115 protein-coding genes, 1 tRNA gene and 1 pseudogene (1 of these 117 only partly in view) are annotated in these 113,505 nt (G+C 70.3%); 69 read left to right on the top strand and 48 right to left on the bottom strand.

The window, feature by feature from the left end; translation table 11 throughout:
• Positions 1-166 carry the final stretch of a 4-hydroxy-tetrahydrodipicolinate reductase gene (locus tag ASF75_RS10750; protein WP_031259197.1) on the top strand. 581 nt of this gene lie to the left of the window's left edge, so the window shows 166 of its 747 coding nt (coding positions 582-747); its start codon lies beyond the left edge, outside the window; the stop codon is at positions 164-166.
• Between the two features lie 14 nt (positions 167-180).
• Entirely contained in the window at positions 181-645 is a 465-nt protein-coding gene (locus tag ASF75_RS10745) for a tetratricopeptide repeat protein (RefSeq protein WP_017885925.1), read from the top strand.
• 19 nt (positions 646-664) lie between these two features.
• Here the strand turns inward: ASF75_RS10745 and ASF75_RS10740 are convergent, their stop codons facing one another.
• Positions 665-1,579, bottom strand: coding sequence for a TIGR01777 family oxidoreductase (locus ASF75_RS10740; RefSeq protein WP_056071284.1), 915 nt, complete (start codon positions 1,577-1,579; stop codon positions 665-667).
• Positions 1,580-1,617: 38 nt separating this feature from the next.
• Between ASF75_RS10740 and ASF75_RS10735 the strand changes: the two genes are divergently transcribed.
• From ASF75_RS10735 to dapF, 14 genes are all read left to right on the top strand, one after another.
• Positions 1,618-2,448 carry a thymidylate synthase gene (locus ASF75_RS10735; protein WP_056071281.1) on the top strand — a complete coding sequence of 277 codons (831 nt, stop codon included), beginning with the start codon at positions 1,618-1,620 and terminating at the stop codon, positions 2,446-2,448.
• Positions 2,448-2,948, top strand: coding sequence for a dihydrofolate reductase (locus tag ASF75_RS10730; protein WP_056071279.1), 501 nt, complete (start codon positions 2,448-2,450; stop codon positions 2,946-2,948). The genes ASF75_RS10735 and ASF75_RS10730 overlap by 1 nt, the downstream gene beginning before the upstream one ends.
• 125 nt (positions 2,949-3,073) lie before the next feature.
• The gene (gene dapA, locus ASF75_RS10725; RefSeq protein WP_056071656.1) at positions 3,074-4,051 is read left to right on the top strand and encodes a 4-hydroxy-tetrahydrodipicolinate synthase; all 978 of its coding nucleotides are present in this window, start codon (positions 3,074-3,076) and stop codon (positions 4,049-4,051) included.
• A 49-nt stretch (positions 4,052-4,100) separates the two neighbouring features.
• Positions 4,101-5,777, top strand: coding sequence for a ribonuclease J (locus ASF75_RS10720; protein ID WP_017885920.1), 1,677 nt, complete (start codon positions 4,101-4,103; stop codon positions 5,775-5,777).
• A 96-nt stretch (positions 5,778-5,873) separates the two neighbouring features.
• Entirely contained in the window at positions 5,874-8,798 is a 2,925-nt protein-coding gene (locus ASF75_RS10715; protein WP_056071276.1) for an FtsK/SpoIIIE family DNA translocase, read from the top strand.
• Positions 8,799-8,803: 5 nt separating this feature from the next.
• On the top strand, positions 8,804-9,448 hold the full coding sequence (pgsA, locus tag ASF75_RS10710; protein WP_056071652.1) for a CDP-diacylglycerol--glycerol-3-phosphate 3-phosphatidyltransferase: 645 nt from the start codon (positions 8,804-8,806) through the stop codon (positions 9,446-9,448).
• Entirely contained in the window at positions 9,445-9,972 is a 528-nt protein-coding gene (locus ASF75_RS10705; protein WP_156463860.1) for a CinA family protein, read from the top strand. The genes pgsA and ASF75_RS10705 overlap by 4 nt, the downstream gene beginning before the upstream one ends.
• Before the next feature lie 154 nt (positions 9,973-10,126).
• Positions 10,127-10,435: a helix-turn-helix domain-containing protein gene (locus ASF75_RS10700; protein ID WP_027464765.1), complete on the top strand. Its 309-nt coding sequence runs from the start codon at positions 10,127-10,129 to the stop codon at positions 10,433-10,435.
• A gap of 86 nt (positions 10,436-10,521) precedes the next feature.
• On the top strand, positions 10,522-10,746 hold the full coding sequence (locus tag ASF75_RS10695) for a DUF3046 domain-containing protein (protein WP_017885915.1): 225 nt from the start codon (positions 10,522-10,524) through the stop codon (positions 10,744-10,746).
• A 273-nt stretch (positions 10,747-11,019) separates the two neighbouring features.
• Positions 11,020-12,081 carry a recombinase RecA gene (gene recA, locus ASF75_RS10690; protein WP_027464767.1) on the top strand — a complete coding sequence of 354 codons (1,062 nt, stop codon included), beginning with the start codon at positions 11,020-11,022 and terminating at the stop codon, positions 12,079-12,081.
• Positions 12,078-12,992 carry a regulatory protein RecX gene (locus ASF75_RS10685; protein WP_056071270.1) on the top strand — a complete coding sequence of 305 codons (915 nt, stop codon included), beginning with the start codon at positions 12,078-12,080 and terminating at the stop codon, positions 12,990-12,992. Before recA ends, ASF75_RS10685 begins: the two co-directional genes overlap by 4 nt.
• Before the next feature lie 26 nt (positions 12,993-13,018).
• Positions 13,019-14,515, top strand: coding sequence for a tRNA (N6-isopentenyl adenosine(37)-C2)-methylthiotransferase MiaB (gene miaB, locus ASF75_RS10680; RefSeq protein ID WP_056071267.1), 1,497 nt, complete (start codon positions 13,019-13,021; stop codon positions 14,513-14,515).
• A complete protein-coding gene (miaA, locus tag ASF75_RS10675) occupies positions 14,502-15,491 on the top strand; it encodes a tRNA (adenosine(37)-N6)-dimethylallyltransferase MiaA (RefSeq protein ID WP_235517630.1) in 990 nt (329 codons plus the stop codon). Before miaB ends, miaA begins: the two co-directional genes overlap by 14 nt.
• Complete coding sequence (gene dapF / locus ASF75_RS10670; protein ID WP_042538440.1) at positions 15,488-16,378, top strand: diaminopimelate epimerase; 891 nt, start codon at positions 15,488-15,490, stop codon at positions 16,376-16,378. The genes miaA and dapF overlap by 4 nt, the downstream gene beginning before the upstream one ends.
• A 41-nt stretch (positions 16,379-16,419) precedes the next feature.
• Here dapF and ASF75_RS10665 read toward each other — a convergent pair whose 3' ends face one another.
• Positions 16,420-17,031: a class I SAM-dependent methyltransferase gene (locus ASF75_RS10665; protein ID WP_056071263.1), complete on the bottom strand. Its 612-nt coding sequence runs from the start codon at positions 17,029-17,031 to the stop codon at positions 16,420-16,422.
• Positions 17,032-17,092: 61 nt separating this feature from the next.
• On the opposite strand from ASF75_RS10665, the gene hflX reads away from it, so the two are divergent.
• Positions 17,093-18,634 carry a GTPase HflX gene (hflX, locus tag ASF75_RS10660; protein ID WP_056071260.1) on the top strand — a complete coding sequence of 514 codons (1,542 nt, stop codon included), beginning with the start codon at positions 17,093-17,095 and terminating at the stop codon, positions 18,632-18,634.
• Between the two features lie 209 nt (positions 18,635-18,843).
• Here the strand turns inward: hflX and lexA are convergent, their stop codons facing one another.
• Positions 18,844-19,488 (bottom strand): transcriptional repressor LexA, encoded by a 645-nt coding sequence (gene lexA / locus ASF75_RS10655; RefSeq protein WP_017885907.1) that lies wholly within the window; start codon positions 19,486-19,488, stop codon positions 18,844-18,846.
• A 236-nt stretch (positions 19,489-19,724) separates the two neighbouring features.
• Here lexA and ASF75_RS10650 point away from each other — a divergent pair, with 236 nt between their 5' ends.
• The 15 genes from ASF75_RS10650 to ASF75_RS10580 all read left to right on the top strand — a co-directional run bounded on the left by ASF75_RS10650 (position 19,725) and on the right by ASF75_RS10580 (position 33,815).
• Entirely contained in the window at positions 19,725-20,102 is a 378-nt protein-coding gene (locus ASF75_RS10650; protein WP_056071257.1) for a LysM peptidoglycan-binding domain-containing protein, read from the top strand.
• A gap of 64 nt (positions 20,103-20,166) precedes the next feature.
• Positions 20,167-21,273, top strand: coding sequence for a histidinol-phosphate transaminase (locus ASF75_RS10645; RefSeq protein ID WP_056071254.1), 1,107 nt, complete (start codon positions 20,167-20,169; stop codon positions 21,271-21,273).
• A complete protein-coding gene (gene hisB, locus ASF75_RS10640; RefSeq protein WP_056071251.1) occupies positions 21,270-21,872 on the top strand; it encodes an imidazoleglycerol-phosphate dehydratase HisB in 603 nt (200 codons plus the stop codon). The genes ASF75_RS10645 and hisB overlap by 4 nt, the downstream gene beginning before the upstream one ends.
• Entirely contained in the window at positions 21,869-22,507 is a 639-nt protein-coding gene (gene hisH, locus ASF75_RS10635) for an imidazole glycerol phosphate synthase subunit HisH (RefSeq protein WP_056071248.1), read from the top strand. The genes hisB and hisH overlap by 4 nt, the downstream gene beginning before the upstream one ends.
• 97 nt (positions 22,508-22,604) lie before the next feature.
• The gene (gene priA / locus ASF75_RS10630) at positions 22,605-23,351 is read left to right on the top strand and encodes a bifunctional 1-(5-phosphoribosyl)-5-((5-phosphoribosylamino)methylideneamino)imidazole-4-carboxamide isomerase/phosphoribosylanthranilate isomerase PriA (RefSeq protein ID WP_017885902.1); all 747 of its coding nucleotides are present in this window, start codon (positions 22,605-22,607) and stop codon (positions 23,349-23,351) included.
• Positions 23,352-23,355: 4 nt separating this feature from the next.
• The gene (locus ASF75_RS10625; protein WP_056071245.1) at positions 23,356-24,171 is read left to right on the top strand and encodes an SseB family protein; all 816 of its coding nucleotides are present in this window, start codon (positions 23,356-23,358) and stop codon (positions 24,169-24,171) included.
• Between the two features lie 59 nt (positions 24,172-24,230).
• On the top strand, positions 24,231-25,106 hold the full coding sequence (locus ASF75_RS10620) for a ParA family protein (protein ID WP_017885900.1): 876 nt from the start codon (positions 24,231-24,233) through the stop codon (positions 25,104-25,106).
• Positions 25,090-25,893 (top strand): segregation and condensation protein A, encoded by an 804-nt coding sequence (locus tag ASF75_RS10615; RefSeq protein ID WP_017885899.1) that lies wholly within the window; start codon positions 25,090-25,092, stop codon positions 25,891-25,893. The genes ASF75_RS10620 and ASF75_RS10615 overlap by 17 nt, the downstream gene beginning before the upstream one ends.
• Complete coding sequence (gene scpB / locus ASF75_RS10610; RefSeq protein ID WP_175470792.1) at positions 25,883-26,581, top strand: SMC-Scp complex subunit ScpB; 699 nt, start codon at positions 25,883-25,885, stop codon at positions 26,579-26,581. Before ASF75_RS10615 ends, scpB begins: the two co-directional genes overlap by 11 nt.
• Before the next feature lie 1,270 nt (positions 26,582-27,851).
• Complete coding sequence (locus ASF75_RS18135) at positions 27,852-28,640, top strand: pseudouridine synthase (RefSeq protein WP_228501111.1); 789 nt, start codon at positions 27,852-27,854, stop codon at positions 28,638-28,640.
• A gap of 58 nt (positions 28,641-28,698) precedes the next feature.
• The gene (locus ASF75_RS10600) at positions 28,699-29,811 is read left to right on the top strand and encodes a prephenate dehydrogenase (protein ID WP_017885896.1); all 1,113 of its coding nucleotides are present in this window, start codon (positions 28,699-28,701) and stop codon (positions 29,809-29,811) included.
• Between the two features lie 194 nt (positions 29,812-30,005).
• On the top strand, positions 30,006-30,701 hold the full coding sequence (gene cmk, locus ASF75_RS10595) for a (d)CMP kinase (protein WP_056071645.1): 696 nt from the start codon (positions 30,006-30,008) through the stop codon (positions 30,699-30,701).
• A 145-nt stretch (positions 30,702-30,846) separates the two neighbouring features.
• Complete coding sequence (gene der / locus ASF75_RS10590) at positions 30,847-32,367, top strand: ribosome biogenesis GTPase Der (protein WP_017885894.1); 1,521 nt, start codon at positions 30,847-30,849, stop codon at positions 32,365-32,367.
• A gap of 127 nt (positions 32,368-32,494) precedes the next feature.
• Positions 32,495-33,121, top strand: coding sequence for a hypothetical protein (locus ASF75_RS10585; RefSeq protein ID WP_156463859.1), 627 nt, complete (start codon positions 32,495-32,497; stop codon positions 33,119-33,121).
• Between the two features lie 172 nt (positions 33,122-33,293).
• Positions 33,294-33,815, top strand: a complete 522-nt coding sequence (locus ASF75_RS10580) for a hypothetical protein (protein WP_017885892.1) — start codon at positions 33,294-33,296, stop codon at positions 33,813-33,815.
• Positions 33,816-33,896: 81 nt separating this feature from the next.
• Here the strand turns inward: ASF75_RS10580 and ASF75_RS10575 are convergent, their stop codons facing one another.
• Both ASF75_RS10575 and ASF75_RS10570 read right to left on the bottom strand, forming a co-directional pair.
• Positions 33,897-36,053: a RecQ family ATP-dependent DNA helicase gene (locus ASF75_RS10575; protein ID WP_200942690.1), complete on the bottom strand. Its 2,157-nt coding sequence runs from the start codon at positions 36,051-36,053 to the stop codon at positions 33,897-33,899.
• A gap of 76 nt (positions 36,054-36,129) precedes the next feature.
• Positions 36,130-37,605 (bottom strand): hypothetical protein, encoded by a 1,476-nt coding sequence (locus ASF75_RS10570; RefSeq protein WP_056071239.1) that lies wholly within the window; start codon positions 37,603-37,605, stop codon positions 36,130-36,132.
• A gap of 70 nt (positions 37,606-37,675) precedes the next feature.
• Here ASF75_RS10570 and ASF75_RS10565 point away from each other — a divergent pair, with 70 nt between their 5' ends.
• From ASF75_RS10565 to ASF75_RS10550, 5 genes are all read left to right on the top strand, one after another.
• The gene (locus ASF75_RS10565; protein ID WP_056071237.1) at positions 37,676-38,506 is read left to right on the top strand and encodes an endonuclease/exonuclease/phosphatase family protein; all 831 of its coding nucleotides are present in this window, start codon (positions 37,676-37,678) and stop codon (positions 38,504-38,506) included.
• A complete protein-coding gene (locus tag ASF75_RS10560; RefSeq protein WP_235517629.1) occupies positions 38,494-39,084 on the top strand; it encodes a hypothetical protein in 591 nt (196 codons plus the stop codon). The genes ASF75_RS10565 and ASF75_RS10560 overlap by 13 nt, the downstream gene beginning before the upstream one ends.
• 137 nt (positions 39,085-39,221) lie before the next feature.
• Positions 39,222-39,295 (top strand) — tRNA-Pro (locus ASF75_RS10555).
• 154 nt (positions 39,296-39,449) lie between these two features.
• Complete coding sequence (locus ASF75_RS17680) at positions 39,450-40,280, top strand: hypothetical protein (RefSeq protein WP_156463857.1); 831 nt, start codon at positions 39,450-39,452, stop codon at positions 40,278-40,280.
• The gene (locus ASF75_RS10550) at positions 40,264-40,845 is read left to right on the top strand and encodes a hypothetical protein (protein ID WP_321164544.1); all 582 of its coding nucleotides are present in this window, start codon (positions 40,264-40,266) and stop codon (positions 40,843-40,845) included. Before ASF75_RS17680 ends, ASF75_RS10550 begins: the two co-directional genes overlap by 17 nt.
• A gap of 75 nt (positions 40,846-40,920) precedes the next feature.
• On the opposite strand, the gene ASF75_RS10545 is transcribed toward ASF75_RS10550, so the two are convergent.
• Entirely contained in the window at positions 40,921-41,250 is a 330-nt protein-coding gene (locus tag ASF75_RS10545; RefSeq protein ID WP_082509653.1) for a tyrosine-type recombinase/integrase, read from the bottom strand.
• A 66-nt stretch (positions 41,251-41,316) separates the two neighbouring features.
• Positions 41,317-41,529 carry a hypothetical protein gene (locus ASF75_RS17675; RefSeq protein ID WP_156463855.1) on the bottom strand — a complete coding sequence of 71 codons (213 nt, stop codon included), beginning with the start codon at positions 41,527-41,529 and terminating at the stop codon, positions 41,317-41,319.
• A gap of 464 nt (positions 41,530-41,993) precedes the next feature.
• On the opposite strand from ASF75_RS17675, the gene ASF75_RS18010 reads away from it, so the two are divergent.
• From ASF75_RS18010 to ASF75_RS10515, 6 genes are all read left to right on the top strand, one after another.
• Positions 41,994-42,800, top strand: coding sequence for a hypothetical protein (locus ASF75_RS18010; RefSeq protein WP_056071226.1), 807 nt, complete (start codon positions 41,994-41,996; stop codon positions 42,798-42,800).
• Positions 42,775-44,400, top strand: coding sequence for an HAD-IA family hydrolase (locus ASF75_RS10535; protein ID WP_082509651.1), 1,626 nt, complete (start codon positions 42,775-42,777; stop codon positions 44,398-44,400). The genes ASF75_RS18010 and ASF75_RS10535 overlap by 26 nt, the downstream gene beginning before the upstream one ends.
• Before the next feature lie 569 nt (positions 44,401-44,969).
• A complete protein-coding gene (locus tag ASF75_RS10530) occupies positions 44,970-46,076 on the top strand; it encodes a FecCD family ABC transporter permease (RefSeq protein ID WP_056071220.1) in 1,107 nt (368 codons plus the stop codon).
• A 43-nt stretch (positions 46,077-46,119) separates the two neighbouring features.
• Positions 46,120-47,145, top strand: coding sequence for an ABC transporter substrate-binding protein (locus ASF75_RS10525; RefSeq protein ID WP_017885885.1), 1,026 nt, complete (start codon positions 46,120-46,122; stop codon positions 47,143-47,145).
• Complete coding sequence (locus ASF75_RS10520; RefSeq protein WP_056071217.1) at positions 47,142-47,945, top strand: ABC transporter ATP-binding protein; 804 nt, start codon at positions 47,142-47,144, stop codon at positions 47,943-47,945. Before ASF75_RS10525 ends, ASF75_RS10520 begins: the two co-directional genes overlap by 4 nt.
• A complete protein-coding gene (locus ASF75_RS10515) occupies positions 47,942-48,751 on the top strand; it encodes a class I SAM-dependent methyltransferase (protein ID WP_082509649.1) in 810 nt (269 codons plus the stop codon). Before ASF75_RS10520 ends, ASF75_RS10515 begins: the two co-directional genes overlap by 4 nt.
• A 241-nt stretch (positions 48,752-48,992) precedes the next feature.
• Here the strand turns inward: ASF75_RS10515 and ASF75_RS10510 are convergent, their stop codons facing one another.
• Positions 48,993-49,409 carry a hypothetical protein gene (locus tag ASF75_RS10510; RefSeq protein ID WP_156463854.1) on the bottom strand — a complete coding sequence of 139 codons (417 nt, stop codon included), beginning with the start codon at positions 49,407-49,409 and terminating at the stop codon, positions 48,993-48,995.
• 269 nt (positions 49,410-49,678) lie between these two features.
• Between ASF75_RS10510 and ASF75_RS10505 the strand changes: the two genes are divergently transcribed.
• Positions 49,679-49,858 (top strand): hypothetical protein, encoded by a 180-nt coding sequence (locus ASF75_RS10505; protein WP_017885881.1) that lies wholly within the window; start codon positions 49,679-49,681, stop codon positions 49,856-49,858.
• A 266-nt stretch (positions 49,859-50,124) separates the two neighbouring features.
• Positions 50,125-50,640, top strand: a complete 516-nt coding sequence (locus ASF75_RS10500; protein WP_235517624.1) for a GNAT family N-acetyltransferase — start codon at positions 50,125-50,127, stop codon at positions 50,638-50,640.
• A gap of 303 nt (positions 50,641-50,943) precedes the next feature.
• Here the strand turns inward: ASF75_RS10500 and ASF75_RS10495 are convergent, their stop codons facing one another.
• The 4 genes from ASF75_RS10495 to ASF75_RS10480 form a co-directional block, all read right to left on the bottom strand.
• Positions 50,944-51,606 carry an ABC transporter ATP-binding protein gene (locus tag ASF75_RS10495; RefSeq protein WP_056071208.1) on the bottom strand — a complete coding sequence of 221 codons (663 nt, stop codon included), beginning with the start codon at positions 51,604-51,606 and terminating at the stop codon, positions 50,944-50,946.
• Positions 51,603-52,895: a hypothetical protein gene (locus ASF75_RS10490; protein WP_017885877.1), complete on the bottom strand. Its 1,293-nt coding sequence runs from the start codon at positions 52,893-52,895 to the stop codon at positions 51,603-51,605. The genes ASF75_RS10495 and ASF75_RS10490 overlap by 4 nt, the downstream gene beginning before the upstream one ends.
• Complete coding sequence (locus ASF75_RS10485; RefSeq protein WP_140449250.1) at positions 52,883-53,740, bottom strand: hypothetical protein; 858 nt, start codon at positions 53,738-53,740, stop codon at positions 52,883-52,885. Before ASF75_RS10485 ends, ASF75_RS10490 begins: the two co-directional genes overlap by 13 nt.
• A 105-nt stretch (positions 53,741-53,845) precedes the next feature.
• Positions 53,846-54,289, bottom strand: a complete 444-nt coding sequence (locus tag ASF75_RS10480) for a hypothetical protein (protein ID WP_139179885.1) — start codon at positions 54,287-54,289, stop codon at positions 53,846-53,848.
• 445 nt (positions 54,290-54,734) lie between these two features.
• Between ASF75_RS10480 and ASF75_RS10475 the strand changes: the two genes are divergently transcribed.
• Positions 54,735-55,601 (top strand): hypothetical protein, encoded by an 867-nt coding sequence (locus tag ASF75_RS10475; protein ID WP_056071205.1) that lies wholly within the window; start codon positions 54,735-54,737, stop codon positions 55,599-55,601.
• A 62-nt stretch (positions 55,602-55,663) separates the two neighbouring features.
• Here ASF75_RS10475 and ASF75_RS10470 read toward each other — a convergent pair whose 3' ends face one another.
• The 8 genes from ASF75_RS10470 to ASF75_RS10435 form a co-directional block, all read right to left on the bottom strand.
• Positions 55,664-56,287 carry a response regulator transcription factor gene (locus ASF75_RS10470; protein ID WP_197068611.1) on the bottom strand — a complete coding sequence of 208 codons (624 nt, stop codon included), beginning with the start codon at positions 56,285-56,287 and terminating at the stop codon, positions 55,664-55,666.
• 5 nt (positions 56,288-56,292) lie between these two features.
• The gene (locus tag ASF75_RS10465) at positions 56,293-57,510 is read right to left on the bottom strand and encodes a sensor histidine kinase (RefSeq protein ID WP_017885872.1); all 1,218 of its coding nucleotides are present in this window, start codon (positions 57,508-57,510) and stop codon (positions 56,293-56,295) included.
• A 23-nt stretch (positions 57,511-57,533) separates the two neighbouring features.
• The gene (locus tag ASF75_RS10460) at positions 57,534-58,304 is read right to left on the bottom strand and encodes an ABC transporter permease (RefSeq protein WP_200942689.1); all 771 of its coding nucleotides are present in this window, start codon (positions 58,302-58,304) and stop codon (positions 57,534-57,536) included.
• Positions 58,301-59,230: an ABC transporter ATP-binding protein gene (locus ASF75_RS10455; RefSeq protein ID WP_056071204.1), complete on the bottom strand. Its 930-nt coding sequence runs from the start codon at positions 59,228-59,230 to the stop codon at positions 58,301-58,303. Before ASF75_RS10455 ends, ASF75_RS10460 begins: the two co-directional genes overlap by 4 nt.
• Before the next feature lie 177 nt (positions 59,231-59,407).
• On the bottom strand, positions 59,408-61,228 hold the full coding sequence (locus tag ASF75_RS10450) for an LPXTG cell wall anchor domain-containing protein (RefSeq protein WP_082509647.1): 1,821 nt from the start codon (positions 61,226-61,228) through the stop codon (positions 59,408-59,410).
• Between the two features lie 127 nt (positions 61,229-61,355).
• Complete coding sequence (locus tag ASF75_RS10445; RefSeq protein ID WP_056071201.1) at positions 61,356-61,541, bottom strand: hypothetical protein; 186 nt, start codon at positions 61,539-61,541, stop codon at positions 61,356-61,358.
• A gap of 89 nt (positions 61,542-61,630) precedes the next feature.
• Positions 61,631-62,614, bottom strand: a complete 984-nt coding sequence (locus tag ASF75_RS10440) for a zinc-binding alcohol dehydrogenase family protein (RefSeq protein ID WP_056071198.1) — start codon at positions 62,612-62,614, stop codon at positions 61,631-61,633.
• Positions 62,611-63,105, bottom strand: a complete 495-nt coding sequence (locus ASF75_RS10435) for a MarR family transcriptional regulator (protein ID WP_056071195.1) — start codon at positions 63,103-63,105, stop codon at positions 62,611-62,613. The genes ASF75_RS10440 and ASF75_RS10435 overlap by 4 nt, the downstream gene beginning before the upstream one ends.
• 44 nt (positions 63,106-63,149) lie before the next feature.
• Between ASF75_RS10435 and ASF75_RS10430 the strand changes: the two genes are divergently transcribed.
• Positions 63,150-63,572 (top strand): ester cyclase, encoded by a 423-nt coding sequence (locus ASF75_RS10430; protein WP_056071192.1) that lies wholly within the window; start codon positions 63,150-63,152, stop codon positions 63,570-63,572.
• A gap of 88 nt (positions 63,573-63,660) precedes the next feature.
• Here ASF75_RS10430 and ASF75_RS10425 read toward each other — a convergent pair whose 3' ends face one another.
• Complete coding sequence (locus ASF75_RS10425) at positions 63,661-64,224, bottom strand: TetR/AcrR family transcriptional regulator (RefSeq protein ID WP_056071189.1); 564 nt, start codon at positions 64,222-64,224, stop codon at positions 63,661-63,663.
• A gap of 117 nt (positions 64,225-64,341) precedes the next feature.
• Here ASF75_RS10425 and ASF75_RS10420 point away from each other — a divergent pair, with 117 nt between their 5' ends.
• Positions 64,342-65,007, top strand: coding sequence for an SDR family NAD(P)-dependent oxidoreductase (locus ASF75_RS10420; protein WP_017885863.1), 666 nt, complete (start codon positions 64,342-64,344; stop codon positions 65,005-65,007).
• Positions 65,008-65,079: 72 nt separating this feature from the next.
• Here the strand turns inward: ASF75_RS10420 and ASF75_RS10415 are convergent, their stop codons facing one another.
• Positions 65,080-65,697: a TetR/AcrR family transcriptional regulator gene (locus ASF75_RS10415; RefSeq protein WP_056071187.1), complete on the bottom strand. Its 618-nt coding sequence runs from the start codon at positions 65,695-65,697 to the stop codon at positions 65,080-65,082.
• Positions 65,698-65,775: 78 nt separating this feature from the next.
• Here ASF75_RS10415 and ASF75_RS10410 point away from each other — a divergent pair, with 78 nt between their 5' ends.
• Entirely contained in the window at positions 65,776-66,966 is a 1,191-nt protein-coding gene (locus ASF75_RS10410) for a hypothetical protein (protein ID WP_156463853.1), read from the top strand.
• A 99-nt stretch (positions 66,967-67,065) separates the two neighbouring features.
• A complete protein-coding gene (locus tag ASF75_RS10405; protein WP_082046787.1) occupies positions 67,066-68,130 on the top strand; it encodes an amidohydrolase family protein in 1,065 nt (354 codons plus the stop codon).
• A gap of 150 nt (positions 68,131-68,280) precedes the next feature.
• Here ASF75_RS10405 and ASF75_RS10400 read toward each other — a convergent pair whose 3' ends face one another.
• Complete coding sequence (locus ASF75_RS10400; RefSeq protein ID WP_056071184.1) at positions 68,281-69,528, bottom strand: MFS transporter; 1,248 nt, start codon at positions 69,526-69,528, stop codon at positions 68,281-68,283.
• A gap of 118 nt (positions 69,529-69,646) precedes the next feature.
• The gene (locus ASF75_RS10395) at positions 69,647-70,129 is read right to left on the bottom strand and encodes a MarR family winged helix-turn-helix transcriptional regulator (protein WP_042536891.1); all 483 of its coding nucleotides are present in this window, start codon (positions 70,127-70,129) and stop codon (positions 69,647-69,649) included.
• A gap of 55 nt (positions 70,130-70,184) precedes the next feature.
• Here ASF75_RS10395 and ASF75_RS10390 point away from each other — a divergent pair, with 55 nt between their 5' ends.
• Complete coding sequence (locus tag ASF75_RS10390) at positions 70,185-71,381, top strand: FAD-dependent monooxygenase (protein ID WP_056071182.1); 1,197 nt, start codon at positions 70,185-70,187, stop codon at positions 71,379-71,381.
• Between the two features lie 101 nt (positions 71,382-71,482).
• On the opposite strand, the gene ASF75_RS10385 is transcribed toward ASF75_RS10390, so the two are convergent.
• Positions 71,483-71,863: a VOC family protein gene (locus ASF75_RS10385; RefSeq protein WP_056071180.1), complete on the bottom strand. Its 381-nt coding sequence runs from the start codon at positions 71,861-71,863 to the stop codon at positions 71,483-71,485.
• A gap of 131 nt (positions 71,864-71,994) precedes the next feature.
• Positions 71,995-72,690: a helix-turn-helix transcriptional regulator gene (locus tag ASF75_RS10380; protein ID WP_056071177.1), complete on the bottom strand. Its 696-nt coding sequence runs from the start codon at positions 72,688-72,690 to the stop codon at positions 71,995-71,997.
• A gap of 253 nt (positions 72,691-72,943) precedes the next feature.
• On the opposite strand from ASF75_RS10380, the gene ASF75_RS10375 reads away from it, so the two are divergent.
• A complete protein-coding gene (locus ASF75_RS10375; protein WP_056071174.1) occupies positions 72,944-74,014 on the top strand; it encodes a magnesium and cobalt transport protein CorA in 1,071 nt (356 codons plus the stop codon).
• A gap of 61 nt (positions 74,015-74,075) precedes the next feature.
• Here ASF75_RS10375 and ASF75_RS10370 read toward each other — a convergent pair whose 3' ends face one another.
• From ASF75_RS10370 to ASF75_RS10355, 4 genes are all read right to left on the bottom strand, one after another.
• Complete coding sequence (locus tag ASF75_RS10370) at positions 74,076-74,894, bottom strand: hypothetical protein (protein ID WP_156463852.1); 819 nt, start codon at positions 74,892-74,894, stop codon at positions 74,076-74,078.
• Positions 74,884-75,423, bottom strand: coding sequence for an RNA polymerase sigma factor (locus tag ASF75_RS10365; protein ID WP_042536912.1), 540 nt, complete (start codon positions 75,421-75,423; stop codon positions 74,884-74,886). Before ASF75_RS10365 ends, ASF75_RS10370 begins: the two co-directional genes overlap by 11 nt.
• A 151-nt stretch (positions 75,424-75,574) precedes the next feature.
• Positions 75,575-76,519: a GNAT family N-acetyltransferase gene (locus ASF75_RS10360; RefSeq protein WP_056071168.1), complete on the bottom strand. Its 945-nt coding sequence runs from the start codon at positions 76,517-76,519 to the stop codon at positions 75,575-75,577.
• Positions 76,520-76,655: 136 nt separating this feature from the next.
• On the bottom strand, positions 76,656-78,173 hold the full coding sequence (locus ASF75_RS10355) for a SulP family inorganic anion transporter (RefSeq protein ID WP_042536884.1): 1,518 nt from the start codon (positions 78,171-78,173) through the stop codon (positions 76,656-76,658).
• 212 nt (positions 78,174-78,385) lie between these two features.
• Here ASF75_RS10355 and ASF75_RS10350 point away from each other — a divergent pair, with 212 nt between their 5' ends.
• The 3 genes from ASF75_RS10350 to ASF75_RS10340 all read left to right on the top strand — a co-directional run bounded on the left by ASF75_RS10350 (position 78,386) and on the right by ASF75_RS10340 (position 80,966).
• Positions 78,386-78,772 (top strand): MerR family transcriptional regulator, encoded by a 387-nt coding sequence (locus ASF75_RS10350; protein ID WP_042536882.1) that lies wholly within the window; start codon positions 78,386-78,388, stop codon positions 78,770-78,772.
• A 170-nt stretch (positions 78,773-78,942) separates the two neighbouring features.
• Complete coding sequence (locus ASF75_RS10345) at positions 78,943-79,755, top strand: HAD-IIB family hydrolase (RefSeq protein WP_156463851.1); 813 nt, start codon at positions 78,943-78,945, stop codon at positions 79,753-79,755.
• Positions 79,752-80,966, top strand: a complete 1,215-nt coding sequence (locus ASF75_RS10340) for a glycosyl transferase (protein WP_027464806.1) — start codon at positions 79,752-79,754, stop codon at positions 80,964-80,966. The genes ASF75_RS10345 and ASF75_RS10340 overlap by 4 nt, the downstream gene beginning before the upstream one ends.
• A gap of 96 nt (positions 80,967-81,062) precedes the next feature.
• On the opposite strand, the gene ASF75_RS10335 is transcribed toward ASF75_RS10340, so the two are convergent.
• Complete coding sequence (locus tag ASF75_RS10335) at positions 81,063-82,094, bottom strand: LLM class flavin-dependent oxidoreductase (RefSeq protein ID WP_056071161.1); 1,032 nt, start codon at positions 82,092-82,094, stop codon at positions 81,063-81,065.
• A 57-nt stretch (positions 82,095-82,151) separates the two neighbouring features.
• Here ASF75_RS10335 and ASF75_RS10330 point away from each other — a divergent pair, with 57 nt between their 5' ends.
• The 4 genes from ASF75_RS10330 to ASF75_RS10315 are packed head-to-tail and all read left to right on the top strand — an operon-like array spanning position 82,152 to position 84,893.
• Positions 82,152-83,018 (top strand): SMP-30/gluconolactonase/LRE family protein, encoded by an 867-nt coding sequence (locus ASF75_RS10330; protein ID WP_056071158.1) that lies wholly within the window; start codon positions 82,152-82,154, stop codon positions 83,016-83,018.
• Complete coding sequence (locus tag ASF75_RS10325) at positions 83,012-83,617, top strand: hypothetical protein (protein WP_056071154.1); 606 nt, start codon at positions 83,012-83,014, stop codon at positions 83,615-83,617. Before ASF75_RS10330 ends, ASF75_RS10325 begins: the two co-directional genes overlap by 7 nt.
• 51 nt (positions 83,618-83,668) lie before the next feature.
• The gene (locus ASF75_RS10320; RefSeq protein ID WP_056071151.1) at positions 83,669-84,037 is read left to right on the top strand and encodes an SdpI family protein; all 369 of its coding nucleotides are present in this window, start codon (positions 83,669-83,671) and stop codon (positions 84,035-84,037) included.
• A 22-nt stretch (positions 84,038-84,059) separates the two neighbouring features.
• The gene (locus ASF75_RS10315) at positions 84,060-84,893 is read left to right on the top strand and encodes an acyl-CoA thioester hydrolase/BAAT C-terminal domain-containing protein (RefSeq protein ID WP_071252411.1); all 834 of its coding nucleotides are present in this window, start codon (positions 84,060-84,062) and stop codon (positions 84,891-84,893) included.
• A gap of 107 nt (positions 84,894-85,000) precedes the next feature.
• Here ASF75_RS10315 and ASF75_RS10310 read toward each other — a convergent pair whose 3' ends face one another.
• From ASF75_RS10310 to ASF75_RS10275, 8 genes are all read right to left on the bottom strand, one after another.
• Positions 85,001-85,315 (bottom strand): DMT family transporter, encoded by a 315-nt coding sequence (locus tag ASF75_RS10310; protein ID WP_056071145.1) that lies wholly within the window; start codon positions 85,313-85,315, stop codon positions 85,001-85,003.
• Positions 85,315-85,662, bottom strand: coding sequence for a DMT family transporter (locus ASF75_RS10305; protein WP_082509639.1), 348 nt, complete (start codon positions 85,660-85,662; stop codon positions 85,315-85,317). The genes ASF75_RS10310 and ASF75_RS10305 overlap by 1 nt, the downstream gene beginning before the upstream one ends.
• Positions 85,659-86,273 carry a TetR/AcrR family transcriptional regulator gene (locus ASF75_RS10300; RefSeq protein ID WP_056071142.1) on the bottom strand — a complete coding sequence of 205 codons (615 nt, stop codon included), beginning with the start codon at positions 86,271-86,273 and terminating at the stop codon, positions 85,659-85,661. Before ASF75_RS10300 ends, ASF75_RS10305 begins: the two co-directional genes overlap by 4 nt.
• 135 nt (positions 86,274-86,408) lie before the next feature.
• Entirely contained in the window at positions 86,409-87,677 is a 1,269-nt protein-coding gene (locus ASF75_RS10295; RefSeq protein ID WP_056071139.1) for a sugar ABC transporter permease, read from the bottom strand.
• On the bottom strand, positions 87,674-88,438 hold the full coding sequence (locus tag ASF75_RS10290; RefSeq protein WP_111038920.1) for an ATP-binding cassette domain-containing protein: 765 nt from the start codon (positions 88,436-88,438) through the stop codon (positions 87,674-87,676). Before ASF75_RS10290 ends, ASF75_RS10295 begins: the two co-directional genes overlap by 4 nt.
• Before the next feature lie 130 nt (positions 88,439-88,568).
• Positions 88,569-89,675 (bottom strand): sugar ABC transporter substrate-binding protein, encoded by a 1,107-nt coding sequence (locus ASF75_RS10285; protein WP_056071136.1) that lies wholly within the window; start codon positions 89,673-89,675, stop codon positions 88,569-88,571.
• 187 nt (positions 89,676-89,862) lie between these two features.
• Positions 89,863-91,035, bottom strand: coding sequence for an ROK family transcriptional regulator (locus ASF75_RS10280; protein ID WP_056071133.1), 1,173 nt, complete (start codon positions 91,033-91,035; stop codon positions 89,863-89,865).
• A gap of 116 nt (positions 91,036-91,151) precedes the next feature.
• Positions 91,152-92,087, bottom strand: a complete 936-nt coding sequence (locus ASF75_RS10275; RefSeq protein WP_056071130.1) for a ketopantoate reductase family protein — start codon at positions 92,085-92,087, stop codon at positions 91,152-91,154.
• A 78-nt stretch (positions 92,088-92,165) separates the two neighbouring features.
• On the opposite strand from ASF75_RS10275, the gene ASF75_RS10270 reads away from it, so the two are divergent.
• A complete protein-coding gene (locus ASF75_RS10270; RefSeq protein ID WP_082509637.1) occupies positions 92,166-92,732 on the top strand; it encodes a TetR/AcrR family transcriptional regulator in 567 nt (188 codons plus the stop codon).
• A 35-nt stretch (positions 92,733-92,767) separates the two neighbouring features.
• On the opposite strand, the gene ASF75_RS10265 is transcribed toward ASF75_RS10270, so the two are convergent.
• Both ASF75_RS10265 and ASF75_RS10260 read right to left on the bottom strand, forming a co-directional pair.
• Complete coding sequence (locus tag ASF75_RS10265; protein ID WP_200942688.1) at positions 92,768-93,727, bottom strand: hypothetical protein; 960 nt, start codon at positions 93,725-93,727, stop codon at positions 92,768-92,770.
• The gene (locus tag ASF75_RS10260) at positions 93,724-94,371 is read right to left on the bottom strand and encodes a MerR family transcriptional regulator (protein ID WP_056071127.1); all 648 of its coding nucleotides are present in this window, start codon (positions 94,369-94,371) and stop codon (positions 93,724-93,726) included. Before ASF75_RS10260 ends, ASF75_RS10265 begins: the two co-directional genes overlap by 4 nt.
• 338 nt (positions 94,372-94,709) lie before the next feature.
• On the opposite strand from ASF75_RS10260, the gene ASF75_RS10255 reads away from it, so the two are divergent.
• From ASF75_RS10255 to ASF75_RS10230, 6 genes are all read left to right on the top strand, one after another.
• On the top strand, positions 94,710-95,279 hold the full coding sequence (locus ASF75_RS10255) for an alternate-type signal peptide domain-containing protein (protein ID WP_056071124.1): 570 nt from the start codon (positions 94,710-94,712) through the stop codon (positions 95,277-95,279).
• Positions 95,276-95,863, top strand: coding sequence for a hypothetical protein (locus ASF75_RS10250; RefSeq protein WP_042540470.1), 588 nt, complete (start codon positions 95,276-95,278; stop codon positions 95,861-95,863). Before ASF75_RS10255 ends, ASF75_RS10250 begins: the two co-directional genes overlap by 4 nt.
• Entirely contained in the window at positions 95,860-97,128 is a 1,269-nt protein-coding gene (locus tag ASF75_RS10245) for a ricin-type beta-trefoil lectin domain protein (protein WP_156463850.1), read from the top strand. The genes ASF75_RS10250 and ASF75_RS10245 overlap by 4 nt, the downstream gene beginning before the upstream one ends.
• Positions 97,125-97,769 carry a signal peptidase I gene (locus ASF75_RS10240; protein ID WP_056071118.1) on the top strand — a complete coding sequence of 215 codons (645 nt, stop codon included), beginning with the start codon at positions 97,125-97,127 and terminating at the stop codon, positions 97,767-97,769. Before ASF75_RS10245 ends, ASF75_RS10240 begins: the two co-directional genes overlap by 4 nt.
• Positions 97,770-97,944: 175 nt before the next feature.
• A complete protein-coding gene (locus tag ASF75_RS10235) occupies positions 97,945-98,538 on the top strand; it encodes a MarR family winged helix-turn-helix transcriptional regulator (protein WP_056071116.1) in 594 nt (197 codons plus the stop codon).
• Entirely contained in the window at positions 98,535-99,455 is a 921-nt protein-coding gene (locus tag ASF75_RS10230) for an NmrA family NAD(P)-binding protein (protein WP_056071113.1), read from the top strand. The genes ASF75_RS10235 and ASF75_RS10230 overlap by 4 nt, the downstream gene beginning before the upstream one ends.
• On the opposite strand, the gene ASF75_RS10225 is transcribed toward ASF75_RS10230, so the two are convergent.
• The 3 genes from ASF75_RS10225 to ASF75_RS10215 form a co-directional block, all read right to left on the bottom strand.
• Positions 99,424-99,732 carry a hypothetical protein gene (locus ASF75_RS10225; protein WP_056071110.1) on the bottom strand — a complete coding sequence of 103 codons (309 nt, stop codon included), beginning with the start codon at positions 99,730-99,732 and terminating at the stop codon, positions 99,424-99,426. The two genes, ASF75_RS10230 and ASF75_RS10225, sit on opposite strands and share 32 nt — an antisense overlap.
• 5 nt (positions 99,733-99,737) lie before the next feature.
• Positions 99,738-99,983 carry a hypothetical protein gene (locus tag ASF75_RS10220; protein WP_017886949.1) on the bottom strand — a complete coding sequence of 82 codons (246 nt, stop codon included), beginning with the start codon at positions 99,981-99,983 and terminating at the stop codon, positions 99,738-99,740.
• 374 nt (positions 99,984-100,357) lie between these two features.
• Positions 100,358-105,829: a discoidin domain-containing protein gene (locus ASF75_RS10215; RefSeq protein WP_056071107.1), complete on the bottom strand. Its 5,472-nt coding sequence runs from the start codon at positions 105,827-105,829 to the stop codon at positions 100,358-100,360.
• A gap of 150 nt (positions 105,830-105,979) precedes the next feature.
• On the opposite strand from ASF75_RS10215, the gene ASF75_RS10210 reads away from it, so the two are divergent.
• Positions 105,980-107,134 carry a low temperature requirement protein A gene (locus ASF75_RS10210; protein WP_156463849.1) on the top strand — a complete coding sequence of 385 codons (1,155 nt, stop codon included), beginning with the start codon at positions 105,980-105,982 and terminating at the stop codon, positions 107,132-107,134.
• A gap of 96 nt (positions 107,135-107,230) precedes the next feature.
• Here ASF75_RS10210 and ASF75_RS10205 read toward each other — a convergent pair whose 3' ends face one another.
• From ASF75_RS10205 to ASF75_RS10190, 4 genes are all read right to left on the bottom strand, one after another.
• Positions 107,231-109,060: a BCCT family transporter gene (locus ASF75_RS10205; protein WP_235517620.1), complete on the bottom strand. Its 1,830-nt coding sequence runs from the start codon at positions 109,058-109,060 to the stop codon at positions 107,231-107,233.
• Positions 109,061-109,299: 239 nt separating this feature from the next.
• A complete protein-coding gene (locus ASF75_RS10200) occupies positions 109,300-110,013 on the bottom strand; it encodes a GAF and ANTAR domain-containing protein (RefSeq protein WP_056071100.1) in 714 nt (237 codons plus the stop codon).
• Entirely contained in the window at positions 110,010-110,723 is a 714-nt protein-coding gene (locus ASF75_RS10195) for a GAF and ANTAR domain-containing protein (protein ID WP_056071097.1), read from the bottom strand. The genes ASF75_RS10200 and ASF75_RS10195 overlap by 4 nt, the downstream gene beginning before the upstream one ends.
• Positions 110,716-111,522 carry a helix-turn-helix transcriptional regulator gene (locus ASF75_RS10190; RefSeq protein WP_056071094.1) on the bottom strand — a complete coding sequence of 269 codons (807 nt, stop codon included), beginning with the start codon at positions 111,520-111,522 and terminating at the stop codon, positions 110,716-110,718. The genes ASF75_RS10195 and ASF75_RS10190 overlap by 8 nt, the downstream gene beginning before the upstream one ends.
• A 511-nt stretch (positions 111,523-112,033) precedes the next feature.
• Between ASF75_RS10190 and ASF75_RS10185 the strand changes: the two genes are divergently transcribed.
• Positions 112,034-113,077, top strand: a complete 1,044-nt coding sequence (locus tag ASF75_RS10185; protein WP_235517618.1) for a helix-turn-helix domain-containing protein — start codon at positions 112,034-112,036, stop codon at positions 113,075-113,077.
• A 134-nt stretch (positions 113,078-113,211) separates the two neighbouring features.
• Positions 113,212-113,505 (top strand): annotated as a pseudogene (locus ASF75_RS10180) (acyl-CoA desaturase); the annotation flags it as partial.

Genomic DNA, 113,505 nt, shown 5'->3' with positions numbered 1-113,505 from the left:
GGCCGTGCAGGACGTCGTGCTGAGCGGCCCCGGCGAGACACTGACGATCCGGCACGACACCAACGACGACGTCGCCTACGTGGCGGGCATCCGTGCGGCGCTCGCGAACGTGGTGTCGGCGCGGGGGCTCACCGTGGGCCTCGGCAGCGTCCTCGGCATCGGCTGAGGGCCGTGGGTCGCATGGAGCGGGCCGGACGCACGATCCGCTCGCCATTCTGGGGTGCAGCACTGATGGCGGTGCTGCTCGCCCTGTACATCGTTCTCGTCGGACAGCGTGCCGTGGCCTTCATCGCCACCGGCATCCCGATCGGCATCGGCATCGGTGTCGCACTGTTCGTCGTCGCCGCGATCGGCGCGCTCCTGCTCGTCCTGGAGTTCCGCTTCGGCATCCGCATCACGCGGCTCGGCGCACGGCTCGAGGCCGAGGGCGGCACACCGGACGACGTCGTCCCCGTGCGGCCGTCGGGTCGTCCGATCCGCGACGCCGCCGACGAGCTGTTCCCGCGGTACCGCGACGCGGTCGAGCAGGACCCGGCCGACTGGCGTGCCTGGTACCGGCTCGGTGTGGTCTACGACGCCGCGGGCGACCGCAAACGTGCACGGTCGGCGATGCGCACCGCCCTGGCGCGCGCCGCCGACCGCTGACCCCCGGTCTGGTGTCCGATCAGAAGACGGCGTCGATCGCGTCCGCCGCCTGCGTGTACCGGAACGTGTAGCCGGACTCGAGCAACTTCGTGGGGACCATCCGCTGGCTCGACAGGAGCATGTCGTCCGCGGCGTCCCGCAGCGCCAGGCGCAGGGCGAACTCGGGGATCCGGAACAGGTAGGGGCGGTGCAGCACCTCGGCGATGTGCTTCGTGATGCGGTCGGCGACGACCGGCTCCGGGCCCGCCAGGTTCACCGGGCCGGAGACGTCCGGAGCCGCGGTCGCCAGGTGCACGATCGCGCCGACCTCGTCCTCGAGGGCGATCCAGGGCCAGTGCTGGCCGCCGGTGCCGAGTCGGCTGCCGACGCCGAGCTTGGTCAGCGGGACGAGGGGTGCGAGCGCGCCGCCGCCCTTGCCGATCACGATGCCGGTCCGGAGCGTGATGACCCGGACCCCCGCGGGGGCGGCGTTCGCGGCCGACTCCCACGCGGTGCAGACGTCGGCGAGGAACCCCGTGCCCGGGGCGGCGTCGTCGGGCAGCACGTCGGCCGGACGGTCGCCGTACACGCCCGAGGCCGAGCCCGACAGGAACAGCGCCGGGGGAGTGGTCGCGTGCCGCATCGCCTCGACCAGGGTGTCGGTGGCGTCGATGCGTGAGCTGCGGATCTCCTTGCGGTACGCGTCGGTCCACGGCAGCTTGCCGATGTTCGCGCCGGCCAGGTTGATCACGACGTCGGCGCCGTCGAGGATCGCCGGGTCGAGCGGACGTCGCCCCGGTGCCCAGCGGAACTCGGTCGCGGTGCGGGCTTCCCGGCGCACGAGCGTGGTGACGTGGTGCCCCGCCTCGCGCAGGGCGCGGACGAGTGGGGTCCCGATGAAGCCGGACGAGCCGGCCACCAGGATCGAGAGCGGTTGTTCCGTCGTGTCGGGCATACCGGCAACGCTACTCACACCGACGTAGGCTTCTGTGTGTGACCGACAGCGAGACCGTACAGCCCGACGCTTCCGTCCCGACCCCCTACGAGGACCTGCTCCGCCGGGTCCTGACCGAGGGCTCGCCGAAGGGCGACCGCACCGGCACGGGGACCCGCAGCCTGTTCGGTGCACAGCTCCGCTACGACCTGTCGAAGGGTTTCCCGCTCGTCACCACGAAGCGCGTGCACTTCAAGTCGATCGCGTACGAGCTCCTCTGGTTCCTGCGCGGCGAGGGCAACGCGACCTGGCTGCAGGAGCAAGGTGTCCGGATCTGGAACGAGTGGGCGGACGCCGACGGCGACCTCGGCCCGGTGTACGGCGTGCAGTGGCGATCCTGGCCCACCCCCTCGGGTGAGCACGTCGACCAGATCGCCCAGGTCATCGAGCAGATCAGGACGAACCCGGACAGCCGTCGGCTCATCGTCTCGGCGTGGAACGTCGCCGACGTGCCGGACATGGCGCTCGCCCCGTGCCACGCGTTCTTCCAGTTCTACGTCAACGACGGCAAGCTCTCGTGCCAGCTCTACCAGCGGAGCGCCGACATGTTCCTCGGCGTCCCGTTCAACATCGCCTCGTACGCGCTGCTGACCCACATGATCGCGGCGCAGACCGGGCTCGAGGTCGGCGACTTCGTCTGGACCGGCGGCGACTGCCACGTCTACGACAACCACGTCGAACAGGTCGAGGAGCAGCTGTCCCGCACGGCGTACCCGATGCCGACGCTCGAGCTCGCGCCGCGCGACTCGATCGACGACTACGAGTACGAGGACTTCACCGTCGTCGGGTACGAGCACCACCCGGCGATCAAGGCCGCGGTCGCCGTCTGATGATCGGCATGGTCTGGGCCCGCTCGACCGCCGGCGTCATCGGTGCCGACGGGGGCATGCCCTGGCACGTGCCCGAGGACCTGGCGCACTTCAAGCGGGTCACCGGCGACGCGACCGTGCTCATGGGCCGGCGCACGTGGGAGTCCCTGCCCGAGCGGTTCCGCCCCCTGCCCGGTCGGCGCAACGTGGTGCTCACCCGTGACACGACGTGGACCGCCGACGGTGCCGAGGCGGTGCACGACCTGCAGGCCGCGCTCGAAGGCGACGACGGCACCGACGAGACCGTCTGGGTCATCGGCGGCGGCCAGGTCTACGCCGCGGCGCTCGACCGTGCCGATGTCGTCTCCGAGACCGTGATCGACGTCGACGTCCCCGGCGACACCGTCGCACCGACGCTCGACGAGACTGCCGGTTGGACGCTCACCGACGAGGGCCCGTGGCAGGAGTCCCGCAACGGCGGCACCCGCTACCGGTTCCTGGAGTGGCAGCGCCGCGCCTGAGCGCCCGCACGCGCCGGGCGTGACCGGCGGGACGGACGTGATCCGGGCCTCCCGGCCGCGCCGCAGGCAGGCGACCGTCCACACGGACGGCGGCCTCCGCGCGCATCCCCGGTACGCTGGTGCCCGTGTCCCCGCGTGAGAATCCCTTCGGTCAGGTCCTCGTCGCCCTCGTGACCCCGTTCACGGCCGACGGAGAGGTCGACTGGCCCGGCGTCGAGCAGCACATCGACGACTGCATCACCGCCGGCGCCGACGGCATCGTCGTCACCGGCACGACCGGCGAGACGTCGACGCTCACCGACCCGGAGAAGCTCCGGCTGGTCGAGGTCGGCAAGTCCGTCGCCGCCGGCCGCGCGAAGATCATCACGGGTGGTGGCTCGAACGAGACCGCGCACGCCATCCACCTGTACAAGCAGAGCGAGAAGGCCGGCGCGGACGGCGTGATGATCGTCACGCCGTACTACAACAAGCCGACACAGTCGGGTGTCCTCACCCACTTCCGGATGATCGCGGACGCCACCGACCTGCCGGTGATCCTGTACGACATCCCGGGCCGCACCGGCATCCCGATCACCTACGACACGATCCTGCGTGCGTCGAAGCACCCGAACATCCTCGCCGTGAAGGACGCCAAGGGCGACTTCGCCGAGGTCTCGCGCGTGCTGAACAACACCGACCTCATGTACTTCTCCGGTGACGACACGAACGTGCTCCCGCACCTGTCGATCGGTGCCACCGGCCTGATCGGCGTGACGGCGAACATCACGAGCGTGCCGTACCGCACCATCGTCGACGCCGTGAACCGGGGTGACCTGGCCACCGCGACGGCCGAGCACAAGCGACTCGAGCCGCTCGTCCGCGCCGTGATGACGCACGTTCCCGGTACCGTGGCCGCCAAGTACATCCTGCACGGGCTCGGCCGCATCGGCAGCCCGCGCGTCCGACTGCCGCTCGTCGGCCCCGAGGACTCCGAGGCGTACGCCATCGAGACCTCACTCGAAGCCGTGCGCGACGTGCCCGGCGCCGACTTCTCGAACTTCCGCCCCGACCGCAACGCGGCGGCCGGCGGTGCACTACCGAAGGTGCCAGGCACCACCCGCTAGCGAACACCGCGGCGCGCAGCACGCACGTCGCCCGAATCCGTAGGACCGAATGCCCACACAAGTCTCCACACCGCAGCCGCTCGAGAACGGCACCCTCCGCGTGATCCCCATCGGGGGCCTCGGCGAGATCGGTCGCAACATGACCGTCTACGAGTACGAGGGCAAGCTGCTCATCGTCGACGCCGGCGTGCTGTTCCCCGAGGAGCACCAGCCCGGTGTCGACCTGATCCTGCCGGACTTCACGCCGATCCGTGACCGCCTCGACGACGTCCTCGGTGTCGTGCTCACGCACGGCCACGAAGACCACATCGGCGCGGTCCCGTACCTGCTGAAGCTCCGCGACGACATCCCGCTGATCGGCTCCACGCTGACCCTCGCGCTCGTCGAGGCGAAGCTCAAGGAACACCGGATCAAGCCGTACACGCTCGTCGTGGCCGAGGACCAGACCGAGCAGATCGGCCCGTTCCACCTCGAGTTCGTCGCCGTGAACCACTCCATCCCGGACGCCCTCGCCGTCGCGATCACGACCCCCGCCGGTCGTGTCCTGCACACGGGTGACTTCAAGATGGACCAGCTCCCGCTGGACGACCGGATCACCGACCTCCGCGCGTTCGCCCGTCTGGGCGAGGCCGGCGTCGACCTGTTCCTGCCGGACTCCACGAACGCCGACGTGCCGGGCTTCACCGCTCCGGAGCGCGACATCGGCCCGGTGCTCGAGAACATCATCATGCGCGCCCGCAAGAAGGTCGTCGTGGCGAGCTTCTCGTCACACGTGCACCGCGTGCAGCAGGTCCTCGACGCCGCCGCGGCCGCGAACCGCAAGGTCGCGTTCATGGGCCGCTCGATGATCCGCAACATGACGATCGCCGCCGACCTCGGGTACCTGCGGGTGCCGGAGAACGTGCTCATCGACACGAAGAAGGCGAAGAACGTCCCCGACGACCAGATCGTCTACATGTCGACCGGGTCGCAGGGTGAGCCGATGGCCGTCCTGGCCCGCATGGCGAACCTCGAGCACCAGATCGAGATCGGCGAGGGCGACACCGTCATCCTCGCGTCGTCGCTCATCCCGGGCAACGAGAACGCCGTGTACCGCGTGATCGACGGGCTGACCAAGCTCGGCGCGAAGGTCGTGCACAAGGGCAACGCCAAGGTGCACGTCTCCGGACACGCCTCGGCCGGCGAACTGCTCTACTGCTACAACATCCTGCGACCGCGCAACGTGCTCCCCGTCCACGGCGAGCACCGTCACCTGTACGCGAACGCCGACCTGGCGATCCAGACGGGCGTCCCGCCGCGCAACGTGATCCTCGGTCAGGACGGCATCGTCGTCGACCTGAAGGACGGCGTCGCAACGGTCGCCGGCCAGCTCGACATCGGCTACGTCTACGTCGACGGCTCCACCGTCGGCGAGATCACCGACGCCGACCTGAAGGACCGCCGTGTCCTGGCCGAAGAGGGCTTCATCTCGGTCTTCTGCGCGGTGGACTTCACCACCGGGCAGTGCGTGATCGGCCCCGAGATCCAGTCGCGCGGCTTCGCCGAGGACGACTCCGTCTTCGACGACGTGCGTCCGCAGATCGCCAAGGCGATCTCCGAGGCCGCAGCCAACGGCACGCGCGACTCGCACGCCTTCGCGCAGGTCGTCCGTCGCACGGTCGGTCGTTGGGTGAACACGAAGCACCGTCGTCGTCCGATGATCGTCCCGGTGGTCATCGAGGCGTAGCCTCCGTCCCCGCCCTGGAGGCCCGTCCAGCGTCCGTCACGGACGCTGCGGCGGGCCTTCCTGCGTTTGTCCTGGGCGGGCGTTAGGGTTCTGCCCATGGCCGGAGGCACCAAGTCGACCACGCGCTCGCGCGCGTCCACGTCGTCCCGTGGCAACGGGACGCGCGGTTCGTCGCGCACCCAGGCCACGACGAAGAAGCTGCCGCAGGCCGCACCCACGCCGGTGTTCCGCGAGCAGAACCCGCTCGTGACCTTCTGGCTCGCGATGGCGCACGGCGTCGGCGCGATGTTCCGGCTGCTCGGCAAGGAGACCCTCGAGAAGGACCAGCGGCGCGACGGGTTCCCGTTCCTGCTGTTCCTGCTGGCCATCGCCGGCGGGGTCGTCGAGTGGCTCAACCCGACCAACAGCGTCTCCGTCGCACTCGACGCGTACACGTTCGGCGGGCTGTTCGGCCGCCTGGCATTCGCCCTGCCGGTCATCATGATCGTGTTCGCCGGGTGGCTGTTCCGGCACCCGGCCTCGGTGCACGACAACACCCGGATCGGCATCGGTCTGGGCGTCCTGATCGTCTCCATCGCCTCGCTCTGCCACGTCTTCGGCGGCCGACCGAGCGCGGCCGACGGCATGCCCGCGCTCGCTGCCGCCGGTGGGGTGCTCGGCTGGGTGGTCATCGGCTGGCTCGTCACGATCGCGACCGCGTGGGTGGCCGTGCCCGTGGCGATCGTGCTGCTCGTGCTCTCGCTCTTCATCATCACCAAGACGCCGCCGAACAAGCTCGGTCGCCGGCTGCACGAGCTCTACGCCTACCTGTTCGGTGCCCCGGCGCCCGCTGCCGAGCCGGACGCGGACGCCGCCGCCGCGGCGGAGCCCGCCGCCCGCACCCGCACCTCGAAGCGCGGCAAGAAGGGCGACGCCGACTTCCAGCTGTTCGACGACCTCGGGTTCGGTGACGAGCAGGCCGCTGCCGACGCCGAAGCCGGCGGCGACAACGTGCCGTGGTGGCGCCGCAACAAGTCCGGACGCGAAGAGGACCCGGCGTACGACAGCCCGGTGCTCCCGCCGGCCACCGGTGTCGCGCCCGCTGCCGCGCCCGTCGCGCCCGCTGCTCCCGTCGCCCCCGTTCCGAGCCCGAACGCCGGTGCCGCCGCAGGGCTCGTCGACCTGACACCGGCCGAGCCCGCGTCGGTCAACCTCAACGACTCCGTCGAGCAGGACCTGCAGGACGCCGAGCAGGCCCTCCGCGCGTTCGGCACCGACGTCCCCGCGCGCCCGGAGCCGACCGCCGACATCCGTCCCGCGGTGCCCGAGGTGCTGTCCGAGCCCGAGGTCGTCGACGAGCCCGAGGACATCGACGCCGCCGCCGAGCTGAGCGCGGCCGCCGCCGGGCCCGACGACGACCCGTCGAAGCCGTACCGACTGCCGGCCGCCACCACCCTGAGCTCCGGCACGCCCTCGGTCGCGCGCAGCCAGGCGAACGACGACATCGTCGCCGCCATCACCGGGGTGCTCACCGAGTTCAAGGTCGACGCGAAGGTCACCGGGTTCTCCCGCGGGCCGACGGTCACCCGGTACGAGATCGAGCTCGGCCCGGGCGTCAAGGTCGAGCGCGTCACGGCCCTGTCGAAGAACCTGTCGTACGCGGTCGCCTCGAACGAGGTCCGCATCCTGTCGCCGATCCCGGGCAAGAGCGCGATCGGCGTCGAGATCCCGAACACCGACCGCGAGATCGTCTCGCTCGGCGACGTGCTGCGCTCGAACGCCGCGCGCAAGTCGAAGCACCCGATGACGATCGGCGTCGGCAAGGACGTCGAGGGCGGCTTCGTCGTCGCGAACCTGGCGAAGATGCCGCACCTGCTCGTCGCCGGCTCCACCGGTTCCGGCAAGTCGGTGTTCATCAACTCGATGATCACGTCGCTGCTGATGCGCGCGAAGCCGTCCGAGGTCCGCATGGTCCTGGTCGACCCGAAGCGCGTCGAGCTCTCGATCTACGCCGGCGTCCCGCATCTCATCACCCCCATCATCACGAACCCCAAGAAGGCGGCCGAAGCGCTGCAGTGGGTCGTGAAGGAGATGGACATGCGGTACGACGACCTGGCGTCGTTCGGGTTCCGCCACGTCGACGACTTCAACAAGGCGATCGAGAACAACGAGATCGTCCTGCCGGCGGGCAGCGAGCGGAAGCTCAAGCCGTACCCGTACCTGCTGGTGGTCGTCGACGAGCTCGCCGACCTGATGCTCGTGGCACCGCGTGACGTCGAGGAATCGATCGTCCGCATCACCCAGCTCGCCCGCGCCGCCGGCATCCACCTGGTGCTCGCGACGCAGCGGCCCTCGGTCGACGTCATCACCGGCCTGATCAAGGCGAACGTGCCGTCGCGCATCGCCTTCGCGGTGACGAGCGTCACGGACTCCCGCGTCATCCTCGACCAGCCCGGCGCCGACAAGCTGATCGGTCAGGGCGACGCGCTCTTCCTGCCGATGGGTTCGTCGAAGTCGCTCCGCGTGCAGGGCGCCTGGGTGCAGGAGGGCGAGGTCGCCGAGGTCGTCCAGCACGTCACGCGGCAGGCCCAGCCCGAGTACCGCCAGGACGTCCAGGCCGTGGTCGAGCGCAAGGAGATCGACGCCGACATCGGCGACGACCTCGAACTGCTGCTCGCGGCCGTCGAACAGGTCGTGTCGACCCAGTTCGGTTCGACGTCGATGCTGCAGCGCAAGCTCCGCGTCGGCTTCGCCAAGGCCGGTCGCCTGATGGACCTGATGGAGTCGCGCGACATCGTCGGACCGTCCGAGGGCTCGAAGGCCCGCGACGTCCTGGTGACCGCCGACCAGTTGCCCGCGGTGCTCGCGAAGCTCCGCGGCGAGGAGCCGCCCGCCGCGGCCGCTCCGGCAGCGCCGGCACCGACGCCGTCCGGCGACGGTGACCGCTACGGTGCCGACCCCGTCGGGGACATGACCCGCGGGTACGATGAAGTCCACGACGAGCCCGATGAGGACGCGTGGGGACTGACGGGCAGGGAGTGACGGCGATGACCGCCTCGGACAGCACGAACACCACGCACGGCGCACGGTTCCCGTGGCGCGGGCGGCTCTTGCGCAAGGGCCCCGGCCCGGCGTCGACCGCGAACGTCGCGAACATCATCACGGTGGTGCGCATCCTGATGGCGCCGCTGTTCTTCGTCCTGCTGCTCACCGACGCCGGGAACGACGGGCCCCTGCGCATCTGGGCCGCGGTCGTCTTCGTCGTGGCGATCGTCACGGACAGCGCGGACGGCATCATCGCCCGTCGGCAGAACCTGGTCACGGACTTCGGCAAGCTCGTCGACCCGATCGCCGACAAGGTGCTCATCGGGGGTGCGCTCGTCGCGCTGTCCATCCTGCATGAACTGCCCTGGTACGTGACCGTGCTGATCATGGTGCGGGAGATCGGCATCACGGTCTTCCGGTTCGCGGTGCTCTCCGACCGGGTGATCCCGGCCAGCCGCGGCGGGAAGATCAAGACCGTGCTGCAGGCCGTCGCGCTGACGGCCGCGCTGTTCCCGTGGTGGAGCCTGGTCGGTGACTGGGCACACTGGGTCAACGGCATCCTCATGACCGCCGCGTTCCTGGCAACGGTCCTGAGCGGGATCGACTACCTCTGGCAGGCATGGAAGCACAACCGCACCACCGCATGACCATGCCCGACCGTTCGACCGAGGCCGCGCCCGTCGAGCCGGTCGCACCGGGTCTCATCGCCGAACTGACGGCGCGGGGCGAGACCCTCGCCGTGGCGGAGTCGCTGACCGGCGGACTCGTCGTCGCGACCCTCGTCGACGTGCCCGGGGCGAGCGCCGTCGTCCGCGGTGGCGTCGTGGCGTACGCGACGCCCGTGAAGCACTCCGTGCTCGGGGTCTCGGAGGACCTGCTCGAGGCCGAGGGCGCCGTGCACCCGGAGGTCGCCCGGCAGATGGCCGCCGGTGTCCGGATCGCGCTGTCCGTCGACGGGGAGCCCGCAACGTGGGGGATCAGCACGACGGGTGTCGCCGGCCCGGACCCGCAGGACGGCAAGCCCGTCGGCACCGTGTACGTGGGGATCGCCTCCGCCGCGGGCGCCGAGGCCTTCGAGCTGCACCTCGACGGTGACCGGGGAGCAATCCGTCACGCCACCGTCTCCGAACTCCTTGCACGGATGTCGTCCGAGATCCGGGGCCGGGAATAGGTCCCGTTTCCACTGGGTTACATCTCACGAAATCTCCAGCAGTACGGCAGCCAGCCTGGCTAACATGCTGCAACCGGCAACGCTATTGTTGCTGAACCCGAACTCGTTCCACCGGACCGAGCGGGCGCGGAGACGACAGAGAGGAGGAGTTCTCATGGTTCTCGTTCGTCAGGAAATCGGCGATGTGCTCCGGGACTTCCGCTTGCAGAAGGGCCGGACCCTCCGTCAGGTCGCGTCCAAGGCCAGTGTCGCGCTCGGGTACCTCAGTGAGGTCGAGCGTGGGCAGAAGGAAGCCAGCTCGGAGATCCTCGCGTCCGTCGCGGATGCTCTGGACACGCCCATCTCGACCATCATGCGCGAAGTGGGCGACCGCCTCGCGATCGTCGAGGGGCTGACCCCCGTCCCCGACACGCTCCCGGACGACCTCGTCGCCGAGTTCGACAACGACCTCGCGGTGCGCTGACCGCACTGCACCGAACGCCCTCGCCGGTCCTTCCCGGCGGGGGCGTTCTGCGTTCCGGCCCGCGACGACGCGCTTAGGCTGGTCGGATGCGCGTGAGTGAGTTCTGGCGAGCCGTCGACCAGGTGTTCGGCGAGGCCTACGGGTCCGTGGTCACCCGTGACGTCGTGCTCGAGGGTCTGGGCGGTCGCTCGGCCGTGGACGCCCTCGCCGCCGGCATCGACGCCCGCCGGGTGTGGGATGCCCTGTGCGACTCGCAGGACGTCCCGATGGACCGTCGGCACGGCAAGGGCCTGGCCGAACCCCAGGACTGAGCGCGGTCCTGCAGGGTCCGGCACCCGAAACTGTGTTCGGCGTGTTGCTCGAACGCGTGTTCGATCGGTGGTAACTTCCTCCACAGCGGCGTCGCCCGGATGCTCCATCCACAGATCGCGTGACCGTCGGCAGTGATGTCGGTGGCTCGCCATAGGTTGATGGACATCGGGAACAGCCCGAAGCCTTGTCGCAGAACCATCGGCCTTGCACCATCGGCCGGCGTGGACGCGACAGCCTACAGGCGGCCGAACACGAGCACGAAGGAGCACTCCATGCCATCACCGGCAGACCGCGAAAAGGCCCTCGAGACCGCACTCGCACAGATCGACAGGCAGTTCGGCAAGGGTGCGATCATGCGCCTCGGTTCGGACGAACGCGCCCCCGTCAACGTCATCCAGACCGGGTCGGTGGCGCTGGACGTCGCGCTCGGCATCGGTGGCCTGCCCCGCGGCCGCATCGTCGAGATCTACGGCCCGGAGTCGTCGGGTAAGACGACCCTCACCATCCACGCCATCGCCAACGCCCAGCGCGCCGGTGGCATCGCGGCCTTCATCGACGCCGAGCACGCGCTCGACCCCGAGTACGCCAAGAAGCTCGGTGTCGACATCGACGCCCTGCTCGTGTCGCAGCCCGACACCGCCGAGCAGGCGCTCGAGATCGCGGACATGCTGGTCCGCTCCGGCTCCATCGACCTCATCGTCATCGACTCCGTCGCGGCCCTCGTGCCCCGTGCCGAGATCGAGGGCGAGATGGGTGACTCGCACGTCGGTCTGCAGGCCCGCCTCATGTCGCAGGCACTGCGGAAGCTCGCCGGTGGCCTGAACCAGACGCAGACCACGATGATATTCATCAACCAGCTGCGCGAGAAGATCGGCGTGTTCTTCGGTTCGCCGGAGACCACCTCGGGCGGTAAGGCGCTGAAGTTCTACGCGTCCGTCCGCCTCGACATCCGTCGCATCGAGACACTCAAGAGCGGTACCGACGCGGTGGGCAACCGAACGCGCGTCAAGGTCGTCAAGAACAAGATGGCGCCGCCCTTCAAGCAGGCCGAGTTCGACATCCTGTACGGCGTCGGCATCTCGCGCGAAGGCTCGCTGCTCGACTTCGGTGTCGACCACGGCATCGTCAAGAAGTCGGGCGCCTGGTACACGTACGACGGCGACCAGCTCGGGCAGGGCAAGGAGAACTCGCGTTCGTTCCTGATCCAGAACCCCGAGATCGCTGCCGACATCGAAGGCAAGATCCTCGCCAAGCTCGGCGTCGGCGGCGCCAAGGCCGAGGACGCTCCGGTCGAGTCGATCGCGCCGAAGCTCGCGGAGCGCAAGGGCGCGTGAGCACCGACCATGACGACGACGGCCTCGCACCGGTCACCGACCTGTTCGGTGCGAGGTCGCGTCGTCGCGCTCCCGTCACCCCGGTGACGTCCGCGATCCCCGCACCGCCGGTGTCACCGGACGAACCACGAGACGTCGACGGGTGGGCACTGCCGGAATCCGGCGACGCTCGGCCGGACGAGTTCCCGGCACCCTTCGACGCCGATTCGCCGGTGCCCCTGCACGGTGCCCGGGGCCCAGCAGCATGGGTGTCGCCCGTGATCGGTGACGGCAGCGGGCGCTCGACCCGTGCCGAGCAGGACGGCTACGACTCCGAGACCGCAGACGCCACCACCGCGTCGGTGTTCTCCATCGCCGGCGGCGAGGAGATCGACCCGGCCGACGCACCTCGTCCGCTCGACGAACAGCGCGCGGACGCCGAACGGCTCAGCCTGCGTGCCCTCGGTCGCAAGGGCGTGAGCGAGTCCGAGATGCGGACCCTACTGCTGCAGCAGGACCTCGACCCCGACGTGGTCGAGCACGAGATCGAACGGTTGACCCGTGTCGGGCTCCTGGACGACGTCGCCCTCGCCACCGACCTGGTCGACCGGCTGCACGCGCGCAAGGGCCTCGGCCGCCAGGGGGTCGTCACCGAACTCCGACGCCGGGGGATCGACCAGGTGGCGATCGACACCGCACTCGACGAAGCCGCCGACGACGAGGACGACGAGTTCCTCCGCGCGCAGGAACTCGCCGACAAGCGAGCGCCGCAGATGCGCGGCCTCGACCGGGCCACCGCGGAACGCCGGCTGTCCGGCTTCCTGATGCGCAAGGGCTACAGCTCCGGCGTCGTCCGGATCGCTGTCGCACGCGCACTCGACGGCGGCGGCAGACGGCCGCCTTCCGGCCGCGGGACCGTGCGGTTCGAGTAGCCGCTCCGACCTACACTGGGACGACCATGGCCACCGTCGCAGCGCGCCCCCGCACCTACGAAGTCCGCACCTACGGGTGCCAGATGAACGTGCACGACTCCGAGCGGTTGAGCGGGTCGTTGCAGGCCGCGGGCTACACCGCGGCGGACGGCGAACAGGCCGACGTCGTCGTCATCAACACCTGTGCGGTGCGCGAGAACGCGGACAACCGGCTGTACGGCAACCTCGGACAACTCGCGGGCATCAAGCGCGATCACCCCGGCATGCAGATCGCCGTCGGCGGGTGCCTGGCGCAGAAGGACAAGAACGTCATCCTCGAGAAGGCGCCGTGGGTCGACGTGGTCTTCGGCACGCACAACATGGGATCGCTGCCGACCCTGCTCGAGCGGGCGCGGCACAACGACGAGGCGCAGATCGAGATCCTCGAGGCACTCGACGTCTTCCCGTCGACGCTGCCCACCAAGCGCGACTCGACGCACAGCGGCTGGGTCTCGATCTCGGTCGGTTGCAACAACACCTGCACGTTCTGCATCGTCCCCTCGCTGCGTGGCAAGGAGAAGGACCGCCGCCCCGGTGACGTCCTGGCCGAGATCCAGGCGCTCGTCGACGACGGTGCTATCGAGGTCACCCTGCTCGGGCAGAACGTGAACTCCTACGGCGTCGAGTTCGGCGACCGACAGGCGTTCGGCAAGCTGCTGCGGGCCACCGGTGGCATCCAGGGGCTGGAGCGCGTGCGTTTCACCAGCCCGCACCCGGCAGCGTTCACCGACGACGTCATCGACGCGATGGCCGAGACCCCGAACGTGATGCCCCAGCTGCACATGCCGCTGCAGTCGGGCTCCGACCGGGTGCTCAAGGCCATGCGCCGGAGCTACCGCAGCGAGCGGTTCCTCGGCATCCTCGACCGCGTCCGCGCGAAGATCCCGCACGCGGCGATCTCCACCGACATCATCGTCGGGTTCCCCGGCGAGACCGACGCCGACTTCGAGGACACCCTGCGTGTCGTCGAGCAGGCGCGGTTCGCCTCGGCGTTCACGTTCCAGTACTCGATCCGCCCCGGCACGCCCGCGGCGACGATGGACGACCAGCTGCCGAAGCACATCGTGCAGGAGCGGTACGAGCGACTCGTCGCCCTGCAGGAACGCATCACGGCGGAAGAGAACGCACAGCAGGTCGGCCGGAGCGTCGAGGTGCTCGTCGCCTCGGGTGAAGGCCGCAAGGACGACGCCACCCGCCGGCTCTCCGGTCGCGCGGAGGACTCCCGGCTCGTGCACTTCACGGTGCCCGCCGGGTCCGATGTCCCGCGCCCCGGCGACGTCGTCACCGTCGACATCACCCGGGCGGCACCGCACTTCCTGCTCGCCGACGACGACGCCCCGCTGCGCATCCGACGAACCCGGGCCGGAGATGCCTGGGACCGCGCGCAGGCCGAGAGCTGCGGCGTGCCGACCCCGGCCGGCGCCGCAGCCGACGGCCCACGTCCGGTCTCGCTCGGGCTGCCCACGCTCCGTGTCGGACGCTGAGCCCACCGCTGGCGTGCCGTCGAGCGGCTCGACGCTCGGGTCCGGTACCGGCGTCGAGGCCGACCTGATCGCGGTCGTCGGAGCCACGGGCACGGGGAAGTCCGACCTCGGCATCGCGATCGCCGAGCGCCTGCGTGCCACCGGTCGCAACGCGGAGATCATCAACGCGGACGCCATGCAGCTGTACCGCGGCATGGACATCGGCACGGCGAAGCTCCCGCCGGCCGAGCGGCACGGCATCCCGCACCACCAGCTCGACGTGCTCGACGTCACCGATGAGGCGAGCGTCGCCGCGTACCAGGTGGCTGCACGCACCGACGTCGACCGGATCCAGGCCGACGGTGGGGTGGCCGTCCTGGTCGGGGGCAGCGGGCTCTACGTCTCCGCGGTGCTGTTCGACCTGGCGTTCCCGGGCACCGACCCCGAGCTCCGTGCGCAGCTGGAGCGCGAGCACGACGAGCTCGGCCCGGGCATCCTGCTCGAACGGCTCCGCGCCCTCGACGCGGCGGCCGCCGCGACGATCGACGCACGCAACCCACGGCGGTTGATCCGTGCACTCGAGATCGCGAGCCGATCCGAGGTCGTGCCCCCGAGCCTCCCGGCCGCGCCCCGCGCATGGCGACCGTCCCGCATCCTGCACCTGCGACGCGACCGCGAGCAGCTCGTGTCGGCGCTGCACGAGCGCGCGGCGCGGATGTTCGACGCCGGACTCGTCGACGAGGTCGCGGCGCTCCGCGGGCTGGGACTCGAGCAGGGCCGGACCGCGCGCGGCGCCATCGGGTACTCGCAGGCGCTCGAGGTGCTCGCCGGTACGTCGACCCGCGAGCAGGCCGTCGAGGCGACGGGCATCGCGACCCGCAAGTACGCCCGCCGGCAGGTGTCGTGGTTCCGCCGGTACGCCGACGCCGAGACGCTCGACGTCACCGGGGCCGACCGCGGTGACCTGACGGAACTGGCCCGTAGGATCGTGCCGTGACCGAGCTGCACTTCACCAAGGGCCAGGGGACCGGCAACGACTTCGTCCTGTTCGCCGACCCCGACGCCACCGTCGACCTGACCCCCGAGCGGATCCGTGCCATCGCGGACCGACGCTTCGGCGTGGGCGGGGACGGCGTGATCCGCGCAGTGCGGTCCGAAGCGATCCCCGAGGGCCGCGCGCTCGTCGCCGTCGAACCCGAGGCGACGTGGTTCATGGACTACCACAACGCCGACGGCACGGTCGCCGAGATGTGCGGCAACGGCATCCGCGTGTTCGCCCGGTACCTGACCGAGTCCGGCCTGGTCGAACTGGCGCCCGGCGAGACGCTGACGGTCGGCAGCCGCAAGGGGCTGGTCGACATCCAGCGCACCACGAACGGGTTCGCGGCCGACCTCGGCCGCTGGGGCCTGGGCATCGAGGGCGGCGGATCCGACGACGTGCTCGTCCGGGCGAAGAACCTCGACGGGGCGCGCCCCGGCATCGGCATCGACGTGGGCAACCCGCACGTGGTCGTCGCCGTCGAGACCGAGGACGAACTGGCCGACCTCGACCTGACGTTCCTGCCGGTGCTCGAACCGGCGCCCGAGCACGGTGCGAACGTCGAGTTCGTGCTGCCCGGCGACCCGCTCATCAAGGACGGCGTCGGCGAGATCACGATGCGGGTGCACGAGCGGGGGAGCGGTGAGACCCTGTCGTGCGGCACCGGTGCCGTGGCGGCTGCCCTCGCCACGCGCTACTGGGTCGGTGCGGGGGCGCCGGACACCTGGCGCGTGCGGGTACCGGGCGGGCTGCTCACGGTGCGGATGACGGCGACCGAGGACGGCGAGCACGTGTCGCTGTCCGGGCCCGCCGAGCTCGTGTTCTCCGGCGACCTGACGGTCTGACGGTCTGACGCGCTGCGCGGCGCGGGCGCGTCGCGCGCGCCCTACGCGCTGTGCTGCACCCGGAGGACGCGGAAGCCCTTGGCCGTCGACTCCCGCGTGACTGCGAAGCCCGAACCGAGGGCGCCGACGAGCCACTTCTGCAGGGAGTCACCCCCGAGGTCCTTCGACACGACGAGCCAGGCATCGCCCCCGACCTCGAGCCGGGGCAGCCACGTCAGCAGGATCTGGTGCAGCTCGTCCTTGCCGACCCGGATCGGCGGGTTCGACCAGATCGTCCGGAACCGCAGGTCTGCCGGCACGTCGTCGGGCAGCGCGATCGTGACGTTCGCAGCTCCGGCCGTCGCTGCGTTGGCCCGGGCGAGTCCCAGCACCCGCTCGTTGACGTCGACGCCCCAGACGTGGGCGTCGGGGGACTGCAGCGCCATGGTGATCGCGATCGGCCCCCAGCCGCAGCCGATGTCGAGCAGCGCTCCGCCAGCAGCGGGTGCCGGCACCGAACCGAGCAGGACCTTCGTGCCGCGGTCGACGCCGTCGGGACTGAAGACCCCCGCCGCGGTCGACAGGGTGAGGGGCTGACCGGCGAGCGTGACGTCCACCTGGCGGGGCCGGACGTCGCTCTCGGGGTTGGCCGAGAAGTAGTGGTCGTTCGCCATGGATGAACCGTACCGGCAACCGAGTGTGTCGACGGGCCTGCGGAGGTAGCCTGTGCACAGGATGACGGATACCCATCAGCAGAACCACCAGACCAACGACGACAGCGCAGACGGTGTCGTCGAGAGGGTGTTGCGCAACGCAGACCACCGCGCAGCATCGTCCATCTTCGCGCCCGCCCAGGCGATCCAGACGCGGTCGACCGACGATCGCAGCTGGACGGGCGACGGCGACCAGTACGACCGTGAGGACCGTGCGGCGCTGCGCCGTGTCGCCGGCCTCTCCACCGAACTCGAGGACGTCACCGAGGTCGAGTACCGCCAGCTGCGGCTCGAGCAGGTCGTCCTGATCGGCGTGTACCCCCAGGGCGACGCGCAGGACGCCGAGAACTCCCTCCGCGAGCTCGCGGCACTCGCCGAGACCGCGGGTGCCGTGGTGCTCGACGGGCTCCTCCAGCGCCGGCCGAACCCGGACCCGGCCACCTACCTGGGCAAGGGCAAAGCCCAGGAGCTCGCGATGGTCGTCAAGGCCACCGGCGCCGACACCGTCATCGCCGACACCGAACTGGCACCCTCGCAGCGTCGTGCGCTCGAGGACGTCGTGAAGGTGAAGGTCATCGACCGCACGGCCGTGATCCTCGACATCTTCAGCCAGCACGCGAAGACCCGCGAGGGGAAGGCGCAGGTCGAACTCGCCCAGCTGCAGTACCTGCTGCCTCGACTGCGCGGTTGGGGTGACTCGATGTCCCGGCAGGCCGGTGGCCAGGTCTCCGGAGGCGCTGGCATGGGCTCTCGCGGCCCCGGTGAGACGAAGATGGAGCTCGACCGCCGCAAGATCCACACGCGGATGGCGAAGCTCCGCCGGCAGATCGCCGGGTTCACCCCGGCCCGTGAGGCCAAGCGTGCCGAGCGCAACCGCAACGAGGTGCCGAGCGTCGCGATCGCGGGCTACACCAACGCCGGCAAGTCGTCACTGCTCAACCGACTGACGAGCGCGGGTGTGCTCGTGCAGAACCAGCTGTTCGCGACGCTGGACGCGACGGTCCGCCGGACCGAGAGCACCAAGGGCCGCGAGTACACGTTCGCCGACACCGTCGGCTTCGTGCGCAACCTGCCGCACCAGCTGGTCGAGGCCTTCCGCTCCACCCTCGAAGAGGTCGGCGACGCCGACGTCATCGTGCACGTGGTCGACGGCTCGCACCCCGACCCCGGGGCGCAGCTGTCCACCGTGCGCGAGGTCATCGGTGACGTCGGTGCGGGTGACATCCCGGAGGTCGTCGTGTTCAACAAGGCCGACCTGATCGACGACGCGCAGCGCCTCGTGCTCATCGGGCTCGTGCCGGACGCGGTGTTCGTGTCGGCGCGCACCGGTGAGGGCATCCCGGAGCTCCTCAGCGTCATCGAGGACCGCCTGCCCGAGCCCGACGTGGACCTGACGATCGTGGTGCCGTACGACCGCGGTGACCTGGTGTCGTCGCTGCACGACACCGGCTCGGTCGAGTCCGTCGACTACGTCGAGGACGGCACACGCCTGCGGGTGCGCGTCTTCCAACGGCAGGTCACCGAGCTCGAGCCCTACGTGGTCACGCCCGTCCCGACCGTCTGACCCCCGGCTCCGACTGGCGCTGGCAGCCGGCTGGCGCTGGTGAGCGCCGCCGCGCGGCCTGGAGGCCCGTCACGAGTCCGTCAGACGCCGTCGTGTCACCGAGACACCCCGGAACACACGAAACGCCGCCGAATCCGGCGGCGTTTCGTCGTGCAGGGGGCGTCGTACGGTGACGACGGCGTCCCGCGCCGGTGCGGCGCGAGCAGTGGTCAGAGGGAGCGGAGGACCGCGACGACCTTGCCGAGCACCGAGGCCGCGTCGCCGAGGATCGGCTCGAAGGCGGAGTTCCGAGGCAGCAGCCACGTGTGGCCGTCGCGCTGGCGGAAGACCTTGACGGTCGCCTCTTCGTCGAGCATGGCCGCGACGATGTCCCCGTTCTCGGCGGTCTGCTGCGACCGGACGACGACCCAGTCGCCGTCGCAGATCGCGGCGTCGATCATCGACTCGCCGACGACCTTGAGCATGAAGAGCTCACCGGTGCCGACGAGCTGGCGGGGGAGCGGGATGATCTCGTCGACGTGCTGCTCGGCGGTGATCGGGACACCGGCGGCGATCCGGCCGACGAGCGGCACGAGCGTCGTGGCGTCGATGTCCGGGCCGCCGACGTCGGAGGTCGGCTCGTCAACCAGGACCTCGAGCGCACGCGGGCGGTTCGGGTCGCGGCGGATCCAGCCACCGAGCTCGAGCTGGCCGAGCTGGTGGGAGACGCTGGAGAGCGAGGAGAGCCCGGCGGCGTCGCCGATCTCGCGCATGCTCGGCGGGTAGCCCCGCGAGGCGATCGACGCACGGATCGCGTCGAAGATCGCCTGCTGCTTCGGCGTCAGCGGCTTCTGGCCCCGCAGTTCGTCCACCACGTCGTCTCGCTTTCGTCGGTGCCGGTCCGGCCGCGGCGGGAATGTCGGTGGTCCCCGCCAGGCTTGTCCCAGTCGATCGAAACAGTATCCGACCAGCCAGGGCCGGACAAACACCTGTTCGAGCGTGTCGCAAGAAGACCCCGCAGAAATCCTCTCCCAGGACTTGTGCGTCATCTGATTCGAAACTATGTTCGGTACAGGACTTCGGTTCCACCGAACGGGAAGGCAAGAACGACATGAGCACCATCGCCATCGCTGACATTCAGCGCACCGCGGCGCCCGCCGTGCGTACCCGCCTGCGTCTGACGCGTCGCGGCCGCATCGTCTTCACGACGCTCGCCGCGATCCCGCTCCTCGTCGTCGTCGCCCTCGGCGTGCTGAACGGTGGACAGGCCTCGGCCGGTGACGCCACCGCCGGCGGCGCCCGCACCCACTTCGAGACCGTGACGATCCAGCCGGGCGAGACGCTCTGGCAGCTCGCCGAGCAGACCGCCCCCGACTCCGACCCGCGCGACTTCGTGCAGGACGTCGTCAGCCTCAACGCGCTCGACGGTTCGGCGCTGCAGGCCGGCGAAGAGCTCTCCATCCCCACCAAGTACACCGACGGCGAGTAGTCACTCGGGCAGCCCCGTCCAGACGGCTGGTCGTCGCACGGTGACAGCGGCCTACGATGGATCGGTGGCATTCACGCTCGAAGACCTCCCGATCCGAGACGACCTGCGCGGGCAGAGCCCCTACGGCGCCCCGCAGAAGCACGTCCGCGTGCAGCTGAACGTCAACGAGAACACGCATCCCGTTCCGGACGACGTCGCCGCTGACATCATCGAGTCGATCAGGCAGGCCCTGCTGACGGTCAACCGGTACCCGGATCGCGAGTTCACCGAGCTCCGCCAGTCCCTGGCGGACTACCTCGGGCACGACCTGAGCGCCGAGCAGCTCTGGGCGGCGAACGGGTCGAACGAGGTGTTGCAGCAGCTCCTGCAGGCGTTCGGCGGGCCCGGTCGCTCGGTCCTCGGGTTCCCACCCACCTACTCGATGCACTCGATCCTCGCGTCGGGTACCGGCACGACGTGGATCCCGGCCCAGCGGGACGACGAGTTCCGCATCTCGCCCGAGACCGTCGTCGCAGCCATCCGCGACCACAAGCCCGACATCGTGTTCCTGTGCGGGCCGAACAACCCGACGGGCACCCCGCTCGACATCGAGGCGATCGCGGCCGCCTACGACGCGACCGACGGCATCGTGATGGTGGACGAGGCCTACGCCGAGTTCATGCCGTCCGACGCTCCGAGCGCGCTCACGCTGCTGCCCGGACGTGAGCGCCTGGTGGTGTCCCGCACGATGAGCAAGGCGTTCGCGTTCGCCGGTGCCCGGGTCGGGTACATGGCCGCGCACCCCGCCGTCGTTGACGCCGTCCGGTTGGTCCGGCTGCCGTACCACCTGTCCGCGCTGACGCAGGCGGCAGCGATCGCGGCACTCCGGCACGCCCCCGAGATGCTGGCGATGGTCGACGACATCAAGGCGCAGCGCGACCGCATGGTCACCGAGCTGCGGGCCATGGGGTACCGGACCTACGAGACCTGGTCGAACTTCGTCCTCTTCGGAGGTGTCGCCGACCCGAACGCTGCGTTCGAGGCGCTGCTCGAGCGCGACGTCATCGTGCGCGACCTCGGCATCCCGAACCACCTGCGGGTGAGTGCGGGGACCGAAGCCGAGACGACCGCGTTCCTCGACGCCATGCGGCAGGTCGCCGCCGAGCAGCCGCCGGTTAGGGTTGACGCATGACCGCCCGCACCGCCTCGATCAGCCGTTCGACGAGCGAATCGAGTGTCGAACTCGAGCTCGACCTGGACGGCACCGGGACCTCGTCGATCTCGACCTCCGTCCCGTTCTTCGACCACATGCTGACCGCGTTCAGCAAGCACTCCCTGATCGACCTGCGCGTGCGCTCCACGGGTGACACCGACATCGACGTGCACCACACGGTCGAGGACACCGGCATCGTGCTCGGACAGGCGATCAAGCAGGCCCTCGGCGACCGGTCCGGCATCGGCCGGTACGGCGATGCCCTGGTCCCGTTGGACGAAGCGCTGGCCCAGGCCGTCGTCGACGTCTCCGGGCGTCCGTTCCTGGTGCACTCCGGCGAGCCCGCGGGCTTCGAGTTCCACGGCATCGGCGGGCACTTCACCGGCTCGATGGTCCGCCACGTGTTCGAGGCGATCACGTTCAACGCCGGGATCACCGTCCACGTCCGCGTGCTCGAGGGCCGCGACCCCCACCACATCGCCGAAGCCGAGTTCAAGGCGTTCGCCCGGGCCATGCGCAAGGCGGTCGAGCGGGACCCGCGCGTCGACGGCATCCCGTCCACGAAGGGCGCCCTGTGACCGCCACCAAGCCGAACGTCGTCGTCCTCGACTACGGGTCGGGCAACGTCCACTCCGCCGCCAAGGCGCTCGAGCGCGCCGGGGCTGACGTCACCCTGACGTCGGACAAGCAGGCGGCGCTCAAGGCTGACGGCTTGCTCGTCCCCGGTGTCGGGGCGTTCGCGGCCGTGATCGACCAGCTCGAGGGCGTGCAGGGCGGCGAGATCGTCGACCACCGCCTGGCAGGCGGGCGCCCGGTGCTCGGCATCTGCGTCGGCATGCAGGTCCTGTTCTCGCGGGGCATCGAGCGTGGTGCCGACGTCGAAGGGCTCGGCCAGTGGCCCGGCACCGTGCAGGAGATCCAGGCCGAGGTGCTCCCGCACATGGGCTGGAACACCGTGCAGGCGCCCGAGGACTCCGTGCTGTTCGACGGCCTGCACGAGGAGCGCTTCTACTTCGTGCACTCCTACGGCGTGACCGACTTCCCGCTCGAGGCGTACGGGCCGTTCCGTGCGCCCCGCCTGACCTGGGCCGAGCACGGGCAGCCGTTCATCGCCGCGGTCGAGAACGGACCGCTCACCGCCACGCAGTTCCACCCCGAGAAGTCCGGCGAGCCGGGCATCCGCCTGCTCTCCAACTGGGTCCGCTCGCTCTGAACCCGGCCTGCACCGGGCGCGACGGCCGTGCCGGACGCGCCCCGGGCCTCCCGGCTGTCCGCAGCCCCTTCTCCACCGCAACGAAACCGACAGGACCATGACCGACCTCACCGACACCCCGCCCCTCGTCCTGCTGCCGGCCGTCGACGTCGTCGACGGACAGGCCGTGCGACTCACCCAGGGCGAGGCGGGCAGCGAGACCGGCTACGGCGACCCCGTCGCCGCTGCCCGCACCTGGCGTGACCAGGGTGCTGAGTGGATCCACCTCGTCGACCTCGACGCAGCCTTCGGCCGTGGCGACAACCGCCGGGTGATCGCGCACGCCGTCCGCGAGGTCGAGGGGGTCTCGGTCGAGCTGTCCGGCGGGATCCGCGACGACGCCTCGCTCGAAGCGGCCCTGGCGACCGGCGCGGCGCGCGTGAACCTCGGCACCGCGGCGCTCGAGAACCCCGACTGGGCCGCGCGGGTGATCGGCGAGTACGGCGAGCAGATCGCCGTCGGGCTGGACGTCCGCGGCACCACGCTGTCGAGCCGCGGCTGGACCGAGGATGCCGGTGACCTGTGGGAGGTGCTCGACCGCCTCGAAGCCGCCGGGTGTGCCCGCTACGTGGTGACCGACGTCACGAAGGACGGCACGCTGCAGGGCCCGAACGTCGAACTGCTCCGCCAGGTGTGCGACCGGACCGACCAGCCCGTGGTGGCCTCGGGCGGGATCTCCACCCTCGATGACCTCCGTGCGCTCCGCGAACTCGTGCCGTACGGGCTCGAAGGCGCCATCATCGGCAAGGCGCTGTACTCCGGGGCGTTCACGCTGCCCGCCGCTCTCGACATCGCCTCGGAGTAACGCCGTGGCGGGCATCTCGAACGGTCGTGGCACCGGGCCGGAGACCGACGACGCGCACACCCCGGGTGGGGCGGCGGACTCGGCGGGGTTCTCGTGGGAAGGCCGCACGTTCGACCACCACGACACCGCGTTCGCGGACGACGACGGACTCGCCGACCCCGCGGTGGTCGCGGCCATCGGCTCACTCGCCGACGGTGCGTCCCAGGCCGCGATCGTCGATGCGCTCCGCTCCGCCCGCCTGCTCATCCCGCTCATCGCCGAGGCCGGCGACGTGGGGGAGACCGACGCGGGCAAGCTCGTCGACAAGACCCAGGAACTCTCGATCGTGACGGTCGCCGGCCCCGACGGTCGCAGCGTGATGCCCGCGTTCACCTCGGTCGACGCCATGCACGCGTGGGACCCGGACGCGCGCCCCGTGCCGGTGGAGTCCCGCCGCGTTGCGATGGCCGCGGCGAGCGAGGACACCCAGCTCGTCGTGCTCGACCCGAAGTCGCCGACCGAGTTCGTGCTGCGTCGTCCGGCGGTGTGGGCACTCGGGCAGGACCTGCCGTGGACCCCGTGCTTCGAGGACCCCGAAGTGGCCCGTGCCTTCGCGGCCTCGGTCGAAGGGGAGCCCAGCGTGGCCCGTGTCGAACTCGCGCCGGGCGACCCGGTCGGCCGGTTCGCCGGACCGGAGCTGACGGTGGGCCTGGCGCTGCACCCGGGGCTCGACCGCGAGCAGGTCGGCGAGCTCGTCGGACGGCTGCAGCAGCGGTGGTCGGCCGACCCCGTGATCGCGGAGCGGGTCGACAGCATGCGCGTCGCCCTGCGCGCTGCCTGACGAGCAGCAGTGCGGCGATGCGACCCGGCCCACCCCGACGTCGCCGGTACGATGACGGGGTGAGCCCGAACCCGACGACCAACCCCACCGGCGCGACCACCCACGGTCCGACGGGGCGTCCCGTCCGGGACTTCCCCGTGCCCGAGGAGCTCGACAGCACCGGACCCGCCCGCATCATCGCGCTCTGCAACCAGAAGGGCGGCGTCGGCAAGACCACGACCGCCATCAACCTGGGCGCCGCGCTCGCGGAGTACGGCCGCAAGGTGCTCGCCGTGGACTTCGACCCGCAGGGTGCGCTGTCCGCCGGCCTCGGTGTCCGCACCCACGACATCCACACCGTCTACGACCTGCTCATGGGTGCCGTGAAGGACCCGAACCAGGTCATCCAGCCGACGAACACCCCCGGCCTCGACGTCATCCCGGCGAACATCGACCTGTCCGCGGCCGAGGTGCACCTGGTCAACGAGGTCGCCCGCGAGCAGATCCTGGCGAGCGTGCTGCGCAAGGTCGCGAACGACTACGACGTGATCCTGGTCGACTGCCAGCCGTCGCTCGGCCTGCTCACCGTGAACGCCCTGACCGCTGCGCACGGCGTGCTCATCCCGCTCGAGTGCGAGTTCTTCGCGCTGCGCGGTGTCGCGCTGCTCATCGAGACGATCGACAAGGTGCGCGACCGCCTCAACCCGGCGCTCAAGCTCGACGGCATCCTGGCGACCATGTACGACTCGCGCACGCTGCACTCGCGCGAGGTCATGGAGCGGGTCGTCGACACCTTCGACGACCGCGTGCTCGACACCGTCATCGGCCGCACCGTGAAGTTCCCGGACGCCACGGTGTCCGCACGACCGATCACGCAGACCGCGCCGGACCACCCTGCCGCCCACGCCTACCGGCAGCTCGCACGAGAGCTCGTCCAGCGTGGCGCCGTCGCCTGAGCCGGGGTTCCGGGTCCGGCTCACCAACTTCGACGGACCGTTCGACCTCCTGCTGTCGCTCATCACGAAGCACGAGCTCGACATCACCGAGGTCTCGCTCGGTGCCGTGACGGGGGAGTTCATCCAGTACGTCCGGCAGGCCGAGTCCGCCGACGAGCTCGACGAGGCCAGCGAGTTCCTGGTCGTCGCGGCGACCCTGCTCGACCTGAAGATCGTCGGGCTGCTGCCGCAGGGTGAGCTCGTGGACGCCGAGGACGTCGCCCTGCTCGAAGCCCGCGACCTGCTGTTCGCCCGACTGCTGCAGTACCGGGCGTTCAAGCAGGCCGCCGACTGGTTCGGGGAGCGGTGGGGCATCGAGTCGCGCCGGCACGTCCGCAGCGTCCGGCTCGAGGAGCGGTTCCGCGCGCGGACGCCGGAGCTCGTCTGGACCCTGTCCGTGCAGGACTTCGCCGCCCTCGCCACGCTCGCCTTCGCCCCGCGGGAGATCCCGACCGTCGGCCTCGACCACCTGCACGCGCCGCTCATCAGCATCCGTGAGCAGGCCGCGATCGTCGTCTCGATCCTCCGCACCCGTGATGGTGAGGGTGTCTCGTTTCGCGAACTGGTCGCGGGCGTCGACCAGACCGGTATCGTGGTGGCTCGCTTCCTCGCGATCCTCGAGCTGTACCGGAACGCGTCGATCTCGTTCGAGCAGCTCGAGCCGCTCGGGGAGCTGACACTGCGGTGGACCGCCGAGGACTGGTCCGACGAGAGCCTCGCGAACCTGGGAGCCGACTATGACGGATGACGTGCACGACACGTCCAGCGCCGAACCCGGCGGCGCCGACGAGATGGCCGACGCCCGCGCGATCGAGCACGAGATCCACGACCACGCCGAACGCGCTGCGTCGCCGGCCCACCCCGCCATCCCGCTCGACCGCCAGCTCGAGGCCATCCTGATGATCGCCGACGAGCCCCAGTCGCTCGTCGCGCTCGGTGCCGCCGTCGGTTCGCCCGTCCCCGCCGTGCGCCAGGCGATCGAACGCCTGGTCGCGGACTTCGACGGTGTCGACGGCACGATCCGCCGTGGCTTCGAACTGCGCGAGGTCGGGGGCGGCTGGCGCTTCTACGTCCGCGCCGACCTGGACCCCGTGGTCGAGCAGTTCGTCGAGGCCGAGCGCCCCTCGCGGCTGTCGCAGGCCGCACTCGAGACCCTGGCGGTCGTCGCCTACAAGCAGCCGATCACCCGATCGCAGATCGCTGCGATCCGCGCCGTCAACGTCGACGGCGTCGTCCGGACCCTGGTGGCACGCGGCCTCATCGAGGAGTCGTTCACCGACGCCGAGACCGGCGCCATCAACTACGTCACGTCCGACCTGCTCCTGCAGCAGCTCGGCATCAACTCGCTCGACGAGCTGCCGCTCATCTCGCCCCTCCTGGACGACGGTGCGGACGGCTTCGAGCAGAACGAAAGGATCCCCGATGGCAGGGTTTGACGACCGGGGGCGCGGCGCGCCCCGAGACCGAGACGACCGCAACGGACGCTCAGGAGGCCCAGATCGCCCCGGCCGCCCGGCCGGCGGACGCGGCGGGGCCGGCTCCGGTGCCGGTGGCCGCTCCGGCGGGTACGGTCGCGACGACCGTGGGGGCGCACGCCCGCCGCGGGACGACGACCGTCGTGGCGGGTACCCGTCGCGTGACGACCGTGGCGGCGACCGTGGCGGCGACCGTGGTGGGTACCGCGGGGCTTCGGCTCCGCGTGACGACCGTGGTGGCGACCGTGGTGGGTACCGCGGGGCTTCGGCTCCGCGTGACGACCGTGGTGGCGACCGTGGTGGGTACCGSGGGGCTTCGGCACCGCGTGACGACCGTGGTGGGTACCGGGGGGCTTCGGCACCGCGCGATGACCGTGGTGGCTACCGGGGCCGCGATGACCGGTCCGGTGGCGGCGACCGCGGCGGGTACCGCGGCAACTCCGCTCCGCGTGACGACCGCGGCTACCGGGGTCGTGATGACCGTTCCGGTGGCGGCGACCGTGGTGGGTACCGGGGCAACTCGGCTCCGCGTGATGACCGTGGTGGCTACCGGGGCCGTGACGACCGTGGCGCTTCGGCTCCGCGCGATGACCGTGGTGGTTACCGGGGCTCCGCTCCGCGTGACGACCGTGGTGGCTACCGGGGTCGTGACGACCGCGGGAGCGCGGCTCCGCGTGACGACCGTGGTGGCTACCGCGGCAACTCGGCTCCGCGTGACGACCGTGGTGGCTACCGCGGCCGTGACGACCGCGGGGCTCCGGCTCCACGTGACGACCGCGGCGGGTACCGGGGTCGCGACGACCGATCCGGTGGCGGCGACCGCGGTGGGAACCGCGGCAACTCCGCTCCGCGTGACGACCGTGGTGGGTACCGGGGCCGTGACGACCGTGGGGCTTCGGCTCCGCGTGACGACCGTGGTGGCTACCGCGGCCGTGACGACCGCACCAGCTCGGCACCCCGTGACGACCGTCGGGACGACCGCGGCCGCGACGACCGCCGCACCCCCGACGGCCAGCAGAGCCGCGTCTGGCACAACGGCCGCCGCTACGTCGGCGGCACCACGAGCGTCCGCAACAGCGACCGCACCACGCCGAAGCCGAGCGGGCAGCGCGACGACCGGGGCAACCCGGCCGAGGGCACGCCCGAACGGCCGATCATCGAGGACTGGGACGCGGCGGACGGAACGGCGCCTGCCGGGGCCGAGCCGGGCCTCCAGGCAGAGGGCGAGCGCCTGCAGAAGGTGATCGCCGCTGCCGGCGTGGCATCCCGCCGGGTCGCGGAGAACCTGATCGTCGAGGGCCGCGTGACGGTCAACGGCGAGGTCGTGGACGCCCTCGGTCGTCGCGTCGACCCCGAGAAGGACGCGATCAGCGTCGACGGTGTGCCGGTGCAGATCGACTCGTCTCGGCGCTACATCGTGCTGAACAAGCCGACCGGCGTCGTCTCGAGCCTGCAGGACGAGCGCGGTCGCCGCGACCTGACCGAGTTCGTGGACCGCTACGAGGAGCGCCTGTTCAACGTCGGCCGTCTCGACGCCGAGACCTCCGGGCTGCTCGTCCTGACGAACGACGGCGACCTGGCGCACGTGCTGGCGCACCCGTCGTTCGGCGTGCAGAAGACGTACATCGCGAAGGTCCACGGCAACGTGAACCCCGCCGTGGTGCAGCGCCTGACCGAGGGTGTCGAGCTCGAGGACGGTCCGATCAAGGCTGACAAGGTGCGGTTGCTCGAGTCCTCGCGGGGCGAGTCGCTCGTCGAGATCACCCTGCACTCCGGCCGCAACCGCATCGTCCGACGCATGCTCGAGGCCGTCGACCACCCGGTCCTCGAACTCGTCCGCCGGTCGTTCGGGCCGCTGCACCTGGGCAGCCTGCCGCCGGGCAAGATGCGCGAGCTCGGCACGGTCGAGGTCGGCAAGCTGCTCAGCACCGTCCGCGACGCGAAGCCGTCCGCTCGTGACGACCGCGACGTCGCACTCGACCAGGACGACGACGAGTACGAGGACGAGTCGGCGGACTGACCGACCCCGACGCTCGGGCATCGACCGATGCCCGAGCCTCGATCGGTAGGCTTGCCCGGTGACCGACGTGACCCCGACCGACATCGACCGCCGTCTACGCGGCCCGGTCCGGGTCGTCGGTGCCGGGTTGCTCGGCGCCTCGATCGGTCTGGCCCTGCGTGAGAAGGGTGTGGACGTCGTCCTCGACGACGTCTCGCCCGCCGCGCTGGCGCTCGCCGTGGACTACGGCGCCGGGCGTCGCCCGGCAGCCGGCGACCAGCCGGAGCTCGTCGTCGTCGCGGTGCCGCCGGACGTCGTCGCGACGGTGGTCGAGCGTGAGCTCGCCGCCCACCCCGACGCCGTCGTGACCGACGTCGCCAGCGTGAAGTCCGGGCCGCTCGCCGCCCTGGTGGCGGCCGGGGCCGACGTCTCCCGCTACATCGGGTCGCACCCGATGGCCGGACGCGAGCGCAGCGGTCCGACCGCCGCCCGCGCCGACCTGTTCGTCGGCCGCCCGTGGGTGATCGCGGGACACGACGGCATCACGTACCAGCGAGCTGCGGTGGTCGAGGACCTCGCGCTGGACGTCGGCGCGACCGTGGTGCCGATGGACCCCGAGTCGCACGACCTCGCCGTGGCGTACGTCTCGCACGCGCCGCAGCTCGTGTCGACGCTGATGGCCTCGCGCCTGCGCGATGCCCCCGACGGGTCGCTCGGCCTGGCCGGCGGCGGCGTGCGCGACGTCACCCGGATCGCCGCGAGCGACCCCGGGCTCTGGGTGCAGATCATCGGCGCGAACGCCGGGCACATCCGGCCGGTGCTCACCGACCTGCGCGACGACCTGACCCGCGTGATCGACGCGCTCGGCGACCCGGACGGTGCCGGCTCGCCGCGTGCCATCGCCGAGACGATCGCCGACGGCAACCGCGGGGTCGAACGGCTGCCGGGCAAGCACGGCACCACCAAGCGCTTCGCCCAGGTGGTCGTCCTGGTCGACGACACCCCCGGGCAGATCGCCGCACTCCTGACGTTCATCGGGGAGATCGGCATCAACCTCGAGGACATGCGCCTCGAGCACTCACCGGGCGCACAGATCGGCATCGTCGAGGTGTCGGTGCTGCCCGAGCAGGAACAGCGACTCGTCGAGGAACTCGAGGGGCGCGGATGGAGGATCGCAGCAGCATGGGCCTGAACGACGACACGAACGCAGCGACGAACGACTCCGGTGTGACCGGCGGACCGGACGGGCCCGACTCCGGCCTCCCGACCCCGGGCCAGGGTGGTGCCGGCGGCCCGCTGAGCGGCAGCGGCGACGGCGGCGCACTCGGTGGTCCTGCCGGCGGCCTCGGCGAGCCCGGCGGGGAGCCCGGTTCGACCAGCGCCCCGATGCCGTCCGGTCTGGCCGACGGCGCCTACGTGGCGAAGATCGTGATCGCGGTCGACGGTCCGGCCGGCAGCGGCAAGTCGAGCGTCTCCCGCGCGGCGGCCCGAGCCCTGGGCTACGGCTACCAGGACACCGGCGCCGCCTACCGTGCACTCGCGTGGCACGCCCTGCAGCAGCGGGTCGACCTCGACGACGCCGCGGCGGTCCTGGCGAGCTGGGACACCTTCGACTACGCCATCGGCACCGACCCCGACGACTACTACGTCAAGGTGGGGGAGACCGACGTGACCGAGGCCATCCGTACCCCCGACGTCACCGGTGCAGTGGCCCACATCGCGAAGCTCCCGGACGTCCGGAAGCGCCTGGTCCATCTGTTCCGCACCGTCATGCGGAAGACCGACGCCCCGGGCATCATCACCGAGGGCCGGGACATCACCACGGTCGTCGCACCCGACGCCGAAGTCCGGATCCTGCTGACGGCCGACGAGTCCGTTAGAATGGCCCGACGCTCGGCAGAGGTCACGACCCAGTCGGCCGCCGAGACCTCCGCAGCACTCGCTCGTCGCGACGCGGCGGACGCGAAGGTCGTCGACTTCATGAACGCCGCCGACGGCGTCACGACGCTCGACTCCACCGACCTCGACTTCGACCAGACCGTGCAGGCGGTCGTCGACCTGGCCCGCGCGGCCACGCACTGACGCAGACCGGACCGCCTCGGCGGGCCGCTCACGCACTGACGCAGACCAGAACGCTCCGGCGGGACGGTCAACCACGGCCGGACCCCCGGCCCGGCCGGCAACGGCCACCGACACCGCGGCCCCGGCCGCTCGCGAGGAACACAAGATGGCTCAGCTGGACAATCCTGACAACGACGACTTCCCGGAGTACGACGACGCCCTCGGCGAGCGTCTCGCCGGACTCGACGAGGCAGAGGCCGAGCAGCGTGCCACCGCGCTCCGCGCCGGCCTCGAGGAGTACGACCTCGAGGACGAGGACCTCGCCCTGCTCGAAGCGGGCCAGATCGGCGAAGACGGCGTCCACTACCTGCCGGCTTACCCGGTGCTCGCGATCGTCGGTCGCCCGAACGTCGGCAAGTCGGCGCTCGTCAACCGCATCCTCGGTCGCCGTGAAGCCGTCGTGCAGGACGTCCCCGGCGTCACCCGCGACCGCGTCAGCTACAAGGCCGACTGGAACGACAAGCGCTTCACGCTCGTCGACACCGGCGGCTGGGAGCCCGGCGCCGAGGGCATCAACGCCTCCGTCGCTGCCCAGGCCGAGGTCGCGATCGACCTCGCCGACGCCGTGCTGTTCGTGGTGGACGTCACGGTCGGCATCACCGCCACCGACGAGCACGTCGTGAAGATGCTCCGCGGCACCGACCGCCCCGTCATCGTCGTCGCGAACAAGGCCGACGACGAGCGCCGTGAGCTCGAAGCCTCCGAGCTCTGGAACCTGGGCCTCGGCGAGCCGCACCCCGTGTCCGCCCTGCACGGCCGCGGCGTCGCGGACCTGCTCGACCTGATCATCAAGACGCTCCCCGACACCTCGGCCGTCGCCAAGCAGGAGGTCGGTGGCCCCCGCCGCGTGGCCATCCTCGGCCGCCCGAACGTCGGCAAGAGCTCGCTGCTCAACAAGGCCGCCGGTGAAGAGCGGGTCGTCGTGAACGACATCGCCGGCACCACCCGCGACCCGGTGGACGAGCAGATCGAGCTCGGCGGCAAGGTGTGGCGCTTCGTCGACACCGCCGGCATCCGCAAGCGCGTGCACATGCAGCAGGGCGCGGACTTCTACGCGTCGCTCCGCACCACCGCCGCGCTCGAGAAGGCCGAGGTCGCCGTCGTCGTCCTCGACGTCACCGAGCCGGTGTCCGTGCAGGACCTGCGCATCATCGACCTCGTCCTCGAGTCCGGCCGTGCCCTCGTGCTGGCCTACAACAAGTGGGACCTGCTCGACGACGAACGCCGCCGCTACCTGGAGCGCGAGATCGAGCAGGACCTGGCGCACGTCGCCTGGGCCCCGCGCGTGAACATCTCGGCCCGCACCGGCCGTCACCTCGAGAAGCTCGTGCCGGCGCTCGAGACCGCCCTCGAGTCGTGGGACACCCGCATCCCGACCGGCAAGGTCAACGCCTTCATCGCCGAGCTCGTGCAGGAGCACCCCCACCCCGTGCGCGGCGGCAAGCAGCCCCGCATCCTGTTCGGCACCCAGGCGTCGAGCCAGCCGCCGACCTTCGTGCTCTTCACGTCGGCGTTCCTCGACCCGCAGTACCGACGCTTCATCACGCGTCGACTCCGCGAGGTCTGGGGCTTCTCCGGCACGCCGATCAACGTCAACATGCGGGTGCGCGAGCGCCGGAAGCGCTGAGCCTCCCCACCCGTCACGCAGAACGCGCCCCGATCCGTCGGGGCGCGTTCTGCGTTCTGCGTTCGCGTCCGCGGTCGGCCTGGAGGCCCGGGGCCGGTCTGGCGCGCCGGTGCGGCATCATGGGGGCGTGGGTACCGGGCGGTGGGCAGCCGACCGACGTCGGCTCGCCCTGGTGGGTGTCCTCGTCGGGGTGGTCTTCGTGGGTTCGGTGTCCCTGTGGACGAGCTCGCACGCACCGGACGACGGCGAACCGGTCACCCGTGCCGACGCAGTGGGCCCCGAACCGGCGCAGTCGCCCGACGTCCGGCTGCCGCCGTCCGACGCCCTCGGGGAGCCGATCGAGCCCGAACCCGTCCGTCCGGTCGACGGTTCGCCCATCGACCCGTGGTGGCGCCGCGTCCCGCCGGTCTCCGGTGACATCGTCGGCATCGGGGCTGCGGCCTCCGGGCACGTCCGGATCGCCGCGAACACGAGTGACGAGACCCTCGCGGTGGAGATCGACCACCTGGAGACCGGCGGGGACGGCCCGGTCGACGTCGTGCTGTCCGCGGGGACGGTGCGCGGTGGCTCGAAGCCGATGTGGACGCCGGTCGGGGAGTCCTACGAGCTGTTCCAGGCCGACGGGGTCGAACAGGGGCTGACCGTCGTGCTCGGCGAGCCGTGGACGCTGCCCGACGAGGTCCGCTCCCTGGTCCTGCTGGACGCCGACACCGGCACCGTGCTGGGCGGCGCGGCACTCGTCCCGTCTGACTGAGCGGGGCGCAGGCTGAGGCTGCGCGGGGTTGGGGCTGCGCGGGGTTGTGCTGCGCTGCGCCGACGGAGAACGACACCGTCGTGGTCGTCCGACGTCGACAGTGTCGTTCCGCATCGGTGCTCGTGCCGGTGCCGCGTCCGCCGCTACCGCCGGGATGGGGCACGATGTACTGGTGACGCAGCAGAACGACGGACTCGGTGTGCTCGCCGACCGTGTGTGGTGCCGTCTTCGGCTCGACCGGTTGGCCGGAGGCCGGCAGTCCGGGTACGTGATCCGCGAGGACATGCTCGAACACCCGGACACGGTCCGTTCGTTCCGGTGGATCCGGTGGCTGCTCGTCGCGGAGACCGTCGTCGGCCTCACCGCCATCGTGGTCGCGGTGCTGCTGACCCGCGCCGGGGAGTCCCTGTCGTGGGCGGTGTGGTTCCGGTCCACCGTGGTGCTGCTGATCACCTTGACGCTCTACGTGTTCGCCTGGCGGGCGCAGCTCGGGTACTACTGGGCGTACCAGCGGCTGCGGTTGTTCAGCCGGATCTTCCCGATCGTGACGCTGATCGTCGCGGCGATCCCGGGGCTCTACCCGTTCTGGATGGTCATCGAGCAGATCCTGTTCTCGGTGCTGATGGTCGGCATCGGCGACGTGCTGACGAGCGACCACATGCGGGCCACGTTCCCGAAGCCCGCGCGGCGGTAGGGCTCCGGCGGGCGGCGGACCGGCTCCGCGACAGAACACGAGTCGATCGACACGTGGACTGTCGCAAAACAGGTGCGGGGGCTACGCCACCGTGGCCAGGGCGAACGGGAGCACGGCGGAGGCCCCGGCGCGCCGGAGCTCCCGGCCGGCGACGGTCATCGTCCACCGGCTGTCGACCAGGTCGTCCACGAGCAGCACCGGGCCCTCGTGCGACTGCAGGGCGGCGGCGAGCGACGGATCGACCACGAAGGTGTCCCACACGCCGGACAACCGGTAGGCGCTGTTCGTCGCACCGTCGCCGCGAGGGGTCCCGCCGGCACGGCCGAGCGTGCCGAGGAACTGCAGCCGCCCGATCGTGGACAGCGCCTGGGCGAGGGACCCCACGAGCTCGGGCCGTGACCGCGAGGACATCGCCACGACGCCGGTCGGCCGGGTCTCCCACGGCCAGTCCTTGAGCGCCCGGACGCAGCCGTCGACGAGTTCGCGCGAGATCGGTGCATCCGGGGTGGACGGCGAGAACATGGCACGCAGGGGACCACCCCAGCCGAGGTCGGTCAGACGCGCCACCGCACGGCCGGGCTGCACGAGCTCGTCCGGACCGATCTTGCCCCGCACCGAGACACCGAGCGACGACATCCCCGAGGGCCACTGGGCACGCGGGGCGATCTCGACGCCGACCTTGTCGAGCGCGGCCGCAGCTCCGGACGAGTCGGTGTCGGACACGGCGGTCGGGAACCACGCCCCGGCGCAGTTGTCGCATCGGCCGCAGGGCTCGGCCGAGGGGTCGTCGAGGTCCTGCTGCAGCAGCTGCATGCGGCAGGCCGAGGTGGACTCGTAGTCGAGCATCGACGCGGCCTCGGCAGCACGGGCCGCGGCGACGCGTTCGTACCGGGGTGCGTCGTACTCCCACGGCTGCCCGGTCGACACCCAGCCGCCGGTGACGCGTCGGACGGCGCCGTCGACGTCGAGCACCTTGAGCAGGAGTTCGAGGGTGGAGCGCTTGATGTCGACCAGACCCTCGAGCGCGACGGTCGACATCGCGGTGTCGGTCGACAGGGCGCCCAGCACGGCGGCGGCACGGGCTTCGGTCGGCATCGAGGCACTGGCGAAGTACTGCCAGATCTCGCGGTCCTCGCGCCCGGGCAGGAGCAGGACGTCGGCGTTGTCGGTCGCACGACCCGCGCGACCGATCTGCTGGTAGTAGGCGACGGGCGACGACGGAGCGCCGACGTGCATGACGAACCCCAGGTCGGGCTTGTCGAACCCCATGCCGAGCGCACTCGTGGCGACCAGGGCCTTCAGCTCGTTGCCCTTGAGCTGCTGTTCGAGCTGCTCGCGCTCGTCGGTGTCGGTGCGCCCGGTGTACGCGCGGACGGCGTACCCGTTGTCGCGCAGCAGGCGGGCGATGTCCTCGGCCGCCGAGACCGTGAGCGTGTAGATGATGCCGCTGCCGGGCAGGTCGCCGAGATGGGCGAGGAGCCACCCGAGCCGCTGCCGGGCGTCGGGGAGGGTCAGCACGCCGAGGCGCAGGGACTTGCGGGCCAGGGACCCACGGATCGTGAACACCGGGTCGGCCGGGCCGGCGGTCAGCTGTTCGGCGACGTCCTCGACCACGCGCTCGTTCGCCGTCGCGGTGGTGGCCAGGACGGGGACGCCGTGGGGGAGCGACCGGATGAGCTCGGCCAGACGCCGGTAGTCCGGCCGGAAGTCGTGGCCCCAGTCCGAGATGCAGTGCGCTTCGTCGACCACGAGCATGCCCATCCGGGCGATCAGGGTCGGCATCTGCTCGTCGCGGAACTTCGGGTTGTTCAGGCGTTCGGGGGAGACCAGGAGCACGTCGACCTCGTCACGGGCGAGGGCAGCCTGGGTCTCACCCCACTCGTGCGCGTTCGCGGAGTTGATCGACACCGCACGGACCCCGGCCCGCGCGGCAGCGGCGACCTGGTCGCGCATCAGGGCGAGCAGCGGCGACACCAGGACCGTCGGGCCGCCCCCGCGTCGGCGCAGCAGCAGCGTCGCCAGGAAGTACACCGCCGACTTGCCCCAGCCGGTGCGCTGGACGACGAGGGCACGCTGCCGGTGCTCCACCAGCGCGGAGATCGCCTCGAGCTGGCCGGGGTGGAACACCGCGTCGGGGCGCCCCGTGAGCGCAGCGAGCGCCTGCTGCGCCTCGGCGGCGATGTCCGCAGAGGGGGAGACGGAAGACGACGCAGTGGACCCGACACCAAGACCAGACATGCCCCCATGCTGTCAGCACCGACCGACGAAACCCGGGTCGCGACTCCCGGCTGTGGACAACCGGACCAACCGGGCACTACTGGTACGTGATCAGCGACGGCGTCGGCCGCACGTCCCGCATGGTCTGCGCGGGCGTCAGCATGGGCGTGTCCTCGTCGGTGAAGTTCTTCCAGCCCCAGTGCAGCCCCTCGGGCGCGCCCTGGTGCAGCGCCTTCCACGTCGCCTGCTTGTCCGGCTGCGACCCCTGCCCGTCGACGTGCACGAGCATGTCGAGCTCCGGGTGGGTCTGCAGTGCTGAGCGGTCCTGGATCATCGACAGCCGGAACTGGTGCAGCACCAGGGCCTTCGGCGGCAGCCCTTCCTGCTTGACCAGCGCAGCCAGCCACGACGAGACCTTGTTCACCTCGGACGCCGACACGCTGCCGATCTGCTGCAGGGGTACCTGGTCCTTCGTGAGCCGCCACTCCGGGTCGAGCGCCAGCCACACACCGGGCTGCTTCAGCAACGACTCGTACTTCTTCGCCTGCGACAAGAAGTCCGACCGCCCCGGCTGCAGGTCGATGATGACCGGCATGTCCGCATCGTGGGCGGCCTCGACGTAGGGCTCGAGCGTCGAGACCGGCAGTTCGGTCGAGTAGTCGCCGTCGGCACCGGCGTCCCCGGCGGCGACGGTCGCGATGACCTCCATCGCGGGCGTCACGAGCTCGTCGGACTCGGCCCGGTACGGCTTCGCGACCTGCTCGGCCCGCTGCACGGTCTGCTTCGGCCCCTGCTCGCCGAGCACTCCCAGCGCCGGCGCCCCGGGAGCCCCGTACAGCGCGACGTACCGGTGCCCGTCGAACGGCCGCTGGCCGCCGTTCCGCAGCTGGAACCCGCCCTCGGCCGCCCGCACCATCCAATCCGGGTCCGGCAGGGCGTCGAACGCCGCACCGACCAGGACCGTCGGGTGCTTCGCCCGCTCGTGCAGCGCCGTCACCACGTCGGGTGCGGCAGCCGGGTCGGTCACGCCCTTCGGCATGGTCACGACCCGCGCACCGGCGGCCTTCGCGGTTGCTACGGCAGCAGCGTCCGCACGCGTGTCCGCCACCACCACGGTCGCCTGCCGGGAGGCCCCGGTCGACTCCGGCGCGTCACCGCCGTCCGGCGCCTGCCGCTGTTCGATGTCCGTGTCGAGCGACACGTCGCCCTCGGCCTGGTACCAGCCGGCACCGAGCCGGTCGAGCTCGCGGGCGACGGCAGCGTCCTCGTTCTTGGTCGTCAGCAGCACCGGGACGTGGGCGCTCGCCGCGGTCTTCGCTGCGTCGCGGATCCCGTCGGCGTCGTCGGCCGGGGCGACGACCGCGCCCGGAGCGCTGGCGAACAGCGCCTTGCTGACCCGGACCGACCGCGCTGCGGCGTCCGCAGCGTCGGCCACCGTGACGGTGTCGGCGGAGGCCTTCGCCAGGGTCGGGCGGCTCGTGTCCGGTTCGCTCGACGTGCACCCGGCGGCTCCGAGCAGCAGGCCGGAGACGGCGATCGCGACGAGGACACGAGGGGTGGAACGAGAACGCATCGGGCCACCCTACGAGCCAGGCGGAGAGGTCCCTGAGAATCCGACGGGTGTCGTCTCGTAGAAGGGATGCATGCCCCACCACCCCGACGACCGCCCGCTCATCGGACCGGTCCGGTCGCCCGAGGTGCACTGCATGACGCTCAACGTGCGTCGCCGCGTGCCGCGACGGTCGACCCACCCGGACGCCTGGGAGCGCCGCCGCGACGCCGTCCTCGCGCTCGTCACGTCCGAAGCGCCCACCGTCCTCGCCGTCCAGGAGGCCCTCCCCACGCAGGCAGACGACCTCACCGCCGGCCTGGGGTCGGGTTGGGAGCCCGTCCTGGCCGGGCGAGGAGCGCGCGGCGGTGGCGAACAGGTCGGCCTGTTCCTCGACCGCTCCCGCCTCGACGTCGTCGAGCGCCGCACCTGGGCGCTCTCCCGCACACCCCACCGCCCCGGCTCGCGGTCGTGGGCCACGTCCTTCCCCCGGCACGCCGTCGGAGCCGTGGTCGACGACCGCGCGACCGGCGTCCGGTTCCTGGCGATCGCCACCCACCTCGACGTCGCCTCGTCGTGGGCCCGACTCCGCTCCGCCGAACTGCTCGGCCGGATCGTCCGGCAGCGCGGCCTGCCCGCCGTGGTCATGGCCGACTGGAACACCCCCGCCGGTTCCGCACCGTGGCGAGCCCTGGCGGAGGCGGGGGTCGAGGACAGCTGGGGGCGGGCCTCCAGGCAGGTGGGTGAGCCCTACGGGACGTACCCGCACTACGGGAGTCCGCGCGTTGGTGGTCGGCGGATCGACGGGGTGCTCGTGACCGCTGGGGCGGCCGTGGACCGCGTCGCGGTCGACGTGCGGCGGCCGGGCGGCGTGTGGCCGTCCGACCACGCCGCCGTGCACGCGGTCGTGCGGTGGGCGTCGTGATCCGGGCGCTCGGGTCGACCTTCCTGCGGCCGCGGTTCCTGGTGGCCGACGTGGTGCGCGCCCTGACGCTCGTGAGCGTCGTCGTGGCGAGTGTCGGGTGGGGTGGGACGGCGTTCCCGGTCATGGCGCTGGCGCTGCTCGGGGTCGTGGTGCCGCGCATGCTCGGGCTGCGACCCATCTTCGACCTGGCCGTGTGTGTGCTCGTGCTCGTCGCCGGCTGGTCGAGCGTGCTCGAGTGGTACACGACCGTCTTCCTGTGGGACAAGTTCATGCACGTCGTGCTGACCGGGCTGCTCGCGGCCGTGCTGTACGTCATCGGTGCCGACCTACGTGCTGTGCCGGCCCCGCACGGGGAACGCCGGGTGGTCGTCGCGGTGCTCGCGCTGTGTGCGGGACTCGCGGTCGGCGCGGTCTGGGAGATGGGGGAGTGGCTCGGGCACAACTTCGTCGACGCGAAGATCTTCGTCGGGTACGACGACACGATCGGGGACCTGGCGGCGGACGGGGCCGGGGGCTTGCTCGTGGGGCTCTTGTTGCCGTGGTTGGCGGCGCGGCGTGAGGTGGTGCGGCCGGGCTGAGCGTGTCGTTCGGGTCGCGTTGCTGCGACTCGCCGTGGCACGGAGGGGGTCTGACGTCCGCTATGCTGGACCGGTCGCTCGCGCTCCGGTCGGACGCGGGCGAGGATCCTCCGGGGTCCTGGGTTCTCCGGAACTCGCGGGCTGTGGCGCAGCTTGGTAGCGCACTTGACTGGGGGTCAAGGGGTCGCAGGTTCAAATCCTGTCAGCCCGACCGAAAAGCCCCGATGGAACGATAGTTCTATCGGGGCTTGTTTCTTATCCGAAGTTGCAACCCCTCCGAAACCCCTCGCTGACGTCGAGATGTCGTCAGGTTTGCGCCAGTTGTCCTGTACTCTCTGGTCACTACACTCACCGGAGAGGGACCCATGTCTGACACGAGCGCAGCGGATACGCCGACACGAGGCAGCCAGGGCACTACTGGTACTTCGAAGAAGTCGAAGATCGTGCGACTGTCGCAGTCCGACGTCCCTAGCTTCGCCCTGGAACAGGCGCTTCGAGTTGCGCGAGCAATCGCGGACAGCTACGGCTATGCGCCGACGCGACCCATCCATGTCGCCAGCGCGATGGGTGTTACGCCGTCGTCAAGCAACTTCCGAGGAGTTACAGGCGCGGCAGTTGCGTACGGTTTGACAACCGGAGCGTACAACTCTGCAGAGATTGGTCTCACCCCGCTCGGAACGCGAATAGTCCGACCGACCAGCGAGGGCGATGATCTGGCTGCGCAACGGGAGGCTCTCCTCAAACCGCGCATCCTCGGTGAGTTTCTCCGCCAATACGATAATGCGGCACTGCCGCAAGATGCAATTGGCAAGAATGTACTAGTTGAGAAGGGCGTTCCGGCAGAACGCGCCGAAGCTGTTCTCGCCTTGATTGTGAAGAGCGCCGAGTCCGTCGGATTCATTCACGAGAACAAGGGACGGAAATACGTAGACTTGTCAGGTGCCGAAAGTGTTGCTCCAAAAACGGAGGACTTCGCGGCCGAACCGCAGGGGTCGCCCGTGGACGCGCCGCTTTCCCATGTAGAAGCTCCGGCAGGGGGCGGTCGTCACAGCGTCGCGTTGTCTCCCGGCGTGCACATCAATATCGAAATTCATATTGCAGCAGATGCGTCGAGTGAGACTGTTGAAGACATCTTCAAGAACATGCGTCGTTACGTCCTCAAGCCGGACGATGTGACCGATGACGGCCGAGAGTAACGGAGCTCCTTCGCCAGACCTCCTGCGCAGGCTTCGCGAGTATCAGATTCAGGTCCGACAGCGGCCGAGACCGAGCACCGCAGTAGTGCCAGCTCGCGCCCCGTTCTCGGGTCGGGACGCGGTGGTGATGGAGAGGCTTCGGCGGCTATCGGAGCCGCTTGCTCAGTCGCTTGAACAGTGCCTGCGGGACTTGAACGATCCGACTCGGCTCAGCTACATCGGCCCGGCCGGGGAACTGCGCGAAGTCATGCGCGCTGCGATACAGCAACTTGCTCCGGACGAGGAGATCCGCATTCAGCCCTGGTACAAGGGAGTTCCGACAGCAAACGGCAAGTCGACCAACCCGAGTCAGGCGGAGCGGGCCAGGTATGCGGCCCAGGTACGCGGCGGCGACCCCGAACAAGTCAAGGAACTCGACGCGATCGTGGAAGGTTCCATCGGACGCATCAGTCGAGACACCTACACGGTAAGCAGCAAGTCATTCCACTCCGGGGCCGCTCAAGAAAAGGTTCGCAAACTCACGGGCTGGATCTTCGCAATCCTTGATGAGGTGCTGCCTGAGTAGCTCGGGCGGGTTTCGCTCGATCCGTCCGGTCATCACGCCGGTCAGCCGCTCTACGTAGCGCTGGTGAGCGGCGGTCTAGTTCGTCGTCGCACCGGCCCACGGGTGGCCCTCCCTGTGGTCGGCGGGCGGTGCTGTGGCCCCGGTGACGAACACCGAGAACCGAGCTCGTTCCGCGGCGTAGTCCTTCTTCCGGAGGTGCGCGTAGACCTTGTCGGTGATCGCCACAGACGCGTGCCCCATCAGCCGCGACAGCTCGAACATGTCGAATGCGCCCGACTCCAAGACCAGCGTCGCGAAGGTGTGCCGGAGCTCGTGCAGCTTCAACGTCGGCAGGCCGATGCTTTTCGCCGCGGGCTTGAACGTGTACCGGTAGAAGCCCTTGGGATCGAACGGGGTAGTCGTCAGCCCTCTGCCGGAGGTTCTTCGCTGCGCGCGGTCCGCCGTAGGCGGGGTATGGGGTGGTGTTGACGGTCATCGGCCTTCCTTCTGGGTCAGGCGGTCACTGCTGAGTCGGCCGCGGGTGGTGGTGGAGTGAATCCTGTCGGCGACTTCGGGGAACAGCACGTCGAGGGTGCTCAGGTGGTCGATCAGGGCTACTCGCACGATTGTCGCTTTGGATACGCCGCCGAATCGCACCATTAGATCGAGCGCGTCGCCTACTTCCTTCGGCAGGGTCGTGCGCAATTCTGATTCATACCCGAGGGGCTGTGGTCCACGCTTACCCATTGCGTTCCTTCCGTTTGCGTTAGCATTAACCATACGCCGTAAAATAACACGGCAGGGCAAAAGTGCCGTTTTGTTTTATCGGGACTATCGACAATGACGAAAGGCAATGCTCATGAACACCAACACCAACACCAACCGCGCCACCGAGTACACCGGTGACGACAAGGAGCGGGCGAAGCGCCCGCCTACCGTGTAGGAGCAAGCCAGAGCGATCCGCCGGGAGGGCATGGAGGAAGGCCGTAGCGGAAGCGCTGACGTGGGTCGATGACCCCCTCTGTCAGTGGTCGAACGTATGTTCGGTTCATGGCGGCTACGAGTTCGATGCACCCGCGGGTGGGAAACCCGACATGGTGATAGGTGATTGCTACTCTTCTTCCAGCCGAGTCGGGACCCGCCTGGTCGGCCCGAGGGGAACACGAGAAGTGGCACCGCAGTACCGCACAGGCTTCACCGCACCAGCCTTCATCGCCGGCCCGCACTCCACGCATGAGTGGATCGACTGGATGCAGCAGTTGGGCATCCTGCATGACTTTGCCGTGATCCCGGAGGGTGCTTGCCAGCTCTGTGGCGGGTCAATGCTCAACGACAGGTACACGGAGTGCTTCACGTGCAGCCAGCGGTTCGGCCCCTACCTGGACGCGCTGATCATCGCCAGTTACAGCCTGGATAGTGGGCTCGAATCGATGTTGCACCGATACAAGGACGGTGACCTCTATCAAGGCAAGGATGCGTACACCTGGCTTCGCGCCCCGCTCGGGTCCCTGCTGTCCGAATTCGCCACCAGGCACAAGCACTGCATCGAGTCGGTCGTCGGTACAGACGTCGTCTTCACCTGGGTTCCCGCCGGGGACGCGCGAGCGTTCGACCACATCGAGATGCTCGTTCGTGCTGTCGGTAACTTCTACGAGGGGTGGCCCTGGCGACCGGGCGTGCTTGAGCGGGAGTTGGAAGTGCCTAAGCCTCGCGCACAGCAGCTCTCGCCGGCTGCGTATCGTGTGACAGAGGATGTAGAAGGACGGTCGTTCGTGCTCGTGGACGACGTCTGGACCTCCGGTGCTTCGCTCGGAAGCGCGGCGGCGGCACTCAGGCTCGCCGGAGCAAGCCAGGTCGTGGGCCTCACGCTCGGGCGATCCCTCAATCGTGACTACGCGGCCGGGAACAACCAAGAGCTGTACCAAGAAGTTGAAGCGAGGAGCTGGACGAATGAGCACTGCTCCATCTGCGCGTGATGTATCGGCAGCGCTCGCGCTGGGTCTCCTCGATGCTCCGGGATACGGTGCTCGAAAAGTTCTTGAGCTCCTAGGGCGCTTCGGTTCGAGCCAGGCTGCCTGGGATGCTGTGCTCCAGTCGCCCGACACCTCGGAGAAGGTGCGCGAACATCTGATCCATGCTGACCTTGATCGGTATATGCAGGTGCTCATGGGGACGTACTCAGTGGGCGGCCAATATAAGCTGTGGAACGAACCTGATTACCCAGCGAACTTATCCAAGTGGGCGGGGCGCCCCCCGGTTCTCTTCTATAAGGGGCAGCTGGAGACGCTCAGCACCCGCGCCTTGGCGCTCGTCGGAAGAGTTGATCCGACCGAACGGGGTGAGGACGCAGCGTTCAGATTCGGACGCATGTGCGTCGAGAATGATATTCAGGTGATCTCAGGGCTTGCGAAGGGAATCGATGGGGCTTCGCATCGCGCGGCGCTCCAGGAGCCTGCTGGAACCACCTTTGCCGTGGTTGGGCATGGTCTCGACTTTGCATACCCGTCCGAGAACCACGACCTCTACGAGCAGATCCCTCACCATGGGGCTATCCTCTCGCAGTTCGCGACCGGAGTCGGCCCCCAACGATGGACCTTCCCGGCGCGAAACGAAGCCATGTGCACCCTCGCTCTCGGGACCGTAATCATCGAAGGCAAGGAAGGCTGTGGCTCAATCATTCAAGCCGACTTCTCCTTCAAGCATAAGCGCCCAGTGTTTCTACTGAGCCGCAATCTCAAAAACTCAGACAACGAGTGGGCGCGAAAGCTCGTCGATCGCGGAGCTCACGTGATCGAGTATTTCGAGCAGGCAATGGAAATTGTTGAACGCACCAACGGGGACCTGTGGGGCGAGCGACCAACTCAGGGCACGTTCTTCGACGTTGCGGAACTGCAGAACGAGGGAATTATGTCTTCGCAGGCCGGTGCCGGGATGGCACGCGTAGGGCTCTTCGACCTGGACGGAGTCGTCGTTGACAGTCGCGGTGCTCACACTGCTGCCGTCGCCGAGATTGCCAGCCGACGGCTCGGACGGGAGGTTATGCCCAGCGAGGTTGACCCTCGCGGCTCCGCTGCTAACGCGCTTCGCAAGCTAGGTGTGCCTGACGCATACGACGCTTATCGCGCTGACTATGACACTCAGTTCAGCGCGCATCAACAGGACGTTCGGGTCTTCGAGGATATGGTCGACGCACTGCGGGCTCTCCGAAATCAGGGTGTGCTCCTCGCGGGGATCACGAGTCAGCCTGCACGACGCGCGGACGTGATGCTGCCGTCCTATGTGCGGGAACTATTCTCCTTCGTTCTCAGTTACAACGACCACGGCGGAAAAAAGGATGCGGGCATCACGAAGGCCCTCAAGAAGCTTAAGAGCGACACAAGCCACTCCTTCTTTGTCGGTGACCAGTCGACCGACCTGGAAGGGGCACGAAAGGCAGGGGTGGCTGGGGTCGGCGTGCTCTGGGGCTTCTCGACGGAATCAGAACTCAGCAGCTGGGCTCCAGATCTACTTCTGGGCGAGCCGCGCGGGGCAGACGTCGAGCTTCTGAGGCTGCTGGATCAGGTCGCACCGCTTTGACCCTCTGAAACCCCTCCTGCCGTGCTCCGCCACCCCTGACCGAACCGAGCCGCCGTGAACCAGCCTGGCTCCCGATGATGCCCGATAACGCGGGCTGCGGCGGGGGCACAAGGGCTCGTTCGGTTTGCGTCGGTTTGTGCGCGCGGAGCGTCACCGCCCGCCTGGGGGTCAAGGGGTCGCAGGTTCAAATCCTGTCAGCCCGACCGAAACGTGTCTGACACGATGACAGAAGCCCACCGAGGATCTCGGTGGGCTTCTTGCGTTGGGATCGACCTCGTCCCGGCGAGCCGGGGCAAGGAACAACGAGACGACCGGACCGTCGGTGCGAGTCGAGCAGTGAGGGATTCTCGCTCAGTCGAGTCGCATTGCGCTGGCTGGAAGACCGCTGTCTCATCCAGGGATCGTTCCGACCCGATCAGTTCTCGGACCCGCCATCACTGTCGGCGCCCGCGTGTGCGCCAGCACGTTGTGCTGCGGGCGGCCACAGGGCGTCCGTCGGCACCGTCGAGGACTTGGTGAAACCCTGGCCGACCTGCTAGTAATGAGACTCGTTATCATCAAGGAGTCTCATGCCCGATCGGTTCTCGACGGTCCTCCCGGCGCCGTCGCGGTCGGGCAGGATCGATGCGGTCCTGTGCCTGATGCGTCGAGCCCGTCGGCGTGCGGCCGTGCGGATCGTGGTGCTCGCCGTGGTGCTCGCCCTGGTCGCCGTCGCAGCGATGATGATCGGTCCGGTGCCGATCGCACCGACGCACGTCATCGGCATCCTGGTCGAGCACGTCAGCGGGGCCCGCGCGGGCCACTGGTCTGCGTCGGCTGATGAGATCGTGTGGGGCACGCGGGCACCCCGCGTCGTGATGGGGATCATCGCCGGCGCCGTGCTGGCTGTGGCCGGAGCTGTCCTGCAGGCGCTCGTCCGGAACAGCCTCGCCGATCCGTACCTGCTCGGCATCAACTCCGGCGCCAGTACCGGCGTCGCCCTCGTGGTGCTCGTCATCGGGTCGGGGAGCGCGTTGGTGTTCTCCGGTGCGGCGCTCGCGGGCGCGATCGGTGCCGTTCTCCTGGTTGTGGCGTTGGCCGGGACCGCGAGCCGTCGGGGGCCGCTTCGGCTCGTGCTCGCCGGTTTGGCGGTCGGGTACGCCCTGAACGCGGCGACGAGCTTCCTCGTCTTCTGGAGCGACTCTCCGGAGGCCGCCCGGTCGGTCTTGTTCTGGCTCCTGGGTTCGCTCACGTCGGTGCAGCCGATCGCCCTGGCCGCCGCGGCGATCACGGGTGGTGTCGGACTGGTCGCGCTCGTGGTGATCGCACCCTTCATCGACGCGCTCGCTTCCGGAGACGATTCCGCACGGTCAGCGGGTATCGACCCGGAACGCGCGCGACTCGGCCTGATGGTCGCAGTGTCCGCGATGGTCGGCGTCATCGTCGCGGCTGTCGGCGGCGTCGGTTTCATCGGTCTCGTCGTGCCGCACCTGGCACGCCGACTCGTCGGCGGACGACACCGAGCGGTGCTCCCGGTGTCGGCGTTGCTCGGTGGGTCCCTGCTCGTCATCGCTGACACCGTGGCCCGCATCGCGTTCGCGCCCCAGGAGATCCCCGTCGGGGTCGTGACCGGGGTGCTCGGTGCGCCCTTCCTGTTGGTCCTCCTGCGTCGCACCGCCCCCGCAACAGCCCCCTGACCTTCCACCCCACGGTCCATCGCACCCCACCGGAAAGCCCCACATGAGAACCCGAACCCGGTCCACCACGGTCGCAGCAGCGATCGGTCTGCTGGCGACCGTCGCCGTGCTCAGCCTGAGCGCCTGCACGACATCGTCCGGAGCCACCGAGCCGAACCCGCGCACGAGCTCGAGCGGTGGCACGCACTTCCCCGTCACGATCCAGAACTGCGGATCCCAGGTGACGATCACCGCGACCCCGCGACGCATCGTGCTCGTGAACAACGACGAGCTCCCGAACCTCGAAGCGCTCCACGCCGTGGACCGGATCGTCGGTGTCACCGCTCCGCTGGCTCCGGACCTCTACACGAAGCAGACCTACCGCGAGCTCGCAGACCTCCACGCCCTCTCGACGAAGCAGACGTCGACAGGCGGCTCCGTCGTGTCCCAGGAGAGCTTGCTCGGTGCGAAGCCGGACCTGGTGATCGCACCCGCGAACGCCGTCGACCGAGACGCGCTCCAGGCTGCCGGGATCCCGCTCTACACCCCGTCGGCGTACTGCGCGAACCCCGGTCCCGACCTGAGCCGGACGGCGACGTTCGGCCGTGTCTGGAGCGAACTGCGGACACTCGGCACAGTGCTCGGCGAACCGGCGCTGGCCTCCGATGCGATCGATTCGGGCCGTGCCACGCTCGCGACGCAGTCCCCGAAGGACAGAGGAACAGCCGCTGCCCTCTACGTGTCCTCCGGCGGCAGCGTCCTCTCGCCGTACGGCGGTCCGAGCATGGTGACGCCGGTGTTCCGAGCGGTCGGACTGCGCAACGTGTACGCCGACTCGCACGAGCGCGTCTTCGATGCAGGTGTCGAGGACATCATCTCCCGCGACCCGCAGACGATCGTCCTGCTCTACTCGAGCGGCACGGCGCAGGACACCATCGACAGCTTCCTGACGGCGCCGGGTACATCGGGCCTCTCCGCGGTGCGCCACCACCGGATCGTCGCACTCCGCTTCCCGTTCACCGATCCGCCCTCGACCCTGTCGGTCTCGGGCCCGGCTGAACTCACACGGCAGCTCGACGCACTGCGGTGATCCGCGCACACGCGGTGACGGTGCGCGCCGGACGGCGGCTGCTCCTGGACACCGTCGACCTGGATGCGCCGACGGGCTCCGTGACCGGGATCGTCGGCCCGAACGGCAGTGGCAAGACCACCCTGATCCGCGCGCTCCTCCGAGCCGTCCCCATCCAGGAAGGCCGTGTCGAGATCGACGGACAGGATGTCCGGCACCGGTCACGCCGGTGGATCGCGCAACGCGTCGCGAGCGTGGCGCAGCGACTCGACCCGGACCCGGCGCTCACCGTGGCGGACGAGGTCGCGCTCGGCGGCCTCGCCCAGGTCGGCCAGGGCCGCGGCGACGGTGTCGACCCCGACGAGCGTGTGGCGGCAGCCCTCGACGCGGTCGCACTGACGCACCGAGCCGGCGACTCCCTGGCCGCACTCTCCGGCGGCGAACTCCAGCGGGTCGGCCTCGCCCGCGCGATCGCTCACGGTGCCGACCATGTCCTCCTCGACGAACCCACCAACCACCTCGACCTGCGACACCGGCTCGAAGTCCTCGAACTCCTGCCGCACATCGCACCGACCGTCGTCGTCGTCCTGCACGACCTCGAGGCCGCCGCCCGCGTCTGCGACCACCTGGTGATCCTCGCCGCGGGCCGCGTCGTCGGCTCCGGCCCACCCGCCGATGTCCTCCGCCCCGCGCTCCTGGATTCGGTCTACGACGTCCACACCACCCGTCGCGACGACCCTGACGGTGACATCCACCTCACATTCCGCCTGCCAGCACCACCGGCCGTCCCACTCGCCCCTCTGGAAGGAACCACCCCATGACCGAGACGACAACCACCACACCGATCGCCACCGAGGCCGACACCGCGCGGGCACGTGACCTGGCGAGCCGGTGGGATGCTCAGCAGACCGCGTACATCCGGCACCGGGCTGAGCGGTTCGCCACGATCGCCCGCGTGGTCGCCGACGTCTGCGCCGAGACGACCGCGCCGCGGATCCTCGACCTCGCGGGCGGAACCGGAGCGCTCGCGGAAGCAGTGCTCGCCGCGGTCCCTGGCGCCACGGCAGTGGTGGCGGACAAGGATCCAGCGCTCCTGGCCATCGCCGCGGACCTCGCCGCCGCCGACCGTCGGCTCGTGATCGCGGAGGTCGACCTCGCCGATCGGCGCTGGGCGGAGCACCCTGCGATCGCGGACGCACCGTTCGACGCCGTGGTGAGTTCGACTGCCCTGCACTGGCTCCAGCCGGGCACGCTCGTCGATGTCCACCGACGGACCGCGGACCTCCTCCGCGCCGGTGGCATCCTGCTCAACGGTGACCACCTGTCCTACCAGCGGGACGAGAGCACCCTTGCCGCCATCGCAGCGCGCGATGACGCCGTGACGCAGCGAGATGGTTTCGCGGCCGGCGCGGACACGTGGGACGCGTGGTGGGCAGCGGTGGCGGAGACGCCGCGGTACGCCGAAGCGATCGCGCGACGCGACGTGGTGTGGGGCGCGGAACTCCACGAAGCGCCGCCGAAGGTCACGCTCGGCTTCCACATCGAGTCGCTCCGCAGCGCTGGGTTCGCCGAGGTCGGAACGGTCTGGCAGTACCTCGACGACCACGTCGTGTACGGCGTTCGGTAGGTGGTACTGGCGAGCGCGGGACGCGTCCTCCGGAAGCCGGATCAGTCCGGCCGGGACGGCGGCAGCGTTCCGCGCTCGTGCGGGGAATCACCCAGTAGTTTCGACCGTCCTGCAATCGATCGATGACGAGCAGGCTCTCGCCTCGGACGACGACGGCCGCTGTTGCCAGTCATGACGGCGGCATCGGCGCTGATCGGGTGAGCGACTCGGTTCCGCACCCGAGATCGATCAGCGCGCGTGCTCAGAGCGTCCGCGGGGCGAGGTGGCCGTCCTCGGTGTCGTACGTCGTGACGCGCCACGTCGGCCGGCCGTCGTCGACGACGCGCACCAGCTCGACCAGTCGTGGGCCGGGCCACTCCTCACCCGAGGCCTTCACGGCGTCGTAGTAGCTGGTGTCCGTCCCCGTGGCTTCAGCCTTGGTCAGGGTGACCTCGTGTCGCCGCACGAGGCTCAGGTCCGTGGCGTCGACGAGCGCCTCGACACCGCTGGTCGGTTCTGCGTTGGACTCGCCGAGGGCGTCGGTCTTTCCCGGGTCGGTGCTGCGGATCCGCCAGACCCAGTGCTCCGCTCCGTACTCAAGGCGGAGCCCGACGATCGGACCGCCCACGGCTTCGGACTCACCGGACAGGCTGTCGACCCAGTCGGACGGCCATCGCACGGCGGATGGCACCCCGGTGCTCGGCCAGTCGGAGCCCACCGTGCTCGGAGCTGGAGGGAACGCTGCGCACCCAGCAAGCACGATGGCGCTCGCAGTCGCCAAGCTGGCCAGCACCACAGATCTTCCGAAACCCACTGCATCCCCCTCGTGAGGAGCCCAGCGTAGACGAGCGCTTCAGGTACGAACCCGCGGGAGCTCCCCGATCGCCGATCCTGCAACGGCGTATCGCAGCGCTTGCCCCCGCTGTCGGTCGCACGTACGCTGCCCCCATGTGGTGGTGGATCGGAACCGGCGTGGTCTTGGCGGCGCTCCTCGTGCTGTGGTTCGTCATGCACCGGTACACCAACTTCGGCTCTCGGGCGGCGGAGTTCGAGGGGACAGACCCCGAAGTCGCGGAGGCTCTTCGGCAGGCCGAGTCGGACATCGCGCGGGGGCGCATGTTCTTCTGACGCTCCCGGGGGTCGACCAGCCCCACGGCCGTCCGGCAGCCGCTCATCGACCGAGCCGATCTCGGTGTGTCTGCAGTCAGCTGTCGAGTGCGATGACCCACGGGATCAGCAGGAGACGACAGCAGCGCGCCTGATCAGCCCGAGCCCCGTCAGCGCGATGAGCAGGAGCCCCCACCACGTCCACCACGAGAACTCCACGAGACGAGGATGCCGGATCAGGCCCACTTCCGCTCGTGTCCGCTGAGGTCAGCCCGTAGCGTCGTCTCGTGGATCAAGACGTGTTGGCGGTCGAAGCGGCCACGGCCGCGGATGTTCCTTCGGCTCAGGTGCTCATCGACGGTGCGAGGCTGTGGCTCCGCTCGCGTGGGATCGACCAGTGGCAGGACCGGGTGCCGGACGCGGTTCTGCTGCGCGACGCAGAGCAGGGGAACCTCTTCGTCGTACGTCAGGACCGGGTGATCGTGGCGATGGTCACGGTGTCCGACTCGGACTCCGAGACGTGGGGCGTGGAGGACGATCCCGCTGTGTACGTGCACCGTCTGGTCGTGGCGCAGACGCATCGTGGCAGTCGGCTGGGGCAGCGACTGCTGGTGTGGGTAGGAGAGCGAGCCGCCGGGCGCGGGGCGGCCCTCGTGCGGCTGGATTGCGCGACGGACAACCCCGGATTGCGGCGATTCTCCGAACAGCAGGGGTTCCGGCACGTCCGCGACGTGACGGTCAGCGCCCCCGACGGTGGGCGGCAACTCGCTTCCAGCCTCTACGAACGCGCGCTGGTCCGGTAGCCGATCAGGCACCGGTCAACGTGGAGAGACTCGAGCTCGAGGCTGACTCGCACGCAGCGAAACGGGAGATGTTCGCCGAGTTCTCGAGCCGCGAACGTACTGCGCACGCGTGATCGGGGATTTGGAGCGCAACCGCTGACGGACGGGAGGCCCGGTGCCAGCTGGCACCGTCCCTCCCGTCTCGGCCATCGCCTCGCTGGCGCGGTGCGCCGGTACCGGCGGGTGGGGCCCACCTCCAAGCTCGGCCGTCACCCCGCTGGCGCGGTGCGCCGGTACCGGCTGGTGGGGCCGGCCTCCCGTCCGTCACGTGCCGCGCGCGATGAGTCGTTCGTGGTGCAGCTGGAGTTGCCGTTCGCATCGCTGTGCAACGCGCTCACTGTGGGTGACGATCACGAACTTGGTTCCTGCTTGCTGCAGCCGGTCGAAGAGGGCGAGCACGTCGTCTTCGGTCGTCTCGTCCAGTGCGCCGGTGGGCTCATCGGCGAGGACGACGGCAGGGCGCTTCGCGATGGCTCGAGCGATCGCGACGCGCTGCGCTTCTCCTCCTGACAGTCGTCGTGGGCGCTTGCCAGCGAGGTGGCTGATGCCGACCGCGTCGAGCGCCTCATGTGCTCGGGCGGTGGAGTCAGCGCGAGCAGGAACGCCGAGCCGGACGTTGTCGAGCACGCTGCGGTCGCCGAGGAGGCTGTGGTCCTGGGTGACGATGCCGATGTGTCGGAGTCGGTGCTCCGCCATCCTCCGTGCGGTGCGCTCGAGCACGTGGCCGTCGTGCTCGTAGGTCCCGCCGAAGTCGGTGTCGAGTCCGGCGAGGATCCGGAGCAGCGTGCTCTTGCCGGATCCGCTGCGCCCCGTGATGGCCACGGATCGATCGTCGTCGCGAAGGTCGAAGTCGAGCCGGTCGAACAGTGCTCGGATCGATCCGTCGGGCTCGGTGATGGTCTTCGAGACGTCACGCAGCACGATCATCGTGAGGTACCTCTTCGCTGTTGGGCGGTCAGTTCGATGCGGATGGCTCGCCGGCCGAGTGCGCCGTCCGCCACGCACCAGAGGAGCAGGGCGGTGCCGGCGCCGAGTCGAGCCATCTCGCTGTCGTTGGGGAGCAGTGCGCTGGTCGCGAGGAACAGCCCGAGCGCCGCGGTGAACTCGGTGAGGCGGCTTGCGCGGAACAGCCGGTTCGTGGCACTCGGGCTCCTCCCGAGGAGATGGTGCACCCGCGCCACTGGCGTTCGACGGTGATGCAGGAGTCGGTTGAGGAACGCCGTGATGATGCCCACGCCCGCGGTGAGGGCGACCAGCAGCGCGGTGACGAGCACCAGGTTGTCCTGGATGAGCTGGCGAACGAGGGAGAGCTGCACGAGGTAGGCCGGTACTCCGAGCAACGTGTACGACCGGAAGCCGGTGTCGTCTCCGATCGCGTCGAGACGCGCGACGACGTCCCCGAAATCGAGGCTGTGATCGACGGCGAGATCGGCGTTGAGCACCTGGAACGCCAGGCGTCCGAACAGCTCGGGATCCAGCCGGTCGAGTGCTGCTCGGTCGAGTCCGGCGAGTGTTGGCGGGTAGGGCACGATGACGGTGTCGTCGAGGTAGTGGTTTGCCTCACCGCGGAAGTACATGGCACTGTCCGGTTCGAGGAAACCGACGACTTCGAGCTCCTGCTCCTGCAGGATGACCGCTCCGGTGAATCGCTCCCCGAGCTCGTACACGCCGCGGTACTCGTTGCCGAGCAGCACCGGGATCCGACCGGATCCCCAGTCGACAACGTTCCACTCGATGGGCTTGCCGTCCTGCACGGAGAGCCCCGCGAACTCGTACGCGTTCTCGTTGAGCTGGATGGACTTGATGTCCTGAACGCTCCGGCCGGACTCGTCCTGGTACTTCCCGTTGAGCGTGTACTCGGTGCCGTAGCCGACGTCGAAGCGGTCGTCGCCGCGGAAGTCCTGAACGGTGACGGGCTGGTCGTACGAGGAGATGAAGTCGAACCCGGGCTCGTCGTCGATACGGTCGACGAACGAGGCGACGTCGTCGAGTGCGTGCTCGTCTCGCCGGATCGCCTCGAAAGCATCCGGGCCGAGATCGTCGACCACCGTGTAGAGGTCGACGTCGGCATCGGCGGACAAGCCCTGGGCCACGGCCTGCGAGGTGGACTGGGTGAAGGACGCCACGTTGTACCAGCAGAGTGCGAGCAGCACGAGCAGGACGATCTTGGCGACGATGATCGTCCAGTTGGACCGGAGGTCGTTCAGCAGTTCCATCGACGGGTTCCCTGCCAGAACGAAGCGACGGACACGGCAAGCACGACGGTTCCGACCGAGACGACCACAGTGGTGACGTCGAGGTCGAGGAGGGTGGCCTGCCTGACCACTGCCGCGCCCGCGAGAGCGGTCGTACAGGCGGCGATGGTGATCACGCTGACTCTGGTGGCCGCGCTGCGGAGGGTGCTCAGCGGTCGGATCCCCGTGGTGAAGCGGACGGCGGCAGTGCGGAGTTCCCATCGCCCAGCTTGCAGGCCTGCGACCACGCCGATGAGCATGACGACGAGCACGCCGAGCGTGACCAGAACCGGAGACACGGCGTCGACGTTCGTCCTGCGGTTCGTGCCGTCGTCGACGATCTCGACACTTCGGCCAGGGAACTCTGCGCTGTAGTGGCGGACACTGCTCGGGCCGTCCAGGAGGAGCCGCTGTGGTGACGCCGAGAACCGCGACGGATCGGCGACGATGACGTCATCGGACAGCAGACTGTCGGCCCGGACGCCGAGACGGCCCACCACGTCGTAGGGCTTGCCATCGACGACGATGTCGTCACCGCGGACGGCAACGTCAGCCCCGGCGAGGGCCTCGCCGGGGCGCCCGGTCAGTGCGTGCCCGTCGTGCAGCGGGACATCTGTCCACCGTCCCGACAACATTGCGACGGCGCGGACATCGCCCTCGAGGCGCACGAACACCTTCGTTCCCGGTTCGAATGCGTTCCGGGCACGCATGAGTTCGTCGAGTGTCGCGTTCACCCACACGCTTTGACCGCTGCGGAGATCGTTGCCTTCAGAAGCGATGACACCTCGGCGAGCGTCGAACACCCCGATCAACACCGTCAGCAGCATGGCCAGCAGGAGCAGGCCCGCGATCGCCGTGGTCTGTTGCTTCGTCACGTCTTCTCCTCACGCAGCAGCGGGTGCGAGCCGTCGGCTCGCACCCGCTGCGATGCGTCACCTGCCGTAGTAGGTCTTCGCTGTACCGACACCGTTGCCGGGCCGGTTCGGCCGGTACGGCTTCCACACGGTCACTGCTTCCGTGCCGGACTTGCCCCACTTCCGGCCAGAGTCAGCGATGATGCTGCTGCCGTGCTCGAGCCGCGCACGCGTGTAGTGCTGCACGCCTGCCCAGGTCGTCCAACCATGCGAACGCTTGTGCGTCGTCCCACTGATGGTCTTCTTCTCCGCTGCACCGCGGTGGTTCACCGCCAACACCGACATTCCGGTTCCTGCGCCGTCGACGGTCCCGGTGCTCTCTGACCATCCACCGATGACCCCCTCGCTCCCGACGCCGTCCTGCGCCTGTGCGGGGATCGCGCCGAGGAACACCGCCCCGCCGACAGCCACAGCGGCGAAGCCAGCGGCAACCCGCCGAGATCGGTGATCGTTCTTGCTCATTTCCCACTCCTTCCCGGGAACTGATATCCAGCCCTTCAGTCGTTAACATGCCAGGAAGGGAGCAGCCTGTCGAACGGACCTCCGCCCGGACACGGCGGGCTCCGTTGGTACAGGGGGGTGGCTGGCAGGACGACAACGGCGTCCCGGTGCTCGAAGCCAGCCACCACATGCGGCGACATTCCGAGGACAGGGCTTCGCAACAGACGCACGGCTGCCTGTCGAGACGATCCCGAGCCCCATCCAGACGGTGAGGGCTGCGGTGCTTCTCAGGGCGGCAGGTCACCTTGACTCGTACGATCGTCTCCCAACTGCCTTCGCCACCCGTCCCCACCCGTTCCGACCCGGAGATCCTGATGCGCACTGAACACGACCCACTCGCCCCCGGCTGGCGCCTGCTGATCGATGGACGTGCATCAGGTCCGTCGCCCGCGGAAGGCGCACGGGCATGAACGGAGAGCGCCAGCGCCTTCGCGTCCTCTACGTGAGTGACCTCGGGTACGAGGCGAAGGGCCGACGCTACTGCGACGAGGACATCTACCTGTCCGGCGAGCTCAGCGCGGAGTTCGACGTCGCGATCTGCCCACCGCTGGCTGCCGAGCACCTGATGGACGCGTTCGACGTCGTCGTGGTGCGCAACAGTGGACCCGTGCTGCACTACCTGGCTGCGTACGATGCGTTCCGCGAAGCCGCGCGGACTCGTGGGATCCCTGTGTTCACGGACCTGACAGGACGAGCCGACCAGAGGGGGAAGCAGTACCTCCTCGACCTGTTCCGAGCCGGGTACCCGGTCATCCCCACGATCGATGCCGCCGCGGACATCGCGCAGCTCCCGGACACCGCGGACTACATCGCGAAGCCGAAGCTGGGCGCGGACTCGATCGGGCTGAGAGTCGTGGGCCGTGACGAGCTCGCCGGGCTGCACTACGACAACCTGCTCGTGCAACCCCGCATCGACTTCCAGTACGAAGTCTCCTTCTACTACGTGGACCACGTCCCGCAGTACGCGCTCAACGCTCCCGACCCGACGAAACGGTGGGAGTTGCAGCAGTACCGCGCGAGCGATGACGACTGGGCCTTCGCGCAACAGTTCATCGGGTGGAACACGATCGAGCACGGTGTCCAACGCGTCGATGCCTGCCGCACCCGAGACGGAGCACTGCTCCTCGTGGAGCTGGAAGACCTCAACCCGTACCTGTCGCTCGACCTGCTCGACGAGCGCACCCGGACGTCCTTCGTCGCCGCGGTGAAGGAGTCCGTGCGGGCGTCGGCAGGGAAGCGACAGGCGGAGCCGCTCCGTCGATCGGCTGACTGACGCCTGCGACCGCCGCCGAACCGCGAAGGACCGGACCGAGCGCCGATCGTTCCGCGACCGGATCAGGGCCGTCCCGTGCCGAGCAGCCAGCCGTTGTCCGCCGCGATCCGCAGTGCCTCGGTCGCGTTGCGCGCCGCGGTCTTCCCGATCGCGGACGACAGGTGGTTCCGCACGGTCCCCTCGGACAGGTGCAGCGTGCCGGCGACCCCGGCCACGGTCGGCGCCGTGCGGAAGGCGATGAGCACGTCGGTCTCCCGAGGGCTGAGCGGGGAGGGCCCGGCAGCGAGGGACTCGGCGGCGAGCACGGGGTCGACGACACGGAAACCCCCCTCGACACGGCGCACGGCATCGGCGAGGTGTTCGGCGGGGGTGTCCTTCACGACGAACCCGGCTGCCCCGGCTTCGAGCGCTCGCCGGAGGTACCCGGGGCGCCCGAACGTCGTGACGATGAGCGAGCGGCAGGTCGGCAGCTCGCGAGCCAGGATCGACGCCGCCGTGAGGCCGTCCGCCCCCGGCATCTCGACGTCGAGCAGGGCCACCGTGGCGCCGGACGCCCGTGCTGCGTCGAGCACTTCGTCGCCACGGGCCACCTGGGCGACGACCGCGATGTCCCGTTCGAGCGAGAGCAGCGAGGCGAGTGCGCCACGGACGAGCGCCTGGTCGTCTGCGATGAGCACTCGGATCACGTCGGTCATCGTTGACTCCTCTCGACCCGGAGCAGGAATCCGCCCAGGTCGCTCGTGCCGGTGGTCAGGACCGCTCCGACGGCTTCCGCGCGTTCCCTGAGGCCGCGGAGCCCGTTCCCGCCGAGCACGGCCGCGGTCGACGGGGGAGCGAGCACCCCGGTGCCGTCGTCCTCGACCGTCAGCGCAGTCCGGGTCAGCGTCACGCGGACCCGGCTCGCGGCGGCGTGCCGGACGATGTTCGTGACGCCTTCTCGGAGGACCCACGCGAAGAGGCTCCGAACGTCATCGGCTGCTGCGTCGGCGTCCCGGGGGAGTGCTGCGTCGATGGCTGCGGCCTCGAGTGCTGCTCGCGCCGACACGAGTTCGGCGTCGAGGTCGGCCTCGCGGTAGCCGCTGACCGCGCGTCGGAGCCCCTGCAGCGCTTCGCGGGAGAGTCGTTCGACGTCCTGCATCTCGGTCTTCGCCCGGGCCGGGTCGACGTCCACCAACCGCGTGGCGAGCTCGGACTTCATCGCGACGACGGTCAGGGAGTGGCCGAGCACGTCGTGCAGGTCGCGGGAGAACCGGGCGCGTTCCTCGACGACGGCGAGGCGGGTGATCTCGTCCTGCGCGACCCCGAGCCGTTGCTCCGCCTCGCGTTGCCGTCCGAAGAACAGCATCGACGCCCCGACGGACACGGTGATGACGGGGGCGAAGAGGATGCCGTTGTCCACGGCGTTGCCCCAGCCCGTGCTCACGGCGACGAGGAGCTGCGCGCCGACGATCCCGAGCACCACGACAGCGGCCACCCAGAACCGCTCGGCGACGAACCCGGAGAGTGCAGCGATGAGCAGCCAGGTCCAGACCGCGAGCGGCCCGACCACGAGGAGCAGGAGCCCGGCGAGCAGCGCGACCCCGGCCAGCACGAGCACCCGCTCGCGCAGGTTCCGTCGCCACATCAGCTCCGGTGCGAACAGGTACGCCGCGTACACGACGGCGAGGGCGATGGAGGAGACGACGTGCGCGCGGAGGCTCCGTCCGTCGGTCCAGACGGCGATGATCTCGAGCACCTGCCACAGGAGCGCGAACACCGCGCCGGTGTACCACCGACGGCGTCCGATGCGGATGTCGTCGTCACTCGCCCCCGGCGGGACGGCCCACGGGAACGAGCGTGGGGATGGCCGGGAGGCGCGTGACGCGTCGTCCGTGCCACTTGCGTCGGTCGTGCTGGTCGCCTCGGACATCGGTGCCAGCGTAGGGCCGTCGGTCACTGCCGTGCAGCGTCGCGGCGGTAGCGCCACACGATCACCGCGGCCAGCACGATCGCCCAGCACGCCAGGACCATCGCGGGTTCGACCATGCCCGAGGAATCGGTGGCCCCGGCCCCCATCTGTCCGATCCGGTTCAACCAGTACGAGGGCAGCAGGTGCGCGACGGTCCCCATCCACTCCGGCATCACCGACAGCGGGACCCACAGACCGCCGAGGATCGCCATGCCCATGAACACCACCATGAAGAGCGGCTGCGCGAAGGACGGCTTCGCGAACTGTCCGATCAGGATCGCGATGAGCGCGAACGGGATCACTCCGCACCAGATGCCGAACCCGGCGGCGAACCAGCGCAGCGGGTCGAGCGAGGCGTGCATGCCGACGGTCGCGACGACCACCGTGATGACGATCGACACCGCGGCGAAGGCCATCGCGGCGATCACCTTCGACACCATGAAGCCCCACCCGGAGAGCGGCGTCACCCGCAGCTGCCGGTTCCAGCCGATCGATCGCTCGTTGACGATCGCGAACGCCTGGCTGAGCGCGGCCATCATCGCACCGTACGCGGCCATCTGCAGCGTCGTGACGACGAGGTACTGCAGACGGGTCGTCGGGTCGGTCTGGGAGCCGAAGGCCGAACCGAAGACGAGCAGCATGATCACCGGGACGGCGAAGGTGAACACCATCGCACGGACGTTGCGGAGCTGCCGCTTCGTCTCGAGGTAGACGTAACGGATCGGCATCCGGCCGGACGCGGTGACGGTGGTCATGCGGGGATCCCTTCGGGAGCGGTGTCGGTGGTGGCGGGGTCGGCAGTCAGCGCGAGGAAGGCGTCGTCCATGGTCGAGGCGACCACCTGGATGTCGTGCGCCTGCGGGAACGACGTGAGCAGGGCCCGGAGGGTGTCGTCGCTGCGGTCCGAACGGAGCGTGACGGAGTCGTGCCGGGCCTCCAGGCTGCGGACACCGGGGAGACCGCGCAACGCGACGTGCGCGGCGGCGCCGACCCCGGAGAACCGGACCGCACGCGTGGCGGTGATCGCCTTGATCTGGGCGGGTGTGCCGTCGGCCACGATCCGACCGGCGCGCATGATGACGATGCGGTCGGCGAAGGTGTCGGCCTCGTCGAGGTAGTGGGTGGCGAAGACGACCGTGCGCCCGGCGTCGGTGAACTCCCGCATCGAGGACCAGAACGTGTGCCGGGCCTCGACGTCCATCGCCGCGGTCGGTTCGTCGAGCACCAGCAGGTCGGGGTCGGAGACCACGGCGACCGCGAACCTCGCCCGCTGCAGCTGACCGCCGGAGAGCTTGTTCACCCGGCGGCCGGCGATCTCGGTGCAGCGCGCACGGCGGAGGGCCTCGTCGACCGACATCGGACGACGGTGCGCTGCAGCAACCAGGGCGACCGCGTCCCGGACCGTCATGTCCGGCAGGAGCGCGCCGCCCTGGAGCATCGCGCCGACCCGCCCCGTGACCACCGCGGCGCGGGGCTCCTCACCGAAGAGCAGGGCCCCGCCGCTCGTCGGCACGGACAGCCCGAGCGCGAGGTCGACCGTCGTGGTCTTACCGGCGCCGTTCGGGCCGAGGAGGGCGACGACCTCGCCCGGACGGATCGTCAGGTCGACGCCGTCGACCGCAGCCACCTCGCCGAAGCGTTTACGGAGGTCGCGGAGCTGGATGACCGGTGTGTCGTTCATGGGACCCACCCTCGTGCAGCCGCGCGCGCGGTGCCTCGGCCGGACGTCACGATCCCGGCATGACATCTGTCACTGGTGGCCGAGGTCCGCGGCTCGGTCGAGTCACTGCCCCTCGGCTGCCGACGTGGGGCCCACCTCCAGGCACGGCCGTCACCCCGCTGGCGCGGTGCGCCGGCGTCAGTCGGTGTGACGACGCAGGCGACGACGGCGACGCAGCACCAGGGTCCCGGCACCGGCCAGGAGGAGCAGCGTCGCGAGCAACGCCGGTCCGGCAGGCGACTGTGCACCGGTCGCGGCCAGCGTGCCCGTCGCGCGGGCCGTCGGTGTGCCGGCACCCTGCGTCGCCGGAGTCACCGCCGGCGTCGTCGTCGGGGTCGGCGTGGGCTCCGCAGTGGGCGTCGCGGTCGGTCGTGGCGTGGCTGCAACGATCAGCGGGCTCTCCGCCATCGCCGTGCCGGTCAGGCAGTGCTTGAGCTCGGTCTCCTTGACCCAGTGCGACCCTGCAGCGACTGCACGGCACCCGGGGGCGAACGCGATCTCCCGCTCGTTGTAGAGCATGCGCACGAGCGGCGTGTAGGCCGCTCCGGTGGCGGGGTCGATGCCTGCTCGCGAGACGACGTCCCACTGCACGTTCGCAGCCATCGGCGTCACCGCAGAACCTCGCCACGGGTTGGTGGCGTACCCGTAGACGTCGGCGTCGGACGCCGGAGCAGCGTTGTCGGGCGCGGCGACGGTGGATCCCGGCAGCCGCAGCAGCGCCGCGAACGGGATGATCGTCTCCGCGTGCGCGAAACGGAAGGTCGCGACGACGTCGCCACCGGCGACGCGGGCGTCGATCGTGGCGAAGAAGTCGTCGAGCAGGGGCTCGGCGATCGAGTAGGTCTCGTCGTGCCCGGCGAGGCTCGGGCCCTTCTCGTAGAAGTCCTCGGCGTCGAGCAAGTACGCGAACCACTCGGCATCCGCCGCCCGGCCAGCGAAGTACTGCGCGAAGTCGAACCGGTGCGGAGCGACGTTCTCCACTTGCATGTCGGCCGCGATGATGTACAGGTTGTAGAGCGACATCGCCGCATCGACGGTGCTCTTGATCGACTTCTTCGGGTCGCCGCAGGCATCGGGATCGGCCTTCGTGTCGGCGCCGGGCGCGCACGCCACCGCGCCGCCCTTGGAGCCGTCGGCGGTGTTGTACCAGGTGTGTGCCTTGTCGGTGCCGATCTCGGCGATGAACCCGGGCGTGAAGATGCCGGAGAGCAGGTCCTGCGCCGCCTGGACCGATCGCGGCTTCGCCTCGATGTACCGCAAGGCCGCAGCGATCGTGCCGCCGTCACCGGTCTGTTCGGCGATGTAGTCCTCGTACGCCTGGGCGCGCTGGCGCTCGGGTGACCCCTCGGCCTTGTCGGTGCCGTCCGGGTTCTCGACCTCGTGGAAGTAGAGCAGGTCGGGGCGCGGTTCGAGCTTGACAGCAGGGGCACCGAAGCCCCGCAAGAAGTTCTCGCCGGACTCCGTGGCGCGAGACTCGCCCGACGTCTCGGCGACGACACGCCCGCCCGTCTTCGCCGCACGGGCGAACAGCTGCTTGTTGCGCTGCGCGGCTCGCGCTCCGATGCCCTGGTGCTGGGCTGCACCCTGACCGGTGAGCATGCCGTAGCCGTTCGCGACGTTCGCCGCCGTGATGGCGTCGAGGTTCGCGGAGAACTCCTTCCCGATCGCAGGCGTCAGGAACCCGTTCTCGGCCTGCGCGGTCGCGGCGAGACGGTGCAGCAGCGCGTCGTACTTGTACGCGGAGAGCCCCCGGGATCCGTGCCGGGCGACCGACTCCGTGGCGACGGGGGAGTAGCCCGTCGGGGCAGGCGAGTAGGCGTCGATGTCCGACTGGCTGGGGGCGATGTAGGGCTGCTTGCTGCTGGTGAAGCTGGCCTCGTCGGCGTGCGCCGGTGTCGCGAACACCAGCGAGGCGACGGCAGCGACGGCAACGCAGGACAGTGCGGTGCGGGTGTTCATGGGTCCTCCGGTATCGGGACCCTCGGGCGGCGGTCCGACCAGCAGAGTTAGTGCCAGCGGGTGAACAGCCCTTGACCTGGAGGTGACCGGACGGTGCTGCCGGACACGGCAGCCCCGTGGGACCTGCCTAGCTGGGCCCGGATCGTCGGGTCAGCTTCGAGCTGACGACGCCGTAGAGCAGCCAGGCGACGACAACGACGAGTGCGACCGTGCCGTACATCGCCGGCAGGGCGCCCTGCACCAAGAACGGCACGAGCAGGAGACTGACCACGCCGAAGACGACCAAGGTGGTCTCGTAGCTGCGAGGAGACATCCGACCTTCCTGAATTGCACTGGCTGGCGCCCTTGTCGAGGACGAACGGGTTCCACCCCGAGAGCGGGGTCCTGGGGAGTCCGTGCCCATCATCGGATGGTGACGACGAGCTTGCCTGACCGGATCCCGTCCTCCATGTCGCGGTGGGCCTGAACGATCTCCTCGAGCGCGTACACCTTCGCGATCGGGACCTGCACGGTGCCGGCTGCGACGGTGTCGAGGAACGCCTGCAGTACCGATGCCGGCAGGTCGCTCGCTTCGCCGGAGTACGCGGTGAGGCGCACCCCGTTGGGGATCACCGCCATCGGGTAGAAGTCGGGGATGGTCCAGACGTCGGAGAGCATCCCGCTGAACGACACGGTGCCGTGGACGGCTGTCGCCCGGAGTGTGTCGGGCAGCGTGCCGGTGCCGATCAACTCGACCGCTCCGTTGACGCCGTCCGGCACGATTCGACGGACCGTGTCGGCGATCCTGCCCGAGTCCACCACGACGTGGTCCGCACCAGTGGCGTGCAGTCGCTCGGCGCGGTCCGGGTTGCGAGTGGTGGCGATGACGGTCATGCCCTGCTGCTTCGCCAGCACGATGCACGCCAGGCCGATCGACGACGTGCCACCGCGGATCAGGATCGTGTCGCCCCGGCGGGCACCGACGCCCACGGTGAGCGACCCGTGTGCGGTCTGCAGCATCTCGGGGACGGCGCCGAGCACGGACCAGTCGAGGCTGCTCCGGAACGGCACGACGCTGCTGGCCGGAACGACGGTGTACTCGGCGTAGCCCCCGTCGAAGTCGCGACCCATCCCGCCCATCAGTCCGGCTACTTGGGTACCGGCGGGGAACTCTCCACCCGGGGCTGCCTCCACGGTCCCGACGGCTTCGATCCCGGGCACCCGTGGGAAGGTCCCGGAATGGCCCATGCCGCGGCGGAAGTGCAGCTCGGACCGGTTGAGCCCGAACGCTTCCACACGGATCAGCACCTGGCCCGGGCCCGGGATCGGGACCGGCAGCTCACGGAGGTGCAACACGTCGGGGCCACCGGGTGCGTCGATCACGACGGCCCGCATGGTCGCCGTCATCGCCTTGCCTCCAACGTCGACTGCAGGCGCTCGAGTGCCGCGATGCCGTCTGCGATCGCCGCGGCATCGGCATCCGAGAGCACGGCGTCCAGCGCTTGGTCGAACCGCTCGTCCGCGAGGGCGAAGGCGTCTCTCCCCTGGGGCGAGAGCACGCTCCGGACACTGCGCCGATCGTCCGGGTCCGTCGAACGTTCGAGGAAACCATCGGCGGSGAGCCGGTCGAGCAAGCGACTGGCTGCAGCGATCGACGTCCCGACGCCGGTCGCGACGTCCTGCACCCGGGCGCCCGATGGGGCTGCCTGGACGATCCGCAACACCTCCAGTCGGGCCAGGCTCAGCACGCCCTCGCCCCGCATCCGCTTCTCGACCGCGTTCCACACGTCGGTCTCGTGCCGCACCAGCGCGGCGAAGTACTCCCGCAGACGCGCCGCTCGCCCAGCCCGGTCATCCGGGGCGTCGATTCCAGGGAGGGGTGCGAGGTCCGTGCTCATGCTTCGACTCTACGGCATCTACTTGCTATGTAAAGTAGTTGTCCATGACCACAGACACACGCCTCTCCTTCCTGCGATTCGTCGACTTCATCAACAGCGCCGACCCGTCCATCGGTGAGACGGTCATCGCACCCGAAGCGGCGTTCTTGACGCCGTTCTCGCCCGAGCCGCTGCGCGGACTGCCGGGGTACATGCAGATCCTGACGATCATGCGGGGCGCGTTCTCCGACATCCAGTGGAGCACCGACCGGATCGTCGTCGAGGGCGACGAAGTCGCAGCACGTTTCGAACTGCGCGGCACGCACGACGGCGAGTTCCTCGGTGTCCCCGCTACGGGGAGGACGGTGGTTGCGAACGCGAGCAACTTCTACCGTTTCGACGAGGGACTGATCGTCGACGAGGTCGGCCAGCCGGACGTGCTCAGCATCCTCGGGCAGATCGGGGCGCTCCCGTCGGCAATCAGGTGAACGGTCAGGGTGCGATCGGCTTCGCGCGACACGGGGCGGCTGCCCGGTGGGTCAGTGGTACTCCGTGACGATCGCCGTGGCATGACCCTCAGGCAAGCCAAGCTGCGGACACGCTCCGGTCCACGACGTGACGCCATCCTTCCGGGGCTGCAGGGTCGTGGCTGGCCATCCCGGCCAGCCACAGGACGGCCATCAGGTCGTCGGCGGTGAAGTCCTCGGCGAGCACTCCGGCGCTGTGTGCGTTGGCGACGAGTTCGGCGCCGAGCGCCATGGATCGTTCGCAAGCGTTGATGAGGAGCACGGCGTCCGGGTAGCGCCGCAGCATTGCGTCGTTCATGGCCGGGTCGCTTCGTTGGAGGTCGATCATCTCGGCGATGAAGGTCTCCAACTGGGAACGGGGACTGTCCTGCGACAGTGTCCGGTTTCGCAGGGTCTTGAGTTTTGCCCCTGCGATGTCGGGCACGACGGCGTCGATGAGTTCTTCGCGCGACCCGACGCGGTTGTAGAGCGTGCCGATGCTCACGCCGGCTTCCCGGGCGATGTCCTCCAGGGGAGCGGACAATCCTCGCTGCGAGAACACGGCGATGGCGGCGGCGCGCAGCTTCTGGAGGTTCGCCTGCGCGTCTCGACGCAGACGGGGTGGGGTGCTCACAGCGACTCCGAAGGATCTTGAGGGCGGTCTCAACATATGCTGCAGTGGATTTGAGGACGTTCTCAACTTACCGCACCAGCTTGCAGGGCCCGGCGGTGGGCCACGAAAGGACACATCATGCCCCTCATCACCATCATCGGCGCGGGACCCGGACTGGGTCTCGAGATCGCTCGCGCCTTCGGGAAGAAGGGCTTCGACGTCGCGCTCGTTGCCCGCAGCCAGGCGAAGGTGGATGCCCTGGCGAGTGCGCTCGTCGCGGAGGGCATCCAGGCTCGCGGGTTCACCGCCGACGTCAGCGAGCCCGACACGATCCGAGGCGCACTCCGGTCGATCCGGGAGTCGCTCGGTCCGATCGACGTCCTCGAGTACTCGCCGGCGGATCGGGCACTGGAGTCGGTCGATGCCGTGGACGTGACGATGGACAACCTGCAGCCACAGATCGACTTCTACCTCGGTGGCGCCATCGCGGCCGTCGGTGCGGTGCTGCCCGACATGATCGCCGCGGGCACAGGCACGGTCCTCGTGACGACCGGTGGTGGTGCGCTCGCCCGGACTCCGGTCCGCGGGAACGTCAACATCGCAGCCGCAGGGCTCCGGAACTGGATCCTCAACCTCGGTGCCGCCGTCGCGGAGAAGGGTGTCTACGTCGGTTTCGTCGCGATCACCGCCCTGATCGGAGGTGGGCGACCGGATGCGGAGCCCGCGGTCATCGCGCAGTCGTACGTGAAGCTCCATGACGAGCGGCGGGACGCCGAACTGCACTACGTCGCCTACGACGGCTGACGACACACCCGTCCGGGCCGGCCGGCCTGGACGGGTGGCTGCCGCGAACTCTGCATGGTGGCGCTCTGCACGTCAGTCGGTGCGGGCACCGGCTGCCGCGGCTGCGAACGTGCGGAGCGTGGCGACCTGCTGCGCGGTGCTCGGCGGTGCGTCGGCCATCTGCCACGTCGACACCAGCGCGATCATGCCGCCGATCGTGAAGGTGCGGGCGTCCCCGCTGAGTGCGACCATCGGTCGGGGGCCATCGCAATCGGACTCCGTCAGCCACGTCGTCATCGCCGAAGCCAGCACCTCGGTGACCCGCTCGCCGCGCGGGATGGCACGGAGCTTATCGAAGAACTCCCGATCCGATCGTCCTGCGGTGAGCAGCGGTTCGATCCCGCGTTCGCGAACGGCGTCGGTGAGGGCCTGCGCGAGGTTCGCCGCGCCCTCGTCGAGGGGAAGATGGTCTTCGAGGAGTCGACTGATCCAGGCATCTGTCGCGAGGTCACCGACATTGCTGTAGTGGTTGTGGAGCGCCTGCCTGCTCAAGCCAGCTCGCTGCGCCACTGCACTCATCGAGATCGTCTCGCCCTTCGGCGCCTCGGACACGAGTGCGGTCAACGCCCGGATCAGGGCGGCGCGGGTGCGGGTGATGCGCGGGTCCACCCGCTGGCTCGCGAGTGCCGCCGTGGGCGTTCCCTCCGTCATGCGTCCATCTTGCCAGACTGAGAGCTCTGATGTACGTTCGTCATCTACTGGACAACTGTAAAGGACACCATGACGCACGTGACCGAACCCGCACCGGACCGGCGAGACGGCCCGCAGCACCCGGCCTTCGAAGCGGCGGTCGCGGGCGGAACGCTGAACTCCGAAGGGCCGGGATCGGCTCATCGCTACCGGAACGTGATCCTCGGCGGGATCGCGATCCTGCTCCTCGCGATGGCGATGCTGACGAGCTACTCGAGCGCGTTCGGCGACCCCACGCCGAACAACGTGCACCTCGCGGTCACCGGCGACGCTGACGCGATCGTCGCGCTCGAGCAGCAAGGATCGCTGGACCTCACCGTCGTGGCCTCTGACCAGCAGGCGCGGACCGCGGTGCTCGACCGCGACGTCGACGGCGCTGTCGTGTTACCTGCTCCGGGGAAGGGCGCCGGCGTCACCACCTACATCGCCAGCGGCGGCGGCCGTGGCCTCGGACAGGCGATCTCCGGTATCGGTGACTCGATCGCAGCGAAACTGCGGACCACCAACACGGCCGCAGACCTCGCACCCCTGCCGAAGCAGGACCCGGTCGGATCGATCGAGTTCTACGCGATCCTCTTCGCCGGCCTGGGGGCCGCCCTCGGTGCGACGGTGTTCGGACGCATCCTCGGCACTGTCGACACGGCGGCGAAGTTCATCGAGCGCAGCATCGTCCTCGTGCTCTACACCGGTCTCCTCGCCGGACTGATCACCCTGTGGATCGACTCCGCACTCGGAGCGGTGACCGTCGGCCCCTGGGCCGTGTTCGGGACCCTCTGGCTGACCGGACTCGCCATCGGGGGAGCGGTCACGGGCGTCGCAGCACTCGGCGGAACCATCGCGGCTCTGGTGATGACGCTCGCCCTGGTGATCCTCGGGAACACGTCGTCCGGTGGCCCGCTCGGGATCCACGTCCTCAACGACTTCTTCCAGACGCTCTACTACGTCTTCCCACAGGGCGACGCGCTCGACCTGCTGCGGTCCGTCCAGTACTTCGACGGCGCCGCGGTCGCCGCCCCGATCATCCGGCTGAGCATCTGGGCCGTGGCAGGCATCCTGCTCACGCTGACGGCGATGCTCATCCGGAACCGACGCGAAGCCGCGGCTCGACCGAAGGGCGGCCTCCGCTCCGAGCACGATCCCCGCCAGACGGCCGGACCCTCGGGCTCCCACCTCGAGGCCGCTGCAGTCACGCCCAACGCGGCCTTGCTGCCGTTGACCCCAACGCCCTGAATGCAACAGGGGTCCTCGACGGGCGGGGATCCCTCGAGGCACCCACTCCTGCACACGACAACCAGCCCTCATCGCTGAGGACGATCGGAGGACCGCACCATGCCAGGAAAGATCGATGTCCACCAGCACCTGCTCCCGCCCCGCTACTTCGAGGCGCTGGCAGCGGCAGGATCGAAAGCGATGGGGGCCGGCGCCCCGGGGGATGCGCCGGCTGCGACCGGAGGGTCCGCGCAGTGGGACCCGTGGGGTGGAAGCGGCGGGACCGCACCGCGACGAGGGCCTCGTGCCATCGGTGGCTGGCTGATGCCGGAGTGGAGCCCCCGAGCGGCGATCGAGATGATGGACGAGGCGGGGATCGAGACCGGAATGCTCTCGATCAGCGCGCCCGGCGTGCACTTCGGTGACGACGCCGCGGCGCGGGAACTCGCCCGCGAACTGAACGACTACCAAGCCGAGCTGGTCCGTGAGGCGCCGGACCGGTTCGGGCACTTCGCGGTGCTGCCGTTGCCGGACTTCGATGGTGCCGTCGCCGAGGCCGTGCGAGCACTCGACGAACTCCACGCCGACGGGGTGCTCCTGCTGTCGAACGCGCACGGACGGTACCTCGGCGACCCCGCGTACGAGCCGCTCTGGGCAGAACTCGCCGCGCGCTCGGCCGTGGTCTTCGTGCACCCCACCGCACCACCGATCACCCAGCTGCCAGGGATGCCGACTGCATTGCTGGACTTCCCGTTCGACACCACCCGCACCGCCGTGGACCTCGTCGCGCACGGCGTGTTCGACCGGTACCCGAACCTCCGCGTCATCCTCTCCCACGCCGGCGGGTTCCTGCCCTACGCAGCCAGTCGATTCAGCGCCGCCGCGATGTTCAACCCCGACACCACGCCGGAGAGCATCCAGGCGGGCCTCCGGAAGTTCTACTTCGACACCGCACTGTCCGCATCCCCAACCTCGCTGCCGTCACTGCTGGCGTTCGCGGAACCCGGCCATGTCCTCTACGGCAGCGACTTCCCCTACGCGCACCCCGATTGGAGCGCCCGCTTCGACCACGACCTGGACACCTACGACGGCCCCGGCGCAGAACGACTGGGCGAGGTGCACCGAACAGCCGCCGAGCAGCTCTTCCCCCGCTTGAGCGCCGAGCGCGTTCCGGGGAGCGAGTGAGTGTCGAAGCGGTCCGTGAGCCGCCAGGGTGCACCAGCCTGACCGTTCAGCCGAGTGTTCGCGGGGTCTCACCCGCGGAGCCGATCCGCAGCGTCCGACGCGGCACCGACCATGCGGCGGATGAACGCGGCGTGGTGCTCGAGCTCCCCGTTACCGAACGGCGATCGTCCTGAGTGGTGAGCACACCGCCACGACGACGGCGCCAGTGAACACGAGCGTCACCGCGAGGAGCGCGACGCCATCCCCGGCGACGGTCATGAGCGCGCCGCCGCCCACCGCGCCCGCAGCCGCGAGGGTCCTGTTCGCGCTGCGCATCGTGCCGTTCATCCGACCGAGCAGCGCGTCGGGTGTGACGGTCTGGCGAAGACTCATCTCGTTCGCGTTCTCGCAGCCCGCTGCAGCGCCGTGCACGGCGAAGGCGACGAACAACACCGCGACAGTCGCCGGTGTTCCTGCGGTGCCGGTGCCGACCGTCGTGAGCGTGACGGCGGCCCAGGCGACCGGGTACGCGGCTCGAGCGGCGATGATCGTCCGGCCGGCACCGAAGCGGGTACCGAGGCGCGGCGCAGCGGTGGCGCCGAGGAGCATCGCGACACCGCTGACGGCGAGGATGCCCCCGTACACGGCCGCTGGGAGCGCGAAGGTGCGGAGCGCGAGTGTCGCGAACACCGTCAGTCCGGCGGCGTTGGCGAGGAACCAGAGATGTGTCGACAGCGCCAGCGGTGCGAGCGTCGCATGACCGTACGTCCACCGCAGACCGTCGGCGATGTCGCTCCGCAACCGCGCACCCGCCGTGCGCGCTGGCGTCTGCTCGATGACGCGGACGCGCGCGATGAGGACGGCGTCGATGAAGTAGCTCACCGCGTCGAGGGCGATCGCGACCGGCGCGGTCACGATGCTGACCAGGACACCTCCGAGAGCCGGGCCCACCGTCTGCGCTGCCGCATCACTCTGGTCGACCCGCGCATTCGCCGCCAGGAGGAGCGGGCGAGGGACGATTCGAGGGAGGAGGGACTGCGTCGCGGCGAATCCGATGACGGACAGGATGCCGAACACGAACAACGCCGCCGCCGTCACCCAGAGGTTCAAGAGCCCGGTGAACCAGAGCACCGGGATCGCGCCCAGGCACACGCCACGACCGACACTCGCCCAGATCAGGAGTGGCTTGCGCCGGAATCGATCGACGTACGCGCCGACGATCAGCCCGAACAACGCGTACGGGAGGAACTGGGCAGCGTTCACCAGCCCCACCTCGAACGGGCTGGCGTGCAGCACGGTCACCACGAGAACCGGTACGGCGACCGCGCTGACTGCTGATCCGAACGATGAGACGGTCGCGGCGGACCAGTACGAGCGGAACCCGGGTACTCGGCGCAGCGTGGTCACGTCCTCGCCCATGCGCCAACGCTGGCAGACGGCGACGCCGCGAGCAAGACACTTCCCACTCCGCATCGCTGTGGGGTGGTCGATCGGCCGACGAGAAGGCCAGTCCTCGATCGACGGACCTCGACGGCGTCTATCCGCGGAGCCGGTCCGCGGCATACGACGCGGCACCGACCATGCGGCGGATGAACGCGGCGTGGTGCTCGAGCTCTGCTGCAGGCACCTGTTGCAGGGCGGCAGCGATCTCGGCGGTCGACCGCTCCGTGAACGCCCGCGCACGCTCCCGTGCCGCCGGTGTCGGACGGAGCGTCACCCGGCGCCGGTCGGTGTGCTCGCGGCTGCGCGCGAGCAGACCGGCCGCTTCCAAGCGGTTCAGCAGCACCGTCACGGAGCCGGAGGTCATACCGATCCGCTGCCCGAGCCGTGCGGGCGACAGCGGTTCCCCGGACGAGTCGGCCCAGAGCACCTGTCCGAGGGCGTTCGCATCTGTGGTCGGCAGGTCGAGCCAGGAGGACATCAGCTGGTTGAGCTCCGCGAACGCCACCGCCCATGTCTGGAGCGCCTCCATCACCTCGACCTGGGGCGCGTCCCACTCCGCCTCGAACACGTCGTCCATCAGACTCCTTTACTGTGTAGTATCTTTATTGTAAAGCTCGCAACGGAGGGACACCATGGCAAACCGCACCGCTGTCATCTCAGGAGCCAGTATCGCTGGCCTCTCGACCGCCTACTGGCTCCGCCGGACCGGATGGGATGTGACGGTCATCGAACGAGCCGCTGCGTTCCGTGACGGCGGACAGAACGTCGACGTCCGGGGCGTCGCGCGCGACGTGCTCCGCAAGATGGGCTTGTTCGACGCCGTGAAGGCACGGAACACCACCGAGACGGGCACCGTCCTCGTCGACGGGCGTGGAACAGTCATCGCTGAGCTGCCCTCCGACGGGGCCGGCGGTGCGACAGCGGAACTCGAGATCCTGCGCGGCGACCTCGCCCGGACGATCCTCGACAACCTGCCGCCCGGCGTCTCGTTCGTCTACGGGGACACCGTGTCGGCCGTCGCCGACGACGCTGCGGGAGTCACCGTGACGACCGCGAAGGGCCAGCGCCTGCGTGCTGACCTGTTCGTCATCGCCGAGGGTGTGCGGTCCCGCACCCGTGCGGTGGTCTTCGACCAGGACGACGTCGACCAGCGCGACCTCGACGTCACCATGGTGTTCGGGACCATCCCAGGGACCGACGGCGACGACGACCGTTGGCGGTGGCACAACGCCGTCCGAGGGCGCCAGGTCCACCTCCGACCCGACCCGTACGGCACCACCCGGGCGATCCTCGCCTACTCTCCCGGGGACGACGTCATCGGTCTGAGTCGTGAGCAGACACTGGCGGCGGTGCGGCGCCGGTACGACGGAGTCGGGTGGGAGGCGCCGCGGGTCCTGGACGCGCTCGACAAGTCGCCCGACGTCTACATCGACCAGCTCCAGCAGATCCGGATGCGGACCTGGCACCGCGGCCACGTCGTCATGGCCGGGGATGCCGGATGGTGCGTCACGCCCATGGGTGGCGGCGGCGCCTCGCTCGCGCTCACCGCCGGCTACGTCCTGGCCGCCGAGCTCTCCGACGCGACGCAGGACCAGGAGGCAGCGTTGACCGCCTACGAGACGTGGATGCGCCCACTGGTCGACGATGTGCAGGATCTGCCTCGTGGACTCAAGGCCCTGGCGTACCCGCAGTCCCGACTCGCTCTCGCACTCCGCGGGCTCCTGAACAAGGTGCTGATGTCACGGCCGCTTCGACCGGTCGCCATGAAGCTCACGCAGGTCGCCGAGACCGACCGCGAGTTGCCGGCCCTGCGGGCCGTCGTCAGCTGAGGAGCCTTCGCCCCGCTCCTCGGACGTTCGTATCTGCCCCGCCGCCGGGTACGGCTTCACTGAGCCTCACCCATCAGCAGGCTCAACAACCTGCCTGGCCATCACACCGAGCTGGCGGCGGGCCTGCTGAACAGGTTGACGACGTTGCCGTCCGGGTCGCGGACCAGTGCGGAACGGTTGCCCCACGGCATCGTGGTCGGCTCCAGGACGACGTCGTCGCTGCCGAGCTGCAGTCCGGCGAAGGCACCGTCGACGTCGGCGACCTCGAACTCGATGAGCACGGAACGGTTCGTCGCGGGCGCCAGCGCATCGCCGAGCAGGGCGACCGTGGCGGTGCTCGCGATCGCGAGGGTCCCACCCTGGCCGGTGAACTGCGCGAAGACCGGTGCAGGGCGCTCGGCCGGCTGGCCGGTGACCCGCTCGTAGAAGGCGACCACGCCTTCGAGGTCGTCGGTGATGATGCGGACGGATGCGAACGACATGGGGTTCCTCACGGTGGTGCTGCTGACTCGGAGCGACCAGCTTCACCGGCGGTTGCGACACCGTCCTGTCGGTGTTTCCGGAAACCGACCGCGTTTCCGGAAACCGACCGCGTTTCCGGGGATCGACCGCGCTAGTCGTCGAGGACCGGCCGGAGTCGTCCGTACCGGATCGCGAGGTCCTCGGATCGCAAGACGCGCTGCGCGGGCCGCTCGTCGGTGACCTCGACCGTCAGCATCCGGTCGCCCCGGAACGCCCGCACCCCGTCGCGCATGCGGCACCAGGCGATCAGGTACCACTGACCGTCCTTCCCGATCGACCCCAACGGTTCGACGTCTCGGACCGACTCCGCTCCGTCGGCGTCCCGGTACTCGAGCCGAACCACTCGATCCGCGCGCAAGGCCGCCGCGAACTCAGCCGGGGCGACCACGTCCTCCTCGTCCTCCAGGAAGTGCACCCGGGACGCCAGTGCGCTGGCTCGTGCGGCGTCCCCGGCGGGCATCACCGCGAGCGTCTTCCTGGCGGCGGTGTGCGCCGCGTGCCGGAAGGGACTGCGCCCGAGCGAGCCGAGCCCGATCAGCACCGCGAGGGCTTCATCCGGCGTGAAGCCCGCCGGGCCGAGCGTCGCGGACGCGTCGATGACGTACCCGCCGGTCCGGCCGGGCTCCGCCCAGATGGGCAGACCCGACTGCTGCAACGCGGAGATGTCCCGTTCGATGGTCCGCACCGACACCTCGAACCGCTCCGCGAGACGACGCGCGCTCCGCGGCTGCGGGGAGACGGCGCGCAACTCCTCCACGAGGCCGTAGAGCCGATCGGTGCGGTTCACCTGGTCATCTTCCCTGCCGCACCGGGATTCCGTCAGCTCCACGCCGTCTCGTCTGCCACGTGTCGGACTGGAGGCACGGTGCCAGCTGACACCGTGCCTCCAGTCCGTCCTGGGTCGCGCCCAGGGCGTGTCAGGACTCCGACAGGAATCCGGCGCGCAGCGTGAGGGCTCCGTCAGGGAAGCGCTCGCGCCGTCGGCGGTCCGGCATGATCGGCAGGTTGCCCGCACGCCCCACGGAACCAGGAGGACACCGGTGGCCCTCATCGACAACGGCATCTACGTCAACGGAACGCGGACCCAGTCGCCGCAGGACCTCAGCCTGACCTACGAGGCACTCGACGCCGCGGGCAGCGGGGCGATGGCCTGGATCGGGCTGTTCCGACCGACCGCCACCGAACTCGCGTCCGTCGCGGACGAGTTCGGGCTGCACCCGCTCGCCGTCGAGGACGCGCACAAGGGGCACCAGCGCGCGAAGCTCGAGCGCTACGGCGACACGCTCTTCGTGGTGCTGCGACCCGCCTGGTACGACGAGGACGAGGAGACGGTCGAGTTCGGCGAGGTGCACCTGTTCACCGGGCGGGGCTTCGTGGTCACCGTGCGGCAGGCGGAACGGCCGAACCTGGCCGACGTGCGGAAGCGACTCGAAGCCGATCCGGAAGCCCTGGGGCGAGGGTCCGAGGCGGTGCTCTGCGCCGTCCTCGACGAGGTCATCGACAGCTACGCCCCGGTCGTCGCCGGCCTGCAGGACGACATCGACGACATCGAGGACGACCTGTTCGACGGGGACGTCGACCCCGCGTCGTCGCGGCGGATCTACCAGCTGCTCAGCGAGGTCATCGGGTTCCAACGCGCCATCGGACCGCTCCCCGAGATGCTCAACGCGTTGCTCCGCGGTGCCGAGAAGTACGGCACCGACATCGAGGTGCAGAACCAGCTGCGGAACGTCCTCGACCACGCCATCCGCGTGACCGAGCGGGTGGACACCTTCCGGACGCTGCTCGAGAACGCCCTCACGCTGCACTCGACCCTGGTGACGCAGGAGCAGAACGACGCGATGCGCCGGATGACCAGCGCGAGCCTGGCGCAGGGGGAGGAGAGCCGGCGGCTGGCACGGGCGTCGATGGAGCAGGGCGAAGAGGTGAAGAAGATCTCGTCGTGGGCGGCGATCCTGTTCGCGCCCACGTTGGTCGCGTCGATCTACGGCATGAACTTCGAGCACATGCCCGAGCTGCGGTGGGTGTGGGGGTACCCGGCGGCCATCGTCGCGATGGTCGTGTTGGCGGTCGTGCTGTGGGCGGTGTTCAAGCGGCGGCACTGGCTCTGAGCGTGCGTGGCGACGGACTGGAGGGACGGTGCCAGCTGGCACCGTCCCTCCAGTCCGTCGGTCAGTCCGTCCAGGTCTGCTGCACCAGGGCCTCGAGGAGGCCGTCGGTCGGGACGTTCGACTGCGTGATCGAGATCCAGGTGTCGCCGCGCACGAAGAACGTGTGCGCCGTCTCCACCCGGTCCGAGTAGTACATCGCCGTCTCGGTGTGCTGGCAGGAGCGCCCGCCGAGCGTGTCGGTGCAGGTCCAGCCCTTGCCTGCGAGGGACTGGAGCCGGGCCTGGAGGACACCTCGGTCGACGGTGCCCATCTCGAGGAACAGGTTGTCGACGTCCTCGGTGCTGCCGCTCGGCGACCAGTGGCAGACCAGCGTCGCGTCCGCGGTGAACGGTTCCTCGGGGTCGACGTAGTAGTCGGTCTTCCCCCCGGGAACCGCGGGTCGGAGCTGGTCGAGGACCAGCGAACCGAACAAGCGCGGAGCATCAGCTGCCGGAACGGCGTCCGTGCACGCCGCGGGGATGGTCCCCGTCGTGTCGGCCGTCGGGGTCGGCGTCGGCGTGATGCGGGCAGCTGACGGTGACGGCGACCCGGACGGTGCCGGGGCCGGCGCCGCAGAGGTCGCAGCCGGTGTCGGCGCGGCGGCGAAGGGCGTCGGGACCAGGCCGAGCGCCATCGACCCGCTCGCGGCACCGATGCCGAGCACCGCGATCACCGCCGCGATGAGTCCGGCCCGACGGCCAGGGGACACCGGGCGGGGCTCGGCGCGCATGCCCCGGACGACCTGCTGCCGCATGCCGGCGAGCATCTGGCGCATGTCGTCGCCGCCGGGCGGCTCGTTGCCCATCGGAGGCTCGTGGTCGAGACGTCGTTCATCGTTCATCGTTCGTCACCGCCTTCTTGATCCGTGCACGAGACCGCCACACGCGTTGGGTGACGGCGCCGACGCTCATGCCGAGCAGTTCGGCGGCCTCGGCGTAGGAGCGGCCCTCGATCAGGCAGAGCTCGCACACCTGGCGATCGAGTGGCGCGAGTGCGTCGATCTCGGCGCGGACCCACCGCAGCCGCTCGCGGGCATCGTCGTCCTGTTCGGGCGCAGCGAGCTCGTCCGGCAGGTCGACGCCCTCGTGTCGGCGCTGCTGCCGTCGCAGGTTCGCGGCGTGGTTCCGGCACACGACGAGCAGCCACGGCAGGAGCGACTCCCCGGGGACCTCCACCGTGTCGGCCTTCTGCCACAGCGTCAGGAACGCGTCCTGCACGATCTCCTCGACGTCCATGCGCCGCGTGACCAGTGCCCACGTGTACCGGGTCATGGTCTCGGCGTGACGGTCGAACAACGCGGTGACGGCACTGCGGTCGCCGCGCGCTGCTGCCGCCACGAGCGCGCTGTCCGGCTCGGCTGATCGGTTCATGTCCACCCCCTTCACTCCGCAGTGTGCACGGAGGGGACATCCTCACAGATCGGTCGTCGCCGGGCGTGTCGTCGGGTCTGCGCTCCCGCCCCGGCCCCGGCCCACGCCCACGCCCTGGCCCTGGCCGGCGTCGGCGGCCCGCCCGCACTCGTCACTGCGCGTGAACGATCCGCACGCGTGTGACTGTGAAGCCGGCTCGTTCGAAGGCCGCTCGCATCGGGGTGTTGGCGGCGTCGGTGGTCCCGACGATGCGGTCTTGCCCGTCGTCGTGGTGAACGTGGGTCATCTCTGCGAGCAGGTCGTGGACGAACCCGTGTCCGCGGTGTTCCGGCAGGACCCCGAGGTAGCTGATGCTCGCGTCGTACGCCGTCCTGGTCGGGATGATGAACCCCACGGTGGTGCCGTCGGGCAGGTGCGCAGTGCGCCACGCGTGCCGGTCGCCGGGCAGCGAGCGGTAGAACTCGAGATCGTCGTCGGCCAGGGCATCGATGCCCTCGCGGGCGACCATGTCGTTGGTGTGGTCGTCGAGGGAGCCGGGCGCGACGGCCGCGAACAGCGCCCGGAAGGTCGTGTCCTCGGCCGGGGCGAACCGGAGCCGAGTCGGACGCGGTGGTCTCGGGGTCGTCGTGGTGCGCGCGAAGCTGATGCGCTCGGTGGTGCGGGTGAAGCCGCCGAGGTGCGCTGCTTCGTGTCGCCACCGGACCGCTTCGACTGCTGCCGGGTCGTCCGTCCAGGTCGGAGCGACGTCCACGTTGTACTCGAGCGGAGCGCCGGCGCCGAACGCGTCGAGCCCGGCCCGGACCAACGCGGCACCGACGTCGACCGCGGCGGCGCCTCGAGCACTCGTCGAGAGACAGTCCAGGGTGGCGGGTCGTTCGCTGTCTGCCTGCCCCCACCAGAGCGCTCGGCCGACGGGCTGCCCTGCACGTTCGGCGATCCACGACCACTCCGGTCGGTAGTTGCCCGTGCGGAGTTCGTCGGTCAGGCGCTCGGCGTCGACCCACGCCACGGTCTCGTCGCTGCTCCAGCGGGTGAGGGCCGGCACGTCGTCGGGCGTTGCGCGTCGGATCCGCAGCTGCGGGGAGGAGTCGGTCATCGAGCACGAGCCTGACGGATCGGCGGTCGATCCGCCAGGCCCGCGCTGCTCCGGGATCCGCTGCGCGCTCGTCCCGGCGAACGGTGAACGCCCGACGCTGACGGGCGTTGCCAGGTGGCGGGCGGAGGTCAGGAGGTCAGTGACCGGTGCCGAGGTTCCCGGCGAGGCGCCCGTGGAAGGCTCGGCTGGCGTCGTTCAGCCCGGCGATCTCGACCCGCTTGCCGTGCTGGTGGTACTTCGTCTCGATGGCGTCGAGCGCGGCGACGGTGGAGGCGTCCCAGATGTGCGACCCGGTCATGTCGATGACGACGAGCTCGGGGTCGTCGACGTAGTCGAACTGGGTGGTGAGGTCGTTGCTCGACGCGAAGAAGAGTTCGCCCTCGACCGTGTAGAGCGCGTGCTGCTCACCGGTGCTGAGCGTCTCGATGCTCCGCGACACGTTGGTGAAGTGCGACACCCGGCGGGCGAAGACGATCATCGCGGCGATCACCCCGATGATCACGCCGATGGCCAGGTTGTCCGTGGCGACGACGATCACGACGGTGAGGACCATGACGACGGTCTCGCCGACCGGCATCCGCTTGAGGGTGGAGGGCTTGATGCTGTGCCAGTCGAAGGTGCCGACGGACACCATGACCATCACGGCGACGAGTGCGGCCATCGGGATGATCGCGACGACGTCACCGAGCCCGACGACGAGGACCAGCAGGAACACGCCGGACAGGAACGTCGAGATCCGGGTGCGGGCACCGGACGCCTTCACGTTGATCATCGTCTGGCCGATCATCGCGCAGCCACCCATGCCGCCCATGAACCCGGAGCAGATGTTCGCCACGCCCTGCCCGAGCGCTTCGCGGGTCTTGCGGGAGCCGGTGTCGGTGACCTCGTCGACGAGCTTCGCCGTCATCAGCGACTCGAGCAGGCCCACCAGCGCCATCGCCAGGGCGTAGGGGGCGATGATCGTCAGCGTCTCGAGCGTGAGCGGGACGTTCGGGATGAACAGGGTCGGCAGGCTGTCCGGCAGCTTGCCCTCGTCGCCGACGGTCGGGATGGCGATCGAGGCCAGCACGGTGACGAGCGTCAGGACGACGATCGCCACGAGCGGTGCCGGGATGGCCTTGGTGACACGGGGCAGCAGCACGATGATCGCGATGCCGACGGCGCCGATCGGCCAGACGAGCCAGTCGACGCCGATGATGTTCGGCAGCTGCGCGGTGAAGATCAGGATCGCGAGGGCGTTGACGAACCCCACCATCACCGACCTCGGCACGAAGCGCATCAGCTTGGCTGCGCCGAGCCCACCGAGGACGAGCTGGAAGACGCCGCCGAGGATGACGGTGGCGATCAGGTAGTCGAGCCCGTGGTCCCGCATGACCGGTGCGACGACGAGTGCGATCGCGCCGGTCGCACCGGAGATCATCGCGGCTCGCCCGCCGACGAACGAGATCACCACGGCCATCACGAACGCCGAGAACAGGCCGACGCGCGGATCGACGCCCGCGATGATCGAGAACGAGATCGCTTCCGGGATCAGCGCGAGGGCCACGACGAGGCCGGCGAGCACCTCGCGGAGCAGGATCTTCGGGTTCCGCAGGGCGGACAGGACGGTGGGACTGGCGTGCACCGGAGCCGGTGCGGGCGTGACGGTCGTCACGGTTCTCCTTCGGTGAGGGGGTGCGGACGCTCGGCGTCCGCGGGGGAATGTCGTGGGGGCGCTTCGTCGCGCACTGACCGAGTGCGGCCAGGAACCAGAACCTTCCGCAACGGAAGAGTCGGTCGTGTCTGACTCTAACGCAACGGAAGGGTTGCAGCGCAAGCATCGGTACGATCGGTCCGGACCGGGCAACCGGGCGGAAGGGGTCAGCAGTGACGGACGCAGCAGGTGCATCGACGATGCGGATCGGTGAACTCGCAGACCGGACCGGGCTCTCCATCCGGACCGTGCGCCACTACGACGACGTCGGACTGCTCCACCCCACCGGACGGACCGAGGGCGGCTTCCGGCTGTACTCCGACGACGACCTGCATCGGCTGCTCGTGATCCGCCGGATGAAGCCCCTCGGCTACTCCCTCGAGCAGATGGCTGAGCTCCTCGGCATCCTCGACGGGCTCGAGACGGCGGACGGCATCGAGCGCGACCGGCTGCAGGCGCAGCTCGACGCGTACGTCGTCGACACCGAGGAACGCCGGGCGAAGCTCGCCCGCAACCTCGAGTGGGCCGACGAGTTCCTCGGCATCCTGCGCCGGCACTGAGGCGCCGTGACGGACGGGAGGCGCGGTGCCAGCTGACGCCGTGCCTCCCGTCCGTCCGCTGGTCGCGTCGCGCGACCGACGCCGGCTTGTTCACCCAACCGACGCGTCCGCGTGGCAGGGTGGTCCGGGGCATCGTCGCCCGCAGCCCAGCCAGCCGCCAGCGGAGCACGATGCCAACACCCGACCTGATGATCGTCACGGACCTCGACGGGACGTTCCTCGACCACCACGACTACTCGTTCGACGCGGCTCTGCCGATGCTCGAACAGCTGCGGGCGGACGACGTCCCCGTGGTGTTCTGCAGCAGCAAGACGCGTGCCGAGATCACGGCACTGCAGACCCGCACCGGGCTCGACGGGCACGCCTTCGTGGCGGAGAACGGCGCGGTCGTGGTCGGACCGGCGGGCGAGGCGCTGGTCGGACCGCGCGACGGCGACCTCGAGCGGCTGCACGCGGAACTCGTCCGCGTCCGCCAGTCACTGGAGCTGCACTTCGAGACCTTCGGCGGCGTGACCGACGCGGTCGTCGCCGCGTGGACCGGCCTCGACCTCGAAGCCGCCGGACGAGCGCAGCAGCGCGAGGCGTCCGAGGTCCTGCTCTGGCACGCCGAGGACGACGACCGGGCGGACGCGTTCCGCGCGGCGCTCGCCGCGGTCGGCCTCGACCTGGTGCGCGGTGGCCGGTTCTGGCACGTGCTGCCGACGGGCCGCGACAAGGGCGCGGCGGTCCGGACGTTGATCGCCGACCACGAGCGCCGAACGGGCACGATCCCGCGCACGATCGGACTCGGCGACGGCCCGAACGACACCGCGTTGCTCGACGCCGTCGACTTCGCCGTCGTGGTCCGCGGACACGGCCCGGCACCGGGGCCGCTCGCCGACGACCGACCCGAGCGCGTCCACCGCACGACCGTCCCCGGCCCGCAGGGCTGGACCGAGGGCCTCACCCGGTTCACCACCCCGTCCGTCAGGAGCCACCGATGAGCGACTTCCACCAGAACGGCGTCATCACGACGTTCCACGACCTCGGTCGCCGCAGCACCGCGAGCCTCGAAGAGGACCTGCGGGGCTTCGCCGAGAAGCGTCCGATGAGCCTGATCCTGCCGGCGCTGTACTCCGAGCTCGAGCGCCCGGCGCTGTCGCGGATCGTCGACGAGCTGGCCGAGGCCGACTGGCTCAGCGAGATCGTGATCGGGCTCGACCGGGCTGACCGCTCCCAGTTCGAGCACGCCCGCGAGTTCTTCTCGCGGCTGCCGCAGCGGCACCGGATCCTGTGGAACGACGGGCCGCGGTTGCGCGAGCTCGACGCCGAACTGGAGCGCGCGGGGCTGGCACCGGGGGAGCCCGGCAAGGGCCGGAACGTCTGGTACTGCACCGGCTACGCCCTGGCATCGGAGCGGGCGGACTGCATCGCCCTGCACGACTGCGACATCACCACCTACGAGCGGGGCATGCTCGCGCGGCTGTTCTACCCGGTCGCGAACCCCGCGTTCGACTACGAGTTCTCGAAGGGCTACTACGCACGCGTCGCCGACGGCCGGATCAACGGCCGCGCCGCACGGCTGCTCGTCGGGCCGCTGCTCCGCTCGCTCCGCCAGGTCTACGGGGAGTCCGAGTACCTGGAGTACCTCAGCAGCTTCCGGTACCCGCTGTCCGGCGAGTTCGCGATGCGCGCCCACGTGCTGAACGGCCTGAAGATCCCCGGCGACTGGGGACTCGAGATCGGGATGCTCTCCGAGGTCTACCGCGACTACGCGACCCGGCAGGTGTGCCAGGTGGAGATCGCCGACGCCTACGACCACAAGCACCAGCCCCTCGCCGAGGCTGACGGCACCGGCGGCCTGGCCCGGATGGGCAACGACATCGTGCAGTCGCTGCTCCGGAAGCTCGCGACGATGGGCGTCCCCCTCACATCCGACTCGTTCCGGGTGCTGAAGGCGACGTACTACCGGAACGCGCTCGACATCGTCGAGGTCTACCGGCACGAGGCCGAGATGAGCGGGCTCGCGTTCGACCAGCACGCCGAGGAAGCCGCCGTGGAGCTCTTCACGAAGGCGATCCTCGACGCCGGCGGCGCCTTCACGGCGCGGCCGAACGACAAGCCGTTCATCCCGAGCTGGAGCCGGGTGCGCTCGGCGGTGCCTGACGTGCTCGACCGGTTGCGCGACGCGGTGGAGGCGGACCAGCAGGACTGATCCGACGCCCTGCGCGCGCTGGGCGCGAGTCAACGGCGGACGGGAGGCACGGTGCCAGCTGGCCCGTGCCTCCCGCCCGTCGGTCTGGCGCCGTTCTCAGGCCGCGCCCTGCGCCGCCCAACCGAGTTCCGGGCCGAGACGCTCCGCGATGTCGGTGATGATCTGCGCGTAGTCGTCGGGCTCGAACGAGAACGGGAGCGCGAAGGCGACCTCGGTGACCGCCTGGTAGCCGACGTCGGCGCGCAGCCGGTCCGCGATCTCGGCCGACGTGCCGACCAGGTCCGCAGCGAAGAGCATCCCTGCTGGACCCATCGGCACGCCGACGCGGCCCGAGCGGCTGTCGACGTAGGCGCGGTAGCGGGCCTCCTGCTCGCTCGTCGCGGTGTCGGTCGGGATGACGACCAGGCCCTGCGAGACGCGGGCGGCAGCGGGGTCGGGGTGGACGTCGAGGTACGCGTCGATCTGGGCGCGCTGGTTCGTGGCGAAGTCGGTGCCGACCTCGCTGCGGGTGACGCTCGAGGTGAGCAGGTGGAAGCCGTTCTCGCCCGCCCACACGGCCGACTTCGTGCTGCCGGTGCCGTACCAGATCCGGTCGGCCAGGCCGGTGCTGTGCGGCTGGACGGTGCTCGCGAACTCCTCGATGCCCCGACGTTCGACGGTCTCGGTGTCCGTCACCGGGTCACCGCGCACCAGGTCACGGAAGCGCAGGAGCCGGTCGTTGCCGAGGTCCTCGTGCTCCAGGGTGTGGGGGTAGATCGCGTCGCGGTACAGGTCGAAGTTCATCGGGGTCCCGACGGAGAACCCGGGGTTCAGGCGGCCACCGAGCAGGACGTCGACCGTGCTGAGGTCCTCGGCCAGGCGGAACGGGTTCTCGGCGCCGATCGGGGTGACGGCGGTACCGAGGTCGATGCGCGAGGTGCGCTGCGAGGCGGCGGCCAGCACCGCGACGGGGGAGGAGATGCCGTGCTGCAGGTGCCGGTGGCGCAGCCACGCGCTGTCGAAACCGAGGGCCTCGGCACGCTCGATCACCCGCAGCGTGTCCTCGTGCCCCTCCGATGGTCGCGCGGGGTCGAAGGACCCGATCGTCAGGAAGCCGAGCCGGTGCAGGGGAGTTCCGTCGAGGGGCATGGGTCGATCGTGCCAGACCATCGGGTGGCGCGGGGGTCCGGATGGCAGGGTGGATCCGTGCACATCACCCTGGATTCTGCGACCGACATCGTCATCTCCGGCATCCGGTTCCCGGAGGGCAACCGCTGGCACGACGGGCGGCTCTGGTACTCGGACATGCACACCGGCGAAGTCTTCTCGGTCGACCCGTCCTCGACTGACGGCCCCCGGCTCGAGGCCACCGTCGACGGGCAGTCGTCCGGACTCGGGTGGCTGGCCGACGGACGTCTCATCATCAGCTCGATGGAGTCCCGCACGGTCGTCGCCGTCGAGCCGGACGGCAGCACCTCGGTGTTCGCCGACCTGTCCGCGATCGAGTCGTCGCTCGTGAACGACCTGGTCGTCGACGCCCAGACCGGCCGGACCTACATCGGCGCCTTCGGCTACGACCTGTACGCGGGCGAGGAACTACGCCCCGGCCCGCTCTACGTGATCGACCCCGACGGCTCCGTCCGGCTCGCCGCGGAAGGCCTGGTGTTCCCGAACAGCGCCAACGTCCTGCCCGGCACCCGGACCCTGGTGGTCAGCGAGACGTGGGGCGGCCGGCTCACCGCGTTCGACATCGAGGACGACGGTTCGTTGACCGGGCGTCGCGAGTGGGCAGCCCTGCCCGGCGGCGTGACCCCGGACGGCAGCACCGTGGACCGTGACGGTGCCGTCTGGGTCTGCTCGGTCGACACGGGGGAGTTCCTGCGGGTCGTCGAGGGCGGCGAGGTGACCGACCGCGTCGACGCGCCCGGGGAGTGCGCGATCGACTGTGCGCTCGGTGGCGAGGACGGTCGCACCCTCTACCTGGCGACAGCCGACAGCTACGACCCGGCCGTGACGGCGCAGACTCGCTCCGGCCGGATCAGTTCGGTCCGGGTCGAGGTCCCCGGGTGGTGAACCCGAGCGGCCTCGCCGAGGCGACGCGGCGCGCGGAGCACCTGGTCGAGAACGGGCCGACCGTGGTCGTCATGTCGCAGCAGGCGGGACTCGCCGCGCTGTCGGTCCTCTGGGTGGCCGCCACTGCCCCCGCCGCCTTGCGGCTCAGCATGCTGGTCTGGTTCCTCCTCGCCGTCGCCGGAGCGGTCGTGGCGGTGACCGCCTGGGTCCGCGCTCGACGGCACCGCAGGCTGCTGCCCTACATCGTCGACACGCCCGAACGGCCGCTCGGCGCGCTCACCCCTGCGGACCGCAAGTCCGTGACCCGGCAGTTCATTGGGCGGGCCGCGATGACGCCCGAGACCATGCCGCTCGTGCGGGCGCTGCTCGCGTGGCAGCGACGGTCGACGCGGATGGCGATCCCGGCGCTCATCGGTATGGGCCTCGGCCTCCTCGGCCTGGCGGCGTCCGCACTCGCCACGCTGGGTCCGTGGCGCTGGCTGTTCGTCGTGCTCATCGTCTGCGCTGCAGCGTTCGTCACCGTCTTGTCGATGATCGAGAAGCGGCGGCGCGACCGGATCCTGGCCGAGATCGATTCGGCAGGCGCGCCAGTCTCCTGACCTCGCGCGCGCCGCCTCCACCGCGCGTTCGCGTGGTGCGGGGAGGCCGTGATGGACAGTCCGGGCTGGTGGGCCGCGATCGGCTGCGCCGTGCTCCTGCTCATCGTCGACGCAGCGATTTGGGGCATCGTGTCGATCGCTGCAGAGGGCCTGGGACGGAACCGCGCAGCGGGTATCCGACTGCCGTCGCTCATGCGGAGCGACGCGGCCTGGCACGCCGGACACCGGGCCGCCCGCCGGGTCATGCGGCCGTTGCTCATCGCCGCCGCGGTCGTGGCGATCGTGTCCGTACCGGCCCAGCTCATCCCGGTGCTCTACGTGGTGCTGCTCGGGCTGTCCCTGGCGACCACGCTGGCGGCGCTCGTCGTCGGTGCGGTGTCGGCGTCCCGTGCTGCGAACAGCGTTCCTCGCGACGGTTGATCGGAGCGGCCATGCTGGTCCCGTGCAGCGAATCGGGCTCAGCGACCCAGAAGGTGTTCGGTTCGTCCCTCCCCGCGGATCGGGGACCGGCGTCCTGGTGCTCGCGGGGTCGAGCGGGCGGATCGACGAGGACCGCGCGCGGGTCTTCGCGGAACTCGGGCACGTCGCTGAATCGATCCGGTGGTTCGGGGGAGCCGGCCAGCAACCGGGACCGTGGTCCGTCCCCCTCGAGCTCTTCCTCGCCCGTATCGACGATCTCGAGCGGACCTGCGATCGGGTCTGGCTCGTCGGGACGTCCCTCGGGGCCGAGGCCGCGCTGGTCCTCGGCGCCCTCCGCCCCTCGGTCGCGGGCGTCATCGCGTTCGCACCCACCGACGTGGTGTGGCCCTGGCCGGACGACGAGGGCGTGGAACGATCGCACTGGACCCTCGACGGATCGCTACTGCCGCACGTGCCGTTGGCGTGGGACACCTGGCGGCGGGAGGAACCACCGCGCTTCCGATCGCTCTACGAACACTCGTACGAAGCTGCCCCGGACCGGGTTCGGGCAGCGGCGGTACCCGTCGAGCGGATACCGCAGCTCGTCCTGATCGCCGGAGAGGACGACCAGGTCTGGCCGAGTGCCCAGAGCGCTCGCCGCATCGCAGCTCGGCGGACCGCGGTCGGGCACACCACGACCGTGGTCATCCATCGGCACGCAGGGCACCGGGCAGTCCTGCCGACCGAGCCGGTCGTGGCCGGAGGGATCGCGATGGTGCGCGGCGGTACCGCCACCGCCGACGCGGCGCTCGGGCTGACGGCACTCGAGACGATCCGGATCGCCCTTGCTCAGGACCGCATCCGTTCATCGAGCTGACCGCAGGGGCTGTCTGTCGCCGATCGGTGCGAGGTTGCACACGTGGTGCGAGGCATCAGGGTCGCACCACGCGTGCAACCTCGCACCAGGCGATAATGGCACGGCGCTCAGTGCCCGAGCTCGACGAGGAGCACGCCGGCGATGATCAGCGCGATCCCGCCGAGCATGAGCGCCGTGAGCGGTTCGCGGAAGAGCACGCGTCCGAGGACGGCGGTCAGGGCGACGCCGGTCGCGGCCCAGATGCCGTAGACCACCCCGATCGGCAGGCCGAGCGTCAATGCCACGGCGAGCAGGCTGAACGCGGTCAGGTACCCCGCGACGACGGCGAGGTACCAGACGCGTTTCCCGTCCGTCGCGAGCTTGAGGCTGATCGTCGCGCCAACCTCGGTGACGATCGCGATCGCGAGCAGGACCCACCCCATCAGCGGGCCTCCTGCTCGCAACGTGCCAGCGCCCGCTGGGACCCGATCTCGACCAGGAGCACGCCCACCGCGATGAGCGCGATCCCGACGATCATCGTGAGGGTCAGGGCCTGCCCGAACAGGACGGCGGCGAGCACCGCGGTCAGTGCGACGCCGGAAGCGCCCCAGATGCCGTAGGCGACGCCGACGGCCATGCCGCTCCGGAGCACCCGGATGAGCATGACGAAGGCGGTGACGTACCCGATGCCGACGACGGCGTACCAGGCGGGTTGCTCGACGGCTGCCTGCATGGACAGGGCACCCGTGACCTCGGCGACGATCGCGATCCCGAGGAAGAGCCACTTCACGAGGCACCGCCGCCGACGAGGCTGGCGATCGCCCGAGCCGCCGTGGCGACGGTCTCGGAAGCGGCAGTGTCGTCACGATCGGCGAGCCACGACCCGCTGACGCCGTCGGCGGTCGCGATGAGCAGGCGTGCGACCTGCTCGACCGGCACCGCCCACGTGATCCCGTCCTCGCTCGACCAGGCGTCGACGTGCGCGCGGACGGCTTCGAGGTACGCCCCCTGTTCCCACGCGGCGAGCTCTGCCAGGTCGGCATCGCGACGGGAGTGCGTGACGAGTTCGACGAGGGCGAGTGCGGTCGCCGGGTCGCTCCTGGTCTGCCCGAGGTGCGCCGCCAGGCCCGCGGCGATCCGCGCCCGTGGATCGAGCCGTGTGGTCGGCGTGGCGAACGCGGCCGCCATCGCGCCCCGCAGCTGTCGTTCGAGCACCGCCCGGAACAGCGCCGACTTCGAGGCGAAGCAGTAGTGGAACGCACCGTGCGGGAGCCCGGCGGACGTGGTGACGGCACGCGTGGTGAGCGCGGCGATCCCGCCGTCGCGCAGGACCGCGATCGCCGCGTCGACGAGCTGGTGTCGCCGTTCCTCGATGCTGCGGTGCTCCTGGTGCAGGGTCATGGACCGACCGTACCGCCTGACTTGGCCAGGTGGCCAAGTCAGGCGGTGAACTGTCAGGGACGAACGGACGGGAGGCACGGTGCCAGCTGGCACCGTGCCTCCCGTCCGCCGACGTGGCGGGGTCCAGGGCCCCGCTCAGGCCGCGCCGTGACTGGCGCGGCTGCGCCGTGAGAGCGAGTCGATGATGACGGCCAGCAGCAGGACCGCGCCGGTGATCATGTAGCGGATCGACGAGTCGAGGCTCAGCAGGGTGAGGCCGTTCGAGATCGACTGGATCACGATGATGCCGAGCAGCGCCGACCAGGCACTGCCGCGGCCACCGAACAGGCTCGTCCCCCCGATGACGGCGGCGGCGATCGCGTTGAGGTTCGTGTCGCCGGCACCGGAGGACAGGCTCGCCGAGTTGAGGCGGGCGGCGGCGAGGATGCCGCCGACGGTGGCGAAGAGCGAGGTCAGCATGAACACCGAGATGTAGATGCGGTTCACCCGGATGCCGGAGCGCCGTGCAGCCTCGACGTTGCCGCCGACCGCGAAGACCGAACGGCCCCAGCGGGTGCGCTTGAGCACGAAGTTCATCAGCACGACCAGCACGATGAAGAACACGAACGAGGTGCCGGTGCCGAAGTCGCGTGACAGGTACCAGACCATCAGCGCCAGGCCGAGGAACAGGGCGACGGACTTCACGATCGTCAGGGACACCGCCCCGGTCGACAGTCCGGCGCGACGGCGACGGGCAGCGCGGCGGATCTCGGTGAAGAAGAGTCCTCCGGCGGCCAGGACGGCGAGCAGGTAGGCGAGCCACGGCGGCAGGTACGACGCCGAGGCGAACTGCACGATCGGCGAGTCGTACGGCAGGTTGATCGAGCCGTTCGGGCCGAGGATGAGCAGCTGCAGCCCGAGGAACCCGAGCAGACCGGCGAGCGTGATGACGAAGCTCGGCACCCCGAAGCGGGTGAACAGCAGGCCGTAGAGCAGACCGGCGGCGGCACCGACGGCCAGGGCGACGGTGATCACGAGCCACAGCGGCCAGCCGAGCGTCGTGAGGCCCTGGCCGAGGATCGCGGCGGAGAGCCCGCTGACGCTGCCGACGGACAGGTCGATCTCGCCGAGCAGCAGCACGAGCACGATGCCGATCGCGATGGTGCCGACCGCCGCGCACTGCAGGGCGAGGTTGACCAGGTTGCCCGGGGACAGGAAGTCGGGGGAGAGCGCCTGGAACACCGCCCAGATGACGATGAGCCCGACGACCACCGGCAGCGAACCGATGTCACCGCCGCGGACCCGCCGGACGAACGCCTTCGCCGCGCCGCCGATCCCCTGGTCGCGCAGGAGCCGCTCGTCCTGCAGGTCGGCCGCCGAGGGGGTCGGGGTCGCCGCGGTGAGGGTCTCGTCGGTCTTGCTCATGCGCTGGTCTCCTGCTCGGTCCGGGCGGCGGCGCGACGGGTGACGGCGTTGTCGGTGGCGCCGGTGATGGCCGCGATGATCTCCTCGTAGGAGACGTCGTCGATGCGGAACGTGCCGTTGTTGCGCCCGAGCCGCAGGACCGCGACCCGGTCGGCGACGGCCTGCACGTCCGCGAGGTTGTGGCTGATGAGCACGACGCCGAGGCCGCGCTCGCGCAGGCGTTCGACGAGGTTCAGGACCTCGGCGGTCTGCGCGACACCGAGTGCGGCGGTGGGCTCGTCGAGGACGACCACCTGCGGGTCGCCGATCAGTGAGCGGGCGATCGCCACGGTCTGCCGCTGCCCACCGGACAGCGACGCGATGGGGATCCGCACCGACGGGATCCGGGCCGCGAGCTGCTGCAGGAGCTCCCACGAGCGGCGCTCCATCTCCTCTTCGTCGAGGAACGGGTGCGCGATCTCGCGGCCGAGGAACAGGTTCGAGACCACGTCGAGGTTGTCGGCGAGGGCGAGGTCCTGGAACACGGTGGCGATGCCGAGGGTCTGGGCCGCCGCGGGGTTCGGGACGGTGACCTCGTCACCGCCGAACGTGATCGTGCCGCCGTCCGGGGTGTAGACCCCGGCGAGGATCTTCACGAACGTCGACTTGCCGGCGCCGTTGTCGCCGACGATGGCGACCACCTCGCCCGGGTAGACGTCGAAGTCGATGTCGCTGAGGGCCTGGACGGCGCCGAACCGCTTGGTGATCCCGCGCAGGGACATCACCGGTTCGGCGGAGGGGTGTGCTGCTGGTGACGCGTTGCTCACGGGTGTCGTGCTCACGGGTGTCGTCCTCGATCGGTGAGGCCCGCCCGGTCCGCAGTCGGACCGGGSGGGCAGAGGGGGGTCGGACCTACTTGATACCGGCGCTGTCGCAGGCCGACTTGTACTGCGCGGTGCAGATCTTCGACACCTCGTACAGGCCGTCCTTGACGACCGTCGACTCGACGTTGTCCGTGGTGACGGCGACCGGGTCGAGCAGCGTCGACTGGACGCTGGCGCCGCCGGCGGTGTCGACGGTCGTGTCGCCCTTCGGGGTCTCACCCTTGGCGAACTGGATCGCCAGGTCGGCGGCCTTCGACGCCTCGGGCTTGAAGGCCTTGTAGACGGTCATGTACTGCTCACCGGCGAGGATCCGCTGGATGCCCGCGAGCGAGGCGTCCTGCCCGGTGACGGGCGGGAGCTCGGTGACGCCGGCCGACTTCAGGGCCGCGATGACACCGCCGCCGGTGTCGTCGTTCGCCGCGTAGACGCCCGTGATCTTGTCCTTGCCGAGCTTGCTGATCTGGCCGGCTGCCCAGTCCTGCGCCTTGGCGGGGTCCCATCCGGGGGTGTCGTACTCGGCGAGCACCTTGTAGCCGCTGTCGTCGATGACCGAGTGGGCGCCCTTCTTGAACTGCGAGGCGTTGTTGTCGGTCGGGGAGCCGTTCACCATGATGATGCCCGAGCCCTCCGGGACCTTCTTGGCCTTGAGGGCGTCGACGAGCGCCTGGCCCTGCAGCTCACCGACCTTCTCGTTGTCGAACGAGATGTAGTAGCTCAGGTCGGGGCTGTTGATGAGTCGGTCGTACGAGATGACCGGCACCTTCTTGGCCTTCGCCTGCTGGACGATGGACGCAGCGGCCTCGCCGTCGAACGGGTCGAGGACCAGGACCTTGACGCCCTGCGTGAGCATCGACTGGGCCTGCTGCAGCTGCTTCGACGCGTCGCCGTCGGCGTTCGCGTAGATGACCGAGCAGCCGCTGCACTGCTTCTTCACCTCGGCGGTGAAGAGCGGGCGGTCGGCGCTGGCGTACCGGGCGGTGACGGAGTCGGGCAGGAGCAGGCCGATCTTGGCCTTCGACGCGTCTCCGCCGGAACCGGTCCCGGCGTCCGCGCCGTTGGAACAGCCCGCCAGGGTGGTGATCGCGAGCAGCAGGGCGCTGACGCCCAGCATCGCTCGTGTGGTGGATTTCTTCATTGAAACGTCCTCCAACAGTGGACCGCCCCCATCGGCGGTGCCCTGAGTGTGACAGTGAGCGTTCTTGGCTGCAAGAGTTGAACGCAAGGACCGCGTGCCGTGACGAAAACGTTATCCGGTGGGCGCGGAGCGGTGCGGCCGGTGCAGCACGGAGCGCCCCGGCCGGCACGCCCCGGCGCGGGTCCGCCTAGCGTGCGCGCGTCACGTCCACGGCCTCGATCGCCAGGGCCAGCGCGCCGGTCACCGAGGCCTTCTCGCCGAGCTGTCCCTGCACCACGTCCGGGGTGCCGTCGACGTCGACGATCAACGACGACTCGAGGGCGTGCCGCATCGGGCCGAGCAGCAGCTCCCCGGCACGGGCGAACTCGCCGGTGACGACGACCCGCTCGGGGTCGAGGACGTTGCACAGGCCCACCGCCGCCGAACCGATCGCCCGCCCGGCCTCGGCGACGGCGCGCATGCAGACCTGGTCACCGGCCATGGCGCGCAGGATCAGGTCCGCCAGCTTGAGGGTGCCGACCTCGTCGCGCACGCCCTCGAGCACGGCGGGTGCTCCGGCGATCGCCTCGAGGCACCCGCGGTTGCCGCACCGGCACAGCGGCCCGTTCGGCAGGACGGGGGTGTGCCCGAACTCGCCGGCGATGCCGTGGTGCCCGCGGAACAGGTGCCCGCCCAGCACGAGTCCGGCGCCGATGCCGTTGCCGACGTCGAGCGTCACGACGGTGTCGCGACCCCGGGCGGCGCCGCTCCGGTGTTCGGCCAGGGCGGCGAGGTTGGCCGAGTTGTCGACCTGCACGGGCTTGTCCATCCGCCGGGCGAGTGACTGGCCGAGCGCGATGCCGTCCCAGCCGCGCAGGATCCCGCCGCGCGCCGTCATCCCGGTGCGGGCGTCGATCGGGGCGGCCACGGCGAGGCCGACGGCGAGCACCTCGTCCATCGACGACTCGATGGACTCCGCCATGTCCAGCACCAGCAGCGCGGTCTTGTCGAGCTCGGCATCGGCCCGGTGGTCGCGGGCCAGGGGCATGTGCCGCTCGGCCAGCACGGCGCCGTTCAGGTCCGACAGCGCCAGCCGCAGGTGCCGCGGTGAGACGTGCACCCCGGCGACCAGCCCGAGGCCGTGCGGCAGGGTCACGCGGAGCGCCCGGCGGCCGCTCGAGGTGCTCGGCGTCGCGTGCAGGGCGCCGGTCGCGACGAGCTCCTTGACGATGTTCGACACGGTCGCGGGGGAGAGTCCGGTGACCCCGGCGAGCTCAACCTGGGTCAGCCCGCCGTGCCGCTTGACCGCGCTGACGACCCGGCCCCGGTTGGCTTCACGCAGTGAAGCTTGGTTCCCCGGACTGCGGCGCGGCTCTGACACGGGGACAGCGTAACGGGCGGGTCCGGAACGCTCGCCGTGCCGGACTGGAGGCTCGGTGCCAGCTGGCACCGAGCCTCCAGGCCGTTGCTGGTCGCGTCCACCGCCCGCACCCGTCGTCAGGCGCGTCGCGCCGCCCGGTCGAGGCGCGGGGTCGGGATGCCCAGGGCGGCGGCGGCCCGCCGGACGTCCTCGAGGACCGCCAGGGGTTCCGCGGCGGTCGGGTCGTCGTGCGCGGCGAGGCTCGCACGCGCGATCGGGACCAGCGCAGTGCCCGCGGCGACGAGCATTGCCGACGTCCCCGGCAGCCGGACGGGCAGCGTCGTGGAGCGGTGTCGGGAGAGGTCGACGCCCCGCGCCTCCAGCACAGGGAGGAGTTCCCGCCCGATCCGGAACGCCTCGCGGAGCGCCCGCCGATCCCCGACCATCGTCGCCAGACCACCGCTGTGCAGGGCCTGCGCGAACATGCCGGCGTCGAGCACGACGTGCAGCCACAGCCACCCGCGGATGTCGTCCTCGTCCTGCACGGTGAACCCGGCCCGCTGGAACACCGACCGCACGAGCTCCTGCCGGTCCGGAGCCGTGCCGGTCGTCCCGAGCCGGACCGACCGGAGGACGGCACCGTGCAGGACCCCGTCGGCGTCGAACCCGCCGCCGGCGCCCGGGAACCCGAACAGCACCCGCTCCGCGGCGAGCGGTGCGACCGCGGCGAGGGGTTCGTCCCACACGTTGCCGAGGACCAGCACCGTCGCGTCACCGATGTGGGGCGCCAGGGAGGTCACGGCATCCTGCAGCCGATGGTGGCCCACGCTGACGACGACGAGGTCGTACGCGTCCGCCGTCTCGATCGACTCGACCAGTCGCGTCGGCGACGTCGTTCGGGTCCGCCGGCCCAGGGGGCCGCGGCGGCCGTCGATGACGTCGGTCTGCACGGTGTCGCCGTACTCGGCCGCGCGCCCGGGCCGCACCAGGTGGTCGACGTGGTGTCCGGAGTGCTGGAGGGCCTGGCCGTAGATCGTCGCGATGACGCCCCGTCCGAGCATGAGGATCCGCATCAGGCACCTGTCCGCTAGTCTGGAGACGATCTCCACTTGGAAGATATGGAGATCGTTTCCACTTGTCAAGGAGTGCCTGTGCCGGACGAGCAGCCGATGCCCGCCGAGAAGCCGATGCGTGCTGACGCCCGACGGAACCGCGACGCGATCATCGCCGCTGCCCGGACGGCGTTCGAGCGTGACGAGCAGCTGCGCTTCGACGACTTCGCCGGACGCGCCGGGGTCGGGGTCGGCACCCTCTACCGGCACTTCCCGACGCGTGCAGCGCTGGCGGCGGCGGTGTACCGGGGCGAGGTCGATGTCCTGTGCCGACGTGCTCGCGACTCGACGCTCCCCCCGGGCGAGAGCCTCGACGACTTCCTGCGCGGGTTCGTGGAGTACGTGGTCGACCACGCGGCACTCGCACGCACCCTCGCAGCCGTGGTCGACGCCACCACCCAGGCGGAAGGCGGGGGAGAGCTCGAGCGGACGCTCGCCGAGCTGCTGGCGCGCGCGGCCGCCGACGGTGCCATCCGGTCCGACGTCACCTCCGGCACGGTGCTCATGCTGCTGCACGGCATCGGGGCCGGGATCGATCGCCCCGGGTGGGCGATGGAAGCCCGTGCTGCCGCCGACCTGGTCTCCCGAGGGCTCCGGGCCCGCTGACCGGCGACCGGTGGGGTCGTCCGGCCCGCGACCCGTCAGCGCAGTCGCGCCACCGGAGCGGTGCGGGCGCGGAGCAGGACAGTCACGCTCGCGGCCGCGGCGAGCAGCACGAGTGCCCACGCCGCGGTTGCCACGACGCCGGTGGGGTGGACCACCGACTGTCCGACCGCGGCCTGCACGGTGAGGAGCACGGTGCCCGCTGCCCACGCGACCGCCACGATGACCACGATCCGCACCTGCGTGGTCTGGTCTGCCAGCCACGGCAGGCGCCGACCGGCGGCGGCGAGCACGAGCGCGACCAGCGGGAGTACCTGCAGGGCGTGCATGCCGACGAAGTGGGCGACGCGGTAGTCACCGGCGACGGTGCTCCACCCGAGCAGCGGCACCCCTGGGCCGCCGTCCGCGATCCCGACCGTGTGGGCGCCGACGATCCCGTCCGGAGCAGTGAGCTGGGTGGGGGTCGGACCGGTCATCAGGAAGGCGACCCCGATGCCGACGAGTGCGATGACGGCACCGGCACGGACGGCGATCGTCAGCGCCGGGGTCGGCAGACGCAGGAAGAACAGGGCGATCGAGGTGACGAAGGTGCAGAGGTAGAGCGTCGTGATCGCCACCGCCATCACCGCCCACACGACCACGTGCACGCTGTTCGACACGTTGAAGTGGCTCGTCGTGCCGGTCGCGGCGGCCCACACGATCAGCGCCTGTTCGACCACCAGGGCCACGGCGACCACGGTGCCGAGCCGCCGAGCGAGCGTCCGCCACTTCGGCAGGTGGGCGATGAGCCACGCCCAGGTGACGGCGTAGAGCAGGATCGACAGCGAGAACTTCAGCGGCTTCGCCCACGCCGGTGCCCCCAGGATGGTCCGGGGGTCCACGACGAGGCCGACGACGCAGACCGCGGTGGCCACGACCATCAGGCCGGCCACGGCCATGAGTGCCGGGTGCCACGCCACCGCTCGGCGCACGGCGGCGATCCGGCCTGGCGCGCTCATGCGCCGGCCTCGTCCGTGTCGGCGACGGGGAACAGGTCGTGGGTGGCGTCCTGCTGCGCGAGGCGCCGGAGTCCCGCGAAGAGCGGATCGCCGAGGACTGTCCCGATCACCATCAGCTCCGCCATCGCGGTCCGGCCGTCGCGGTGCTGCAGCGCGGCGACGTCGGCGCGTGCTGCGCTCGCCGCTGCCGACACGTAGGCGTCGAGGTAGTCGTCCGGGGCGTCGAACCCGATGGTGCGCAGCCCGTCGAGTGCCCGCGCAGCGGTCTCGAGTCCCGGGTTGTCCGACGTCGCGCACCAGCCGGCGGCCGACACCCGTTCCTCGATCCGGGCACGTGCCTCCGGCGTCGCCGCGGACTCGGGGGACCGCGGGGTGGTCATCGCGTACTGGGCGACGGCGAAGACCTCGGCCAGCGGTGCCGTCTCGGTGTCCAGCACGGCGAGGACCTGCTTCGCGACGGCGACGGAGAGCCCGCCGGTCTCCAGGAGTGCCCGGACGAGCCGGACCCGCTCGACGTGCCGGTCGTCGTAGGCGGTCTGGTTCGGCGCGGACTTCTCACCAGGGGGCAGCAGGCCTTCGCGCTGGTAGTACTTGACGGCGGTGACCGGCGTCGACGACGCTCGAGCAAGTTCGGATATTCGCACTATCGGAGAGTAGCGCTATCTGAACTTGCCGACAAGGGGCGGCGGACCGTTGCAGATCCATGAGGGACCGTCAAGCTGTCAGTCCGCCTGTGCCTCCGCGCAGTTCGGCACGTGGGTCGTTGTCATGTCATACTCAGCGCAGCAGCAAGGTCGGCCGTCGGCCGGTCACTGCTCGCAGGGTTCGTCTCCTGCACCTGCCACTCCCAGCAGGTCGAGCACCACGTCCCTCGGTCGATGCGCCGCCCCCTCACCAGGGGCCGGCTGCCACCAGCTCATCGAGCTGTTCGCCTGGACACGGTCGACGCGTATCCGACGTTCGACGTCGTAGAGAGCACACCATGCAGAAGATCATCACCGCCTCGATCATCGGCGCCGCTGGCGTCGCACTGCTGCTCGGAGGCGCCGGGACGTTCGCGCTCTGGAACTCCAGCGCAGCGACCGCCGGGGGCCACATCGTCGCCGGTGCGCTCTCGATCAAGCCGACCACGCAGGCGGCGAGCTGGACCGTCAACGGTGGGTCGCCGCTCTCGACCCTGGACGGCTACCCGATCGTGCCGGGCGACGTCGTCACCTACTCGCAGGACATGGTCGTCACCGCGAACGGCAAGGGCTTGAAGGCGACCCTGGCCGTCGATCCGGCTTCGGTCGAGGCCACCTCGACGTCCGCCCCCGCCGACGTCGCGCTGGCGAAGTACCTGTCGGCGAACGCCGTGCTCACCGCGAGCGGTGACGGGGTCTCCGGTGCCGGTGCGCCGTACACGGTGACCGGGCAGACCGGCTCGCAGCAGGACGTCCGCGTCGGGGTGACCATCACGTTCCCGAAGAGCACCACCGCCGGTGTCGAGGACGGCATGCAGAACGGGTCGGTCGACCTCGACGCCATCGCCGTGACCCTGACCCAGGCGTGAAACACCGGCGCCGAGGGGCTGCGCTGACCGGCTGGCCGGCGGCGACGTTGCTCGCCGTCGCCGCGGTGGGGGTCGTGGTCGTCGTCGCGATCTCGACCGACGGTGGCACGTTCGCACTCCTCAGCGCCCGGTCGTCCACCCAGCCGGCGACGATCACCGCCGGTTCGGCGGACCTGTCGCTGAGCAGCCTCACGCTGCCGTCTGCACCGCTGTACCCGGGCGCCACCGAGTTCGGCGTGGTCACCGCGACGAACACCGGGGACGTCCCGCTCGACCTCGGTGTCGCGACGGGACGCGCCGGCACGACGACGGCGTCGGGTTCGGCGTCCGCCGTGCGCAGCGACCTGCGGGTGACCGTGGGCGCTGCGACGTCGGCGGCTGCGTGCCGGTCCGGCAGCGTGCGCCCCACGTGGTCCGGCACCCTCGACTCCACCTCGCCGCGGTCCGCAGGCATCACCCTGCGGCCGGGGGCCGACGTCGTCCTGTGCCTCGCCGTCGCGATGCCGGCGGATGCGGCCGCCTCGCAGCAGGGCCTCAGCGCCGACTTCACCACCACCATCAGCGGGACGCAGGCAGGATCATGACCGACAGCACACGACCTCGACGAGTGCTCCTGCTCGGAGCGACGGCCGCCGCGGTCGTCGCGATCGAGCTCGCGGGCGGCGGGACTGCCTGGGCGACCTGGACCGCTCCGGCGCAGTCCGTCCGGGCCGCGGCCACGACCGGGTCCGTGGCCGTCGGCATCCGTGGCGTCGAGGACCTCGCCACCACGTACTCCTCGGACGCGCTGACCCGCACCGCGCTCGTCACGGTGTCGAACTCGGGGTCCGTGCCCGCGGCCACCACGTTGTCGCTCGCCGCGACCGCCGGATCGGCCCTGTCGAGCGCCGTCCAGGTCGACATCYGGCAGTCCACCAACGCCAACCCCTGCTCGGGCGCTCCGTCCAGTGCTGCGATCACCGGTTCGGGCACGACGATCGCCCCCGTGGCCGCCACCCTCGCTGCCGGTGCCAGCCGTTCGACCTGTGTGCGGACGTCGGTCAGTCAGGGGCAGCGCTTCGACCTGTCCGGAGGCGCGACCACGCTCGACGCGACCGTCACCGCCCGACAGGGATCCTGGACCGGCATCGCGCACGCCCGCGCGGCCCAGGTCATCGCCGACACCGTCACACCGTCCGTGCCGTCGAAGACCGCCGAGACCGACAGCAGCATCACGCTCACGTGGGCAGCGCCCGCGGACACGAGCGGCATCGGTTCCTACGCCGTGTACCGGGACGGCGTCCTGGTCCGCGTCGTGCCGGCGTCCGTCCGGTCCTTCACCGACACCGGGCTGCTGGTCTCGAAGTACTACGCGTACACCGTGCGCTCGGTCGCCACCGGCACGGGCGGCAACGCCTCGCCGATGTCACCGGGCATCCAGCACGCCACCAGGTGGCTCACCGCCACCAGCCGCTACGTCCTGCGGAACGACGCCACCGGCACGTGCATCGCCAGCGGGGGGACGGCCTCCGGCTCGCCGATCGTCACGACGTCCTGCACGACGAGCGCGACCCAGACCTGGCAGTTCACGCCCGAGGACTCCTGGCTCCGGGTCACCTCGCCGTCGAACCCGTCGCTGTACTGGGACGCCCCGAGCGACCGGTCCGCCGTGCTCCGTCCCGTCAACGACATCAGCGCCCAGAAGTGGACGGCCGAAGCGGTCGGCGCGGGCAGCGGGCTCTTCCGGTTCCGCAACCGGAACGACCTGTGCCTGACGGCGTCGAACGGGTCCGGCAGCACCAACACGATGACCGTCGCCGACTGCAGCACGTCCGGCCTCCAGCTGTTCTCGTTGCGATCGACGTCGTGACGTCCGCACCGCCGGAGCGGGAGCAGGCGCCGGTCACCCGCTGGTCGGGCGCACTCCGGCTGCTGGGGCAGACGGTCGCGGTCCTGCTCCTGATCGCCGTGGTGGGGATCGCCGCGCTGGCCATCGCGGTGCCGCGCATCACCGGGTCGGTGCCGCTCACCGTGCTGACGAGCTCGATGGAGCCGGGGATGCCCCCGGGCACCCTGGCGGTCGTCCGCCCGGTGGACCCCGCGGACATCGGCGTCGGCGACATCGTCACCTACCAGATCCGGGTCGACCGGCCCGGGGTGATCTCGCACCGGGTCGTCGCCATCGCCGTCGGTGCCGACGGTCGCCGCCTGTTCACCTTCAAGGGTGACAACAACGCAGCCGTCGACCCCGAGCGGGTCGTCGCCGCGCAGGTCATGGGCCGGGTCTGGTACTCGATCCCCGGACTCGGTTTCGTGAACACCGCCGTCGACGGCGACGCCCGCGCGTGGCTCGTGCCGACGCTGGGCGCCGCGATGATCGGCTACGCCCTGTTCCTGGTGGTGCGGTCGGTGGCCTTCGGCGGAGCCCGCGGAACGTCGCACGGACGTCGTCGACGAGCAGGCCCGGCTGTTCGAGCATCGCGAAGTGCCCGCCGCGCGCGACCTCGTTGAAGAACACCGGGTCGGTGTACCGGTGTAGCCCGTCGACCAGTGTTCGGCCAGCATTCGTCGGCGCAGGTCGTCGAGCTCTGTCCGGGGGACGTCGACGGTGAACGGGGTGATGCGCTCCGTCCTGATCGCAGATGATCTTTGCGCAAGACGATCTTGTTGCGGTACGTTCTTCGCCATGGACAGTCCGATGCCGACCGATGCGCTCCCCGAGATCGACTGGGGTGCCGAGGGGATCGAATCCGAGCTCGGGTGGGCGCTCCCGCTGGCGCTCCAGGGGTTCACGCGGCTGGGCAGCGAAGCGGTCGCCGACGTACCGGGCGGTCCCCGCGGCTACCAGGTGCTCGTCGCGACCACCACCGAGGAACCGTCGTCGCAACTCGGACTCGCGCAGCGCCTCGGGATCGACAAGACGCAGATGACCTACATCGTCGACGCGCTCGAGACGGGCGGGTTCGTCGAACGCCGCCCCGCCCCGACGGACCGGCGGGTGCGGCAGGTCCACCCCACCGACGCCGGCCGGGCCCTGCTCGCCCGGACGCGGTCCGCCCTGCGCAGCGCCGAGGGCGTGCTCATGCGGCACCTCGACGACGACGAACAGGCGACGCTGCGCCGGCTGCTGGCCCGCGTCGCCCTCACCGCCGGGCTCGGCACCGCCGGACCGGACCAGGCAGACCCCTCGTTCCAACATCCCCTCGCCGTCCCGGAGCGATCCCGACGGCGCACCACGACGACCACGTCGACCACCACTGCAGTGAGGCCCCGCCCATGACCACCACCATCCTCGTCGCCGGCGCCACCGGTGACCTCGGGCACCGCATCGTCCGCGAACTCACCCAGCACGACGTGCGGGTGCGGGTCCTCACCCGGCCCGGCAGCAGGACCGCCGACGAGCGCTTCGGGGACGACCCCCGGGTCGACGTCGTCACCGCCGAGTACAGCGACCACGACGGCCTGACCCGGGCCGTCAGCGGATCCGACGTCGTGGTCTCCGCCGTGAGCGGGACCCGCCCGGTGATCGTCGACGTCCAGCGTGCGCTGCTCGCGGCGACCGTGGCGGCGGGCGTCCGGCGGTTCGTCCCGTCCGACTACTCCGCCGACTACCGGCGGATCGCACCCGGCACGAACCGCAACTTCGAGCTGCGACGCGAGTTCGCCGCCGACCTCGACGCCGCCCCGGTGCAGGCGACCTCGATCCTGACGGGCATGTTCACGGACCTGCTCACCGGCGACGCCCCGATGATCCTGTTCGGTCGTCGGCTCGTGCTGTTCTGGTCGTCGGCGGACCAGGTGCTCGACTTCACCACGAAGGACGACGTCGCCCGGGTCACGGCGCTCGCCGCACTGGACGACGATGCTCCGCGGGTGATCGAGATGGCGGGCGACCGGGTCACCGCCCGCGACGTCGCACACACCATGAGCGACCTGACGGGGGAGCGCTTCCGGCTGCAGTGGGCTGGCACCACCGGCACGCTGTCCGCGATGAGCGCCGTCGGCAGGCGTCTGTCGAAGAACCCGGACGAGACGTTCCCGGCGTGGCAGGGGATGCAGTACTTCGTGAGCATGTTCAGCGGGCAGGCGGAGCTGCACCACGTCGACAACGACCGCTACGGCGTGCAGTCGTGGACGAGCGTCCGTGACGTGCTCCGCGCACACCTCAGCGCGCAGGGCCACCCGGCGACGGACTGACGGGCGCGGTGCGCGGTCGTCGGCGGCGCAGCAGGAACGCGAGCCCGACGACGACGACCGGCACCAGCGCGAGTGCGGCGAGCCAGACGAGGACGTCCCACTCGGGCGAGAGCGGCACACCGAGTGCACTCGACGACGTCCGCCAGACCTGGTCGCCGGGCCCCTCGTGCTCGGTGGCCCCGGTGACCGGGAACAGCAGTGCCGTCACCAGCGCCCAACCCACCAGCACCACGACGGCGATCAGGGTCCACGGGCGCGGAGCGGACTGGGCCGGCATCTGTGTCACCGGGCCGCGGCACGCGAGCGCTCGGCCCGGGTGCCCCACCACGTCGCGACCAAGGCTGCTGCCCCGAGTGCGAGCCCGACGACGCCGGATCCGAGACACGGGATGAGGACGAGGCCGAGGCCGATGTTCGCACCACCGCCTTCGGGGCCGAAGAACGCGTCGTACATCAGGGCACCGACGCCGAGGAACCCCACGGCGAGGAGCACGGTGCTGACCCAGTGGAGTGTGCGGGCTGTGGTCATGGTGGTCGTTCCCCTCGGGAGTGCGGTTGACGAATCCTCGCACGGTCGCTCCGCGACACATTCCCCGAGCGGCATCAGTCGATCCGCACGCGTTCCACCGTGCGCTCCGTCCTGTCCGCGATCGGTGGCTCAACCATGCCGCACGCCGGACCGGACCGGTGTCTCGATCCTGCAACGACTCAGTCGTGCCGACAGGCGGACTGGAGGCCCGGTGCCAGCTGGCACCGCGCCTCCAGTCCGGCGGTTGGTCGCGTCCACCGCTCGGACCGAGTCGGACGCCGGAACCTGCGGACGGCGGTCAAGTGGTCCGGATCGTGCAGGCCTTCGCGACGACGTCGCCGCCGGACAGGTGTGCGGGAAGCGGGGCGTCAGCGCTACCGGATCTCGAGGTCGTACAGCGAGTAGCCGTACGGGGTCGCCCGCTCGACACCGTGCACGCGGACGTACCGCCACGAGCCGTCCAGGTCGTGCCGGTCGGTGCCGCCGTTGCCGTCCGTCTCGGTGGCGAGCGTCGTCCACCCGTCGTCGCCGGCGTTCCGCGCCTCGATCCGGTAGGAACGTCCGAAGGCGTCCTCCCACCGGAGCACCGCTCCGTGCAGACGGTGCGGTGCTCCGAGGTCGACGGCGAGCCACTGGTCGTCGGTGTGCCCGCTCGCCCAGCGTGACCCCGGGTCGCCGTCCACGGCGTTCCGTGCGGGGACGCCGTCGCCCTCGTCGGCCGATGACGACACGGTCGCCCGTCGTGCCAGGTCCGGCGTCGGTTCGCCCTGCGTCGAGGTGACGCGGAGGTCCCAGAGGGAGACACCGAACGCGGTGTGCCGGCGGTCCGCGACGACCCGGACCCAGCGGCCGGTGACGTCGTCGCCCTCCAGCCGGTGGATCACCTCGCCGCCGGTCCCGTGGGCTTCTTCCGCGACGGTCCGCCAGGGGGCGTCTTCGTCGTCGCGGACCTGGACGCGGTAGGCCTCGGCCCACGCGGCCTCCCAGTCGAGCTGCACCTGGTCGATCGGCACGACCTGCCCGAGGTCGACCGCCAACCACTCACCGTCGCGTGCTGCGCTCGCCCACCGGGTCCGGGCGTCGCCGTCCACCGCATTGCCGCCGGACAGGTCGCCGCGCTCGTCCGACGAGGTGGTGACGGGCTTGCCGGCGGCCACGTCGCGAGAGCGGGCGGGTGCCGTTCCGCCGTCGTCGTCACCGTCGGTCGCCTCGTCGAGGGTCGTGACGGTGGCCGTCCCGGATGCTCCCGGCACGGTGGCCGTGACCGTCGCGGTCACACCGCCCTCGGCCGCTGCGGTGACGACACCGTCCGGTTCGACACTTCCGCCGCCGTCGACGGCCCACTCCGGGCGGTCCGCGGCGAGCCGCCCGCCGAACCCGTCGTGGTCGAACCCGTAGGCCGCCATCCGGACCGTGTCACCGGCGCGGACGGTCGTGGTGCGTGGTGCGACGAGCACGTCCTCGACGTCGACGGTCGAGGCCGCCGGGGTGCCGGACACGTGCACCTCCCAGATGGAGTACCCGTACCCGGTGAGCCGGTCGGTCAGGTGCAGGCGCACGAACCGGGCGGTCTCGCCGACGGACACCGTGTCCGCGTCGGCGGTGGTCTTGTCGACCGTCCGCACGTCGCGCCAGGGGCTGTCGGCGGTGTCCCGGACCTGCAGGACGTACCGGGCGGCGGCCGCGTTCTCCCAGTCCACCCGGACGGTGTCGACGTCGGTCAGGGCCCCGAGGTCGATCGTGTAGTCGACCTCGTCCACACCGTGCGAGCTCTCCCACCGGGTGCTCCGGTCGCCGTCGACGGCCTTCCCGGCGACGTTGCCGCCGTCCGAGGAGCTCGCGTCGACGTCGGCACCCGCTGCGGCGTCGGGGATCGACGTCACCGAGGCGACGACCGCCGAGCCCTCGACACCGCCACCGGTCGCGACGACGTACCCGGAGCCCGCGGCTGTGGTCGTCACGGTGCCGTCGCTCCCGGCGCTTCCGGCACCGGTGTACGACCAGGTGACGTCGGCGGGCAGGGCCGCCGGGTCGCCGTACTGGTCGTGGCCGGCGGCACGGAACCGCTGTGGCGTCCCGACGACGAGCCGGTCGAAGCCGGGCGTGACGTCGAACCCGGTGAGGACCGGTGCCGGTGCGACCCGGAAGGCGTACGACCCGTGCACGCCGCCGATCGTGGCGGTGACGGTCGCCCGCTCCGCGCGCTCCGATGCACGGTGGACGCCGTTGGCGCTGATCGTGCCGGTGTCGGTCGACCAGGTGACGTCGTCCAGCGCGACGGTGGCGCCGTACTGGTCGTAGCCGGTGGCGGTGAAGGTCGTGGTCGCACCGGGGACGATCGTCTTCGGGGCTCCCTGGGCGCTGACGACCACCTCGGTGAGCCGCGCGTCCAGGTGCGACGTGATCTGCGTCTGCGCCGGGACCGCGATCTGGCCGATCACCTCGGTGCCCTCGTAGACGTCGTACGTGTGCTGCACGGTGTCGGGGTTGTCGAGCACGTAGCTGATCGTGCCGTCCGGTGCGCGGAACACCTGGCTGAGCGGGTCCGAGGTGTGCCGGTCGGTGACCTCGGTGCCGACGGTCCGGTTCGACATCGCCTGGTGGTAGACCAGGCCGGCCATCGACTGCCCGGTCACGGCCGGGTCGTCGGCCTTCCACAGCGCGGCGTGCACGTCGGCGTAGGTGTCCGGGTCGTACTGCCCGAGGAACCCGAGGACGACGTTGCCGAGCGCGTCGCCCATGCCGCTGAACACCCGTGCGGCGTGCTCGGTGTCCTCGCCGGGGGTGTGGTCGGTGAGGTCGACGCCGTACAGCTGGTCGATGGTCCGGGTGTCGGCGCGGAAGTCGTCCACCAGGAACGGCATCAGCGGGGACGGGGTCGGCCAGTCCTGGGGCCTCCGGTCGGCGGTGGGACCGTCGAGCTCGGTGGGCACCAGCGAGTCGGGCAGGTTCTCCGGGGTCCAGTACCGGTCCGGGAACACCACCCGTCCGTCGTCGTCCACGCTCACCAGCAGGGTGTCGGTGGCCGGGTCGTACAGGGGGTTCGCTGCGGTTCGTCGGGTGACGTACCCGGGGTGGTTCGTCTCGACGGCGCGGATCGCGTCCTGCAGCTCACCGATCGCGGCCGGCCGGTCACGGGTGATCTTCACGTCGCCGTAGCTGCCGACGCCCCACCACTTCTTCGTGAGCATCTGGATGCGTGCCGCGTTGCCGTCGGTGACCCCGGCCTGCCCGATGGACTCCGGGCGGGCGGCCATCATCTCGCGCATCAGGGCCTTCGAGAAGCCGGGATCCCAGCCGAAGTAGTCGAACCACGGGGCGATCGGCATCCACTGGATGCCGGAGATCCAGGCGGGGTCGCCGGAGAAGTACGTGGCGTGGGCCTGCCCGGAGTCGAACAGGATCCCCGCCTGCCCGTGCTCGTACTCGTCCGGGAACGCGCCGTTGCCGTCGTACGACGCCGAAGCGGGGTTGCCGCGGGCGTTCTGCCAGTACGCGCGGACGGCGGCCCGCTCGGTGACGTACTGCACCGCACCGGCGGCCTGCATCTCGTCGTCGCCCAGGACCGAGCCGAGCAGGAAGAGCCCCGCCTCGGACTGGATCGCCTCGGACGAGGACTCCTGGTTGTTGCCGCCGGGGGACGACACACCACCGGCGTTCGACCGGCCCTCCCAGACCCCGAACGTGCGCATGTGCGGGAACCGGGCGTCGTCGCGGTCCCAGTTCGCGTACTGCTTCGCGACGAGCGTCGCCATGCCCTGGTACTTCGCCGCCCACGCGTGGTCGACCCGGCCGAGCATCGCCGTCGCGACCGCGAAGTAGCCGTAGTGGAAGTGGTTGTCGTTGAACTGCGCGGACCCGTACGAGTCGGCGAACCCGATCAGGGCCTTCCACGTCGGGTACATCGCGAAGAAGTGTTCCGCCTCGCCGTCCGTGTACGTGTACCAGTCGGTCAGGGCGCGCTCGAGGGTGTCCTGCAGCGTCCGGGCGTCCTCGGTGGCACCGATCTGCCGCGCGATCGTCATGTACTCGGCGAGCTGCAGGACGTCCTTGCCGCCCCAGTAGGTGTCCCCGCCGTACGTCGTCTTCGCGGCGTAGTCGTGCAGGTACTCGCGCATGATGCGCTCGGAGTACGGGTCGTCGCCGACCGCCTCGGGTGTGGCGCCGATCGGGGTCATGCCCGTGAACGCGTAGTCCAGGGTCCAGCCGCCGTGGCCGACGGTGGTCCGCATGGTGCCGCGCGGGGTCTCGTAGGTGGCGCCGGTGAAGCGCAGGTTCGTGGTGGCGTCGGCGTACTGGTGCTGCAGCCAGCCCTGGACGGTGTCGTGGCTGTCGCCCTGCAGCGTGTCGGTGCGGATCGACCACTGCTGGCGGACGTTCGCCGCCGCCGGGTCGTACGCGTACGTCATCGTCGTGTCACGGGGGACCGCGAACGCGGTGCCGTGCAGGTCGTCGAGGGACAACCCCTGCTCGGGCACCGCGCTGAGCACCAGGTAGGGCGTGCCGGATGAGGCCTCCAGCGCGTTCCCGACACGGGTGAAGGTCGTCCCGTCGGGGGCGTGCACGCCGAAGACGTGGCCGTCCTGGCGGATCTCGAACCGGTCCGTCGTCACCGGCAGGTCGAGCGGTTCGCCGTCCCCATCGGTGATCTCGGCACCGTCCTGCAGGGTGAGGCGCGGGGTCATGCCGTGGAACTCGAACCACTCGTACGGCGAACCCTGCACGCTCGTGACGTCCATGTACTGCCCGCCCGGGCCGTCCTGCGGCATCCGCCAGCTGACGTTCCAGTCACCCCAGCGGAGCGCATCGGCCTGCTTCGCCCGGAACGTGGTCGCGAAGCGGTCAGCGAGGCCGTCCGGGGCGTCGGTGAGCAGGACCTGGTCGACCAGGACGTGTGCCCACCCGGCCCGCAGGTCGTCCACGATCCGGAGCTGCGCGGACTGCCCCCGGTGCGCGGAGACGTCCCAGCTGTCCCACCGCAGCTGTTCGCTGTCCGTCCCGGTGCTGCTCGCCACGACGTCGCCGTCGACCAGCAGCTGCACGGCTTCGTGGTCGGGGTGCCGGCCGCCGCCGACCAGGAACGCCAGGGTCGAACGGTCGATCGTGAACGCCGGCGACGTGAGGGTGCCGGTCGCGCCGTCGCCGTCCTCGTCGCTGAACGAGTTCAGGAAGCGTCCGCCGAGCCACCCGGAGACCGCGCTCTGCCCGGCGGCCGTCCCCGTGGCCGTTGCCGTGAACGCGTCACCGGTCGCGGTCCAGCCGTCGGGCAGTCCGTCCTCGAAGTCCGCCAGGGTGCGGTCGCTCGCGTCCGGGCTCGGTTCGACGGTCCCGCCGACCGTCACCGGTGCCTCCAGACGCATCGCCGTGCCGTCGCTGTTCCACCGCGTCGGGATCGTGAGCTTCGTGCCCGCGGCACTGTTCGACGAGACGAACGGGTACGCCCACATGTCGCCGGAGTACTTGCTGACCAGCAGGTCCGTCCACCACTGGTTCGTGGGCACCGGCTCGCCGGCCTTCGACGGATCGATGTACAGCTCCTGGTCGAGCGTCTTCCGCACGTCCGCGATGTCGGTGATCTCGTCGGGCGGGGTCGGCGCGTAGGAGCCGGCACCCACCTGCACGCCGTCGGCGGCGGGACCGACGCGGGACGAGCCTCCAGGCTGCTCCTGCGGTGCGGCAACCGCAGCACCCGGATCGGCCGGCGACCGCCGGGTGTCGGACGTCGCGGCGTGCGCCGGGGTGACGGCGGACGCCAGCAGCGTGGCGACGGTCAGGGCGCCGGCTGCGGCGCTGACGGCCGCTCGGCGGAACGACCTGGGACGGACGGCGGGACGCGGTGAGCTCACCGGGACTCCTGTCGGAACGGTTCGGCCGCGCACGACGTACACGGCCGTGGGCGGCGGGGTCTGGTGGTGCTGGGCTGCACCCGGACAGATCGGCAGCACCGGTCCCGCCGTCAGCAGTCCGCGTTCTGGGGATGCCCTACCGTTGGCCCCATGCCGACCATCGGACTGCGCCGGATGGTGCCGCGCGACCCCGACCAACGACACCGGGCAGCGAGTCCGCTCGAGCTCCTGTTCGACCTGGTGTTCGTCGTCGCCGTGGGCTTCGCCGCCACCAACCTGCACGAGATCGAGGTCGAGGGGCACGTCACCTCGGCCGTCCTGGCCTACGGGTTGGTGTTCTTCTCGATCTGGTGGGCGTGGATGAACTTCACCTGGTTCGCCACGTCGTTCGACACCGACGACTGGCTCTACCGGGTGATGACCTTCGTGCAGATGGCGGGGGTGCTCGTCCTCGCCGCCGGGGTGCACGCGGCGATGGTCGAGGACGACTTCACGATCGGCGTCATCGGCTACGTCGTCATGCGGCTGGCGCTGGTCGGGCAGTGGATCCGCGCCGCCGCGTCCTCCACCCGCTCCCGCCGCACCGCCGTCCTGCACGCCGTCGGCGTCACGGTCGTGCAGCTGCTCTGGGTGCTCTCCCTGGCCCTGCCCGACGACGTCTGGGGGTACGCGGCACCGTTCCTCGTGCTCGCCGAGCTGTCCGTGCCGATCTGGGCACAGACCTCGACGGGGACGACCCCGTGGCACACCCGGCACCTGGCCGAGCGGTTCTCGCTGTTCACCCTCATCGTCCTGGGCGAGGGACTGGTGGCCTCGGCCGGTGCGGTGATCGACGCCCTCGCGCACACCGAGCACCTCGGAGCCCTGCTGGCGCTCGCGGGCTGCGGACTGGTGATCACCGTCGGCATGTGGTGGATCTACTTCTCCCGCGAGCAGCACGCGCACATCCGCTCGCTGCCCACCGCGCTCGTGTTCGGCTACGGCCACTTCTTCGTCTTCGCCGCCGCCGGCGCGCTGCCGGCCGGCATCGAGGTCGCGGTCAGCGCCGACGCCGGACACGTCGCACTGTCGTCCGCCTCGGTCGCCGCGACCGTCGCGGTGCCGGTCGCGGTGTTCGTGCTATCGATCTGGGCGCTCGCGATCCGGCCGTCGTTGTCCACGCGGGCCAACGCCGCGGTGGTGGCCCTGGTGCTCGTCGTCCTCGCGTCGATCGCGGTGCCGGCGGTGTCGCTGCCGCTCACCGCGCTCGCCGTGGCGGCGGTCGTCGTGACCCTCGAGGTCGCGTCCGCGCGGACCGACACCTGACGGACGACGGACGACGGACGACGGACGACGGACGGGAGGCACGGTGCCAGCTGGCACCGTGCCTCCCGTCCGTCAGGTGGTCGCGTCGACGGCCCGTCAGCGCTCCGGCTGCTCCGTCGCCGACGTGTCGGCCGACGTCGGACGCGCGTCGAGGCTCGGGTCGACCGCCGGGTCGGGCGAGATCGACTCGGGGCGCACGGGGAAGTCCTCGAGCGCACCGGCCTCCACCGTCGGAGCCGCGGCTCCGCGGCCACCGCGCACGCGGCTCTTCACCGCTGCCCACGGACGGCCGAGAGCGGACCGTGCGGGACGCTCGGAGGGCGCCTCGACCTCGAGCCCGTAGTAGGCGCCGACGTGCTCGAGCAGGACCTCGCGCTCGGCCTTGTCGTAGGCCCGGCGCTCGCGGGTGAAGGCGATGATCGTCGACCAACAGGTCAGGATCAGGACGATGCTGAACGGCAACGCGGTCGTGATCGCCGCGGTCTTCAGCGCGTTCAGCCCGCCGCTCAGCAGCAGTGCGACGGCGAGCAGTGCCGACACAGCGGCGAAGAAGACGCGCAGCCAGTTCTTCGGTTCGATGTCGCCACCCGAGGCGATCATCGCCATCACGAGCGACCCGGAGTCGGACGAGGTCACGAAGAACACGCCGATGAGCAGGATCGCGCCGTAGGTCAGCACCACGCCGGCGGGCAGGTCACCGAGCAGTGCGAACAGGGACCCCTCGATGTCGACCGAGCCGTCCGAGCCGACGAGGCCGCCTGCACCGTCGGTCTGGCGGTGGATGGCCGCACCACCGAGGACGGCGAACCACAGGAACGTGAGCGCGGTCGGCACCAGGAGGACACCGAACACGAACTGGCGGACCGTGCGGCCCTTGGAGATGCGGGCGATGAAGACACCGACGAACGGCGCCCACGACATCCACCAGCCCCAGTAGAAGGTGGTCCAGGCGCCCTGCCAGGCCTCGCCCTCGGCACCCTGCTGCGCGGTGACGTTGAACGACAGGCCGACGATGTTCTGCAGGTAGGAGCCGATCGACTGCACGAAGTCACGCAGCAGGAACTGCGTCGGACCGACGATGAGCACGAAGAGCAGCAGCGCGGCGGCGAGCAGCAGGTTGAAGTTCGACAGGATCTTCATGCCCTTGGTCACACCGGTGACGAGCGAGACGATCGTGACGGCGGTGATCACCGCGATGATGGCGATCTGACTGACGATGCTGCTGTCGGCGATGCCGGCGCTCTCGAGTCCGGCGCCGATCTGGATGACGCCGAGGCCGAGCGAGGTCGCGACACCGAACAGCGTGCCGACCAGGGCGATGACGTCGATCAGGTTGCCCCAGCCGCCGCGGACGCGGTTGCCGAGCAGCGGTTCGAGCGCCCAGCGGATCGACACCGGGCGACCCCGGCGGTGGATCGCGTAGGCCAGGGCGAGGCCGAGGACGACGTAGATCGCCCATGCGTGCAGGCCCCAGTGCAGGAAGGTCTGGGTCAGTGCCTGCTGCGCGAGTTCCTTCTCGTTGCCGGTGACGCCCGGGCGCGGGGAGGCGAAGTGACTGAGGGGCTCGGAGACGCCGTAGAACACGAGGCCGATGCCCATGCCGGCGGCGAACAGCAGCGCGAACCACGAACCGGTCGAGAACTCGGGCTCGTCCTGGTCCTTGCCGAGCTTGATGTCACCGAAGCGGCTGAAGCCGACGAACAGCGAGAAGCCGACGAAGAACGCGGCGATCAGCACGTAGTACCAGCTGAAGTTCTGGACGATGCCGTCCTGCAGTCCGACGAACATCGCCTCGGCGGTGGAGGGGGAGATCAGGGTGAAGGCCACGAACCCCAGCACGATGACGGCTGCGGGCCAGAACACCCACCGCCGCAACTGCGGTGTCGTGGTCACGGGTCCGGGCAGGGGAGGAGTGGTGCTTGCCATGCAGTCCATGGTGCCTGCTCGCGTTCCTGTGTGTTCTGCCAGGCGTGTCTTGCGCGCGCGGCGCGCGGCCGTGGACGTGCGGCTGGGCGGACTGGAGGCGCGGGGCGGGCTGGTGCCGCGCCTCCAGCCCGTGGGGTATACCGCTTGCCGTCACCTGCGATCACGAGCTCGACGGACGTTCCGCAGCGCTGTGCGCTGGAGCCTGCCCGTCGGCGTTCGTCGGCGTTTATCCGGACCGGTCAGGGGACGAGTCGGCGCTGCACGACCGCGCGGGCCACCTCGGAGAGCGGCTCGCGGTGCTCGAGCGCGTACCCGCGGATCACCGCGAAGGCATCCTCGATCGAGACACCCCGCAGGTACGACACGACGCCCTTGGCCTGCTCGATGACCTCGCGCGAGCCGATGGTGCGCTGCAGCTGCGCGCGGACGACCTCGTGTTCGCGCAGGGACCGCTCGTGCAGGATGCCGATCGTCGCCACGTCGGCCAGGGCACGGGCGACGCGCAGGTCCGATTCCCCGAGGGCACCCACGGCGATGCCGAACAGGTTGAGTGTGCCGATGACGGTGCTGCCCAGCCGGAGCGGGACGGCGTGCACCGACCGGAACCCGAGTTCGACCGCGCCCGTGCGGAACATCGCCCACTCCGCCGGCGCTGACTCGATGTCCGGGCAGGCCACGACCCGTCCGGTCGCGAACGAGGTCATGCAGGGTCCGGCCTCGGCGTCGAGCTGCAGGACCTCGACGAGCCGGCTCGCTTCAGAAGTCGAGGCCACGACCTCGAGCTCCTGGTCGTCGTTGGCCAGCAGGATGCCCGCAGCGTCGATGCCGAGTACCTCGGCGCAGGTCTCGACCGGGGTCTGCAGCAGCTCCACGACGTCGTAGGCGTCCACCAGGGTGTCGGCGAGCGACGTGAACGTCTCGAGGATCCGGGCTTCTCGGCCTGCCGTCGTCACTGGACCTCCTCGATCAGGTCGCCTCGCTTCTCGAACCGGACCGTGCCGTCGAGGATCTCCTCCGCCACCCGGCGCATGGTCGTCCGGCGGGCGAAGGCATGGCCCTGCAACAGCAGGTAGGCGTCCTCGGGGCTGATGTCGAGCTGCGCGAGCACCACACCGGTGGCCTGGTGGACCACGCGCCTGGACGACGGGCTCCGGTCGAGCAGGGCGTCGTCCTGGTCCGCGATGGAGCGGAGGGCTCGGCGGAGCACCCGGCGGCTGACTGCGGAGGCGAGGGTCATGGCCTGGCGCACGGTGTCGTCCTCGATCGTCGCGGGCTGCGGGACGTACACGTCGATCGCGCCGAGCGGGAACGGCCCGAAGGCGACCGGGAAGGCGAAGACCGCGCCGACGGGTTCGCTCCGGACGGCTTCGTTGAAGGCGGGCCACGCGGCGTTCGGACGCTCCACCAGATCCGTCTCCAGCACCGGGGCATCGGTCGAGAGCGCGGCCCAGCACGGTCCCTCGGACAGGTCGAGCTGGATCTCGTCGATCCGGGTGGCGACCTCGTCGGTCGCGGACACGGTCTCGCTCGGGCACAGCTCACCGAAGGTCGAGATCGAGACACCGCCCATCGGCAGCGCGAGCGCGAACGGCCGACTGAGTTGGTCGTCGGCGACGTCCGCCGACCGGAGCGCACGGAGTGCACGCTCGAATGCGTCATCCATGGGCGCCTTCCCTGCCGTCTCTCGATCCTACGCGCTGGGCGGTGTCGGACGACCCCGACGGCGCGGGCACGTTCGGCGGTGGGCCGGCACGCCAGGCCGGGAGCTCGGCGCACGGGTACGTCCCCTGCTCGTCCTGCACCCGGAGCATCGCGTCCAGGGCCACCAGCGTCACGCCGGAGGTCTCGCGCACCACCGTCCGCACCGCGTTGCCGAGCAGGAACGCCATCAGGTCCTCGCTGCCGCCGTCCGGCCGGTAGTCGCGCCATGGACCGGCCCCAGCACGCTGCAGCGCCCCGGCGAGCACCGTCTGGGGGTCGTCGACGTCCACCTCGCAGTCCAGCACCAGCCGGAAGCGCCGCTGGTTCCGGTCCGACAGGCTCGGCGCGCCGTCCTCGTCGTCCTCGCAGTCCTCGCCGTCCTCGGGCGCGAAGGAGCGCAGCGCCGACGAGGGCGCGATCCCGTAGGCCTCACGGAACGCCGCAGCCATCCGACCCGCGTTGCTGAACTGCCACCGCTGGGCGATCGCCGCGATTGTCCGCCGGTCGGGTGTACCGGATGCCGCCTGCAGGTTACGACGCACCCCCTCGAGCCGCACCGCGCGCAGGAAGGCGCCCGGCGTCTGCCCGATCTCCGTCCGGAACCGCTTCTGCAGACTCCGCGGCGACAGCTGGACCGCCGCGGCGACGTCCGTGACGGTGATGTGGGTCGTCGCGTGCTCCTGGACGAACCGGAGCGCGTCCCGCACGGCACGTGAGAGCCGAGGCGGGACGTCCCGTGCCGCACCGCTCCCGTCGTTCATGGGCCGACCGTACGGGAACCGTCCACGGTGCGTTGCCAGGACCCCGATCCGGGCCGCGGATGATCCGCCAGACGCGGTCAGGTGTCAACCCCTGACGTGACGGGAACCGTCCTGTTGATACTGAAAGTGTCTCGTGCGCCGCTGGTCGAAGCAGTGCACCACATCGAACCGACAGGGAGGCGCGATGGGACACGCACAGGGAACCTCGACCATGGTCATCGACTCCGTCGTGCGACAGCAGGTCGTCCACACCGAACGGATCCGGGCACTCGCCCCGACGGACCCGACGGACATCCGGGTGCAGCCGGTCGACGCCGGGTGCTGGCGGGTCGTCGACGCTGCATCCGCCTGGGGGGGACCCGGACATGCTCCTCGGCTGCGTCGAGCGCACTGTCGACGGGGTCGACTGCACGCTCATGGCGACACTGCACGAACAGGAACGGCTTGCGAGCCTGCGGGACGCCCGCTCCTGGTTCGAGCAGCGATGCGGACAGCACCTCGACGAGGCACCGTGTTGACCGCGGTCCACGGGGACGACGCGGCCCGGACCGTCACCGCGCGGATCGACACCCAGCGCCGCCACCCCGAACGCTCCGGCACCGACCGGTCCTTCGCCGCGCGCGTGCTCGCCCAGGCCGGGCACGGTCGTGACGTCCGCTTCGACGTCGACGACGACAGTTCCCGGCTGCCCTTCCGGTTCCGGTACCGAACCCGCCGGGACGGATGCGTGAGCCTCGTCACGGCGTCGGCGACCTCCGGCTTCTCCGGGACCTTCGAACCCGTCGACCGCATCGTCGTCGGGTGGTCGAGTACCGGTGGCGTCCGGATCGCCGTCCAGGACGGTGCCGTCCTCGAGACCCGGCCCGGCACGCCCGTCCGGATGCCGACGTCGGGGGAGTTCTCCGTCCGCGCCCCGACGGGCACGCTGCAGCTGGTGAGCATCGACCGGTCACTCCTCGACCAGGTGCGCTCCTCGCTCGGAGCCGCGGCGCCGGAGCTGCCGGACCGAGGTGCCGAACCCGCCGCGGGGGTGCTCGAACACCTGCGCCGGTGCGTCGAACAGGTGGCGGTCACCGCGACGCGTGACGGCTTCACCCAGGGCGCCAGGACCAGCGCGCAGGTCGCGCTCGTCGAGGCCGTCCTCGGAGCGTTCGGGACGCGGGTGCCCGTGATCCTCCGGCGTGCCGTGACCCCGTCGACGGTCGAACTCGCCATGGCGTACCTCGAAGGACACTGCGATCAGCAGCTCTGCCTCGCCGACATCTGCGACGCGGTGGGTGTGAGCCCCCGCACGCTCCAGACGGCGTTCATGCGGGAACACGGCGTCTCGCCGATGACGTTCCTGCTGCGGATGCGGCTCGACCGGGTGCGCGCGGCGCTGGAGTCCGGCAGCCGGCAGGAGACCAGTGTGAGCGAGGCGGCCCTGACATGGGGCTTCCGTCACCTGGGGCGCTTCTCAGGCACCTACTTCCGCCGATTCGGCGAGTACCCGGGCCAGACGTTGCGCGCATCGTCCGGTGCGTGCGCAGCGGGTCCGGAGCGACACGCGGGGTGATCTCGAAGGTCGTGCGACGTGTTCCGGACACCACGGTGAACACGCAAGTTCGGCCCCTAGGGTCGCCGCAAGCGCAATCGCGTGAACTCTCTCGAACCGGTCGAAGGACCGATCCGTGACTGAAAGCGGTCCACATGACCACTACTCCGCTCGCTCCGGGTTACACCCGCACTCGCCCCGCTACGGGAGCCCGAAAGGGCACCTCGACCTACTCCGCGCTCCTGGCGCAGGTGAAGGAGAACGGCCTGCTCCGCCGTCGTACCGGTTTCTACTGGGCACTGTTCAGCGCACTCGTCGGCAGCCTCGCCCTCACCTGGGTCGCGTTCGCGTTCCTGGGTGACTCGTGGTTCCAGCTGATCGTGGCCGGTGCGCTGGGGGTGCTGTTCACGCAGTTCGCGTTCCTGTCGCACGAGGCTGCGCACCGTCAG

Source organism: Curtobacterium sp. Leaf154 (assembly GCF_001424595.1).
GTDB classification, from domain to species: domain Bacteria; phylum Actinomycetota; class Actinomycetes; order Actinomycetales; family Microbacteriaceae; genus Curtobacterium; species Curtobacterium poinsettiae.
The sequence above is the reverse complement of the archived record's forward strand: the minus strand, read 5'-3'. Positions and strand labels throughout refer to the sequence as shown.

Coding starts and splice junctions, on each gene's coding strand:
- ASF75_RS10700 (WP_027464765.1), top strand. CDS start 10,127: ATGGTTCTCGTTCGTCAGGAAATCGGCGATGTGCTCCGGGACTTCCGC.
- ASF75_RS10490 (WP_017885877.1), bottom strand. CDS start 52,895: ATGGAACTGCTGAACGACCTCCGGTCCAACTGGACGATCATCGTCGCC.
- miaB (WP_056071267.1), top strand. CDS start 13,019: ATGGCCACCGTCGCAGCGCGCCCCCGCACCTACGAAGTCCGCACCTAC.
- ASF75_RS10190 (WP_056071094.1), bottom strand. CDS start 111,522: ATGAACGACGGGAGCGGTGCGGCACGGGACGTCCCGCCTCGGCTCTCA.
- ASF75_RS10715 (WP_056071276.1), top strand. CDS start 5,874: ATGGCCGGAGGCACCAAGTCGACCACGCGCTCGCGCGCGTCCACGTCG.
- recA (WP_027464767.1), top strand. CDS start 11,020: ATGCCATCACCGGCAGACCGCGAAAAGGCCCTCGAGACCGCACTCGCA.
- ASF75_RS10665 (WP_056071263.1), bottom strand. CDS start 17,031: ATGGCGAACGACCACTACTTCTCGGCCAACCCCGAGAGCGACGTCCGG.
- ASF75_RS10370 (WP_156463852.1), bottom strand. CDS start 74,894: ATGAACGATGAACGACGTCTCGACCACGAGCCTCCGATGGGCAACGAG.
- ASF75_RS10575 (WP_200942690.1), bottom strand. CDS start 36,053: ATGTCTGGTCTTGGTGTCGGGTCCACTGCGTCGTCTTCCGTCTCCCCC.
- ASF75_RS10730 (WP_056071279.1), top strand. CDS start 2,448: ATGATCGGCATGGTCTGGGCCCGCTCGACCGCCGGCGTCATCGGTGCC.
- ASF75_RS10515 (WP_082509649.1), top strand. CDS start 47,942: ATGACCGAGACGACAACCACCACACCGATCGCCACCGAGGCCGACACC.
- ASF75_RS10205 (WP_235517620.1), bottom strand. CDS start 109,060: ATGGCAAGCACCACTCCTCCCCTGCCCGGACCCGTGACCACGACACCG.
- ASF75_RS10420 (WP_017885863.1), top strand. CDS start 64,342: ATGCCCCTCATCACCATCATCGGCGCGGGACCCGGACTGGGTCTCGAG.
- ASF75_RS10230 (WP_056071113.1), top strand. CDS start 98,535: ATGACCACCACCATCCTCGTCGCCGGCGCCACCGGTGACCTCGGGCAC.
- hisB (WP_056071251.1), top strand. CDS start 21,270: ATGACCGCCCGCACCGCCTCGATCAGCCGTTCGACGAGCGAATCGAGT.
- ASF75_RS10550 (WP_321164544.1), top strand. CDS start 40,264: ATGACGGCCGAGAGTAACGGAGCTCCTTCGCCAGACCTCCTGCGCAGG.
- ASF75_RS10505 (WP_017885881.1), top strand. CDS start 49,679: ATGTGGTGGTGGATCGGAACCGGCGTGGTCTTGGCGGCGCTCCTCGTG.
- ASF75_RS10720 (WP_017885920.1), top strand. CDS start 4,101: ATGCCCACACAAGTCTCCACACCGCAGCCGCTCGAGAACGGCACCCTC.
- ASF75_RS10335 (WP_056071161.1), bottom strand. CDS start 82,094: ATGCCCCTCGACGGAACTCCCCTGCACCGGCTCGGCTTCCTGACGATC.
- ASF75_RS10525 (WP_017885885.1), top strand. CDS start 46,120: ATGAGAACCCGAACCCGGTCCACCACGGTCGCAGCAGCGATCGGTCTG.
- ASF75_RS10455 (WP_056071204.1), bottom strand. CDS start 59,230: ATGAACGACACACCGGTCATCCAGCTCCGCGACCTCCGTAAACGCTTC.
- ASF75_RS10255 (WP_056071124.1), top strand. CDS start 94,710: ATGCAGAAGATCATCACCGCCTCGATCATCGGCGCCGCTGGCGTCGCA.
- ASF75_RS10300 (WP_056071142.1), bottom strand. CDS start 86,273: ATGACCCTGCACCAGGAGCACCGCAGCATCGAGGAACGGCGACACCAG.
- cmk (WP_056071645.1), top strand. CDS start 30,006: ATGCCGTCCGGTCTGGCCGACGGCGCCTACGTGGCGAAGATCGTGATC.
- ASF75_RS10745 (WP_017885925.1), top strand. CDS start 181: ATGGAGCGGGCCGGACGCACGATCCGCTCGCCATTCTGGGGTGCAGCA.
- hflX (WP_056071260.1), top strand. CDS start 17,093: ATGACGGATACCCATCAGCAGAACCACCAGACCAACGACGACAGCGCA.
- ASF75_RS10220 (WP_017886949.1), bottom strand. CDS start 99,983: ATGACCACAGCCCGCACACTCCACTGGGTCAGCACCGTGCTCCTCGCC.
- ASF75_RS10535 (WP_082509651.1), top strand. CDS start 42,775: ATGAGCACTGCTCCATCTGCGCGTGATGTATCGGCAGCGCTCGCGCTG.
- ASF75_RS10705 (WP_156463860.1), top strand. CDS start 9,445: ATGACCATGCCCGACCGTTCGACCGAGGCCGCGCCCGTCGAGCCGGTC.
- ASF75_RS10340 (WP_027464806.1), top strand. CDS start 79,752: ATGAGCGACTTCCACCAGAACGGCGTCATCACGACGTTCCACGACCTC.
- scpB (WP_175470792.1), top strand. CDS start 25,883: ATGACGGATGACGTGCACGACACGTCCAGCGCCGAACCCGGCGGCGCC.
- ASF75_RS10385 (WP_056071180.1), bottom strand. CDS start 71,863: ATGTCGTTCGCATCCGTCCGCATCATCACCGACGACCTCGAAGGCGTG.
- der (WP_017885894.1), top strand. CDS start 30,847: ATGGCTCAGCTGGACAATCCTGACAACGACGACTTCCCGGAGTACGAC.
- pgsA (WP_056071652.1), top strand. CDS start 8,804: ATGACCGCCTCGGACAGCACGAACACCACGCACGGCGCACGGTTCCCG.
- ASF75_RS10460 (WP_200942689.1), bottom strand. CDS start 58,304: ATGACCACCGTCACCGCGTCCGGCCGGATGCCGATCCGTTACGTCTAC.
- ASF75_RS10565 (WP_056071237.1), top strand. CDS start 37,676: ATGCCCCACCACCCCGACGACCGCCCGCTCATCGGACCGGTCCGGTCG.
- ASF75_RS10530 (WP_056071220.1), top strand. CDS start 44,970: ATGCCCGATCGGTTCTCGACGGTCCTCCCGGCGCCGTCGCGGTCGGGC.
- ASF75_RS17680 (WP_156463857.1), top strand. CDS start 39,450: ATGTCTGACACGAGCGCAGCGGATACGCCGACACGAGGCAGCCAGGGC.
- ASF75_RS10440 (WP_056071198.1), bottom strand. CDS start 62,614: ATGACGGCGACCATGCGGGCCGTCGTGATCGACGCACCCGGTGGCCCC.
- ASF75_RS10265 (WP_200942688.1), bottom strand. CDS start 93,727: ATGAGCGCGCCAGGCCGGATCGCCGCCGTGCGCCGAGCGGTGGCGTGG.
- ASF75_RS10570 (WP_056071239.1), bottom strand. CDS start 37,605: ATGCGTTCTCGTTCCACCCCTCGTGTCCTCGTCGCGATCGCCGTCTCC.
- ASF75_RS10695 (WP_017885915.1), top strand. CDS start 10,522: ATGCGCGTGAGTGAGTTCTGGCGAGCCGTCGACCAGGTGTTCGGCGAG.
- ASF75_RS10285 (WP_056071136.1), bottom strand. CDS start 89,675: ATGAAGAAATCCACCACACGAGCGATGCTGGGCGTCAGCGCCCTGCTG.
- ASF75_RS10400 (WP_056071184.1), bottom strand. CDS start 69,528: ATGGGCGAGGACGTGACCACGCTGCGCCGAGTACCCGGGTTCCGCTCG.
- ASF75_RS10225 (WP_056071110.1), bottom strand. CDS start 99,732: ATGCCGGCCCAGTCCGCTCCGCGCCCGTGGACCCTGATCGCCGTCGTG.
- ASF75_RS10390 (WP_056071182.1), top strand. CDS start 70,185: ATGGCAAACCGCACCGCTGTCATCTCAGGAGCCAGTATCGCTGGCCTC.
- ASF75_RS10360 (WP_056071168.1), bottom strand. CDS start 76,519: ATGACCGACTCCTCCCCGCAGCTGCGGATCCGACGCGCAACGCCCGAC.
- ASF75_RS10365 (WP_042536912.1), bottom strand. CDS start 75,423: ATGAACCGATCAGCCGAGCCGGACAGCGCGCTCGTGGCGGCAGCAGCG.
- ASF75_RS10430 (WP_056071192.1), top strand. CDS start 63,150: ATGACCACAGACACACGCCTCTCCTTCCTGCGATTCGTCGACTTCATC.
- ASF75_RS10485 (WP_140449250.1), bottom strand. CDS start 53,740: ATGCTGCTGACGGTGTTGATCGGGGTGTTCGACGCTCGCCGAGGTGTC.
- ASF75_RS10235 (WP_056071116.1), top strand. CDS start 97,945: ATGGACAGTCCGATGCCGACCGATGCGCTCCCCGAGATCGACTGGGGT.
- ASF75_RS10405 (WP_082046787.1), top strand. CDS start 67,066: ATGCCAGGAAAGATCGATGTCCACCAGCACCTGCTCCCGCCCCGCTAC.
- ASF75_RS10290 (WP_111038920.1), bottom strand. CDS start 88,438: ATGTCCCTGCGCGGGATCACCAAGCGGTTCGGCGCCGTCCAGGCCCTC.
- ASF75_RS10395 (WP_042536891.1), bottom strand. CDS start 70,129: ATGGACGACGTGTTCGAGGCGGAGTGGGACGCGCCCCAGGTCGAGGTG.
- ASF75_RS10480 (WP_139179885.1), bottom strand. CDS start 54,289: ATGAGCAAGAACGATCACCGATCTCGGCGGGTTGCCGCTGGCTTCGCC.
- ASF75_RS10310 (WP_056071145.1), bottom strand. CDS start 85,315: ATGGGGTGGGTCCTGCTCGCGATCGCGATCGTCACCGAGGTTGGCGCG.
- priA (WP_017885902.1), top strand. CDS start 22,605: ATGACCGACCTCACCGACACCCCGCCCCTCGTCCTGCTGCCGGCCGTC.
- ASF75_RS10320 (WP_056071151.1), top strand. CDS start 83,669: ATGGACAGTCCGGGCTGGTGGGCCGCGATCGGCTGCGCCGTGCTCCTG.
- ASF75_RS10415 (WP_056071187.1), bottom strand. CDS start 65,697: ATGACGGAGGGAACGCCCACGGCGGCACTCGCGAGCCAGCGGGTGGAC.
- ASF75_RS10495 (WP_056071208.1), bottom strand. CDS start 51,606: ATGATCGTGCTGCGTGACGTCTCGAAGACCATCACCGAGCCCGACGGA.
- ASF75_RS10650 (WP_056071257.1), top strand. CDS start 19,725: ATGAGCACCATCGCCATCGCTGACATTCAGCGCACCGCGGCGCCCGCC.
- ASF75_RS10465 (WP_017885872.1), bottom strand. CDS start 57,510: ATGTCCGAGGCGACCAGCACGACCGACGCAAGTGGCACGGACGACGCG.
- ASF75_RS10345 (WP_156463851.1), top strand. CDS start 78,943: ATGCCAACACCCGACCTGATGATCGTCACGGACCTCGACGGGACGTTC.
- ASF75_RS10295 (WP_056071139.1), bottom strand. CDS start 87,677: ATGAGCAAGACCGACGAGACCCTCACCGCGGCGACCCCGACCCCCTCG.
- ASF75_RS10275 (WP_056071130.1), bottom strand. CDS start 92,087: ATGCGGATCCTCATGCTCGGACGGGGCGTCATCGCGACGATCTACGGC.
- ASF75_RS10445 (WP_056071201.1), bottom strand. CDS start 61,541: ATGTCTCCTCGCAGCTACGAGACCACCTTGGTCGTCTTCGGCGTGGTC.
- ASF75_RS10475 (WP_056071205.1), top strand. CDS start 54,735: ATGAACGGAGAGCGCCAGCGCCTTCGCGTCCTCTACGTGAGTGACCTC.
- ASF75_RS10740 (WP_056071284.1), bottom strand. CDS start 1,579: ATGCCCGACACGACGGAACAACCGCTCTCGATCCTGGTGGCCGGCTCG.
- ASF75_RS10195 (WP_056071097.1), bottom strand. CDS start 110,723: ATGGATGACGCATTCGAGCGTGCACTCCGTGCGCTCCGGTCGGCGGAC.
- ASF75_RS10450 (WP_082509647.1), bottom strand. CDS start 61,228: ATGAACACCCGCACCGCACTGTCCTGCGTTGCCGTCGCTGCCGTCGCC.
- ASF75_RS10210 (WP_156463849.1), top strand. CDS start 105,980: ATGCCGACCATCGGACTGCGCCGGATGGTGCCGCGCGACCCCGACCAA.